The following is a 115,343-nucleotide window of genomic DNA, read 5'->3' on the forward strand; positions in this document are numbered from 1 at the left end:
TTTTTCGGTGACTGTACCTAATGACAACATGATTGGTCTGGATAAGTATTTATATAATGAAGGATTTGCTTATCGCTTAATGCCATTAAAGCCTGATTCGGCATCAAACGCGCTTGAAAACAGCAACACCCCGGTAATGTATCATAACATGATGACCAAATTTAAATGGGGTAATATGAAAACCGCACGTTACCTTGATCACGAGTCTATGACTATGTTTTACCCGTTGATCACCCGGCTTTATTCTAATTTGTCAGATAACCTGATGAAAGAAGGACATACCGATCTGGCCAAAAACACCCTGAAGAAATATGACGAAGTGATGCCGGGCATTATCAACTCGACCGAGGTTGCTGTGCGTAAGTTTTATATGATCGAGAGTTCGTATCGCCTGGGCGATATCGCATTGGCCAACAAACTATCAAACCAGGTTGATGACTATGTAAATAACCTGCTTACATACAACTACGCTTTGTTACAACGTAATGAAATTAGTTTGGATAATAACCGCGATGTACAATACTCCATACAGATACTAAGCGGCCTGGTAGGCTTTACAAAAGATTTTAAACAAACAGCACTAAACACCAAATTCAGCGCACAGCTGAAAGGCTTTGAAACGAAGTTTGGTATTAGCGCAAAGCGATAGAAAGAATGTTAAAAAAGCAGGCCCTGGCATAATCATATGCCGGGGCTTTCTTTTTACTAGCATTGTGGTTTTACATGGTTTACACTTTTTATGGGTTACGTTTTTTTAATTAACTGACAATCAATTAATTAATTCTATTTTATCATAAAAAAACGGTTTACAGTGTAAACCATGATTGAGTCTTTTAACCTGCCTTTATACCTCGGGATCATGAGGAAGACGATAAAGGCTGTTACCCGGAGTTTGCTGAAGGATGACAGCCTTGCGAGGTACGAAGCAATGACGCGTTAGTTATTTAGGGGGTAAACAAAAAAAGCGGCATAAGCCGCTTTTTTATGAGATCAGATTTTTTTATCCTTCGTTTACAACGCCCATGTTGCAGAACTTATCAATACGTTCGGTAACCAGTTCGTTGATGTCACGTTCGCCCAGTGTTTTCAGATCCTTAAGCAATTGCTTTTTCAGGATGGTGGCCATAGCCACAGGATCCTGATGCGCGCCGCCAAGAGGCTCTTTAATCACACCGTCGATCAGTTTATTCTTCAACATTTCTGTAGAAGTCAGTTTCAATACTTCAGCAGCACGTTCTTTATTTTCCCAGGTTTTCCAAAGGATGGTTGAGCAGTTTTCCGGAGATATCACCGAATACCAGGAATTATCCAGCATCAGTACCCTATCGCCAATACCAATACCCAATGCTCCACCGGATGCGCCTTCACCTATGATCACACAGATCACAGGTACTTTCAACACCGACATTTCTAACAGATTACGGGCAATGGCTTCACCTTGTCCGCGCTCTTCAGCTTCCAGACCAGGAAATGCTCCCGGGGTATCTATCAGGGTAACAACTGGTTTATTGAATTTTTCGGCCATTTTCATGAGCCTTAATGCTTTACGATAACCCTCTGGGTTAGCCATACCAAAGTTGCGGTATTGGCGCTCTTTGGTATTACGACCCTTCTGGTGCCCGATGAACATCACGGTTTGACCGTTCAGCGTTCCGAAGCCGCCAATGATGGCTTTGTCGTCGCCTACTGTTCTGTCGCCGTGCAATTCAATAAAATCATCGCACATTAACTCAATATATTGAAGGGTATAAGGCCTTTCGGGATGGCGGGAGATCTGCACCTTTTGCCAGCCGGAAAGGTTTGAATATATATCCTTTTTAGCAGCATCCAGCTTGGCTTCCAGCTCGGCTACGGTTGCAGACATGTCGAGCTTGTTTTTATCCTCCACCTGCTTCACCTTTTCAATTTGCTGTATCAGTTCAGCCAGTGGCTTTTCAAAATCAAAAGTAATCTTCATACTATTTATTTGGGCCGCTAAATTAAGTAAATCCAACGGTATATTATCAATTAGGGTTTTGCAAAGTTTCCAGCTTTTTAATTTGCTGTGGTGCCAGCAGGTCGCCGGTGCTTAAGCAAGCCTGCAAAATGGCGTTCCTGAGCTCGCCATAGTACAATCCGGAGCGTGTGGCATAAAATATTACATCCCCGTTGTTTAGTCGTTGTTTACGGAAAAGTTCATCTAAAGTTTGCTCGTTTTTAATAATGAACGAACCCATCTCCACCCTTTTCCGGTGCAGCTCGGTGGCAATCGCGGTAATTTTGGTTACCTGGTTCGGGCTCAATCCCAATTCTTTTTTAAACCTGATCACCTGATCGGGCATGGGAAAATGATTGATCTGGGCCGGAAGCGCCATGTTGTTATATACATCGTCGCCATTTAACAAAGCCGTATATTGTTTATCGGTAAGCGTTTTTACCGGCGATTTTTTCAGTGTGCTATCCGCCTGTTGCGCCTGAACAGTGCTACAAAAGAACAAAATGATAATAAGTGAAAGTATTGATCTTAGCATAGGGCATTTTACGAAAAAACCTCAACTATTGGGCCATCTGGTGAAAAAAAATAACTAAAAGTTAACTCAAACACTTGCGCTCGTTTGCAACGAGTGCTTACTATGGCGCGGCGATTGCATCGCCATAGCGTTTTAAACGCTAATCCAAGTTAAGCACTCGTTGCAAACGAGCGCAAGGAGTATTAATCAAAATTTAATTTCACTCCACCTTAACCACTTTAGATCGCTGCGAAATACCATTTTCATTAAACGATTCGATCTGGAAGTAATAAGGCAGGTTTTTATCCATCCCATTAAAGTAGTACTCGTTTTTACCATACACCAGCATGTTGTTGTACAGTTTATCGGGCGCTATGCCCATATAAATGGTGTAGCCTATGGCATTATCAACCGGTTTCCATTTTAACCAGGAATTGCGGCGTTCGCTGTCGCCCCGCAATACGATGAAATTTTGGACAGTATCCGGTTTTGCACCCGCTCCCCTGCCAAATACCCGGAAGCCGGATAACGCGAACTTTCCGGTAGGCATGTGCAGATTCACCATTTTAAGATAACGGGCTTTGGCCGGAGTTTTTAGCTCTACATAGTCATGCGGTACATCGGTTTTGTTTTTGCTTTTGTCGATCAGGGGCTTCCATATTTTCCCATCCAGGGAGGAATAAACCATATACTGATGAAATACACCCAGCGATTTACCCATGAAGGTAGCATCCTGATCGGCATAGTTGATCTGTATGGCATTTACCGTGCTGATCCCGCCCAGATCGGTTTTAAACCATTCGCCCTTGTTGGCCGTTTTGGCGCTCCAATAGGTTTTAATATCCTCGTCGACAGCATAGTTGGGTTCATAACCACCCAGGGTTGAGGAAACCTCTACCGGTTTATTATAGTTGAGGATCATCCAGCCGGTGAAATTACTTTTCAGGTGATCCTCGGCTCCGGCCGGTAAATAATGAGGGTAATCGCCGTAGGCAGTATTGCTATACAATACGCCATCCTGATCAAAACCTGCCGGCCAAAAACCGATGCGGCGCTCAAAGTTATTTTTTACCGAGATCCCCATGGTAGAGATATGCCAGTAGTTGCCATACTTATCCTGCCAGGTGGCCCCATGCCCTGCTCCTTTGGCGAAGCCACCGGGTTTGTACGAGAAGGGATTATGCTTTTGATAGGTAAATGGCCCCAGGGGTTTATCGCCTATAAAAACGCCGTCGGCATAGCCGCTTTGCTCGGTGCCGGGTGCGCCGAACTGCAGGTAGTACTTGCCATTATGTTTGTTCATCCAGGAGCCTTCGATAAAGGGCAGCAGGAAAACATTATCATTATGCTCGCCAAAACGCTCCCAGCCGTGTATTTCGGGGTTTAGCTTAACCAGCTCCTTTTTAGGACCGATAGGTTCAAAGGTTTTAAGGTCGATCTCCTGGCCGTAAAGGGGCAGGGTGTTACTGGAGCCATGGTAGATGTAAACCCGACCGTCATCATCGGCAAACATACCCGGGTCCCAGGCGCCTACTTTAAAATAGTCCTTGGCAGCCTTCCAGGTATCATGCGTAGGATCGGTGCTCATCCAGAGGGTAAAATCCTTATTATAGGTGGAGCCGATCACCAGCAGGGTATCACCCAGAACCAGGGTTGCCGGGGCGCAAAGCTCATCACCCTGTACCTGGTTATAGGGGCGCAGGAATTTACGATACACGAATTTCCAGTTCAGCATATCATCGCTCCACCAGTAGCCAAACTGATTGGTGCTGAACAGGTAATATTTCCCCTTGAACAGCGTCATGGTTGGGTCGGCGGTGGCGCGGTGTTTGCCCCAGGCAGCGAAGTCGGTAAAGGGGGTATAGCCGTAATCCAGGTTGAGCGGATTGCAGTAGGTCAATTTTTTATTTTGCGCCCGCACTGATAGCAGAGTGGAGCAGCAGAGCAACAGCAGTAAAATACGCGTGCAAATTTTCATCATTTATAAACTTATAAAATTCAAACGACCCAAAACTTTTTAAACCTCCTATTTTAACACTTTTCTATTCAAAAACGGGCTAAAAACATTCAAAAATTCATTCAAAATCATCGGTGTAATACCTTTTAACAAATTTCGATACAGTTTTGAGCAGTTTCAAAAACTTTAAAAAGTATTAATTTATTGACTGTCAAATAAAACACACCAAACGATCAGTTTTGAGACTATTTTACCCCTTTAACCAAACAGCCCTGCTTACAATTTTCAAAGTAAGCAGGGCTGGCCTGTGGTATACTTAAAGATACAAAAAATGTTTGGGATATGCAATGGGATCGACTCACCCGATCTTCGCTTTGCTGGATCACCCGCTCTTCGCCTGCGGCGGAAAGGGGGTTGGGGAAATCATTAAAAACCACGTCATTGCGAGGCACGAAGACAACCGACCGAAGGGAGCTCATTAATGCCCATAAAAAACAAACACAACATTAATAATCTCTAAACTGTACAGAGCCGCTTCACTTGACGAATACCCGCTCTTGGCCGCGGGAGGGCCAGGTACTTTTGTCGCCACAAAAGTACCCAAAAAGGCTTTCAGCAGAAATGCTTCTTTGCGCACATGGCCTTTACCCTGCAAATCAAGCAGAACCACGGGCTGCTAAACCTTACCTCTACTTCGTTCACTCATACCCCCCGCTTCAGGTAAGGTTCGCTATGCCCTTGCCACCGCACAGGCCAACTTATTCTGCCTGATTTCGCCCGAAGCTGTTCTGCTGACAGGGAAAAGAAAAAGTAACGTCATTGCGAGGAGGAACGACGTGGCAATCCCCGATAAGCAGATCCGCTCTGTAAGTCGGGGATTGCCACGCTACGCTCGCAATGACGCGTTAAATTAAAATGAGTTCAACTCTCACACCCTTCTTAAAAAACATTTTTTATTATTGTGTGTTAAAAACACAATTAATTTTGTACATTCATCTCCTGAAACCCTTTTCCCTAAGAAAGCTATTCATGAAGAAGAAATACCTGCTGCTTTTGCTGCTGCAATTGTGTCTTTGCGGACATACGTTTGCCCAGTACCCCAAAATGACCAAGCTCTTATACGGCGTGGCTTATTATGATGAGTACATGCCTTACGAAAGGCTGGACAAAGATGTGCAGATGATGAAGGACTGCGGCATTAACGTGGTACGCATTGCAGAATCGACCTGGAGCACGGTGGAGCCGCAGGATGGTGTTTTTGATTTTACCCATATTGACAGGGTATTGAATGCCATGCACAAAGGCGGTATCAGTGTAATTATTGGCACGCCTACTTATGCTGTACCTACCTGGATGGTAAAAAAACATCCAGAAATACTGGCTATTACCCCGTCGGGCCAAAACCAGTACGGGGCAAGGCAAAACATGGACATCAGCAATGTTGATTTTAAGTTTTACGCCAACCGGGTGATCAGGAAGATCATGGAGCATGTGAAGGATAACCCGGCTGTGATTGGTTACCAGGTGGATAACGAAACCAAATCATACGGCACATCGGGCCCAAATGTGCAGGCCTTGTTTGTAAAATACATGCAGGCCAAATACAAAACACTGGATAATATTAATAAAATATTCGGCCTGGATTACTGGAGCAACCGCATCAATAACTGGGACGATTTCCCATCGATGAACGGAACCATTAACGGCAGCCTGGCTGCTGAGTTTGCCAAATTTCAGCGGCAACTGGTTACCGATTATATGGCCTGGCAGGCGGCTATTATCAGGGAATATAAACGCCCTGACCAATTTATCACCCATAATTTTGATTTTGACTGGCGTGGTTACTCCTTTGGCATCCAAACCGAGATCGACCATTTTGCCGCGGCTAAGGCATTGGATATTGCCGGGGTTGACATTTATCATGCCAGCCAGGATAAGCTAACCGGCGCTGAAATTTCTTTCGGCGGCGATGTGGCACGTTCCATGAAGGGTGTTAAAAATTACCTGGTGATGGAAACCGAAGCACAAGGCTTTCCGCAATGGACACCTTATCCCGGGCAGCTCAGGTTACAGGCTTTTAGTCACCTGGCCTCGGGAGCCAACATGGTGGAGTACTGGCCCTGGCATTCCATCCATAACTCGGCCGAAACTTATTGGAAAGGTTTGCTGAGTCATGATTTTGAACCCAACCCGGTTTATAATGAAGCCAAAACCATTGGTAAAGATTTTGCCCGGCTAAGTCCGCAGCTTATCAACCTCAAAAAGAAAAGCGATGTAGCCATCCTGTTCAGCAACGAGGCCCTAAGCGGTTTTAAAGCTTTTGGTTTTGGATGGGGCGTACACACCGGTTATAATGATGTATTGCGGCAGTTTTACGATGGGCTTTACCACATGAACATCCCCTGTGATTTTGTCGACCCCAGCAGCTCAAGCATCGAAAATTATAAAGTACTCATCGTGCCCCTGCTGTATGCCGCGCCCGATAGTTTGCTGCAGCGTTTAAACCGTTTTGTAAAAAACGGCGGTCACATTATTTATACTTTTAAAAGTGGTTTCTCTGATGAAAATGTAAAAGTTCGCACCACGCACCAGCCTGGTATTATTGAGGAGGCCTGCGGAATTTATTACAGTCAGTTCACCGTACCCGAAAATGTATCGCTCAAAGGCGATCTGAGCCTAAGCGATGCCGATAAAAAGCTCAATACCTGGATGGAGCTGATCACTCCCACAACCGCCAAAGTGTTGGCCTATTACGATCACCCGGTTTGGGGCAAATACGCGGCCATAACCGAAAACAATTATGGAAAAGGGATAGCTACTTACATAGGCTGCCTTACCACCAACGCGGTGACCGATAAGCTCCTGGCCGACGCGGTTAAAAAAGCGGGCTTATGGAAGGAGGATCAACAGCTTTCGTTCCCTATCATCACCAAATCGGGTGTTAATCAAAAAGGGAAAACGATACACTATTACTTTAACTACTCGGATAAAGAAACCAGTTTCACTTATCCTTATCATAATGGCAAAGAGCTATTATCAGGCAATAGTGTGAGTAAAAATGCTGCTATAACGTTAATGCCCTGGGATATGAAGATCATTGAGGTTGATTAGAGGGCTGTCACCCTGAGAGACGCTATACTACTTATCAAATCAAAACTATGTCATTGCGAGCGCAGCGTGGCAATCGCGAACTATACAGGGCGGCTCTGTATGGCATGCGATTGCTTCGTCGTTCCTCCTCGCAATGACATATTTTTTTGTCCGCTCAGGGCCGTTTTCCGGAGACACTGAGTGGATGTCGAGGGGACGAAAAAACCTCTCCGCTGTTGATGATTAAATACATTTGGTTGGCGATACACCAAACTTTTTTTTGAAAGCCGTACTGAAATGCTGTACCGAACTGTAGCCCAGTTCAAAAGCAATTTCGCTTGCGGATTTTTTTCTTTCCAGCAGATCGGTTTTGGCCAGTTCCAAACGGGTATCAGCCAGGTATCCAAATACGGTATTGCCAAACGTTTCTTTAAAGCCCTTCTTTAATTTATACTCATTAATACCGGCAACTTTTGCAAGCTCTGTTAAACTGGGCGGCATATCCAGGTGTTGCACCAGGTACTCACGGGCATAAATAATGCGCTCCTTATCGTATTCTGTTTTCAAATATTTGGCTGCCCCGTTATGCAGATTATTATAGGCTTCGGCCTGCAAAACCAGTAGTTCGATACTTTTCGAAAGCAGGAACATCTTTTTCAGATCGTGCGGGTATTTACAGTTTACAACATTATTGATGGCAGTAAGCATATGGATATCCATATACAGGCTGCTGCCACTTAATGCCACGGTTTTACCCTGCAGCACTTCATCGCCAAAGCGTTTTAACACATCATTGGCGTCCTGGGTAAGTCGTAAAAAAGCATCGGTATTAAACTGTATCATAAACGTATTTACATACAGCTCATCATTTTTCAGCGTGCCCTCGCCGCTTTGCGAGTAAAAGAGATTATGCTGGTATTTACCCAGTTCAAAAGGTTTTTTAAAGTCCTTGTTGTCAATAGTAGTTTTGCCTTTCATGTTAAAATAAAGCGTTACCATATCCAGGTCGCCCTTCCATTCCATTTCTACACGGTCTTTATAATGCCAGTTGCTATAACCCATCCGTATGCCATTAAAGTACCATTGCTGCATTTTAGCATCGGCAAAAGGCAGGTTGATATGCATGGTGTTTTCAACCAGCTTATCGCTGTTAAAGTCGCTCCCCGATAATTCATTGGAATGGATGACCTGGTTATCCGCTTTATTTTTTAACTCAAATGGCATTGCTCCCGATTATATAACTATTGCTCCGTTTGATGTAAACCCTCACACGCCGTTCCTGCTCACTTTTGTAATACACTAATTAAACGCCCCGACTGGCAATTAGTTACGCAAATGAATTTTAAAAAATTAAGACAAATGATTGAAATAAAAGGAAATGGGAAAATAGTTCCCGTAGAAAAAAGTGTAAGCTCTTTTATCCGTCTGCACATAAGCATCGGCGGAACTGTGGAGCTTATACAAGCCGATGAAGAAAAAATAATTATTGAAACGGATGAAAATTTGCAGGAATACCTGGAAGTTATAAACTCGGGCAGAACCCTTTATGTGAACACCGAAGGTAAATGGCGCGTACCCCGTTTTACCAGGTTAACTATAAAAATTTATTACAGACAGCTTTATCACTTGTACAACGCCTCAGAAAACGGCACTTTAATTTGCACCAACCCGCTGAGGGCCAGCGAACCGGTTGAGGTAAAAATATACACTGATAAAAGCAGTAGTAAACTGAACATTAATGCGCCTGCAGTAAAACTGATAACCGCCTGTGTTGGCGATGTAGAAATAGAGGGTGACTGTAATATACTGGAGATCAAAGCACGGTCTGAAGGTAATTTATATGCCCGGCAAATGAAGGCAAAAAATGTGGCGCTCAAAAACTATTCGGCTGGTAACCTGGAAATCTTCGCTTCAGAAACACTTGCTATCACCAATTATGGCCAGGGTCATATTAATTACTGGGGTGATGGTGTATTGAAGGATATTAAACACAACGGCGAAGGTGGAGTAAAACATCAAAAGGACTAAAACGACGAGGTAAACATGGTACAGATATTCAAAACCAATGTGGATGATCGGCAACTGGCAGACCGGATATTGAAAAAGCTCCGGTCGCATTTGCCGGTTTACCTCTTCAATTTTGATCTGGAGGACTGCGATCGCATCCTTCGCGCAGAAAGTGTGGATATTCCTGTTGAGGTAAGCAGCATCATTAAAGTTGTAACAGGCCTGCATATAGAGATCTGTTTATTTGAGGATGATTACCCGGAATAAAACGAAAGGATGTTTCGACGGAGCAACAAATAAAACCATGTCAATAAATAAGGTCATCCTGAACTCGTTTCAGGATCTCTCGGGACAATTATCCATCGCTTTGTATAACCTTGCTGATGGGGTGCCGAAACAAGTTCGGCATGACTTCAAATTTTCACTCTGAACTTTTTTCCCACCCAGGGTCCTCTGCGAGTGACCCTGGGTTAAGCTGACTTATACGTGTTCCTCAGAACTTTTCAGCAGACCTTTTTGGACATTTTGTGAATTTTTCAGCTGATATAATTTTCTGAAAACCGCAGCATGTAAAAACAAAATGGTTGCCGGCGCAAAAGCAGGAAACCAAACAAAGGGAAACACCGCCATTTCGCGGAGGTTGCCATTCGCGCCGGTAATAACCGCGATCACCAGCAGATCAACAATGTCCATGATACCGAAGATGTTCCAGGCATAAAGCGCAATTTTCCACCCTGGCTTTTTCCTGGAAACCATCTTTGCTACCGGCCATGCCAAAATTGCGGTAATGATATCGCCCAGGCCGGCGAAAAAAGCAAATCTCGCCGGAAGCAAGTGATAGCTATAAATAATTATAAAAAATACACCAAGGAGCCGGAATACGTGTACAGCGATCAGCGATTCCAGTGTAATAGCCCGGAGCAATGTTTTAAATAAGCCGGTATTGCCAATAAAACCAAATAGGATGATCAGCAAGGGCAGGCCACCCCATACCATTGTTTTGGGCGGTAAAGAATCGACATCGAGTACCCCTTTTAAAGCCAGCACCGAAACATAAAGGAGATAAACCAGGTAAAACCCCAGAATACCGATCTGAATATTTCTTGATTTCTGCAAGCTCATGCCCGCGTTGAGCGCTGCCTGTTTTACCGGTTGGGTAATGAAAAAAATGGAATAGAGAAAACCCGGAATAAATAGCACTATAGCCCAAAGGGGCATGCCTGATATGTAATTTGCCATGGGATGTTTTTGTTTAATAAAAAACAAAGGAAAAGCAAATAGCCCGGCTTACACTTAGCAAATGGCAAGAAATACACAGCAGTTTTCGTTTACTCAGGGCCCTCTGCGAGAGGCCCTGAGTTATTAAGCTACCCTTTTCAAAGTAAAGGCAAACCTGCTGCCCGCACCCAGTTCGCTGTCAACCGCTATTTTACCAGATTGCGCTTCAATAAAATCTTTGGCAATGGCCAGCCCCAGACCCGTGCCGGTTTGATCGGCCGTGGCATTGGGGACTTTAAAATAGCGTTCAAACAAACGCGACAGGTATTGCTCTTCGATCCCTTTGCCATGATCTTGTACCGAAAATTCGATCTCGTCAGTATGGCGTTTTCTGACCACCAGTTCTACAGTTGACTTTTCGTGGCTGTATTTGATGGCATTTGATAACAGGTTGATGAGTACCCAGGTGGTTTTATCCAGATCGGCATGAACATCGGGCAGGTTTTCATCGCAGTCCACTTTAATATTCACCTGTTTCTGATCGGCTATAAATTTGATGGCCTTTACGGCGTAATCCACAATATTCCGGGGATGGGTTTTGCCAAAGTTAAGTTGCAGCTTACCGGTTTCAACCTGTGCCATATCCAGTAGTTCGCCGGTTATTTGCAGCAGGCGACGGGCATCTTCCTCAATATTTTCCAGCAGTTGCCTTTGCTCGGGATTTACATCACCAATACGTACATCCTCCAGTAACTTGAGGCTCATTTTGATAGACGATATCGGGGTTTTTAGCTCATGCGATATGGTGGCAATGAAATTGGTTTTTGCCTCATCCAACTGCTGGTATTCGGTAATATTTTTCAGAATGATCACTTTGCCTATCACCCTATCCTTACTGCTTACCGATAGCGACTCGCGTGAATAAAAACTCTCCCGGTTATCGGCAAATATTTTTAGCCTGGCCTGGTCATTCATCAGCAGGTTGCGCAGCAAGTCGTTTTCAATAGCCACATCAGGCGCATAGCGGCCGTTAAGCTGATCGGCCGACAAGCCGATCAATGAGCAGGCTACTTCATTGGCAAAAATGATGATCATTTTTTCGTCCAGACCCAAAATGGCATCGTGCATGGAGTTGATAATGGTCTCGATTCGTTTTTTCTCAAAAAGGATGCTGGCCAGGTTACTGTTCTCAAATTCATCCAGCTTGCGGGTCATGTTGTTAAAGGCTTGCCCTAGTTCGCCAAACTCGTCATCCGATTTAAAATGGATTTGCTGATGATAGTTACGGTTGGATACTTCTTTGATGCGGGCGGTAAGCTCCTTGAGCGGATTAGCTATATAACCCGGGAAATTAACTGCGAAACTAAAAGCTACCAGGAACAAAAATGCCCCGCAAAAAGCAACCAATATGGTGGCGCGGTTGGCCGTACCTTTGGCAATATCATTTTTATGAGCAATGGCGGTCATGTTTAATTGCATAAACCCGTAAACCAATTGCCTTGCCTGCGCACGCAACGCGGGTAGTTTAGCAGCATCGTTGTTTACCAGTTTGATCCTTTCAAAAACGGAGCGTAAAGAATCGGCCAGTTTACCTTCGCCGGGTTCGGTGATGTTATGCTCCTCCAGTGCCAGGTTGGTTCCAATTGTTTTTAATTGTGCCTGGCTAAGCGGCCCTCCATTGGCGTCTACTGCCGACAATATTTGCTGACCGTACTGCAATGATTTATAGTTGTCTTTTAGAATAGCACCCGCATCGGCCGACAAACGGTTGAGGAAATACACCGACAACGCGCAGCAGATGAAGGACAGTACAAACAAAAAACCTATGCCTGTACGTAGTTTATTTTTAATGGTCATGTTATGATAGTATTACAAGGTCAATATCTGTTTTAGACATTTTATTCAGCAATTGAGTAAACACCGCCGTTTTCATGATCACCTGGTAAAATTTAAACCTCGGTTTACCAATACAAATGGTAGTGATGTCGTATTTTTCGGCTGTTTCCCAAATGGCTTTAGCTATATGGTCGTTTTTTACTTTGAGTACTTCGCCGCCCAACTGTGTAGCCAGTTTCATATTGTTGATGAGATGGCGCTGCGATGCCAGGTTTATTTTATCGCTGCTCTCGCGCGAGGTTTGTACATACAGCACATACCATTTGGAACGATAGTATGACGATAGCCTGGCGGTTTTACGGATGATTATTTTCGCCGATGCATCATTGGTACTGATGCAGGCCAAAAACAATTCGGGTCGCAGCTTGATATTTTTGGGTATCTCGATATCAATTTTCCGTTCTACCTGGTGGGCCACCTCGCGCAAAGCCAGCTCCCGCAACTGCAAGATTCGCTCGGCTTGGAAAAAGTTACTGAGCGCCAGCGGTACTTTCTTTTCATCATATATCTTACCCTCCTTTAAACGGTCAATCAGCTCATCAGCAGTTAAGTCGATGTTTACTACTTCATCGGCCATTTGCAAAACCTTGTCGGGGATGCGCTCGCCGATGGTTGCCCCGGTAATGCGCTGCACCTCCTCATTCAGGCTTTCCATATGCTGGATGTTCACCGCGCTGATCACATTGATACCCGCGTTCAGGATCTGCATTACATCCTGCCAGCGTTTTTCGTTGCTACTGCCTTCAATATTGGTATGGGCCAGCTCATCAACTATCACCACTTCGGGGCGCAGGCTGATGATGGCTTTCAGATCCATCTCTTCCAGCTCTTTACCTTTATAAAATAATTTACGGCGGGGTATTACCGGCAAGCCTTCCAGCTGCGCCACGGTTTCCTTACGACCGTGAGTTTCAATATAGCCTATTTTAACATCGATGCCATTACGCAGCAGGGCCTGGGCTTCCAGCAGCATGCGGTAGGTTTTACCCACACCCGCGCTCATGCCTATGTAAACCTTAAATTTACCCCTCCTCGAACGTTTAATCAGTTCCAGGAAATGCTCAACAGACTGCTCTTTATTTTCTTCGCTCATGATGTGATGAACTATTTTTCAAATTCATTTTATCGTTATTATATAAATGTATTAAAACTAATAAAAGGAGATTCCGAAAAATCCCCTTTTATAGTATGAATGTTCGTCAACCAAACTTATAATTAACAACCAAACATTAATTATAAAAAACAATCATACATATCTTTTACCTTAAAAAGCGTAAACCGCTGCCAAAACAAATTGCGAGGCAGTTTTTGTGGGGTCGCCTGATCGGTTTGTAAATGCTTCGGCCGATCCGCCGTCAAGCCGCACTTCCGGTATTAACGATAACGGACCTGCTTTAATATTAGCGGTAAACGTTACTGCGGTCACATGCTCACCCGGTGCAGGACCAGCCAGGGTCAGGTCGCCGGTTTTGGTTTTAAAATATTCGCCCCTTAAACCCAGGGTTACATTTTTGGCCACCGCGTATTGCGGGTATAGCGCTACACCGGTAAAGCCACCGGTTATGCCATTGTTAGCTTTATAATCAGCTGCGTTCAATCCCAGTTTAAAGGCACCCGTGATCTGGTAAGCTGTGGTCAGGTCGAACTCCGTTCCCGAAGTTTTGCCGGTGATCACGTTTAAATAAGCCGTCCAGCCTTTTACGGGCACTATGGTTAACTGTGCGCCAAAGTTATTTACACTATTGGCCGATTTATAGGCATTCCATTGATCGTTAAACACACCTGCCATCAGGCTCACTTTATCAGAGAATGTATAGGCGGCCTTAAAACCGGCATTCTGAAAAGGCCCGTTGGTGAACAGGTATGAGGTAGAGTAGTTAAAATTACCTGTCGGGCTGATCACTTCGTAGCCTATAAAGGTAGCCATATAACCACCAGTTAGTACCAGTTTATCGGTTACGTCATAAGCTATATAAAGGTTTTGGATATGGAACGAATTATTATTTGCTCCGGCGTTTGGGATGGATTGTTCCTGCCCCCGCGGACCAAATGATAACTCGCCTACAAATGCCGCTTTTCCTACCTTTTTCTTCAATCCCAGATCTATCATCCCAATGGATACAGAGTTTTGATCAGTAGCGAAGCTGGTTGGTATATTGTTTTTTCGGCCAGAGAAATCGTATTTATAATAGGTATCTACCGAGCCTGATATAATTAGCGGTGGATCTGTTTTAGTACTGTCCTGGGCTTTTGCCGCCAGGCCGGTTATTAAAATAATTGCAGGTATGAATAGTAAGGATTTCATTTTTAAGGTATAATTTGGTTCTGGTTGGGTTGTGCAATGGCGGGGATGTGTTTGTTGCAGTAAACACACCCCTCCACCCCTACCAAGAGGAGAATCGCACAGTCCCGGTTATTTTTTTAGCTCTTCTAAAGCTATATTCAGTTTAAGCACATTTACTTTGCTTGGACCAAACAGGCCAAACAATGGTTTTTCGGTATGCTCATCAACCAGTTTGGTTAACTGATCGGCAGATAAACCGCGTGCTTTAGCCACACGGGCTACCTGTACCTGAGCACCAGCCGGTGAAATATCAGGATCTAAACCACTACCAGATGCGGTAACCATTTCTACAGGGATCTGCGCGCGGGTTACGCCTGGGTTATGTTTTAAGAAATCCTCAATGCGTTTTTCAACGTCTTTCAGGTAATCAGGATTTGACGGACCTTTGTTTGAACCTCCAGATCCGGCGGCATTATAATCAACCGCAGATGGGCGGCCCCAGAAATATTCGTCTTTAGTGAATTTCTGGCCTTCCAATGCGTAGCCTACTACGCGACCTTTGTAGGTTAAAGTTTCGCCATCACCGTGGCCGGGAGTTAATTTACCTACACCGGCAATAGCCAATGGATATATGCCTGCAGTTATTACGATCAAAATGAGCGTTAACTTTAATGAGGGCAACAAATATGTTTTCATCGTTTTAATTTTTAATGATCAATAATTAACCTGGTTATTATAAGAATATTCCTACTGCCAGGTCTATCAGTTTGATACCCACAAATGGTATCAGTACACCGCCCAAACCATATATCAACAGGTTGCGGCGCAACAGCGCGCTTGCACCTATCGGTTTGTATTCCACCCCTCTTAATGCCAATGGTATCAGCAATGGTATAATGATGGCGTTAAATATCACGGCTGATAATATGGCCGATTCCGGGCTGTGCAGGTCCATGATGTTCAGGGCTTTTAACGATGGTATAGATACCATGAACAGCGCAGGTACAATGGCAAAGTACTTGGCCACGTCATTAGCTATACTGAAAGTGGTTAAAGTACCGCGGGTCATCAATAACTGTTTACCTATCTCTACGATCTCGATCAGCTTGGTAGGGTCGTTATCCAGATCCACCATGTTACCGGCTTCTTTTGCAGCCTGGGTACCGCTGTTCATAGCCACACCTACGTCGGCTTGAGCCAGGGCTGGTGCATCGTTTGTACCGTCGCCCATCATGGCTACCAGTTTACCACCTTGCTGTTCTGCTTTGATATAATTCATTTTATCCTCCGGCTTGGCCTCGGCAATAAAATCATCCACACCTGCCTTTTCGGCAATAAATTTGGCGGTAAGCGGGTTGTCACCGGTCACCATTACGGTTTTAACACCCATTTTGCGCAGGCGGTCAAAACGTTCGGCAATGCCGGGTTTAATGATGTCCTGTAGCTCAATAACACCCATGATCTTTTCGTTCTGCGATACCACCAATGGGGTACCACCGTTTGAGGAGATCTTTTTCACATTATCTTCCACTTCTGTTGGGAAGGGGTTGCCAGCCTTCAAAGCTATATTGCGAATAGAATCAAACGCGCCTTTACGGATCCGTAAACCATCAGGAGTATCCAAACCGCTTGAACGGGTTTCGGCAGTAAATTTGATGAATACCGCGTCTTTAGGAGCAACCACTTTAGGCATGGTTTTATCCTCATGTGCCAGTTCAACAATTGATTTACCTTCGGGGGTTTCATCAGCCAGAGAGCTCAGCACACAGGCAGCAACAAAGTTTTCATTTGTAACTCCTGTAGCCGGGTAAAAGTTGGTGGCTTTACGGTTACCTATGGTAATGGTACCGGTTTTATCCAGCAGCAAAGTGTCCAGGTCACCGGCAGTTTCTACTGCTTTACCCGATTTGGTGATCACGTTGGCCCTTAAAGCCCTGTCCATCCCCGCGATACCGATGGCTGATAACAGACCGCCGATAGTAGTTGGAATTAAACACACGAACAGGGAGATAAAGGCAGCTATAGTTATAGGGGTATTGGCATAATCTCCAAATGGTTTCAGCGTAACACACACGATAACAAAGATCAATGTAAAACCTGCAAGCAGGATAGTTAAGGCTATCTCATTTGGTGTTTTCTGGCGCGATGCACCTTCAACCAGGGCAATCATCTTATCCAGGAAGCTTTCGCCGGGCTGGGTAGTAACCATTACCTTGATCTTATCCGACAGTACTTTGGTACCACCAGTAACGGATGATTTATCACCACCTGATTCGCGGATAACCGGGGCAGATTCACCCGTAATGGCCGACTCATCAATGGTAGCAATACCTTCAATGATCTCACCATCGGTAGGGATGTTATCACCGGTTTCGCAGATAAACACATCACCTTTTTTGAGTTGAGACGACATCACCATTTGCTCCTTGCCGTTAACCAGCAAACGGGCCGGTGTTTCTTCGCGGGTTTTGCGCAGGCTTTCGGCTTGTGCTTTACCGCGTGCCTCGGCAATGGCTTCGGCAAAATTCGCAAACAGTACGGTTAAAAATAAAACAATAAATACGGTGAAGTTATAGGCAAAACTACCCTGACCTTTATTGGCAAAAGAGTAGATGCTTACAATAAGCATCACAAACGTACCGATCTCTACAGTGAACATCACCGGGTTACGGAACAGGATGCGTGGGTTTAGTTTGATGAATGATTGCTTAAAAGCCTCTTTCATCTGGTCGCCCTGGAATAATGTATTTTGATTTGAGTTCATGATTATTTTAATGAAAAGTGTTCGGCAATTGGACCTAATGCCAGTGCAGGGAAGAATGACAGGGCAGCAATGATCATGATCACCGCGAAGATCATTATCCCGAAGGTTGTGGTATCGCTTTTTAGCGTTCCGGCTGATTCAGGGATGAATTTTTTATTGGCCAGTAAACCGGCAATAGCCAGCGGACCAATAATTGGCAGGAACCTGCCCAGGATCATCACGATACCTGTAGTAACGTTCCAGAAAATATTACCATCGCCCAAACCTTCAAAGCCCGAACCGTTGTTGGCTGCTGATGAAGTGTACTCATACAGCATTTCGGAAAAACCGTGGTTACCCGGGTTATTTAACCAGCTGGATGGCTTAACGGCCCAATCAGCACCCGGCATGTGTACTACTACATAGGATGATATGGCCAAACCTACTAAGATTATAAAAGGGTGTAGCAAGGCTATCAGTGATGCTACCTTCATTTCGCGGGCCTCTATCTTTCGCCCAAAAAACTCCGGTGTTCGTCCTACCATCAGTCCGGATATAAATACCGCGATGATGATAAAGATGTAAAAGTTAAGGATACCTACGCCGCAACCTCCATAAAAGCAGTTCACCATCATACCCAGCAACATCATATTACCAGACATAGGCATGGCGCTGTCATGCATGGAGTTTACCGAACCTGTAGATATAATGGTGGTCATTACGCTCCAGTAGGCCGAATTGGCCGGACCAAAACGTACTTCCTTACCTTCCATAGCGCCGGTTGTTTGACTTACACCCATGTGGGCAATAGCCGGGTTGCCATTCAATTCGGCATTCATGGTCGGGATTAGGAACAGGAGCATCCCTATGGTCATCACCCCAAACACTACATAAGCAAACTTCTTTTTATTGAGATAAAAACCTAAGGCAAATACCAATGCGATTGGGATCAATACCTGGGCAACCAATTCGGTTGTATTAGTTAAATAATTAGGGTTTTCAATAGGGTGGGCCGAGTTGGCACCAAACCAACCGCCACCGTTTGTACCCAAATGTTTGATGGCTACCAGGGCAGCAACCGGACCGCGTGATACGTGAACGGTATCGCCCTGCATGCTAATAAAAGTATCTTTACCGGCATAGCTGGTGGTCATGCCATTAAAGGCAAATATTACAGCAATTACAAATGATATAGGCAGTAATACGCGGGTGATGGTTTTTACAAAGTAATCCCAAAAGTTACCCAGTTTATCGGTTACTTTATCTTTCATGGCCCTGAATAACACAATCAGCGCGGCAATACCGGTAGCTGCAGATACAAAGTGCAGGAACATGAAAACAAAATGTTGCGTAAAATAAGTAGCGCCGCTTTCGCCGGAGTAATGCTGTAAGTTACAGTTCACCAAAAAGCTGATAGCGGTATTGAAAGCAGTATCAGGCGACTGACCAGGGTTAGCATCCGGATTTAAGGGCAGGTGGCCCTGTGCCATTAAACAAACAAAGGCATATATCAGCCACACGCTATTGATAGTAAGCAGGGCGAATAAATGCTGTTTCCAGTTCATTTCTTTTTTGGCGTCGATGCCGCTGAAACGGAAAATAAAACGTTCCAACGGAGCCAAAAAGTCGAGCCATGTTTTTTCGCCTTTAAAAACGCGGGCTATGTATCGGCCTAATGGTATAGCCAGCGCGAGTGTGAGCAGGTAGGTAAATACTACACCTGAAATTTCAGTGTTCATGGTTTAAATAATTAAAATTTTTCGGGTTTAAGCAGCACGTACACCATGTATATAAACACGGCAATGGCCACAATGAATAATGCGATCATGGTGATTAGATTTTTTCGAAGTAATTAACTGATTTGAAAAAGAGCCAGAAGATGGCTATGAAGGCCACCACATAAATAACAACTTGTAAAACATCCATAGTATTAAATATTTTAAGAGTCCTTTACCAAGCAAATGCCAATAAATAAAATATACAAGTAAACAACTGTAATACAGCTATTTATTTAGTTCATTTGGATTACAAAAAGCTTTTTGATCAAAACCAGCCTATCAAAATGATAGGTTTAAGTATCAAAGTGGTAGTTGAATAAGGGGTGATTGGGGTTGTTGATTGATTTTCCTGCAAATTGCATAGTCGACTCACCCCATCCACGCTTCGCTGGCCCCTCTCTCTTCGCCTGCGGCGAAAAGAGAGGGAATAAAAGCCTTTTCCCCACCGCGTCATTGCGAGGAGGAACGACGTGGCAATCCCCTACCTACAGAGCGGCCCTGCTAATTGGGGATTGCCACGCTGCGCTCGCAATGACGCGTGGAGAGCTGGATGGGATGAGTCGTCTACAACAAGCATAAATTATTTTGACATTTCAAGAAGATTTCTTCTAATCAAATAGCCATATATTGGCCTTAATAACAAAATATGAAGGATATTCCGGTTTATCAGCTAAGGGAGCGGGCCACAACGGGTCTCGAGGTGAGGCGTTTTGTTGCCGGGGATGTACCCGATGATGAAGCCGATACCTTGGGTGCGCACCGCGATGATCATTATATATTTTTTGTGATTGAAGAAGGTACCGCATCACTCATGATCGATTTTCATGAGTTAAAATTCGGTGCATCTTCCTTATATTATATATTGCCGGGACAAGTACACCACCGGATCCGCAATGAGATAGGTTATGGCTGGTTTATAGCCATCGACGCCTTGTTAATAGCTCCCGACTACCGGAATGTTTTTGAAAGCCAGCTGGTATTACAACAACCCTTTACACTCAATGAGGTCCAATTTCGTCAATGTACCGATCTGTTAGCCCTCATGCAGGAAAAATACCTGGAAGAAAAACCCGGTCCGTTTTATTTGCAGGTGGTACACTCCCTGGTGCAATCATTTGTAGGCATAGCGGCCTGTTGCTTCAGTGGATTTTGCAATTCGCAGTTTGCACTGTCACGGCCGGTACAATTAGCCCAGGAATTTAAAAAGTTACTGGCCAATAACATCCGACAGGTTAAAAGTCCCTCAGCTTATGCCTCTATGCTCAATGTTTCGGAAACTTATTTGAATGAGGCGTTGAAAAAAGTAACCGGGCTTTCGGTGAGCTATTGGATCCAACAGGAGGTATTGCTCGAAGCCAAGCGACTATTGTATTACAGCGAGATGAATGTAAAAGAGATTGCGCACACGCTTGGGTACACCGATCATACTTATTTTTCGAGGTTGTTTAAAAAGACCGAAGGTACCACTCCGCTTTTATTCCGGACACATTACCGTAAATAGTCCAATCATTACCGTAAGCCATTCATTGATTGAGGTATCAATACGCAGTTTCTTTGTATAATTAAAAAACTACCCATGGAAACATCCACTTTTCAAAAAATCAGAAGAAAAGCCGGAAAGCTGTTTGAAAACAGGTTACAATCCGGCCGGGTGCTTGAAGTGCGGCACTGGGAGCCATCAACCTTGATTGAGGTCGATCTGCACCTTCCTTTTGCCGATATAGCACAATGGAACGAAATACCGTATATAAAATTCAGGGTTGACGATTTTACCTTCCGCGATTATACCCCCTCGGGCTGGGATGCCGAAACCAGTACCTGCACCATTTACATCGATGCGGGGCACAACGGCCCTGGCAGCAAATGGGCGCAGCAACTGAAGAAAGACGACGTGGTGAGCTATCTTAAAATAGGTTCAACCTATCACAGCCCTGTAGCCACCTCGGCAGTTGTTGCCCTTGGCGACGAAAGCAGTATGGGCCACTTGCTGGCCTTACAAAAAATGGTATTACCGCATACCCGTTTTTCGGGAGGTTTGGTGATCGGTAACGAGCATCATCGCAGGCTTTTTCATGAATACTTTTGGTCGCCTTTGCAACCGGTGGCACGCAAAGATATTTTTGGCCACCACAGCCTGATCGAGTGGGTGCTTGAACAGCAATACAGTTTGGAAAATACGGTATTTTACCTGGCAGGTAATAATACCATGGTAGCACAACTGCGTAAACTGCTCAAAAACCAGGGTTATCCATCGGGGCAAATTAAAGTGCAGGGCTTTTGGTCGTAACCTGTTTTACCTTGTGATAGGTAATATAGGATGCAGCCAGGAACACCAGGAAAATAACCGGCATTACACGATAGGTTATCGGATCGCCTGATGCACTGTGGGCTATAAAAGCCGAGATAAAAGTGAAAGTAAAACCTGCGTAAACCCATTCCTTAATAAGCGATTTTAGGGGTATCAATAACAAAACAGCGCCGGCCAGTTTTGCCAGGGCCAGCTCTACCCTGAAATAGCCCGGATAGCCCAGGTGCTGAAAAGCTTGTGTCATAGTTGGTGCCGTTAGGTAGGTATAAGCCGAGTAGGTCATCATGAATGCTACTATACTTGTGGTAATCCAGTAAGTGATCTTGATTGCTTTCATTTTCTTTTTTCAGCAAACTTAGCTACCTTTACTATTAAAAGGATACTACTATACCAAAGGATAGTGATATCTTTTAGGATAGCTGTTTTACTTATGGAAGGTCAATTAAAAAAACGAGATCATAATTCAGATGCCTGCAAAGCCGCTGGAGGTGCAATCAGAGATGCACTTTATGTACTCAACGGAAAATGGAAATTACCGCTTATTGCCACGCTTGCCGATGGCCCGCTGCGTTTTAATGATATCCAAAGGGCTTTGGTCGATATCACTCCCAAAATATTATCAAAAGAACTGAAGGAGCTTGAATTGAACGAATTTGTGAAGCGAAACATTTTTCCAACCAACCCGGTTACCGTTACCTATGAGCTTACCCCCTACAGCCAGACATTGGATCCGGTATTAACCGAGTTGAAAAAGTGGGGAACACAACACCGGGAGCGTATAACTGCCAGTCGCCGTCAACCTGCGGATACTGAAGTATTAACTTAAGGATTTAAATTATGGCCAAGTTTTTTGATAGCATACAGGAGCAACACCAGGCTTTTATTGAAAAACAAAAAATGTTTTTTACCGCATCGGCCCCTCTCGCGGCCGATGGGCATGTTAACCTTTCGCCAAAGGGGATCGACAGTTTTAAAGTATTATCAGCCAATAAAGTCGCCTATATGGATATCATAGGTAGCGGCAACGAAACATCCGCTCATATTTTGGAAAATGGACGCATCACCATTATGTTTTGCGCCTTTGAGGGCCCCCCTAATATCCTGCGCTTATATGGTAAAGGTTATGCGGTATTGCCTGGCGACGAAGAATGGGCATCTTTAGCCCAATATTTCGATATACTGTTAGCAACCCGGCAAATCATCGTTGCCGATATCCACAAGGTGCAAACCTCCTGCGGGTTTAGCGTACCTTATTATGCTTATGAAGGCGAAAGGGATCAGGCTTATAAATGGGCGACTAACAAAGGTGCCGATGGCTTGGAGGCTTACAAAAAAGAGAAAAACATGCTGAGTATGGATGGCTTGCCTACCGCTCTTGTTAAACCAGGTTTAAGCACACGCAAATGGAGTCATTGATCAGTACCATTAAACAACTGATACCTCTTTCTGCCGAAGAAGAAATTATTACTAAAAACCTGTTTACAGAATTAAACCTTAAACCAGGCGAATACCTGCTCAGGGACGGTCAAGTATGCAAACACGTAGCTTTTATCAATAAAGGCCTCGTTCGTTATTTTATCAATAACGATGGCGACGAACGGACCATGTTTTTCAGCAAGGAAGGCGAGTTTGTTTGTAACTATATCAGCTTTTTACCGCAGGTAGCTTCCGACAAAAATATCCAGGCGCTGGAACCCACCCAGCTTTACCTGATCAGCTATGAAAAGCTACAACGTTTTTACCGGGAGGTGGCCGGAGCCGAAAAATTTGGCAGGATGGCTATTGAACAGGTTTTCTTATCGGCCATACAACAATTAGACTCCTTATACACCGACCCACCCGATGTGCGATACCAGCAATTCCTCAGCCATTACCCCGATCTTACCCAAAGGATCCCGCAATACCATATTGCTTCTTATGTGGGGATCAAACCACAATCATTATCCCGCATCCGTAAACGGATCTTTGGTCAACAGCCAGCAGATTAAGCAGTTTAACAGGTTAAATAAACATAACATTAATTAAATATGTACTTTCATATAAAATTATGAAAATACATATCACACAATCATTTACCTCCATCACCAGTTAAATCTTAACCTCTTAATCGATTAAGTTTAAATCTTATGGCAAATTTTTGTAACAAATAGTTTACCTTTAATCGCCGATTAAAAATTATAATTAATAAAACACCTAAAAGTTAATCATTTTATAACACAAAAAATTTGGAAATGAATTTAATGTACGTATGTTTGTACATATAATATAACCAATTTCACACTGTGTGTTTTGCCTATTCAAAATACACTTTAACCATATTACATCCTTAACGATCCCTGCATGAAGATACGTTTACTAGGTGTGTTTATATTCCTGTGTCTATTTTATCTGAGTGTTAACGCGCAGGTAAAAGATAAGTCTGCTTTAGCCGGTTCTATACTGGCAGACAGCCGCCTGGATACTATCCAGGCACGGGGTTTAAAATTACTTTCCGGTTTCTCTGCAGGCACCTCCTATAACGAAGTATGGATCAGGGATTTTAACACTTTCATCAAAGGATCCTTAAAAGTTCACCCCAAAGAAAAGGTAAAAGAAATGCTCCTGATGTTTTTTAAAATTCAGGGTGCCGACGGCAACATTGTTGATGGTGTGGTTGACAGTGCAAAGGCCGGTGTAGGTTATCAGTACCGCTATTCGGCCTTATTACCAGGCTGGGCGGCACACAAAAATACCGTCGAAACCGACCAGGAATCATCCCTTATTCAAGCTGTAAAAAAATATATAGATGTAACCGGCGACAGATCTATACTCTCTGATGTAATAGGTGCTAAAACGGTTCTGCAACGCATGGAAGATGCTTTTGCCTATATCCAAAAAGATAGATGGTCGGCTAAATACGGCTTGGTTACCGGTGCCACTACCATTGATTGGGGCGATGTGCAGCCAGAAACCGGCTGGGGCGTAGCCATTAATGATAAAACCAAGTGGGCCATTGATATTTATGATAATGCCATGTATGTGATAGCCATCCATGATTTTATGGCCATGAAACCCAAGGGCTATCAAACCAAACAAAACTGGACTGCCATAGCCAATACCATCAAAACGAATGTTCGCAAACACTTGTGGATGCCTGCGGCCCGGAAATACCTCCCCCATATTTATTTAAATGGCAGCCCATTCTCTAAAGATTTTAACGAAAAAGAGATCCTGTATAGCGGCGGATCTATCTGCGGCATATTGGCCGGGTTTAATACCGCTGCCGAGGTTAAAGAAATAAACAGGCAATTACTTGCTGCAGCAGCCAAAGATAAGTTTGCCACAATTGGTAAAACGGTTTATCCTGCTTACCCGGCAACCCAGTTCCCTAATATGCACCCTTACATTTATCAGAATGCCGGCGACTGGACCTGGTTTGGCGGACGGATGATAGCGGCCCTGGTTGCAAATGGCCAGGCAAAAGAAGCTTACAACGAATTAATACCAATGATTGACCGGGCAATTGCACACAAAGGCTTTTATGAATGGTACGATGTGCAAACCGGTGCCCCAAAAGGTTCGGGCGATTTCAGGGGCGAAGCAGGTGTTTTATTTGACGCCATTACAGTTTTAAAGCAATGGGCTATTCAAAATAAATAAACTACTTATTAGCGTAAAATTTTAAAAAACAGTTACTAAATCAATTTTCATGAAAAAAAATAATACCGTAAAGGTACCGTGGATTGCTTTGCCCTTTTTTGAGGGTACTCGCTCCGCATATCACCAGCCGCCTTAGTTGTTAGCCGCCATTCCCATACACGGCGCTACATTTCCCTGAAGAATCAATTGTTAAATTATTAATTAACGTTATGAAGAAAATCCTTATTTACTCGATCCTGTTCACCCTGCTATCCCTGCAGGCGATGGCACAGCTTAAAATTAGCGGAAAGGTTACCAATGCGCAAGACAACTCGCCTTTACCCGCTGTAAGCATAAGAATCAAGGGTACCTCAACTGGTACCGTTACCGATGCAAATGGTAATTATAGTATAACCGCATCAAATGCCAATGCTGTTTTGGTATTTACCTATACGGGTTTCGCCGCGCAAGAAGTAAGCGTAGCCGGTAAAACCAGCATTAATGTACAATTAAAAGAAACCGCCAGCAATCTGAACGAAGTGGTGGTTATTGGTTACGGTACGGCCAAAAAATCTGACTTGACGGGCTCTGTTGTTACCGTTAAGGCCGAGCAGTTACTTGACAAACCCGTACCAAATTTATCGCAGGCCTTACAAGGCAAGGTTGCCGGTGTTGATGTGAGTGTTAACAGTAACGCACCGGGTGCTGCAGCTAAGGTACGCATCAGGGGTATTGGTTCCATCAACTCCAACGTTGACCCTATTTATGTGGTTGACGGTGTGGTAGGTGTTGACCCTAACTCTATTAATCCTAATGATATTTCATCAATTGAGGTTTTAAAAGATGCCTCGTCAACGGCTATTTACGGTGTGCGTGGTGCCAATGGTGTTATCATGGTAACCACCAAACGCGGCCGTAAAGGTCCCGCTACAATTAGCTACGAGGCCAACACCAACCTCAGTGAGCTTTATCGACATGTACCAACACTAAACTCCAAAGAATTTGTAGACATTTACAACCAATCATTTGCAAACGGATCAAAATTTGATCCTACAGGCGCTACGCAAACACCTGCAAAAGCCCTGAACCATGCCAACTTCCCATTGCTTTTTGACACCAGTAATAATCCTATTTATGATACCAATTGGGAAAAGGAAACTTATAAGCCTGCGTTTTCACAAAGCCACCAATTGAATATTCAAGGTGGCAGCGACAAATCTGTTTACAGCTTATCATTGGGTTATCTTAACCAAAACGGCTTAACCCCTACATCAAACTTTAAACGTTATTCCATCAAAATGACAATGGATAACGATGTAAAGGATTGGTTAAGAATAGGGGGCAGTATCAATGGTATTTTCAGTCGCCAGCGTTTGGTAACGGATAACAATGGTGGTTTGAACGTACCTCGGGCTGTAAGTGAGGAGGTGCCGATTGTACCTGTCAAATATCCCAACGGAACCTGGGCAGGCAACTATGATATTGCTGGCTTAGAGGGCGCCCCAAACCCAATACAAACAGCTAATGAACGGTATACTATTAATAATACCTTACAGGTATTGGGTAATATTTACGCAACCGCTAAGATATCATCAGAGCTTGAATTTAAAACAGATTTCGGGTACAACCTCATTGGGCAAAAAAATAACTTTTACTCATCATTAGGTTTGCAGCACTTATCAGCCGATCAGGGTGGTATAGCCAGTATTAACTCAAACACCACCTATTTCTGGCAAACTGAAAATTATCTTACCTGGAACAAAAAGATCAATGAGCATCAAAGGTTTACCGCATTAGCGGGTATATCTTTCAGCAGATCAGTATATCAGCGATCAAACGTTGAAACCCAAAACTTTATTGACGACTTTTTCCAGTTTAATAACCTGGGTGCCGGTTCAGTTAAAAGCGCATCAGGTTCTGATGAAAACCCAAGTTCACCGGGCGCGCTTTATCCGGGCTCGTTAAACTCATACTATGGCCGTATCAGCTATAATATCGACGAAAAGTATTTGTTTACCGCAACCGGTCGTTATGATGGGTCATCAAGACCGGCCGCAGGGCATAAATTCGCTTTCTTCCCTTCATTGGGTGCCGCATGGCGCGTATCTCAGGAAGATTTCCTGAAAAACAGTGAAACCGTTTCTAACTTAAAACTAAGAGCAAGCTTTGGCTACACAGGTAACCAGGAAATTGGTAATTACCGCTCATTGGCCCAGTATGGTACCGGACAAACCGTGCAGAACGGACAAGCTGTAATTTCCTTGCTGCCAAGCTACCTGGGTAACCCTGATCTGAAATGGGAAAAAACACGCCAGATTGATGGCGGTATCGAACTGGGCTTGTTTCATGGCCGTGTTAACTTAGATTTAGATTACTACCAACGTACTACTACCGACGTATTATTACAGGCCCCTATTCCGTGGTCGGCAGGTTTTACCACTGCCAACGTTTACAAAAACGTAGGCTCGATGAAAAACTCAGGTATTGAGTTAAGCCTTAACACGGTTAACGTTAAAACCAGTGATCTGGAATGGAGTACCGGTATCATCTTTGCCGCCAACCAAAACAAAGTAACCAAACTGAATGATGGCAACGCCGACATTTTCCCTGGCCCTAACTTCCTTGGGCAAAACTATGTGATACGTGTTGGTGCGCCAATAGGATCATTTTACGGTATGACCCGTGTAGGTACCTATGGTGATAATGCAGCCGATATTGCAGAAGCTGCCAAACATGGTTTAAAAGCTGGCGACAGGAAATATATTTATAATGCCGATGGTAGTAACTATTACAGTATTATCGGCCGGTCAAATCCAAAATGGACCGGTAACTTCAACAGTACTATCAAGTACAAAAACTGGGATTTCTCATTCGATATCCGCTTTGTACAGGGTGTAAATACGGCTGCTAACTTTAAACACTCGGTTGAAGACAGGCAAACCATCTCCAACAGTTTAAAAACAGTTTTAAACGGATGGACCCCGAACAACCAGAACACTATGATATCGCAAGTGCGTAACTATAAATATGCACAGGACTCGCACTTTGATACCTGGTGGGTTGAAGATGGATCATTTATACGCGGCCAAAACTTTGTACTCGGTTACAACTTACCGGCACCTGTATTGCAAAAAATGCATGTAACCCGTTTCCGTATCTATGCAAGTGTTCAAAACCTGTTTGTGATCACCAAGTATACTGGTTATGATCCGGAGGTTGACACCTTTAATAACTCTTATGGTTCAAACCCTGCGTTTACTCAAAATATCGACTTTTTTGCAAACCCTCGTCCACGTATCTGGAACCTTGGTTTACAGGTTGGATTTTAAAAACAGTATGGTATGACACAATCAGAAAGAAAAACAGCAATGAAGGATAATAGTAACCATATAAAAAATTACTAAAATGAAAATATTAAAAAACATATTAATCATATCGGGCTTATTACTTGCGTGCTCATGCAAAAAGTTTTTGGAAGAGCATCCCAAATCAGTTCTAACGCCAGATGCCGACCTTTCAAGCGCAAAGGTGGCCCGGGCATTTGCCAACGGATCTTATCAAAATCTAACAGGCCTATTGGCCGGCCAGTCTGGCTCATACGGTGGTAATACCTGGAACCTGATGGAGTTTATGACCGGTAAAGCCAACAGCGACCTGGGGCAAACAGGCTTTGTAAACTTCCAGACCCTTATTTACAGCAATACCTCTTTTTATTTTGATACCTGGTGGCAGCAAATGTACCTGGGTGTGGGTGCCTGTAACCTGGCTATCCAAAGGATCCCGCTTATTAATGCCGCAGGATTAACCGAAGAGGGAAAAACCAACATGGTGGCCGAAGCCCGTACCATGCGTGCTCTTTACTACTTTTACCTGGTGCGTATGTATGGCGCTGTTCCTAAAGTAACTGAACCGCCTAAAGATCTTAATCTGCAGGTGCCACGTGTACCCGCCAAACAGATCTATGATGAGATTATTATCCCCGATCTGTTAGCAGCCGAAAAATCGACCTTGCCGGTATCAACATCAACCGGAGGAGTAACCATGGGTGTGGTGCAATCGCTCCTGGCCGATGTTTATTTGACCTATGCAGGTGCAGCTATTAACGGTGGCGCACAATATTATGCAGAATCGGCAAAACGCTCACTGGCTGTAATACAAAGCGGTAAATACTCCTTGTTCCCTAACTACACTGATATGATCAACCCATCCAACAAAAACCTTGGCGAGTTTATCTTTCAGGTACAGTACGCGGCTTCAGTTCCGCAAACCAATCCGCTTACCGCGCTTACTATTCCTAACTTTTCGGGTATTTCTAAATACTCAGACGAGTACGGATCGGTTTGGCCTACAGATCAGTTTATTGCTTCGTTCGCTCCGGGTGATAAACGTGTAGCAGAAAAACAATTCTTTTACACCAGCTATCCTGCCATTAAAGCACCAAATGCGCCAGTTGTGTTTAAAAATCATTACATCTATAAATGGTTTGATGTAAACGCGGTTACCAACACGGCAAAATCCGACTTAAACTATACTATTTACCGTTTGGCTGATGTGATGTTAATGTATGCAGAGGCATCAAACCGTGCCGAAGGCTCACCAAACGCCAATGCAGTTACTTATGTAAACCAGATCCGTGCAAGGGCCGGCCTGGCCGCAATAGGTGCATTATCACAAGATGCGTTTGAGAAGGAAGTATGGCTGCAACGTTATTTTGAGCTTTGCTTTGAAAATAAAATGTGGTTTGATATGATCCGCACCCGTAAAATACACAATGATGTTACCGGTAACTGGGATAATTTTGTAGGACACAAAACCGTGTTCAATGCAACTTATGCCGAAAAACAATTATTGTTCCCTTTACCAAAACAGGAAACAGATGTTAATCCAAAATTATTGCCTAATAACCCAGGCTTTTAATTAATATAGGTTAATATAAAACAGAACAGCCCCGAATAAAATCGGGGCTGTTTTTTTATGATAGGTTAAGATGGGTTATTCGCTTCTGAGGCTTTTGATAGGGTTGGCAATAGCCGCTTTGATAGATTGAAAGCTTACCGTTAACAGGGCAATACTAATGGCAACCATACCGGCAAATACAAATACCTCCCAACCAATAGGAATCCGGTAGGTAAAATCCTGCAGCCACTTGGTCATGGCCCACCAGGCTATGGGCGATGCTATGATAATGGCAATAAATACCAGTTTTATAAAATTGAGGGATAACAGCGTGGTGATATTGCCAATGCTTGCGCCCAATACCTTGCGGATGCCGATCTCCTTGCTCCGTTGCTCGGCCATGTAGGCAGCCAGGGCAAACAGGCCCAAACAGGCTATGATAATAGCCAGTATGGCAAAACTGGTAAATATGCGCCCCATGCGCTGTACATCGGCATACATGTTGGCAAAACGCTCATCCATGAAAGTGTAACGGATAGGCTGGTTGGGTGAAAAACTTTTCCAGGTTCTGGTGATCTCTGCCAGCGTATTTTTCATATCGCCGGTTTTTACTTTTACCGATACGATGGAATTGCTATTAGCTAAGTGCATTACTAAAGGTTCAATCCCGTCACGCAAGGATTCGAAATTAAAATCCTGCACTACGCCAATCACCAGCATTGGGTCTCCGCCATTGCTAATTCTTTTACCTATCGGATTTTTAAGATTAAGTCTTTTTGCTAAGGTTTGATTAATGATAACTGCCTGCGAATCGGTTTTCATGGCTGGATTAAAATTCCGACCGGCAACCAACTTCATCCCAAAAGTTTTTAGATAGTCGGCATCAATATCCCAAAACTGACCGCCAACGGAGGCTTCTGTCTTAACTTTTCCTTCATTGTAAAATGGGTTTCCATTACGCTTGGTACCGGCTACCGGCAGGAAATCGCTGATCGAAACGCTTTTTACTGACGACAGCTTTAGCAGTTCATCTTTAAAGTTCTTCACCGCATTATCTAAGGTATTGGTGCCTTGTATCATCACCACCTGGTCTTTCTCAAACCCAACCTTTTTATTGAGAATGAATTGCATCTGGTTATAGATAATAAAAGTGCTAATGATTAAAATGATGGATGTGGTGAACTGAAAAACAACCAATCCGTTACGCAGTCCCGAACTTTTGCTGCCAGAACTCAGTTGTCCTTTTAATACTTCCGCAGGTTTAAAACTCGAAAGATAAAATGCCGGATAAATCCCCGCAACCATACCAATGATAACCGCCGATACCAGTACCGTTGGTAATAACCACCACTGCTGCCAGGGTATGGTTAATGATTTTGAGGCGAGCATATTAAAATAAGGCAGCAGTATAACCGCCAGTATTAAACCCAGCACGAAAGAAAAAAAGCTATACAGCAATGACTCGGTTAAAAACTGCTGGATCAAACCGCTGCGTTGTGAGCCTACCACCTTACGTAAACCAACCTCCTTGGCCCGGTTGGCCGATTTGGCGGTGGAAAGATTGATAAAATTGATACAGGCTATTACTAATATAAAGCCTGCAACAGCTCCAAATAACCAAATAAAACGGATATCGCCATGCGACATGCCATCATGGATATCATATGACCGGAGATTGATATCGGCGATATTCTGTGCATACATGCTTAACGCACCTGCTATTTTCGAAGCATTTTTATCCCCATTTTTGACCATATCCGGGATATAATAATTGTTAATTAACCCATCGGTTACCTTTTTGTTAAAGCGGGCAACATCAGTTCCGGGTTTTAGCGTAACGTAAACGTGGTAATTACTTGCTCCCCAGGTAGTCTGTTCGCCTTTCCAAAATTCAACACCAGCAAGTGTTAATAAAAAATTATATGCATGCAGGTGTGACGTAGTTGGAAGATCCTGCATAACCGCACCAATTTTATAAGCTCTGCTTTTATTATTGTTAAGGTACATGACTTTACCAACCGGGTTTTGACCAGGGAAATATTTATCGGCTTTACTTTTTGATATCACCATGGTAAAAGGCTCAGCAAGCGCGTGGGCAGCGTCACCATAAACCATAGGCAGCTTTAATATATCAATCAGCGACTGATCGGCATAGGCAAAACCTTCCTCATGCGTATTTTCGGGCGCATCGCTCCGTTTCAATTCATTACTGCCGGCACCCCAAAAAAGCGAGTTGGGCATCAGCCTGCCAAACTTTTCTACTTCCGGAAAGTCAGATTTAAGTGTTCGGCCCATCACTGCCGGCCAATCAACTCCTTTTTCATGAATGTTGTCCATATTGTATTGCCCTACAATCCTGTAAATACGGTCGGCATCCGGGTAGCTTTTGTCAAAGCTTAGTTCTTCACGTATATATAAGGCAATGAGCAAACAGGCAGCAATGCTCAGCGCAAATCCACCCACTTTGATAGCCGCATACATTTTTTGTTTCAGTAATTGCCTTACCGCGATTTTTAGATAATTTTTTATCATGGTGATATTGCTTACAAAAGGATTAATTGGATTGCTTAGAACTTTTTTTTTAAAGCCCGGCTCAGGATAACCGGCCTCTCCTTCTTTATAAAGATCAGATGCAGGAGAATTGACTTCGGCTTCTTTAATACGGCCGAGTATCTTTTTGAAAAGAAAATAGCTGTGACCTTCCTGCGCTTGTTCGGTTTCGGGCTGCCACCACCTAAGCATGAGCTTTACGTTGTCATGAATACCTGGATTTTCACTAAGCAGCGTATCTAACTCCTGTAGCTCCTGTTCAGATGCTTCATGGGTTAGCTTTTTTATCACCAGGTTCCAGATGTGGTCTTCTGTGTTCATATTGGCAACAGCTTAATTTATTAGGTAGAACTTATCATATAATAAAATACGTGCCATTATCATAACAAATTGCTTTACAGGTAATTAACAACACACAATACCTATTGGGCTGTTCGGATTCGTACAAGCCGTCCGGTTTTGAGCCATTTACCCTATCCGTATAGTATAACACACATTCTATTTGACGCACATTTAAACAGTTAGGTTGCATGCTAATTATTTTTAATAATATATAGTACTATGTATTGTATAGTACCATGTTTTATATATATTTGCTTAAATTTTTAACCTTAGCTACAATCATGAACATCAAAATGTTACTATACACCGGCATCATTATCCCCATAGTTTTTTGGCTTTCAACCATTCTATGCGGTTTTATTCATGGCAACTATAACCATTTGAGCGGCACCGTCAGCGAGCTTGGGGCTACCGGCACCCGGTCTGAACCTTTAATGGCTACCCTTACCATGTTTAGCGCCATTTTAAGTATGTTTTTTATGATGGGTGTTTATGGCGCCTGCAAACAATTAGGGCTTAACCTTATCCCGGTATTTACGCTGCCTGCATTCACTTTTATGATGGGCTGGGCAGCCATGTTTCATGCAGGCAATCACCTGCATTCGGCTTCGGGTCCTGTTTTTATATTATTATACCTGGGCACCTTGCTGGTGGCCATTTTGTGGCGGGGAAAACGGGAACTGGTATCTGTCAGGATAACTTCTCTATTTAGCCTGGTGCTGATGCTGCTGATATTTTTACGTTTTGTGCCTTTTATTCAAAATACATACCCGGGCCTTATTCAACGGTTTGTGCATTTGGGCTGGTCTGCCTGGTTCATTGGTTTAAGCATAGGACTCATCAGGCTCATTTCATTACAGGAAAATCAACAACTTTTAAATCATTAAAAATTTATATCATGAAAAAACTACAATTGATCACGGCTATTGGCATCCTTTTATCGGTAACAGCCTGCAGGTTCGGAAAAAGACATACCACTATCATGGAGAATGGAAATGGCACTACTGTAAAAATAGAATACGTAGGGCAAACCTATTTTACCCCTGACGGCACCGGCATTAAAAGCATTTCGCCAAACGGATATGTAAAATACTCGCGGGACGATAAACAGTTAATTGCCGAGAGTGATTACAACGGCAAGATCACCTATGAATTAAATGATGGCGGGAAACAAACTATGCTCAACGACGGCGATAAGGAGTTTTTAGCTCAGGCGGTTAAAGACATGATTAAACATGGCCACAACGCCGATGGCCGGTAAAGCATAAAAGCTAAATGAAAAGCAGGTTTAGATAAACCTGCTTTTTTTTGTTTAATTGAAAACACTTGCAATAATTTATAGGTTTATTGGTTAAAAAAGCATGAAAATAAAATCATATAGCCGCGTGTTTGGCTTGTTATTAGTATCCCTGTTTAGTTATAGTTTAGTTAGCGCACAAACAGCACCAATGAAAACTTCCAAAGGCAACGACCAAACCCTGCAGGTAAGCCGCAAAAAAATTGATTCGCTTGATAAGGCACTCATAGCTTTACTGGGCGAACGCGAAAGGGTTGTAAAAGAAATTGGCGTTTACAAAGCGCAGAACAATATCCCCGCATTGCAAGCCGACCGTTTTAAACAAGTGATCGAAAAAAGCATTGAAGCCGGTAAAAAGGAAGGCTTATCAGAAACGTTTGTAACCGAACTAATGAATGCCATCCACAAAGAAAGTCTGCGGATTGAGGAAGAGATCAAGGCTCAAAAGTAATGACATTCGTTCAAATAGGGTGTCATGGTGAGTTCCGTCGAACCATGGTGGGCAGGCCTCTGCGCTCGACCCTTCGACGGAGCTCAGGGTGACACCCCCTTTTTGTTCATTATCTATTCTGTATGTCTATTCCGAGGCCATTACTCTGTCAAAAGGATCTAATTTAATCACAATCAACTTTTGCATTCAAGCGCATCAAAATTTAATTCAGCGTGTGGCGCTTCGATCGGAACAGCCTGATTATGAGATTTTTTACCGCTAAATAAGTCCGGTATTAAACCGTATCAATTTTATACCAAGTTATTATAAATCAATTATTTATATCCTTCTATTTGCTTTATTCTCATTAACTTTAATAAATTTGGATTGCCGGAAACGTCCATTTTCAGCGTTATTCAAACCCGGTATTCTATTAAATAAATCCATGAAGAAAAAAATTTTAATTGCCTGTTTTATCGCGGGCGGCCTTGTAAAAGCTGGCTCTGTAAATGCCCAGGGTACAGCTCCGTTTTCTGTAAGCAATAAATCTGTAAAGGTAATTGTATCTGAAAAAGAAGCGGGCTATAAGCTTACCCCAACCGAAACGCTTCAATTTACTGATAAACCACAACCCGGCGAAACCGAGGTTTCCGTTTTTGTTGATCCGGCTAAAACATTCCAAACCATGCTGGGCGTGGGTGGCGCCTTAACCGATGCCTCGGCCGAGGTATTCTACAAATTGCCAAAGGATAAGCAAAAAGAATTTTTAACCGCCTATTATGATAAAGACAAAGGTATTGGTTATACCGTAGCCCGCACCAATATTCAAAGCTGCGATTTTTCGAGCGCGAGCTACAGCTATGTAAAAGAGGGCGATGCTGATCTGAAAACATTCGACATCAGTCATGATAAAACCTACCGTATACCTTTTATCAAAGCGGCTATGGCTGCGGCTGGCGGCAAGTTAAACCTGTTTGTTTCGCCATGGAGCCCACCGGCTTTTATGAAAGATAATAACGATGTATTGCACGGTGGTAAATTGAAACCAGAGTTTGACCAAAGCTGGGCCAATTTCTTTGTGAAATTTATAAAAGCTTATGAAAAAGAAGGTATCCCGGTATGGGGCCTTTCGGTACAGAACGAGCCTATGGCTAAACAAAGCTGGGAGTCATGTATGTTCACTGCCGATGAAGAGCGCGATTTTGTAAAGAACTTTTTAGGCCCAACGCTGCATAAACAAGGCCTGGCCGAAAAGAAACTGATTGTTTGGGATCATAACCGCGATTTGCTTTATCAACGTGCCAGCACCATATTGGAGGATCCTGAGGCTGCTAAATACATCTGGGGTGTAGGTTTCCATTGGTATGAGACCTGGACCGGCGCCGGTCAGCAATTTGAAAGCACCCGTCGTGTGCACGAAGCATTCCCCGATAAAAACCTGATTTTTACAGAAGGTTGTATCGAAAAATTTGATTTTGCCAAAGTTAACGACTGGGCCCTGGGCGAAAGATACGGTCTATCTATGATCAACGATTTCAACGCGGGTACCGTAGCCTGGACCGATTGGAACGTTTTGCTTGATGAAAAAGGCGGACCAAACCACGTAGGCAACTTTTGCTTTGCACCGATACATGCCGATACACAAACCGGCAACCTGATCTACACCAGCTCATACTATTACCTGGGGCACTTCTCTAAATTTATCCGTCCGGGTGCCAAACGGGTAAGCGCGGTAGCCAGCAGGGATAAACTGTTAACCACCGCTTACCTGAATACCGATGGTAAACTGGCCATAGTGGTGATGAACAAAACCGACGAAAAAATTGAATACAGTTTATGGATAAAAGGCAAAGCCGTTAAAACAACCAGCTTGCCACACTCCATTGCTACGCTTGTAGTAGAATAAAAAGCCTTATACTAATCAACTATATCTCTGGTGTGGTGGGTCATTTATGATCCACCACTATCATTTAAGGGCAGATGGAGAGGCGGAAGTTTGGTTCCGTATTAATTGCTCTTCTTATTCCTGGCTCTCTATTAAACCAAAATAAATTAAACTATAAAACTTAAAAAAAGCCTGTCAGTCTGAGCTTGTCGAAGACTCGCGCGCAGGGGCCTGCACACCATGGTTCGACGGGGCTCACCATGACACCCCGTTTTGCAGTTCAGCATGACAGCCATTTTGCTTACCCAAAAACAACCGTTTTATTCCCGTAAACAAAAACACGATCCTCAATCACCAGTTTCAAAGCATTGGCCAACACCGCTGTTTCAATTTCCTGGCCGGCTTTTACCATGGTAGCGGCCGTGAACGAATGATTTACCGGGATGATCTGCTGTGCGATGATTGGGCCTTCGTCCAGCTCGTTGGATACAAAATGGGCCGTAGCACCGATCAATTTCACACCACGTTCAAAAGCCTGTTTATAAGGATTGGCACCGATAAATGCTGGTAAAAACGAATGGTGGATATTAATGATACGCATCGGGAAGCGGGCCACAAAAGCCGGCGACAAAATCCGCATGAATTTGGCCAGCACAATATAATCCGGGGCATACTGCTGTATCACATCGGCCATTTGCTGCTCCAGCTCTTCCCGACCATATTGCTCGTGCGAGAGGTGATAAAAAGGCATATCAAAGCGCTCGCAAATATCCTGCAGGGTGGCATGGTTACCAATTACACATTGCACCGTTGCGCCCAGGGTTTTAAAGTAATTACGTATCAGTATATCGGCCAGGCAATGGTACTCTTTGGTTACCATCACCACTATTTTTTTATGCGGAGTAGGATTTACCGATATAATAGCGCCGGCAGGTAATACGCCTTTCAATGTATCTTCCAAGCCGTCAGTATCTCCATCCTCAATTTCCAGGCGTACAAAGAAAATATCTTCGGCCTTATCCACGTGTTCGCGCATGGAAACGATATTGAGCTGGTGTTGGGCAAGTATAGTAGCTATGGAGCCTACCAAACCAACCTGGTCTTTACATTGAATAACAATAATCATGGTATCAGGGTACAAAAACAATTTGCCCGTAATTTACAAACAGGTATCATTTATACAAACAATTATATAGTTTAAAATCAGCAGCATGTATCATTTAGGCTGCCGTCTTCGTAATTTAGAGTATAAACCTTACAGTATGAAACATTTTCTTTTGATACTCATAGCGCTCACGTTATGCAGCGCAAGCTCCTGCAATAAGGGCAAACTCCCGGCATCAACTTCTATTGTGGGGCAATGGCGCTGGGTTAAATCAGTAGGTGGTATAGGTGGTTTTACCACAACACCGCAAAGTGCCGGCTTTACCCAGCGATATCAATTTAATGACGATAGCACTTTTCGATTTTTCAGGAAAGATACAGTGGCGATGCAGGGCAAATTCTCTATCGTTCGGAACTATAAATATGGCAACTCCACTATTGATGTATTCAAAACAGGCAACTCTTTTGACCAATCCCTGTTGATCAGAAACGACACCCTATTTTTGTATGACATATCCATCAGCGATGGGTACAATAACACTTACGTGAGGATAAAATAGTATTAAGTAGGGAGTTCTAAGTCTTAAGTCCGTAGTCCAAAGTCCGGGAAAGAAACATTCAACTTAAGACTAAGGACTTAAGACTCAAACAGCGTCCGGTATAAAATTCACCTGGTTTTCCTGGTCAAACGTTACGTAAACGCGGCGCCAGGGTTCGTCATTGATCAGGCGCCATTTGTGGGCCGTGCCGGTAGTGTCGGTAGCTATCAGTATTTCACCTGGTTTCAGTATAAAAGTTTCGCCTGTACGGGTCTCAAACTCCAATGTACCTAACAGGGTGATCACGTATTGGTTGGTCGGCGCGTTATGCCAATCGAAGAATGAATGCGGTGGCGATTCCTGGAACCGGACAGACTGGGCCTGGTTAAACTGGGCTTCGGCCACGCTACCTGTTTCAATGTGCGAATTACCATCGGCCCCGGTATATAATTTATATGCTTTAATCATTTTTATTGAGCGCTATTGGCACTGGCCGCTAAGCTAAGATATTTTAATATTTTAGCGGTAAAGCCTGCATAATGGCATTGTAAATTAAAACTTACCAGCGTTTAATTGGTTCAATAAAAATGAGTTCAACCGCCTCCCTTCGGAAATTTCAATTTTTTCCATTGGTTATCAACTTGCTGATCACGCTGGCTGTTGGTTTTGTAGCCATGCTTTTTACCAGGCCGCAAATAGCGGGTTGGTACAGCACCCTTAAAAAGCCATCTTTTAATCCGCCGCCACAGGTATTTGCCCCGGTGTGGATAAGTCTGTACATACTGATAGCCATTGCCGCCTACCTGGTCTGGAAACACCGGAGCCGCAAACCGGTGTATAAAGTAACCCGGGCCATTTATTTTATACAATTGTTTTTAAATGGATCATGGTCTGTCGTATTTTTTGGCCTTCATGAGGTATTTGGCGCGTTGGTTGTTATTATATTATTGTGGATCAGCATTATACTTACCATACAATGGTTCAATAAGTTCAACAAAATGGCCGGATGGCTGCTATGGCCTTACCTGCTGTGGGTAAGTTTTGCAGGGGTATTAAATGCAAGTATATATTTCTTGAACTGACCGCTTTAAAACACTATTTTTATTGCGTACATTTTTATACGGTAACATAACCGGCCAATTAAAAAAATGAAAAAACTATTCCTTTTATTATGCCTTATTACGGCCGCTCATAGCTTTGGCTTTGCAAAATCCATAGCTATAAATCACTTTGTTGTAAAAGAAAACCCTTTTGCTGTTGACGAGGTTGCCGTGGTTGCTACCGATACGGCCGGCGTGATACAGGAGGATGTGAACGGGATATTCACCTTTGTGATGAACGGTTTCCAGGAACAATTGAAATTTGAAAAAGGGACCGCCTTTTATCGCCACAAGCTCGACCGTTCCGCCTTTTTATATGCCAAACACATGAACGACAGCGGCACTCACGCCATATTGTACTACATTTATAAGCATGATAGTAAACTAAGCCCCTTCCATATCAGTTGGGTCTTACTGGTGGCCATTCCATTGGCTCTGGTGCTGCTGGCCTATATGTTTAAGCGATTTATTATCATAGCAGTGATCATATTCTGCATATTCCTGTATTTTAACTACCACAACGGCCTAAGTATGCCCACCTTTTTTGAAAGTATTATTGACGGACTGAAGGGAATGTTTTAGGAAAGCTTAAAGCGGAAGGCTTAAAGCAGAAAGCCACTATCCGCATGCAGATAGATCCTTCGTTCCTCAGGATGACAACAATTTAATGTGGTAACAAGAAAGCCTTCCTGATTTTACAGGAAGGCTTTCTTGTTATATATTTCCTTGTCATTCTGAACGTAGTGAAGAACTATCTCTTGAACAAAGTGAAAAATCTTCTCCTTCATGTGCGTTGGCATGCCTGGCTCTGGAAGAAGATCCTTCGTTCCTCAGGATGACAGAGCGTTAGTTTACTCAATTACTAATTCACTAACTCCATAATTCAAAATTAAAACGGTAGCCCGATACCAAAGTTCAACTGCATAAAGTTGTAGCTGTCGCCGAGTATTTTGCCATGGCCATCGGTGCCGGTGCTGTTGGCTTTAAGGTATGCTTCCTTAAATTCGCCCGACTTAAATAACTCGCCAAAGTGCTTGATGAGCACCCATTGATCTGAGCCGTTAAACTGTGGGTCTTTAAATTTAAATGCCGCGTCGAGCCGGAAGATAAAGAAACCGAGGTCGAACCGTAAACCTGTACCAATACCAATAGCTGTTGACTGCAGCAAGTTATCAAACCTGAATTCGCCACCAGGGTTTTCGGCCTTCTTACCCAGGCGCCATACGTTACCGGCGTCCATAAATACGGCCCCTTTTAGTTTGGCCCCCCAAAAGTTATTAGCGATGGTGTACCGGTATTCGGCATTGCCAATTATTTTTATTTCACCAAATTGATCAAGGTATTTTAAGCGGGTGCGATTGGTGGTATCGGTTCCGTAATAGGTTCCACGGTTAAATTGCCCCGGCCCCAGCGTACGGGGTAACCAAGCACGGATATCATTGGCGCCACCGGTATAAAAGTTTTTTTCGAATATCAGCTGGTCACTATTACCATAAGGGATACCGATACCCGGATTGATCCGGAATATAAATTGCCGCTCGCCTCCCAGTGTTTTGTAGATACGCAGATCAAATTCGGTTTTGGCATATTGCGAAAAAGCATAACCAAAAATTGTACGCTCATTATCCGCATCCTTCGGCGCATTAAACACACTGCTTGCCAGACTCAGAAAATTTCCTCCGATATCTAAACTGCCACGGAAATACGTAAAATTTTTATAAGAGTTTAACTCAAGGGCGTTATACTGAAATGTGTACTGACTGCCTGTTGTAAATGTGGTACGACCAATTAACTTTACGTAGGCAAGTCTGTTTTGTTTAATCAGCGTATCCTTGGCAGCCGGATCGAGCACGCCCCGTGAAAATTCAATACTGATAGGTGTAATAGTATGTTGTTTACGACCGGTTTCAAAAAAGTCATAGCTGATGGAGTTAATAAAACTTTCGCGCCTAACCAGGTCTTTTTGAAAAAACAGGGAATAGTTACTGGAAAAGGTAGTATGTGGTACACCGAATTTACCTAACAAGGGGAAATCAAATGGCGCTAAAATACGGGGATAAACCAGGTTAACCCCGGCTCTCAGCTCCTGGTTTTGGATACTGTGCCCATTATCAAATAAAATACTCCAGTTTAATTTCACCTGTAATATAGCCGCTTGTTTAAACAGGTTACGGTTAGTAAAAGTGTTACCTATGTTATACCCAAAACGCCCCCCGCTAAACAGTACCTCACCCTCTACCCGGTCCGACATTTTTTTGAGTGGCACTATATCAATTTTGGTATTGAGCCTGTTACTGCTATCGGGCAATTTTTCATATGTGGGATTGGGCACATTACGGAACACGCTTAATTCCGAAAGCCGGGTAGTGGTTAATGTTTGATTATCTATATTATAAAGATCGCCTTTGCGCTGAAAGGTATAATCCTTTACTACCCGTGGCTTAAAGCGACCCGAGAAATCAACAAATCTGAACTGCGAATCAACCTGCAGGGTATCTGCTTTACCGGGTGTGCGCCCGCTACTTCGTGAAATGGTGACCAACGTATTATTGATGGTATAAACCGGATGCTCCTTTTTACCTGGCGGATTATCAATGATCATTTTAATATCAACCACACTATTATTAAAGGTGGAATCGTAATCAAAACTGATGTATTGCCTGTAAAAATCAAAGTAGCCATTCCGTTTCATCAGCGCGTAAAGCTCATCCCGGTCATGGGCCAGGCTATCGGCATCATAACGTGCCCCGGGCGAAATGTGGGATATTTTGTTACGGTTGGCATTATATAAGTTCTTAATGTTTTTATCTGCAATGCTATCCGTTACCTTACGGACCCGGAACATGGGGCCCTCCTGGGCGGTAAAAACCAATTCTGCTTTTTGTTTTTTAACAACAATGCTGTCCTTTACCTTAGCCTTCAAGTAGCCGCGGTTCTGGATATATCTTTCTATCTGGAAACGGGAAAACTCAACCAGGTTACTATCCAGAATGGATGGAGCTTCACCAAAATTACGCTTGCCGGTTTTATTAAAGGTATAATAAAATTGCAGGTTGAGCCAGTTGTTGGGCTGCTGTTCTTTATCTACATAATTTACAGCAGTTTCGGCAAATTCTTTATCAATGCCTTGAATAGTAATTTTGCGTACTATTACCTGGTCTTTTTTCAAACCACGGGTACTACTGCAGCCCGATCCGATAATGAGCAGCAAAATACTTAATATTGTAAGGCGGAAAACAGCAGGGTTTATATATGCTTTCAAAATCACAAATCAGTTTATTATCATCCTTACAACATAAAAAGTTTCGCAGGGAACATGGTTTATTTATGGTTGAGGGTTACAAATCAGTTACGGAATTTATAAACTCTGCTTACCAGGTTGATACCATATACCATACCCCTGCAATTGCTCCAAAATTGCTGAATTTATCCCGAAAAATAAACTTTCAGGAAATTTCATTAAATGAACTCCAAAAAATCAGCTCACTGAAAACACCGCAAGAGGTAATTGGTTTGGTCAAGATACCAATATGGCCGGTATTAAATTATAAAGCGCTCGAAAAAAAGTTTTCGCTGGTGCTGGATAGCATACAGGATCCGGGCAATATGGGCACCATTATCCGCACGGCCGATTGGTTTGGCATACAGGATATCATTTGCTCTGAAGATACCGTTGATGTGTACAACCCCAAAGTGGTGCAGGCCACCATGGGCTCGCTGGCACGTGTCAACGTACATTATGCCGATCTGTTAACCGTGCTGCCGCAGATCAAGCTGCCCATATTTGGCGCCATGCTCAATGGTGAAAATATGTATAATACCGATTTTGGCAGCGAAGGACTTCTGATGATGGGTAACGAAGGGAACGGCATAAGTGCCCCGGTTGAACAATTGATAACCAGCGCCGTAACCATCCCCAAGGCCGGTAATGCAGAATCATTAAACGTGGCAATTGCCACAGCGATACTATGTTCTGAGATAAAAAGAAATTCAATGAAATAAATGTTGGCTTTCCAAAAAATAAATTACTATTTTTGCAGTCCTTAAAAAATGGTCGGGTGGCCGAGTGGCTAGGCAGAGGTCTGCAAAACCTTTTACAGCGGTTCGAATCCGCTCCCGACCTCAAGGGTATTAAAAAAATTAAAATAACAACACCATGGGCGTTACTCGTTTAAAAAGAAAAGATAGAAAAAACAAAACCACTTCACGCTTAGAAGTTCAGTTTTTGAAACTGGCTACTAACCTGGAGTACGGAAGCCGTTCTGCTGAGTCAAAACACAGCCAGATCGCTAAAAACAACGAAGTTTTAGCAAAAGCTATCGCTGCTGCAAAATAATTTTTTCTGTTTTTAAGCGCTTAATGGTGCTTGAAAAGATCTTATAAATCCTGCTGGTTTCAGAAACCGGCAGGATTTTTTTATGCATGAAATCCAGGAGCGTGTTATGCTGAGCTCCGTCGAAGCATGGTGGGCAGGCCTCTGCGCACGCCCTTCGACAGGCTCAGGGTGACAGCCACTTTTTATTTTCTGTAGAGACGCATATTTGCGTCTCTCGTACACAGATCAAAAATAATGAGAATTAAACCTCAACAAAAAGAGACACAAATATGTGTCTCTACGGAAGAAAAATCTTTAATTAAATAGTCAGCAGCTTCTTATTGATCCTGCCTATCAATCCCGGGCCTTCATAAATAAAGCCGGTGTACAGTTGTACCAGCGATGCGCCGGCCTGTAACTTTTCCACCGCGTCGTCAGCAGAGTGTATGCCGCCTACACCAATGATGGGGAACGATCCCTTTGATTTCTGGTGCAGGTACCTGATCACCTCGGTCGAACGTTTGGTGAGGGGCTTACCGCTCAATCCGCCAGCTTCATTCTTTAAACTTTCTGCAGCAGTTAAGTTTTCGCGACTGATGGTCGTATTAGTTGCAATAATACCCGCTATGCCGGTTTGCTGTACAATATCAACAATATCATCCAGTTGTGAGTCGGTCAGGTCGGGGGCTATTTTTAGCAGAATAGGCCTGCTGATGCCATTTTTTGAATTGCGTTGTTGCAGGGTGTTCAGCAAGTGCATCAGGGGTTCCTTTTCCTGCAATTCGCGCAAGCCCGGTGTATTAGGAGAGCTTACGTTCACCACAAAATAATCAACCACATCAAACAGGCGGTCAAAACATTTGATATAATCGTTAACAGCCTCTTCGTTGGGGGTAACCTTGTTTTTGCCGATGTTGCCGCCAATGATGAGTTCCTTTTGGGCACCTTTAGCGTTTCTGCGGAAAGCGGCTATGCGCTCGCCCGCTACATCAACACCAAAGTTGTTAAAACCCATGCGGTTGATGAGCGCACCATCAGATGGTAAACGAAACATCCGTGTTTTAGGGTTCCCAGGCTGTGGCAGTGGGGTAACGGTGCCTATCTCCACAAAACCAAAGCCCATGTTGGCCATTTCGCCCATGAGTTCGGCATTTTTATCAAAACCAGCTGCCAGACCTACCGGATTTTTAAACCTGAGGCCAAACACCTCTTTTTCCAATCGAGGGTTGTTGACATCCCAAATAGCCCTGCTCAAGGCAGCGCCGCCCGGAAAACGATTGAACCGTTTTAAGTTACGGGTTACAAAATAATGTACTTTTTCGGGATCGAACTGGAACAGGATGGGTTTTAATAAAAAATACATGCCGCGAAGTTAGCACATTCCTTTATGTGTGTAAACCAGAATTTTAGGATTTTTCAACCACCATGATACTAATTATAAAATTCATGATACAAAAACGGCAATGTGTTAAAAAAAACACAGCAAATCTGTATTTTCGGGAATTCAGTTATGCCTAAAATAAATCCAAAAATGATCAGGAAAGCATTAAGAGACACTTTTAAACAGGGGCGTCGTAATTTTCTTAAAACCGCTGCCGTGGGTTCTATAGCCTCGGTGGGGATCCCGCAAATTGTATCGGCAGCATTGGCTACCGAAAAAAGCGCGCCTAAATTAAAATTCAATACCGGCGACGTGATCCTATTCCAGGGTGATTCCATTACCGACTGGGGCCGAGATCATAAAAAAACTGAACCTAATACCACCGGCGCCCTGGGATCAGGCTATGCCCTGATCACCGCGTCGAAACTATTGATAGACCATGCCAGCAAAGACCTGAAAATATATAACAAGGGCATCAGCGGCAATAAGGTTTATCAACTGGCCGAGCGCTGGACCAGCGATTGCCTGGACCTGAAACCTAATATCCTGAGCATCCACATCGGCGTGAACGATTTTTGGCATACCCTTACCAACGGCTACACCGGCACCATTGATACTTACATCGCCGACTATAAAAAACTACTTACCCTTACCAAACAAACGTTGCCCGATGTTAAACTGGTGATCTGCGAGCCTTTTGCCACCAAAGGTGTACGGGCGGTCGACGATAAATGGTACCCTACGTTTGACCTGTTCCGCAAGGCCGCGCGCGATATCGCCACCGAATTCGGAACCGTTTTTGTACCCTACCAGGCCGCGTTTGATAAAGCGCTGGAAATAGCCCCCGCACCCTACTGGAGCATGGATGGCGTACACCCCAGTGTACCCGGCGAAGCCCTCATGGCACAAACATGGCTTAAAGCAGTTGTGGGATAAAAGATTTTTGGATTAAGGAGCAAGGACAAAAAATAAATGATTTTTGATATCGAATAATGAATGCTGAATTTTGAATATTGAGGTAAGAAAACTCTTCTACTTCGTCATTTGAAATTCAAAATTCGATGTTCGATATTACTCTTTCTGGTCTTCGCTTTCGGCCTTCGGCTTTAAGCTCAAAAATCGTATCTTTGCGCGCAAATGATTGCTATAAATAACCTTACGTTTGAGATTGGTGCGCGGGCCCTTTACGATGAAGCCAACTGGCATATAAAACCCGGTGAAAAAATTGGTTTAATAGGTGCCAATGGAACCGGGAAAACTACCCTTCTGAAAATTATTGTAGGCGACTATAAACCTACATCGGGCACCATATCAATGGCTAAGGACCTTACCATGGGTTACCTTAACCAGGATTTGCTGTCATACTCATCTGATAAAACTATTGTGCATGTGGCTATGGAGGCTTTTGAACGCCAGAACCAGCTGCACGACGAGATCGAGAACCTGCTTAAAAAGCTGGAAACCGATTATACCGAAGATCTTTTACACAAGCTGAGCGACAAACAACATGAGTTTGAACTGCTTGATGGTTATAACATTGAATACAAGGCACGCGAAATTTTAGCCGGCTTGGGCTTTAGCGACAGCGATTGCGCACGTAAGCTTAACACCTTTTCGGGTGGATGGCGCATGCGGGTAATGCTGGCCAAAATATTATTACAGGCTCCCGATATCCTGTTGCTGGATGAGCCTACCAACCACTTGGACTTACCATCTATCCAATGGCTGGAAGATTATCTGAAAGCATTTAACGGCGCTATCATCATTGTATCACACGATAGGTGGTTCCTGGATAAAGTAATTAACCGTACGGTAGAATCACGTAAAGGAAAACTGACCGTTTACGCGGGTAACTATACTTTTTACCTGGAAGAGAAAGCCCAGCGCGAAGAAATTCAGCGTGGCGAGTTCAAAAACCAGCAATCAAAAATAAAACAGGAAGAGCGCTTGATCGAGCGTTTCCGTGCTAAGGCATCCAAAGCAAAAATGGCGCAATCGCGTATCAAAATGCTGGATAAAATGGAGCGTGTGGATGATGTGGATGATGATAATCCATCAGTTAACTTCGCCTTCCGTTTCTCTAAACAATCGGGCAGGCACGTGATCACCCTGGAAGATATTGTCAAAAAATATCCTGCAATTGATATTTTGAATGGCGGTGAAGCGGTAATTGAAAAAGGCGACAAAATTGCACTGATCGGTGCCAACGGTAAAGGTAAATCGACCCTGTTGCGGATCATCGCTTCGGCCGATCACGATTATAAAGGTAAAGTAACTACCGGGCATAATGTAAGCACTACATTTTTTGCCCAGCACCAGTTGGAATCCCTGCACCTGGAAAATCAGGTTTTACAAGAGTTACAGGCTTTTGCTCCAAAACATACCGATACGGAATTACGTACCATTTTAGGTTCGTTCCTGTTTACCGGCGATGATGTGTTTAAAAAGATCAAAGTATTATCGGGTGGTGAAAAATCACGTGTGGCTTTGGCCAAAGCGCTTACTGCCGATGCCAACTTCCTGGTACTGGATGAGCCCACCAACCACCTTGATATGCAATCGGTAAACATCCTGATCCAGGCGCTGGAGCAATATGAAGGTACGTTCATCGTGGTATCGCACGACAGGTTTTTCCTGGATAACGTGGCCAATAAGATCTGGTTTATTGAAGATCAGAAGATCAAAATTTACCCGGGTACCTATGCCGAGTATGATGAATGGGCAGCTAAACGCAAGTTGGAACCTAAAACCGCAATACCTGCTGCACCTCAACCTAAAAAGGAAGAGAAAAAGCCTGAACCGGTTAAACAGCCACAAGGCGAAAATAAACACCAGCAGCTTAAAAAGCTAAACCAGGACCTCGCCAAAATGGAAGAACAAATTGCCGACCTGGAAAAAACCGTAAAGCAACTGGAAGCCCAACTGGCCGATGATAAAATTTATACCGATAACAACAAATTAAAAGATACCAACGCGAGCTATTCCCAAAAACAAGCCGAACTAAAGCAGGTTCAGCAAAAATGGGAAGCACTAGCCGAGCAGATCCTCGAGCTGGAGGCGTAACCCCCTAACCCCCTGAAGGGGGAACATCAGGTTAACCTTTCTAAAAGCCTTCCGAAGTTTTGAAAACTTCAGAAGGCTTTTTTGCAAATCACTAATTCATTAAAATCTTCCACTTGCGCTCGTTTGCAACGAGTGCTTATTGTGGAAAGGCGATTGCATCGCCCTTGCGTTTTAAACGCAAACCCATGGTAAGCACTCGTTGCAAACGAGCGCAAGGCTGAAAAAGGGTGTCATGGTGAGCCCGTCGAACCATGGTGGGCAGGCCTCTACGCGCGAGTCTTCGACAAGCTCAGACTGACAGGCCTTTTTACTTTTTAAAAGCCTTCCGAAGTTTTGAAAACTTCGGAAGGCTTACTTTACCACTCACTAATTAATATCCTTTGGTGGGTACCAGGTTAGGGTTATTTCTTAGTTCCCGGCTTGGTATCGGGAATAAAAGCTCCCTGTCGGTTAAAACCGGTCCGTATGAAAACTTATGGCCAACATAATTATCAAAGCCTTTAGTATCCACATTAAATGCTTTACGAAGGCGTGCCATATCAAACCAGGTGATATTTTCAAAGCATAGTTCATACCAGCGTTCGCGCCAAATGGCTTCGCGGAACTGGTCTTTTGATAAGCCTGTCAGGTTAGGTAAAGTTGCTCTTGTTCTTACCTGGTTAACCGCGTCATACGCTTTTGCAACAGGCCCGCTAACTTCATTGGATGCCTCGGCATAAATAAGCAGCACATCGGCATAACGGATGAGCGACCAGTTCAGATCACTATTGGCCGTAGTTGTTTGTGCAACCACATCAAAAATCTTATAAATAAAATATCCGCCCAGGTCAACAACCTTACTTCTATCATCCTGATTAGTAAATTTGGTAAAAAAGAACTGACCTTCTTTGGCGCGCAGATCAGCAGGATCATAAGAGTTCACAAAGGCCCCGGTAGCATAAATCCCACCGGTTTCGCTGGAATAGGCCGAAATGTTTTTGTTATAAGGGATAATCAATTCCTGCCAGTTTCCGGGGATGATCTGTGTTTTATACTGGATCATGAAAATGTTCTCGTCCACATTTTTCTTCGCCGGGTTATGCAGATCGTTATAGGTGGTAAACAATTTAAACTGTTTGGAATCCAATACCTCTTCTGCTTTTTTGGATGCCAGGTCATAATACTCCGCGCCTTTTTGCAGGGGGAAACCGGCCATGGTGAGATATACTTTAGCCAGTAACGATTTTACGGCGCCCAAACTTACCTTCCCACTGACATCAGTCCAGGGTAAGCCGGAGGCTTCGGCAGTTTTCAGGTCATCTACAATCACTTTGTAAACATCTTCCGGGGCTGCCTGCTTCGGGCGTAACTGTGTTGATGTCAGATCAACAGGTTCAGTAATCAGGGGGATATTGCCAAACAGCTGCACCAGTGTAAAATAGTACCAGGCGCGCAAAAAATGAGCTTCGCCTAACAGTCTTTTCGACTCGGCGGCATCCATTGCAATTCCCGGAATTTTGGCGATAGACAAATTAGCATTGCCAATGCCTTTATAATAGTTTTGCCAGTAACTCAATCCGTAAGCGTTATCGGCGGTATTGCGCAGGTCTTTTACAAAATAGCTGTCAACGGCCTGCCCCAGGTCGGTAGCGGCCTGACCGGTCGCAAATTCTGTCATTGTCCATGCGCCGCCGCCAAAACCGCTGCTCATGGGATCACGCAGGCTGGCATAAATAGCATTTACCGAACTGCGGGCATGCTCAGGCTTGGTAAAATAATTATCAATCGTAAAATTACTCTTGTCGGTTTCATTTAAAAATTTCTTACAACCGGTAACTCCCAACGTACCAACTGTTAATGCCAGTAACCCGTATTTTTTTATGATAGTTTTCATGATTTTTCTCTTAAATTTTGCGATAAATTATAATCCGATGTTTAAACCAACCAGGAATACCCTTGGCTTTGGATAATCATACAAGGTTAAGCCCTGGTCAAAAGGCGCGCTGGAGTTAGAAACCTCCGGATCATATCCTTTATACTTGGTGGCCACGAAAAAATTCTGAACCGAACCATAGATCCTCAAACGGCTCAACTTTAGTTTCGAAATAGTTTTTGACGGAAAGGTATAGGCCAGTAACAAATTGCGTCCACGGATAAATGAGCCGTCGGTTACCTTATGGCTATCGTTATTGGTGGTGTAATACGCATTGATGGGGCGGATCTGCGCGATGGGGGTATTCTGGTTTGTTTCTGTCCAGGCGTTCAGCACTGTTTTGTAGCTGTTGGCGATACCCTGCCTGTCTTCGGCCGAATGGATGCTCCGGTCCAGTACATCATTACCATACGTATATTGCAGATCGACCGTGAGCGACCAGGCTTTATATTGGAAAGTATTCAGGAAAGTACCAAAACCATCAGGTATCCCCTTTCCGATGATAGTCCTGTCCAGATCGTTTATCGTACCGTCATTATTCAGGTCTTTATACTTGATATCACCCGGTAACATGCCATATTTCTTGGCTTCTGCGGCCTCGGCGGTTCCCCAGGTTCCCAGACTAACCCGACCAAAGAAAGAGCCTACAGGCTGACCAACCCTGATGATACCATTGCCCGATAATATATCGGCATTACCATTGGCCAGGGCAAGCACTTTGTTTTTATTAACGGAGATATTGAAGGTAGTGCTCCAGGTGAAATCCCTGGTTTTAATATTGGTAGAGTTAAGGGTAAACTCGATCCCTTTGTTCTCCATGCTACCCACATTGGAGTAAACGCTGCCGTAACCGCTGGAGAATGGCAAGGGAGCATCCAGCAACATACCATCCACTTTCCGGCGATACAGATCAAGCTCCAGGTTCAGCCTATTGTTGAACAGGCCCAACTCCATACCAAAATCCAATTGTTTTGTTTTTTCCCATTGCAAGGTAGAGTTGGCTACCCGGTTGGTGCCTACGCCAATATTGCGTTCGCCATTAAAAATAACATTATAATTGCCCAGGCCGGCCAGCGCCCTATAGGCCGGAATTTCGGAGTTACCGGTAGCGCCATAACTGGCCCGGAGTTTCAAATTGGAAATAGCCGGGATATTTTTCATAAAGTCCTCTTCCATTACCCGCCAGGCAAGGGCCGCCGAAGGAAAGAAAGCATATTGATTAGCGGTCCCAAATTTTGAAGAACCATCATAACGGCCGGTGAAGGTGACTAAATACTTGTCGCGAAAACCGTAGTTGACACGGGCAAAATAAGAGTTCAAACCATACGCCTGCGCATTTGAATAAGGGGCCTGGGGGCTTGATCCTGCGCCGAGATTATTAAACTGAAAATAGGGATCGGTAAAACCCTGCGTGCTTGCCTGGTCTTCAAACCGGTCAACATGTTGCCATGACACACCACCCATGGCGGTTACTGCATGTATTTTGGCAAACCGTTTATTATAAGTCAGGTAGTTTTCAAATTGCCAGGAATTGTACCGATTATTATTGACAGAGGCATCGCCGTTATCCGATATATATTGCATTCCTTTCACGGCAGAATAATCCTCCCGCTGGTTAATAATATTTACACCAACGGTGGATTTAAAATCCAATCCCGGGGCCAGGTGAATATTGGCAGACATGTCGCCAAGCAAAGTCTGGGTATGCAAAAGTGATATCCTATCGGCAGCTATCCGTAAAGGGTTATCACCACCTTCCATTCCCGGATAATCCCTGTTGCTTGCCCAGCTTCCATCGGCATACCTTACCGGGATAATAGGCAGTTCTTCTATCACCTGGCGCATCATGGTAATACCGCCGCCGTCGAGCTGATCAACCTGCTTATCGTCCTGGTTGGTGTAACTCAGGGTACCGCCAATCTTTATCCAGCTTTTTATCTGGCTGTCAAATACAAAACGACCGGCAAATCTTTTTTGCCATGAACCCTTTGCAAGGCCCTCCTGCTTACGATAGTTTAAAAAAGCGCCTATGCTTCTTTTTTCGTCGCCATCTGTAATACCCAACTGATGGTTTTGCGTAAAGGCCTTTTGAAAGGCTTCTTCCTGCCAATCGGTATCATATAAAGGGTTGCCGTTGGCATCAAATAATTTAGGGTTGGTGCGCTTGGTTTTGGGGTTGGTATATTTAGTACCGGTGGCCCAGCCAATAGGATCATATTTTTGCGCGTTAGCGTAAGCCAGATCCTCTACGGCCAAAAACTCTTTGGAATTGAGCACCGCCAGTTTTTTAGGCAGTACACCTATGCTAAAATCAGGATCATAAGTAATTTTGCCACCACCCGAAGTTCCGCGTTTGGTGGTCACCAGGATCACGCCATTGGCTCCACGTGCGCCGTAAATAGCGGTGGATGAAGCATCTTTTAATACCTCGATGGAGGCGATATCATTAGGGTTAAGGTAATCTATCGGCGTACTGCCGTTACGCAGATCAACCGGGTTTAGTATCACCCCGTCTATTACGTATAAGGGGTTATTAGAAACGCTTAGCGAACTGGAACCACGGATCCGGATATTAGACCTGGCGCCAGGTCTGCCGGAGTTGGAGGATACATTGACACCCGATACACGACCAGACAAGCCCTGGTTTAAGGATGATACCGGGCGCTCCTGTAATGTTTCGGCTTTTACCGTGCCGACCGACCCGGTTAAGTCTGATTTTTTAACCGTTCCGTACCCTATCACAACAACCTCATCTAATTTTTTTGATTGCGGTACGAGTTTGATCAGCAGGTTTCCCGGACCGGTTTTTACTTCTTGTGTAATGTAGCCCACATAGGAAACAACCAAAATAGCATCATCGGGAAGCCCTTTCAGGCTAAAGTTACCTTCCGTATCCGTTATCGCGGCTTTGTCAACATTCTTTACTTTAATAGTTGCTCCGGGTATCCCAAGGCCATTCTCATCTAAAACTTTGCCGTGTACATCAATAGGCAATATAGCTGAGTAATGCAGGGTTCGCAGGCTCTTTGCGTTGACTTGCATGGTCATGGCCATTAATACAGCCAATGCAACATACATGATCTTCAGGCCCAGGGCAGGGCCTCTGAAAGATAGGGGAAAAACTTGTTTCATAGCAGGAAATTTATTGGTTACAGGTTAATTGATTGGAGCAGTCCATATACAGATATGGCTGCTCATCAGGTGTAAATAATGAAGGTTTCTTAGTTTTTTTGCGTTTAACTATATCGCCATAAATACAGTCGATATACCATATCAATGATTTTTTGGCGCAAAGCGTGGCCAGCAGAAGGCGGGGTGCAAATCTGTTTCATAGCAGGAAAATTAATTGGTTACAGGTTAATTGATTTAAGCAGTCGACGTATAAACATACTGCTCACCATGTATAAATAATATGGGCTTTAGGTTTTGATATTTTGCCGCGATGGCCATATCATCAGCACAGCCAATTCAACATACATGATTTTTTGGCGCAAAGCATAGCCACCAGGGGAGAGTTTGTAAAATTGTTTCATAGCAGGAAACTTTATTGGTTACAGGTTAATTGGTATGAGCAGTCAATGTGTAGTTATTGCTGCTTATTTTTTTCACGTTATAAAACTATAATACTGCTTACGGCTATTAGTAACTGATATAAGCAATCTATTATGTTATCTTAACATGCAAATAATCAATGATATAAACAGATATATCAAAATTTATTAAATGTATTTTATACAGATATTCAACATCTCGGCCGATTTGCGGTGAGGGGGAGTAATAGAAATACATCCACACGTCATTGCGAGGTACGAAGACAACCGACCGGAGGGAGCTCATTAATATCAATAAAATAAACACAACATTAATAATCCCCGATTAGCAGGTCCGCTCTGTAAGTAGGGGATTGCCACGCTATCGCTCGCAATGACGCGTTTTTAATCTAAGGCTCCCTCCCTCCTCCACATCTGTCATTTGTGGTTGAGACAAATTTTCGTATATTTATATAACAACAGCCCGGCTGCCTTTAAACAGGTAGCCGGGCTGTTTTATTAAGAGCAAAACAAGGTCAAAAACCGACCATTTTACATGTAGTTATTTGACAATCAATTACTTAATACTTTTTAAAGTTTTAAAAACCACTCAAAACCGTGTTAAAATTTGTTAAAAAGTGTTAAAATCGATGGTTTTGAGTCCATTTTTGAACCATTTTACGCTGTTTTCGTACAGAAAAGTGTTAAAATTCAAGGTTTAAAAAGGTTTCCTGAAAGGATAATTTTTTAAATGCGCAGTACCCGGTTATTTCTGTTCCGGAATTTCTTAAATTTCGCCACGCCAATCCTGTCAGGGATCAGTCAATAAAATAAGTTTAAATAAAATGAGAAAACATTACTACCTATTGGTTCTCTTATTCGTCACCCTGCGGGGATTCGCGCAATCGCCTTATGATAACAATGTGTACGATTCCGCTATCAAAAGCGTGGAATTCTACAATACCCAAAAGCAAGGTTCTTTCCCTGTAATCGCCTTAGGGTCAACAGAAAAAGTAACGTTGGCTTTTGATGATCTGCGTGGGGGAAGTCGTAATTACTATTATACCATTGAGCACTGCGATACCCGCTGGAACTCGTCGAACCTGTCTACCGCCGAGTATCTGCAAAGCTTTACCGACGACCGCTTGTATACCTATACCTACTCCACCGGTACTATTCAAAAATATACGCACTATGAGCTCAAGCTGCCCAATAACAACATAGCACCCAAAATATCAGGCAATTACATACTGAAGGTTTATGAAAATGGCGATCAGTCAAAACTGGTACTTACCCGCCGTTTATATGTGGTAGGCAAAAGAGTGGCTATAGCGGCTACCATCGGCACTTCGCCCGATGTACAGGCCCGTAAAACCAATCAAAAGGTAAATTTTACGGTGGACTATACCGGCTTACCGGTGCAAAACCCTTCGTTCGAGATCCGCGCTTTACTGATGCAAAACGCGCGTACCCAAACCGGCATTTTAAATACGCAGCCAACCTATGTGCGTGGTACGCAATTGGTTTATAACGATGTATCGATCAATGATTTTCCGGGGCGTAACGAGTTCAGGCTGTTTGATACCCGTACCTTAAAGCTTAATTCCCAGCGCATTGCCCGTATTATAAAAGATACGGCTAATAACGTAGTGCTGCTCACCGACCCCATTCGTTATAGTCCGGATTATATATTGCTGTATGATAATGATGGTAAATTTTTTGTCCTGAACCAGGATGGCAGCGACCCACGCATAGACGCCGATTATGCGCACATTTATTTTGGCCTTGCTGCTTATAAGCCTCAATCAGAGGGTAGCCCGTACATCGTGGGCGCCTTTAATGATTATAAGCTGGATGAGCGCAGCAAGTTAACGTTTGGCGAGGATGGTAAATACCACATCAATCTGCTCCTGAAGCAGGGTGTATATGATTATGCCTATGTCTGGTATGATAATGCCACCAAAAAGGCCAGTGATATACCGCTGGAAGGCAGCCACTTTGAAACAGAAAATGATTACCAGTTGCTCATTTACTACCGCCCGCCTACAGCCCGCTGGGATGAACTGGTTGGTTTTGGCGAACTTAATACAGTGAAGAAATAATTGACAACATATTCATTTAAAGAATAATATTTCATAAATTGTGGCTATGAACAAACCAAAGAATATTGCCCGTACCGCCATTATCGCATTCTGTGTGTTGGCTTATCACGTTGCTAAGGATGTTGTAAAAATCGGCATCAAAGATGGTAAGGCGACCCATGAACTGATGGCAAAAAAATAAACAAAGCCCTTTAATTGATCTTTGTGATTTAGCCTAACCGGGACTTATTGCCTACCTTTGTATAAAATTTAGCACATGACCGGAAAATCGCCCAAAGAATCATATACCATCATGAATGAACTGGTATTACCCAATGATACCAATACTTTAAACAACCTGATGGGTGGGCGCCTGCTGCACTGGATGGATATTGCCGCAGCCATATCCGCGCAAAAACATTGCAACCGTATTGTGGTGACCGCTTCGGTTGATAATGTATCATTCCAGGCGCCAATAAAACTGGGAGATGTGATCAGTATCGAGGCTAAGGTAACCCGTGCGTTCACCACTTCTGTTGAAGTAAGGATGGACGTATGGGCGCAAAACATCCCCTCTGGTACCCGTGTAAAAAGCAACGAGGCTTACTATACTTTTGTAGCCCTGGATAGCGAAGGACAAAAAACAACAGTACCTGCACTAATACCCGAAACCGAGGAAGAAATAACCTATTTTGAAGGCGCACTGCGTCGCCGGCAATTACGTTTAATACTAGGCGGAAAAATGAAGCCTAACGATGCTACAGAACTAAAAGCCCTGTTTTTTGGCGATCAGCTGCCGCTAAACCTGCGCGATTAATAGCAGCAGTAACAAAAAAATAGTTTCGCGGTCTAAACGTTATGATACGGTGTATCGGTTGATTTAAATTTTAGCGCCATGAGATATTTTTTATGTTTTTTACTGCCTCCGCTGGCCATCCTGACCACCGGCCGTATTGGAGCATTTATATTGAATATATTTTTAACCCTGTGTTTCTGGGTACCGGGTGTGATACATTCCATACTGGTAACCAACGATTATTATGAAGCCAAAAGGCACCGCCAGTTGATGCGCGCCACCCGCCGGGCAAGGGCATGGTAAGTGAATTGATGTGCAGATTTCAAATGTGCGGGTGTGCAAATGATTTTAGCTATTTAAAATCTGCACATTTGAAATTTGCACATCTGCACATCTATCTGCACATTTGCACATCTAAAATCGGCACATCTGAAGGATGCAAAAAGGTAAGCTCTTAATTATTGATGACGAGGAACGGTTGCGCAACCTGCTTGCCCGTATCCTGCAACTGGAAGGGCACGAGGTTTTCACCGCTGCTAATGGCAAGGAAGGTCTGCGCAAATTGCAGCAGGAATATATACATGTGGTACTCAGTGATGTAAAGCTACCTGATACCGATGGCATCACGCTGTCAGAAACCATCAAGAAGAATTACCCTTCAACAGAAATTATTGTACTAACAGCCTACGGTACCATTAACGATGGCGTAAAAGCCATCAAAGCCGGGGCTTTTGATTATATCACCAAAGGTGATGATAACGAAAAGATCATCCCCTTGGTAAGCAAGGCTATGGATAAGGCTATGTTGCAGCAAACCGTTATGGAGCTGCAAAGCAAGCTGAATGATAAGTTTGGGTTTGACAGGCTCATTGGCAGATCAACGGCCATTAGCGATGTGATCAAGCTGGCACAAAAAGTAGCTTTAACCGATACTACTGTTTTGCTACTGGGGGAGACGGGTACCGGTAAGGAAATTTTTGCCGAAGCTATTCACCAGGCCAGTAATCGCAATACCAAATCGTTCGTAGCGGTAAACTGTAGCGCTTTTACTAAAGAATTGCTGGAAAGCGAACTGTTTGGTCATAAGGCAGGATCATTCACCGGGGCACTGAAAGACAAAAAAGGGTTGTTTGAGGAAGCTAATGGAGGCACCATTTTTTTGGATGAGATAGGCGAGCTCGACCACGATCTACAGGCCAAATTGCTCCGGGTGCTGGAATCGCAACAGTTTTTAAAAATTGGCGATATTAAGCCTACCCAGGTAAATGTAAGGATCCTGGCGGCCACCAATCGCAACCTGCAAAACGAAATTGCCGAGGGCCATTTCCGGTCGGACTTGTTTTACCGACTTTCGGTTTTCCAGATCACCCTGCCGGCCTTGCGCGAGCGTAAAAAAGATATTAAGCTACTGGCCGAGTTTTTTATGCAGCACTTTGCCTTAAAGGTTAAAAAGCAGATCAATGAGCTAAGCGAGGAGTTTGTTCGTAAACTGGAAGATTATCCATGGCCCGGCAATATCCGTGAGCTCAAAAACGTAATTGAGCGGGCGGTTATCCTGACCGATACCCATATTTTAGACGAGAGCTTGTTACCCTATGAAATTCAGCAGCAACAGGTAAAAACAGGCATCCCGATATCGGCGTTTGATCTGTCGTCTGTAGAAAAGCTACACATTCAGCGTGTCCTGAACCATACCCATGGTAACCGCGCCGAAGCTGCCCACCTTTTGAATATCGGGGTAGCTACTCTATACCGAAAACTGAAGGAATACGGGTTGGAGTAAGACCGGCTGGTTTCGTTAAAACGTCTTTAGAAAAGTCGTTCTTTAACTTTTGATAACGACATCTTTAATAAAACGGTGATTATCATATACAGCAAAATGGTAATGAATAAGCAAACGGGAATAAATTTCGCTCCAAGTACCTCATGCGCGTTGCTGATATCGCTGTTAAAACCAAAAGTAAAACCTTGCGGATAGATGAATAACCCGATATGGCTGGGCGCAATGATCTTAGCGATACAAAGGAAGCCGAATGTAAACGTAAATAAATACAGCAACCCAAAAAGAATATACTTAAACGCGTATGCGCCATGCCTAACAATCCCGGTGATCAGCCCCCAGATGATGCGGAAAGGATTAAAAGTACTTACAGCTCTTTCCAATTTTTTGGTTACTACCCACTCCGATAAATACGTTTGTGGCTCTCCCAGGTTTTCCAGGGCCTGCTCCACCGTTGTTTCGGGGTAATTATTTAAGCTTTCGTAAATGTGGCTGCTGATCTCTCTTTGAATATCTGCCTGATCATGCTTCGGTAACCTGCTGATCATGCCATGCACCTTTTTCATATAGGCTTTATAATGCTGATCATTGAGTAGTGTGTCTTTGTTCATGGTTTAATATTTTTAAATAAGGTTTTTAAGATTGCCGGAGAGCGTGGCCCAAAATGCTGTCATTTTTTCTAACGAAGCCTGACCGCTACTGGTGATACTATAATATTTCCGGGGCATGCCGGTTTCCATCTCCACCCATTTTGATTCAATTAACTGATCATCTTTTAAGCGGTTTAAAAGTGGGTAGATGGTTCCTTCGCTGATATCATACCCCGATGCCGATTTTATATGCTCCAATAATTCGTAACCGTACTGGTCTTTCTTTTTTAAAAGCAGCAGTATAATGAAATCAAGCGTGCCCTTTTTCATTTGCGTTTCCCATTTTGCTATAACATTGGCTTCCATAATACAAAGCTATACAAATAGCATCGTATTACAATGTATTTTGAAAAATATTTTTTTCATTGCATTTTACCTATGATCTTACATACTAATGCTTGTTTTTTACAGGGTTAAAGGGTTCAAAAACCTGAATTTTGATATCAGCAACAAACAAAATATCATGAGCCATCAAATTTCAAACCCTGCAAAAACAGCACTAATAGTAGGCGCCAACGGCGTTATCGGCACTAATCTCATTAACCATCTTGTATCACTTGGCGACTGGAATATTATCGGCCTATCCCGGCGGGGAGGCACTTCTTCAACAAACATTACCTATATCCCGGTAAACCTACTCGACAAAGTGGATACCGTTAAACAACTCAATTCACTATCGGCGGTTACTCATATATTTTATACCGCCTACCAGGATAAACCTACCTGGGCCGAACTGGTAGAGCCCAATTTAGCCATGCTGGTTAACGTGGTTGATGCTATCGAGCCTATTGCTTTAAATCTGCAGCACATCAGCCTGATGCAGGGATATAAGGTTTATGGCGCGCATCTTGGCCCTTTTAAAACACCGGCCAAAGAGAGCGACGCCGGTCATATGCCGCCGGAATTTAATGTTGATCAGCAAAGTTTTCTGGAACAGCGGCAGCAAGGCAAAAGCTGGACATGGTCGGCCATCAGGCCTTCGGTAGTGGGCGGCACTGCATTGGGTAATCCCATGAACCTGGCTCTCCTCATTGCTGTTTATGCTACTATTTCTAAAGAGCTGGGGATCCCTTTACGCTTTCCGGGTAAGCCGGGCGCTTATGATAAATTGATGGAAATGACCGATGCCGGGCTGTTGGCAAAAGCTACTTTATGGGCAGCGACAAGCCCAAACTGTGCTAATCAGGCCTTTAACATTAACAATGGTGACCTGTTCAGGTGGAACGAAATGTGGCCTAAAATTGCATGCTATTTTGATATTGAAATTGCGCCTCCACTGCAAATGCCTTTGCAAACGGTAATGGCTGATAAAGCGCCACTGTGGGAAAAGATACAGGAAAAGTACGGGCTCGAAAAACATCGATACGAAGATGTTTCTTACTGGGGTTTTGGCGATTTTGTTTTCTCCTGGGACTATGACTTTTTTGCCGATGGTTCCAAAGCACGCCGCTTTGGCTTTCATGAGTATATAGATACCGAACAAATGTTTGTGGATCTCTTTGATGAATTCCGCCGCAAAAAAGTGATCCCTTAAGCCTGAATGAAATATCAGCAGGTATACCAATAGAATATACCTACTGATACTCTGATCAATTGCCGACTGGTTGGTAAGTATCCCGTTCCATAGTAATTTGCAGGCGGGTCAGTAATTCGGCCGGGTTAAAATTTATACGTTGATATTCTGCCTGCACTGCCTGTTTTGCCTGGGTTAAAGCATCTTCGTTTTCCCAGGTGGCAACGGTAATACAAATGATATTCCCGTTTTCGTCTTCGCGCTCGTAAGCTATATCACCTAAAAAGCCTGGTAAGTTTTTAATAAAACCCCTATTGAAGTTCATCCGCTCGGTAAATTCTTGTTTGGCGTTTTGAGGGATTATAAATTTGTCGATGAATATTTGTTGCATGATGTATGTTCTTTTGATGTTTTATTTTTTAACCGGTGGAGCAGGGATCAAACTGGCAGGAATAACCCCTGTTTGCAGAAAGAAACCCAGCCTGTCTGATTCCATCCATCCTTTACTAATTTTACCGTTGCTAAACTTAAAAATGGTAATGGCATGGTGCGTTATTGTTTGATGGGTTGGCGGCACCCCATTAAATGCGTTGGTATAAGTACCAATCCATGACCACCTGGTCATCACCTCATCGTCCTCGGCAATAATATCGTCAATTGTCCATTTAATATCCGGGAATGCTGCCCGCACCGGCGCTACGGCCTGGGCAAAACCTGCGGGGCCCTTTTCACCTTGTACTCCGTCATAATCGTCGGAAATTACCTGGTTTAACAATTCAAATTTTCCGGTGTTTAATATCTCTGTATAAAGTTTGTACACTGCCGCTTTATTATTTTGCAGGTTTTGATCTGTTTTCATTTTTACTGATGATGTGGTTGATGGATTTGTTTTTACTTGTGACAGCACAGGCATGCTAATGAGCAGAATCCCTGAAAGAATACAGCCCGCGTTGATTATTATTGATCTCATTTTTCACTGAATTATTGTTTATCCAAAATTCAGCAATGCAGAAACCTAATAATTGTAAAAAATCATTGATTTACCAGTAAATGGCCGACCGGAAAAACTCATGCGGGGTTTGCCCGGTGAATGTTCTGAAATCTTTTATAAAATGGGCCTGATCAAAATAACCGGCAGACAAGGCCGTTTCGGTGAGATTGGCCGATGGATCATGGCTTTCTATCAAATGTCGTAAACGAACTATGGATGAAAATTGCTTGGGAGAGCTACCGGTTTGTTTACGGAACCTTTTTTCAAATGGGTCATGACTTACGGGCAAGGTATTTACCAGATCCTTGATCCGTATAACTCCTTTCGCCAGCCGGATCTGCCGGATAGCGTACTGGATAAGCAGGTCGGGTTTGGTATCATATAACCTGGAAAGTAAAAACCGCTCAACAACAGCAATTCGTTGAAAACTATCATTTGCTTCTGCCAGTTGTTCTTCTATTTCGGCTAATTTCTGCTGCCCGATCAGGGCATCCAACGCTAAGCTAACCCCAAACAATTCATGAAGTGGTTCTTTAAAAAAGGTGGCCGCTCCTCCAGGTTTAAAAATAACGAGTAACGTAGCAGCCTGCCCTGCATAATTAATCAGGCGAACCGACTTCCTTAATCCGGTAATGAGTGCGGCTGGCAAATTATTTTTTATTCCCGCAATTTCATCGCTTATAGTGCCTTTATACCTAAATCCCATCACCATACCAGTGTCAGGCAGCACACGGTTTTCCATACCCTGTTCGCTTTCAATAAAAAGGTAATGCTCAACAAAGGGCTTTAAAATATCAGCAGGAAGATGCCGCTCCATTTTCATGATCACTAATTTAGGCTTTAAACCTTTTAATTGGTTTAAAGTAATGTCATCTTTTGCCAGCCGGCCATTCAAGCGTTTCTGAATAATGAATAATATGGATACAGGCACACTGAACATAATGAACTGGCTTTTCGTTTAATTTGCTAATTAATGGCTTTGTGTTAATTGATGGATAATGCGATACATTGTCTGTAATGCAAGGAAAAAGATGCGTTCAACCTTTATTTCTGTCTTTGCCAATCATCTAAAAAACAATAGGATAATTGCTGGTGTATCCGAAGCATTAAAAAAAGGACTGTGTGTACTTTGCCTGATAACTTTTGCCTTTAGTGCCTCCCGGGCACAAGCTCCGCAAATTACGCCTAAAGTGGCCGTAAGGTTACAACTTGACGAAACTGGCCACAAAACTGTTGTATTTACAGATGTTGCCGATGTCACTGGACTTGCTGCAAACGGGACTACAGTGGTTAATTCCCCCCCTCTTGATTGCTCATCACTTGGCCCGCAAAGCATATCCGTAACAGCCAGTAATGGCACACCTGCTACAACAGTAACTAAATCAATACCGGTTATAGTTGCCAGTACCCCTGTATTTCCAGATTATCATGATATAACCATCCCTGCAGACAATACCTGCAATACCGTTTTGCCCGATTATACCGCGATGTATGCACCTCATGATGTCTGTAGTAACAACGCAACACTTAGCATTAAACAAGATCCGCTTGCGGGCACTCCGTTAATCGTAAATCAACCAACTAACATAACTATTACTGCCAGCGATCAGTTTGGTGGCATCACGGCTATTTTTTTTACGGTTACCTCTTATGCTACCCCTGTAATTTTTCCAAAGCCCGGACCTATAACACTTAAATTGAGTGAGAGTGGAAGTTACGAGGTACAAGTTGCAGATCTGGGCAGCCCATTTGTATGTGATGGTAGCACGCTAACCAATACTATAACCCCACTAGATTTGAATTGCGCAAATCTCGGGAACCAAACCATTACACTTACCAGCAGCAATTTGCGACCTAATCCCCAGGCTGTTACTTTTAGTGTACCTGCTGACGCCGTAACTGATGCAGACGGTAACATTTATGTAGCTGATAGTTATAGTTGCAGTATCAGAAAAATTGCGACTAACGGCACGGTAACAACTTTTGCAGGTGGCAGTGGTTGCGGTTATGCCGATGGCAACAGCGCTACTGCAAAATTTAAAGTACTTAATGGTATCACAATTGACCCTTCGGGAAATTTGTATGTAATTGATGAGAATGACCGCGTCAGGAAGATAACGCCTAATGGTACGGTTACCACAATAGCCGGTAACGGTCAAAACAAAACAGTTGATGGTTTGGGCACCGCCGCGAGTTTTCAGGATCCTAAAGGTATCACTATAGATGCTGCCGGTAATTTGTACATAACACAGGGGAATTATCAGATTCGCAAGGTAACGCCTGGTGGGAAGGTTACCACCATTACCCCACCATCATCTGTTTCAAAATTAAACAACCCTATCGGTATCACTACAGACCCGCTCGGGAATTTATATATAACCGATTATAGCAGCGCTATCAAAAAAATAGCCCCCGATGGCACCATAACCACCATAGCAGGTCATGACGGTTCAGGGTTTACAGATGGTACGGGGGCTGCGGCTAGTTTTAACCAGCCCAAAGGCATTATCAGGGATAACCAGGGGAATTTATATGTTACCGATTCTAAAAATAATGCCATCCGCAAGATCGATCCATCGGGTAAGGTTACCACAATCCAGCTGTACACTAACAATCCCAGGGATAAGGCAACTTTAAACAATCCTATTGGCATAAAACTGGATCCTTTTGGTAACCTCATCGTGGTTGATACCGATAATGAGCGTATTGTGCGTATAACCCCGGCAGGACAGCTTACTACCATTGCAGGGAATGGCATAGTTGGTAATAATAATGGTAATACCAATACGCCTGCCATGCTGGGGGGCACGACCTCTATCAATGTTCCGGTAACGGTAGTGAGTTCTATCAACTCTACTTCTCCGCAAGGAGGCATTGTTCCTACCATTAACTCCCTCCCGGCTGACGCTACCGTATGCGCAGGTAAGGCTATCGACTTTACAGCAAGCATCCCAGCTGGAACTTCAGTTAACAGCTATCAATGGCAGGTAAATGGTGTTAATGCCGGATTAAACCAGCCTACCTTTAGCTATATCCTGCAAAACGGCGATTTGGTTACCTGTGTTACGGCTAATAATGTGAGTTGTACTGTACCACAAACCAGTCAGCCTATACAGGCTCATATTAATCCGGCGCCGGAGATTGTTTTCGCCCAAAACCCAACCATAAAACTGGGTGAAAACGTTACGCTGGTTCCTCAACTATCCGGGGATATTGTATCATTAAGCTGGTCACCTGCATTGGGGTTGAGCAGCACTAATACACCGTACCCGATAGCAAATCCTGCGGTTACTACAATTTATTACCTCACGGCTACCTCATCGCTCAGTTGTCAATCCATAGTTCCGGTTACGGTTACGGTAATAACCCCCATTCATATCCCCAATACATTTACACCCAATGGCGATGGTTTTAACGATGTGTGGAAAATTGACGACCTGGTCAACTATCCCAATTGTACCGTTAATATATTTAACCGTTATGGCCAGGCCTTATTTCATGCCAACGGCTATGGTACACCATGGGATGGCACTTATCATGGCGGTAAAGTGCCACCGGGAACTTATTATTATATCATCGACCTAAAGAATGGCAACAAGCCTTTAGCCGGATGGGTGGCCATTATTCGATAAGGGGTCAATATGTTATAAATGAGCCAATATATTGATCAGCTTACCAAAGGGATCGCGCACAAAAAAGCGTCGTACTCCCCAGGGTTCATCAACCGGCCCATAGGTTATCTTGAAGCCGGCTTTATGCACCCGTTCAATAGCGGCGTCAAGATCATCAACTTCTATAGAAACATCCGGAACCGGTGTACCGGATCCACCCTCAGATGCAAAGCTGATCTGGATGCTCATGTTATCAGGTGATCCGTATGTAGCTATCCAGCCATGATCCATCACCAGACCAAGCCCTAATACATCCTGGTAAAAACGTTTAGCTTCCGCGACATCGGGTGTGCTGATATTGGTTACAATGCGTTTAACTTTCATCAATATTTACATTTATAAATACAGCCGATCTGAATTAATTTAACCCGCTAACCGGCTTTTCCTGGTGCTCAGGACAATTCCACCCAAAACTAAAATCGCGCCGGCTATCTGTAAAACATTGATGTGTTCATTTAAAAAAACCAGTGCTATAAGCAATCCAACTACCGGATCAAGATTGGTAAAATTTCCAACCTGTGAAGCCGATAATAAGCGGAGCGATTTATTATAAAGCAAATAACAGATGCCCGAAGATACGGCCCCGAGATACAAGATAGCCAGCCAGGAACTCAGGTGGATAACCGGCCAGCCCGAGTGCCGGTTTTCAAATATTGCAGCGGGTAGTAAACACAGTGAACCAATACATGTGCTTAGGCTGGTTATTAATAAAGGATTAAAATGAGCTGTCTTTTTTGACATAATGGTGTACGCTGCCCATGAAATTACAGCGATGATCATTAGCATGTTACCTGTTATACTATTCCTGGTGTCGCTGTTATTATCGCTTGATAAAAACCCGATCAGCATTACGCCTATTAAAGAGGCAATTATCCCAATGATCTGCACGGCGGACAATTTCTCCTTAAGGAACACCGCGGCAAATAAGGCTATGCAAATTGGGATAAACCCCTGTATCAAAGAGCCCACTGATGCAGAAGTCATTTGGGCCGAAATATTAAAAAGAATATAAAAACAGGTAACACCTGTTAGACCCATAAAAATAATGGGAAGCCAGGGTGCATCAACCAAATACTCCCTGATCGGTTTATCCTTATTGATAAAAAATATAAGCAATAAAGTAATAGCCCCTACAGAACAACGGCAAAAAGCAAGTGTTATCGGCGCTATGTCATTGATGATCATCTTGGTTACCGGATAACTGCTCCCCCAAACAATCATGACAAACAATATACTGCTTAGGCCTATAAATTTCTTATTTAACATTTTTTGAAGGTACTACTATTTGATAATTTGTAATAAATAATCAAATAGTAGTACCTGGATAATTTACTTATGAATGGGCATCGTAAACAAACAATTCCTGTATGCTTTTATAAAAAAGCAGTTGTTAGCTGTGCTTACAACTGTAAATGAAAAATCGCTGCCCGAAGCAGCGTTAATTGGTATTGCTGTTACTCCTGAATTGGAAATCGTTTTTGACACCTCCAATACCTCCAGAAAATACCAAAACATCATACAAAACACTGCCGTAGCGCTAGTAATTGGTTGGGACAACGAGATAACGCTGCAATATGAGGGTATAGCAACCGAACTAAAAGAAGATGATACCTTTTATAGGGAGATATACTTTGATACGTTCAAAGATGGGCGCCAAAGAGTAGAGGCCATGCACGGAATTGTACACCTTAAAATAACCCCCAATTGGGTACGTTACTGTGATTACAATGATCCCACGATAATCAAGGAATTAACATTGTAAACACTGTTTTAGTCTGTAAAACAAAAAAGCGCCCCGTATCTCACCCCGGGACGCTTCATAGTATCAATATACTATATCAACTATATCTCAAAAAGAGCTCGTCAATATCATAGGTTAATTAACCCTTCTAAAATCCATATTAGTGAGTTTTATACCACCGGTACCCAGATTATCTCCTCCTGATTTAATAACCAGCCAAACAGTACCGGCATTAGGGAATGAAACCACATTGCCGCTGCCGGCACATTTAACAGCTGATAATAAACCGTTAAAAGGCGTATTTCCGCAACCCGTCCAGGTATTGAGCGCCATACGTATGCCGTCATCGCTGTAATCTTTATTCTGTGTTGGTTGTAAGGTACTCAGGTAAACTTCAAACCAGGTGTTTGTTGCACCTTGCCCCTGTACATTAAAGTCGATCTTATACTGCTTATTGGCTCTTACTTCAAAAGGTTGATAAACACCCTGGTGTCCGCCACTGCCTCCTGATGCCAATATACTTCCGTCATCATTAACCTTAAATGTAACGTTATCGTTAGAGGCTATCTTTAACACCGTCCATTTGGTTTTATCAACCATATTACTTTTAGGAATAACCGCGTCCAATAGCTGATCTACATCAAAATAGATGGTTACCTTATTCATATCTGTATTGATAGCCTGCTTTGATGAATTGGCTATTTTAATACCCAAAGCCACCGTTTTTCCACCATATTTAGTCATAGAGGCGATCTTTACTTTAGGTATGATGGTACCTTTCATGATATGGTTATCAAGCACTACCGAATCTTTTGATGGCAAAGTATAATCGGCCGGGTCAAGTACAATAGTATTGGCAGGTAACGCGCCCGATGCAACCAAACCTGCTATCGCGGTATTATCAATGCCTACATCTACAGTTAGCGCATCAAAGTTTGATTCGCCACCACGATAAACAGGAACCGAAAAATTAGCCGTTCCAGCTACACTGTCCACGGTCAGCTTGCCGTCTACAAGGGCATCCACAAGTCCGTTTGTTTTTTCTGCCTGTGGTAAATAAACTTTTACCACTGGATTTGATTTTACACCTTCCAGGTATTCCTGTTTGCAGGAAGCGATGGTCAACACTAAACAGACAGTCCATTTTAGCATTGATGATACATGAATTTTCATAAAATATTTTTTAAATCCTTAATATTTAAGATGGATCATCATATTGTCCATATGATGATCCGGGATATGATTACCAACCTGGGTTTTGTTTCCAATTGGTCTTCGCGATTTCGCTTTGCGGAATCGGGAACCAATTCATTTTTTCGTCAAACACCCGTGCTTCTAATTGCTTAACGGCATAGCTATTTGAGCCGCCTGCATTAGTGATCTCGATGCGGTTTACCGGGGTTTTGAAATACAACGATCCTTCTTTCCACCTGCGGACATCCCAGAAACGTTGATTTTCATAGCTCAATTCCACATTGCGCTCATGTTCAATGACTTGCTGACTCAGAACAGTTAATACCGGCATTTTTACCCGTTGCCGCACTTTGTTTATAGCCTGTAGGGCAGTCATCCCGTATCCCTGCGGATCGGCATCGGCACCATAGGCATTGTACATAGCCTCGGCATAATTCAGCAAAAGCTCTCCATATCTGAAATAGATCCAGGCATGGTTGGTCGTGGTATTATTGACCAGATCAATAGATTGATTAACCCATTTTGACATGTAATAGCCTGTTTTAGTGGCATTTTGTTTTGGCAAACCACTATTACCTCCGGTAAACGTTTCGATGGCGGTAGATTTAAAAGTTGCACCATTATACACCACCGTAGCGGCAAAACGTGGGTCGCGGTTCTGGTAAGGATTGGCGGCATGGGTTGGGTTGCTCCAGCTAAATGGTACTGAACCGGTAATTGTACCGGAACCATCCTTTTGAAGCACTTCAAAACTCTCTACAAAGTTTTCAGTTGGTGCAATGCTATTCCCCCTGCTATTTTGAAATACGATTGGATAAGCTGCATACTCAACTGTATTTATGGCTCCGTACCGACGATAAAAAATAAGCTCGGCTGATGTTGTGCTATTTGCTCCAAATAAATTGGTGTAATTGGCATCAAGCGAATAAGAGCCTAAAGCTATTACATCATGCGCAGCCGCCGCTGCCTGAGCCCAGGTTACGGTTGAACCGTTATCTTTAAAAAGCGGACTTGCTCCATATAATAAGGCCTTGGCTTTTAAGGCCTTTATTGCTCCCTGGGTAACACGGCCAGCCTCGTACCAGGAATAAGGGCTAAGGTTAGCAGGTATAATAGCCGCCGACTTATCACATAAGGAAGCAATATACTTAAGACACTCGTCAAGGGAATTTCTTTGTACATTTTTCCAGGTATTAGCGTCGTCATAATCAAACGGCTGATCAAAAATTGGTACCCCTCCGTAACGTTTAACCAATTCGAGGTAGAAAAACGCTTTTAGAAAAAGTGCCTCGCCTTCCATGAATTTAACGTTATTCCGTGCGTTAAAATAGGCGGTTGAATCTGTTGATGTGATCTTATCTTTAATATAAGAAATATCAACCGCGTTCTTATTTTTAAGATAAAGATTGGCTTGTCTTATACCTTTAAAATTCCTGGCCCAGACATCAGCAGGGTTATTGTATTGATTCCAGGTACCGGTGTTAAAGGTTTGTGCTGTGTCTAACGCGTTGGTAGCTTCAGCATTATCGGTAGCCGCCTCCATATCCAGATTGGCAAAGCCATCTGGTAGATAGCTGTAAATATTCCAAACCTGCTGCTGTACATAGGTGTAGTTACTGTAAAGTTTATCAACAGTAACACCGGCCTGCAAAGTTTGCACGTCCAGGTAATCACGCTTACAGGAGTAAAGCAGCGTACCCATTGCCAGCAATGCTATTATATATCGATTTTTTTTCATTTCCTTGTAATTACAAATGGTTTATTACTACAATTTCACTTTCATTCCAAAACTTACAGTTTTCATTAAAGGATATCCCATAGAAAGGCGTTCGGCCTCCAGATCGTCAATTTTATCCCATGTAAACAAGTTGGTTCCGTTCACAAAAATCCTTACAGCATCAAGTTTCTTTAAAAAGCCCTTTTGAGGTAAAGTATAGCCCAATTCAACACTGCGCAATTTCAGGAAGTTGCCATTACGCATCCAAAAGTCAGAAGCCTGCGTATTATTGGCATTGCTCAAGGTCGAAAGGCGCGGCGAAGTGGCTGTGTTAGCCGTTTCAGGCGTCCAGCTGTTTGCCGAAAATGCGGTAATGTTATTATTGTTTACAAATGGTTTAATATAGTACGGCGCATCGTCCAGAAGACTTACCGTACGGTGCATCACTCCCTGCAGGTAAGCGTCGAAATCAAATCCTTTAAATTTGAAACCAAGGTTAAAGCCGATAGTAATTTCGGGCAGTTTGGTATAATTTAAGGGTACTTTATCGTAATCATTAATGATACCATTGCCATCCTGATCGGCAAATTTCAGATCGCCTGGCTTCACATTGGTATAAGACGAGGCAACTACTCCCTGCTTTAAGCTACCATTAGCATCAAAATCAGACTGTTGATAGAAGCCTTTGAAAACCAATCCCCGCATTTGGTTAAGAGGATAGCCTTGTGTGTACAGGTAGTTATAAGGTTGTGGGGCTTCAGACCTTTGCGTTATTTTATTCCGGGCAAAAGCTACCGATCCTCCTACATAATATTCAAAATTACGATGCTTTTCATCAAACTTAAGAGAGGCTTCAATTCCTTTATTATGTACCTCACCTGTATTAGCATATTGTAAATTAAACCCTGTATAGTCAGGAACGCCCGCTGATGGAATCTCCAGGATACCGGTACGTTTTTCTGTAAATACGTCAATGGTACCTGAAAGCTTTTTCCATAATTCCCAATCAACACCAATGTTTAGTGTGGTTTTCTTCTCCCAGGCTGCATTTGCGTTAGTGAAAGGGCCTTCTGCAAGGCCACCATGGTTGGTGTTAGCGGTTCCGGTGATCCATCCTGGGGCTCCTACAGCAAATTGTTGATATAGGAAACGGTAATTTTCATTAATGTTACCGGTAGAACCATAAGAAGCTCTTAGTTTCAGAAAATTGACAGAAGTGTTATCCTTCAGAAAGTCCTCTTTAGATAATATCCAGCCTAAACCAAGGGCAGGAAAAAAACCATATCGGTTACCCGGTGCAAAATCAGCTGATCCGTTGTATGCGGCAGAAAAATCAACAATGTATTTTTGATCATAGTCATAAGTCAAATCACCAGACAAACCCTGTGTACGTACCTGATAAGTCAAACCGTTGTGGCTATAGCCCTGTCTGCGGGCCATGATCATACCGGTAAAAGTATGTTTGCCAAAACTACGGTCATAATCAAAACCTACCTGCACAGTAGTCCTGTTCCAAAATGGGCCACCATTATCATTAGTTGCCTGACTGATAGTGCCTATTGTTTTATAAACAACACTACCATTTGACATCACCGGCTGGTCATTGGCATCTTTTACGATCTCATAAGATGGCACCGAGAAAAGCTTTTGATAAACACCAACGTACTGATTGCTAAATGATACCAAGCCTTTCAGATCTAAGCCCTTGGTTATGGCATCCAGTTTTTGGGTAAAGCTAAAGGTAGTTTGCAGGGTGCGGGTATGGGAACTGTATACACCATTTTGTTGTAAGAGCTCAACCGGGTTAAAACCATATGCAGAGCTATTTCCCCATGAACCATTAGGGTTTTTCACCGGGAAAGCTGAAGCCGGCAGGTACATGAGTGCATTGAATACATCACCCGCGGCAAAACCCGAAGGCGTATTTCTATCTTCGGTTATGCCACTGATATTAGCCATTACTGAAAGATTTTTATTCAACTGCAGCTCCACATTAGCCCGAAGGTTTAACTTGGTGTACTTGGCATTTGTACCAAAATCTTTATCAATGATATCGGCATTTTTGTATAAACCTTCAAAGTTGGTATAGTTCATTAATACAAAATACTTAGCTGTAGCATTGCCGCCCCTGAAAGAGAAATTGTAATCCTGAATAGTTGATGTTTTTTTAAGCAACTCGTCATACCAATTCACATTTGGGTGGAACGGGTCGTTAGCCGCTTTATACAACTCTGGGTTTGGATATTTAATGGGCAGGCCATCATTTTTCAAAGCCTGATTATAACCTGTGGTATAACCATAAGCATCCATTACCGTAGGTAAGTCGATAGCGCTGAGTATCCCATACCTGCCATTTACGGTTATCTGGGTTTTAGGCATCACCGTGCCTCTTTTGGTTTTGATACTTAATACACCGGCTCCGCCCTGTAAACCATATACGGCCAATGCAGCCGCGTCTTTTAATAGTGTTACCGATTCTATTTCATAGGCCGATAAACCACTTATAGCTCCCATATCAACCTGTGAGCCATCCAGATAGATAAGCACCTGATTCCCGGCTATATTCCAACTGCTTTGTCCCCTTACATAAAGCGTAGGGTTATCATAGCCTGGTTCACCAGATCCGGTTACTACGGTTAAACCCGGGATCCGGCCTTGAAGTGTATTTAATAAATTGCCTACCGTCATATGGGTTAGGTCTTCACCCGGCAGGGTAAAAACGGCACCTGTATTTCTCCAGGATCTTTCAGTTTTTATTCCACCATCAACTATGGCCTTTGCAGCATTATTGCTGATTTTAGTGGAATCTGCCTGAGTAACATTTGTAGTTTGCGCATTAGCGGCAGAAAAACTACAGAACGTAAAAATCCATGCAAAAAGGGTTATATATTCTTTTTTCATTTTTCTCATTACTTGTTAATGTGTATAGCTGATTACCACCCCGGATTTTGTCCATCCCAACTCTTGTTCCCCAGATATCTTAAACTGATCTCCTTGCTTGGGAACGGGACGTAATAGTATTTTGCAGGAAATACCCTTGTAACAAAAGGTACAGTTTGCCAGGTTCGCTTTAATTGCCCATCTGTACCTTTCCTGGCGGTAGTTTGTATACCATGCAAAGTGCCATTTAACACCGTTTTTGCCTTTAGCCAACGGTTAAGGTCGTTATACCGATGACCTTCATAGGCTAATTCTATAGTACGTTCATTTTGAATAGCATCCCTGAATGACCCGGCATCAGCAGGATGTTTTTCGGGCATTCCGGCTCTCTTCCTAATCAGGTTAAGATAGTTGGTGGCATCGCCCCCCGGCCCCTGGTATTCATTTAATGCTTCGGCATAGCTCAAATAAAACTCAGCTAAACGAAACACCGGCCAGGCCAAGTGATTATCGGTCATGTTATCTACACGGGCTACAAACTTGTATACCTCCGTGGCATAACCGTCAACTCCGGCGTCACTGCTGGCCAAATTGCCATCTGTTGAATAATCACCTTTTTTATAATAGGCTAAAACACCGCGCTGACTGCTGTAGTACATCCCATCGTAAGCAATTGTCTGGTAAAACCGCGGATCAAGATTAAGTGCTTTAATATCAACCGGCAGATCGGCACCGGTAGCCGGCAAAGTCCATTTAGTACCATCCAGTTTTTCATACTGCTGCATAAACTCAACAGGCACATTATTTTTAACCCCCCATTGAGCCAAACGCAATTTCGACGATAAATACTGTCCCCATACAAAGCCGCTGCCTGCCTGGTTGGCCGTGTTCACTAATATCAGTTCCTGGTTAGCAAACACATTCCATACCGATTCATAGTCGCCAAGTGTGGCATAAGTTTCGCCGGTTGTTAAAGGTTTTCCGGTGTTGAGTAATGATACCCCAGCACCTCCTGCATTATCTATTACATCTTTAGCAGCTTTGGCAGCTTTGTTCCAACGCTCCTGATCATAGGTAGGATAAGCCAATACTGTATCGCGACTATCCCCAAAACGGGCACCTGATACTTCAGCTTTTAAATTGGCTGGTGTGTTATAAATCGGGCTTGCTGCATATAACAATATCCTGGCTTTTAAAGCCAGAGCGGCTAGTTTGGTAACCTTTCCAAAATCGGCGGATGCACGCGTAGCAGGCAGCATACTTGCAGCCTGGTCGCACCATTTAACTACGCTATCAACTACAGATTGTACTGAACTGCGCGGTACTGCGATCTTTGAGTCTCCGTCCAAAGGTTTGTTTACAATAGGGATACCACCGTAATATCTGAATGCTTCAAAATGCTGTATAGCCCGGCAAAAAAGAGCCTGACCTTTTACATCTGTTTTCCAATTGGCATCGGCATCGGCAACTTTATTGATGTTTTTTAACACCAGGTTGGCCTGCCTTATGCCTTTATAATGCCAGCCATAGCCCGAACCGTTATCTGATCCAAATCCGTAATCACAGCTAGCATCAGCACTCATGTTACCAGTAATATATGATCCGGTACCGATAGTGTTTGAAGCCCAGTCATAGGCCGGGTGTATTATGTAAAGCTGATCTGTTATAGCTTCGGGGCGGCAACCGTCATAGGTTTGTGGGAAATAGCCCCTTACACACAGATAATACATTTCTGCTATCGCGTATTGCGCCTGGTTTTTGCTATCAAAAATAGTATCAACGGTTACTGATCCTCCTTTGGGTTTTTCCAGAAAGCTTTTTTTACAGCTTGTTGAAACCAAACCACCTATCAGCCCCACAAAAAGCAATATGATTATATTTATTCTTTTCATCATTTAGCTATTAATTGATTAAAAATTAACATTTAAACCCACGTTATAAGTTCGGGTTAGCGGATAACCGATGTAGCCTAAGTTTTCAGGATCGCCCCATATTTTATTAGGCGACCATGTATACAGGTTCAATCCATTCACATAAAAACGAGCGGATTTAATACCTACCTTCTTCAAGAAGCTTGGCTTGAGGGTGTATCCTATCTCCATATTTTTCAATCGCAGGTACGAGGTGCTTTTCAGGAAAAAAGTGCTATAAGCCGCCGCCTGATTATAGGCAGCAATAGGAAAGTCGATCCTGTCGCCATTATCATACCGCTCCTGGGTAAAGCGGTTCAAATCCACATCAAAAAGTGACTGCTGTTTGTTAAAGTGCAACTCCTGCATAGCATACTTGGCCACTCCGCCAACACCTTGCAATAAGGCCGAAAAGTCGAACCCTTTATAGCTAAAACCGAATGACAGGCCATAACTAAGCTCAGGGATGTCCGTTTTGCCGGTTCGAACATAATCCTTTTCATTGATGATACCGTCGCCGTTAACATCAACCAGTCTTACCTCTCCCGGTTGTAGTGGAGCTCCTGCATAACCCAGGTCTTTCTGATAAACCGGTTGCCCGGCCGCGTTTACATAGGGTTTTCCGCTTTTATCCAAGGCTCGTACCGGGCTTGATAGTATTGGGTTTCCGTTACCGTCCATAGCATATAATTGCGACCATGAGGTATATAAACCATCAGCCTGCAGATATGATCCCTGGTTAATCGGGCGACCGGTAGCAGCGTTATACTCTTGTCCGGGAGCAATAGCCTCGTCTTGAAAAATAACCTTGTTTTTGTTGGTTGAGGCATTTCCTTTTACCCACCAGGTAAATTTCCCGGGTGCGCTGTTATAGGATATCTCCAGCTCATTACCCCAGTTTTTCACCTCACCCAAGTTGTAAGGAGGTAAGGTTGCCTGGACAATACCAGGAACGCTGCCGCGGTATGAAAGGATATTTTTACGATGTTCGTTAAAGTGATCAAAGGTGATAGAAACACGCTCGTTAAATAAATGCGCCTCTAAACCGATGTTTGATTTGGTGGCAACCTCCCAGGTAACATTTGGATTTCCCAATACGTTCTCCATGGCTCCCTGTACACTGTTACGATCATTTAATGTTCCAAAAGTGTAGCTATCGCCGTATTTCCAGGTATCAGGTAAATACAGGTAACGAGCCAACTGTGCAGGATTACTGCCCGGTATGTAAATACCATCATTACCTACTTTTCCTAAGCTCCCCCTGATCTTCAAATAGGTTACATAATCAGTTTTCGGGAAAAAGGATTCGTTACTGGCTATCCATCCCAATGAATAGGCCGGCAGGAAGCCAAACCTTTTGCCTTCAGGAAAGTTTTCAGAACCGTTATAGCCCATGTTATACTCCGCCAGATAACGGTTGTCATAAGCATAAGTTACCCTTGCAGCAGCACCTTCATAAGCATGCGGAAGATCGGGTACATAGGTTGGGTCGTATCGTTTCTCGGCGTTAGCCAGTATCAGACCTGTAACAGCGTGTTTTTTTGCGAAAGTATGGTTGTAGTTAATGGAGAACTCCCCATATAGCTTGCGCCATTTTCCGGTATAATAATCGGTTGACCGCATCGGTGCCACATCATTGGTTAGCTGCACCAGAATGGGGTTTAGTTTATCGCCGTTAGGATTTGTTCGTACACCATATAATAGCGGCGTATATTTTCCGTATGAACGATCCTGGAAATAACTGTCATAAGCTCCCCGCGCGTTTACTGATAATCCCTCAACCAGGAAATCGAGCTTATGCGTTAATTTGATGGAAGAATTTAAAGTACTATTGGTATTGATGTTGTAATTGTTGCTGTTAGCTATAGCATATAATGGGTTCAACTGCTCGTTCTGATTACTGAACGGCACCACAAACTTACCATTGATAATACCGGGAGATCCAAGTGGCGAAGACCATAGGATACGTTTTTCCCAGGTATACTCGTCATTATCCATACCCGTTACCGTTACGTATTGCGTAGCTATATCAACCGATACTCTGAAGTTTTTATTGACATCAAAATCGAGGTTTGAGCGCAAATTGTAGCGTTTTTTCTTGAATTGCATGTCATCGCCGAATGGCATATAATCCGTATTAAATAAACCACCCTGTTTCAGATAGCCCAGGGATACGAAATATTTCACTGATGGTGTTCCGCCTGTGATATTTACGTTGTATTGGGTTTGCGGGGTGAACTTATTAAAGATCTGTTTTTTCCAATCCTGATCAGGGTGTCCATACGGATCGTAATAAGGATTTGGTTTGCCACCAACAGTCGGCGTATGCGCATTCTGATAGTATTTCAGATCCTCGGGAGAGTAATAGATCGTAGCTTCTTTTACCCAGTTGGCATCTCTTTTCTGAGCAAAATCATTCCATGTTTTTATGTCTCCGTCACGTGAATGTTGAATCCAGTAATTCTCATAACTCTGCTCATTTAATAATGAAGCATATTGATATGAATTAACAAAGTTTGGCATACTGGAGAATTGTGATATAGCCGTTTGGGCAGTACCACTTACCTTGGGCGCACCCTCCTTACCGCGTTTGGTGGTGATCAGAATAACGCCATTGGCGCCACGAACACCGTATACCGCGGTAGCCGAAGCATCTTTTAATATGCTTACCGTTTCAACCTCATTGGGGTCAATATCATTATAGGTATCACGGGCAACACCATCAACCATGATCAGTGGGGCGGTTACACCCGTGTAAGTTCCAACGCCACGCACATATAGGGTCGAGTTATCATCTCCAGGTTTTCCGGAGGTTTGAATAGCTGTTAAACCAGATAAACGCCCGGCTAAGGCGTTACTCAAATTTGCAGTTGGTGATTGTACCAGATCTTTGGTACCAATAGAAGTAATGGCCCCGGTAACTGATTCTTTCCTTTGGGTACCATAACCCACCACCACAACTTCGTTCAGATCTGTTGGATTATCCTCGAGCGTTATACTGAGTTGTGGTTTACCATTAAGCGGTATTTCGCGCGTTACGAAACCAACAAAGCTGAAAACAAGTATGGCATTATCATCACTAACATTAATGGTATAATTTCCATTATTGTCGGTCACAACGCCCGTTCTTGTCCCTTTTTCTTTGATTGTTACACCGGGCAAGGGAAAACCCTTATTGTCAGTAACCTTTCCCGTAATCTTTTTCGGGGGCTTTATGTTATCGTTCTGACCGGTTTTTTTACTAATTAATATGGTTTTATTTTCAATTACATAAGTGAGTAATTGGTTGTCAAAGCACATATCAAGCGCCTGTTTTAAGGGAGCATTTTTAAGATCAAGGCTTACCGGTTTGGCAAACTTCAAATCATCTGAGTTATATAAAAAATCGTATCCTGTTTGATTTTGTATTTGCTCAAATACTTCTTTCAGATTGCTTTTTTCGGCCTTCAATGTAACCTTCTGCGCATAAGTTGCTGCTGTTACCTGTAAAAAGGTGGCCGTTAGCAAAATTAGGGTTAGTTTCATGATAAGCACAGGTTTATATAGGCGCCCACGTTGTTTGCCGCAAGTAAATGCAGTAAAATTTTTATACATTTGAATGTCAGTTTATTAATTAAGTGGTTGTATTCGCTGCAATTAATTTCATTATCTGTCATAGCCGGATCATGGCTGACACCAGGGGCGGTCCGAAACGCTCCTGGTTTACTTCCAGATAATAATAAGTGAGAAATGGGAATGTAGATTTATTGCATAACTATGATCCTCCTTCCTGTAATTTTAAAGTGTACGTTTCCTATTTTTTCCAGATTATTCAATAATTCCGTAATTCCTTTGGAGCGGTAAAATGTACCGCCAAAACGTAGATTCTCAAAGTTGCCGCGATATTCAATATCCACATCATACCAGCGCGACAGCTTTTTCATGATCGTACTGATGTTATCATCATTAAATACGAAATACCCGTTTCTCCAGGCCATCACCTGATTGATGCTGGCATCAGAAACATTAATCAAATCGGTGTTATTTTTTACTACAGCCTGCTGGCCGGGTTTCAATAAACGTTGTTTACTATTTTTTGTAACCAGAACAGAGCCTTCTAACAAAGTAGTAGTGAATTCTGCATCATCATTATAAGCCGCGATATTGAAATGTGTGCCTAAAACTTTTACACATACATTATTAGCACACACATAAAAGGGCTTATCCTTATTTTTAGCGACTTCAAAATAGGCTTCACCGGTAAGTTTTACATGCCTTTCGTTACCCGCAAACTCAACCGGGTAACTTAAAGAAGAGGAAGAATTTAGCCACACATTGGTACCATCAGGCAGTTTTACTTTATACTCACCTCCACGAGGTGTGGTTAATGTATTATATACAGTATCGGTGCTGGCGGCTGTTTTGTTATTATCAGCCAGCGTGTTGTAAACAAGCCCTTCGTTGTGGGCTTTATTAACTACTGTCCGGCCCGATTTTGTAAGCATCCCATCAGCGGCATTGTCCAGTGAAATAACTTTTCCATTGGCCAGTGTTAATGTTGCTTTGGTACTACCCGGTAAAATTTCAGAAGATTTAACTACAGCCAAATTATTTTGATCTGTTACTTTACTATATCTGTTAAATAAAAAATAAAAGCCAACAGCGCTAAAAAAAATAAGGATAGCCGCAACTCTTATCCAACTATTATACCATTTACTAACAGGTTTACTATCCTCTGGTTCGGCGGCTTGATTTATGAACCTGGCATCGGATTTAATGCGTTCCAAAACTTTTTTAGCCTGAAAACGATTGAATTCCGGCCCCTCTTCAAGCATCAGCAATCGCTCATCTATTGTCTTGGCTATTTCGTCGGGATCATTATTACGCAGATAATCAAGCAGCTCAATACAATCTGTATCAGTTATAGTATTGTTAAAATATTGTTGCAATAAACGCTCGAGTTTATCCTTGTTCATATTTTATGGTTTATAGCACCCCAGAACGGGGTTAGTATGTAGAGAACACACTAACTTTATGATAGGACTAGTCAGAAATAAAAAAAATTAGCCATCATAAACAATCATCTGTTCCTAAGAACATTCCGGGCAAGTATATTGAAAGTCCAATATCGAACAACCGCTGTATCAAAAACGAACATTTGAACCCTGCTTAATTTCACAACCACCTAATAATAAGATATTTAAAACATGGCATTTTGTTTGAACCCACAATCGTACTTTGAGCTAAATTGAGTTTAGGACTTAGTAAAACCGGCTTCCATTTCCTCTATACTTGATATTATCATTTTTTAATAAAACCTACATGATCAGGAACTATTTAAAAATCGCCAAACGAAATTTGATCAAAAACAAGTTTTCTTCTTTGATCAATATTAGCGGACTCGCAGTTGGTATGGCCGTAGCCATGCTGATCGGGTTATGGATCTGGGATGAAGTATCGTATGATACCAGCTTTAAAAATCAGGATCGCATAGCAAAAGTAATGGAGAATGCTTTGGTTAATAACGAAATAGAAACCGATGGTTCATCAGCGCTGCCATTAGCGCCTGGGCTGCGGAATAATTTCGGGAGTTATTTTAAGCATGTTATTATAACATCGTGGACGAACGATCATCTTTTAACTTATGGCGAAAGGAGCGTGACCCAACAGGGAAACTACATGGAACCGGCCGTTACCGACATGCTATCGTTAAAAATACTGAAAGGTGCCGCCAACAGTTTAAATGATGCTACGTCTATCCTGCTTTCACAATCAACTGCAAAAGCTGTTTTTGGCAATACTGATCCGATGAACAAGATGATCCGGATAGATAAAGAAATAAATGCCAAAGTAACCGGTATTTATGAAGATCTGCCTGTCAACTCCTCATTCGGCAACCTTTTTTTTATAGCTCCATGGCAAATGCTGGCTATACATGAAAAATATGCTACCCGGTTTAATAACCCATGGGGAGCAAGTTGGTTTCAAACCTATGTTCAGCTTGCTGATGGTGCAGATTTAAACCAGGTATCAGTTAAAATTAAAAACCTAAAACTGAATGCGCTTACCAGTACACACAATAACGACGCCCGGTATAGATCCCAGCTTTTTCTTCAACCCATGAGCCGCTGGTATTTGTATGGTGAATTTAAAAATGGAGTTAATACCGGAGGACGTATTCAATACGTATGGATGTTTGGCATAATAGGGGTATTTGTGCTGTTGCTTGCCTGTATCAATTTCATGAACCTGAGTACAGCACGCTCCGAAAAAAGGGCCAAAGAGGTTGGCATCCGCAAAGCCATTGGCTCCGTTCGCAGCCAGTTAATTACCCAGTTCTTTAGTGAATCGCTTTTAATAGCTTTTTTGGCTTTCCTGTTATCATTATTAATAGTTCAATTATGCCTGCCTGAGTTTAATCACCTTGCAGATAAAAAAATAAGCATATTATGGGGCAACCCATTATTCTGGGCGCTGGGCATTATTTTTAGTTTATTCACCGGGTTAATCGCGGGTAGTTACCCAGCATTGTATTTATCCTCATTCCGGCCGGTAAAAGTATTAAAGGGTACTTTTAAAGTAGGTCGTTTGGCTGCTATACCACGCAAAATTTTAGTAGTAGTACAATTTACTGTTTCTGTGGTGTTGATAATAGGTACTATAGTGGTTTTTCAACAGATCCAGTTTGCTAAAAACCGCCCGGTTGGTTATAATCGTAATGATTTAATCAATGTAAACCTGCAAACCGATGATATTAAAAAACAATATCAACCTCTAAAAAATGATTTATTGGCCAGCGGGGCTGTAACTGGTGTATCTGAATCTGAAAATCCGGTAACGGCAGTATACATTAATAATGGTGGCTTTAATTGGAGTGGCAAAGATCCTGGCGTTCAGGAACAATTTGTAAGCATGGCCGTTACCTCCGATTTTGGCAAAACCGTGGGTTGGAAAATTAAAGAAGGACGGGATTTCGACCCTGCCTATTTATCAGATTCTTCGGGATTTATTGTCAATGAAGCAGCGGTAAAGTTTATGGGGCTTAAGCATCCGGTTGGTGAAACCATTGAATGGGTTGGCAACGGGAAGTTTAAAATTATTGGTGTGGTAAAAAATATGGTTAACCGCTCGGTATATGAAACTGCTCAGCAAACCTTTTTCTATTTACCAAGATGGCAGCACTTATCAAACGTTAACATAAAAATCAACCCGCTGATGAGTGCTCATGATGCACTCATCAAAATCACAGCAATTTTCAAGAAGTATGATCCATCAACACCTTTAAACTATCAATTTGTTGACCAGGAATACGCCAAGAAATTTGAGGACGAAGAACGTATAGGCACACTGGCAAGTTGCTTTGCGGGCCTGGCTATATTTATCAGCTGTTTGGGGTTATTTGGTATGGCCTCATTTATGGCCGAGCAACGTGTAAAGGAGATCGGAGTGCGTAAAGTTTTAGGGGCTTCGGTGTTCAACTTGTGGCGTTTGTTATCTACTGATTTTATAAGGCTGGTAATTATCTCCTTATTGATCGCAAGCCCGGTTGCATGGTACCTGATGCACAATTGGTTACAACATTATGATTATCGTTCTACTATATCGGGCTGGGTATTTGTATTAACAGGTTTGGCAGCTGTTATGATCACCTTGCTTACTATAAGCTTCCAATCTATAAAAGCAGCATTAGCTAACCCTGTAAAAAGTTTAAGAAGTGAGTAAAATGCATTTGAGTGCTCTGCGTGTAGAAAACAACACTTTCCTAAAAGTTATGGATTGATAAAACCAAAGCTAAAAAATAGATGAGGTCAGAATATTGCAAATGTGATTTTAAAGTTTTGAGCGCCTCAACCATATGATTTTTTACCGTATTGGGCGATATCTGTAATTGATCAGCTATCTCTTTGTGCGACAAGTGCTCTACCCGGCTTAACCTGAATATCAATTGCTGTTGCTTTGGTAATTTATTAATGATCTTTTCGGTAAACTGTTCCAGTTCATTCACCAGCAGGTCTTCTTCGGTATCGTTATGTATGGTTACTACACGACCGACCAATTTATCGGCAAACTCTCTCGACTGGCAAATTTGCCTTAGCGCATTTAATGATAACCTTTTAGCTATTACATAAATGTACAGCCATATATTTCCTTCCGGGTTCAGTTTTTCCCTGCTCGTCCAGAGGTTTATAAAACATTCCTGAACAATCTCTTCGCTTTGTTCTCTGTCTTTTAAAAACCTGAATGCCAGCCTGTAAACTTTTTCACAGTACATTTCATAGATAGCATCAAATGCAGACTCTTCGCCTGCAATCAATTGCTGAATTTGATTACTGTCAATAACTTTGTGCACTTTACTATTTACGTTTATAATTAATTGGGACCTAAATATAGACAGGAATTTCTGATATTACTATTCACTTTTATATTTAAATACCACTACATTAACACTACCAGAAAAAAAATCATTAAAAACAGTAGCCTAACAATAAGTTAAAGTTAACATGATATACAACAATTGCAAATCATGTTGCACGAAACGGCTATCCCCTTTTTGTTATATCAGTAATCGTATACTTTATTAAACTTTTGATATTCATAATGCGTAATTTGGCCATATAAATTTGATTGATGATTTATGATCAATTTAACAGAACGACACCAGTATATTATCAATAAAATGCAAAAGGAAGGCTATGTTGAAGTAGTTGACCTGTGTAAAGAGTTGAAAGTTTCGTCAGTAACTATCAGGAAGGATCTGAAATATCTGGAAGAAAAACATTTGCTTTTCCGTACGCATGGCGGTGCTACACAAAGTAACCCTTACACTTCTGATAGGCCGGTAAATGAAAAAGAAAAAATAAATTCGACCGAAAAGATGCGCATCGGGGCTGCTGCTGCCGGCCTCATCGGGATCAATGATTCCATTATCCTGGCTTCTGGTACAACTATACAAGCCTTTGCAAAGAGTATACAAGCCAGGGAAGCCCTTACAGTTATCACCTCATCCTTAAATGTAGCTATTGAGCTGATCCATACTCCTGGAGTTGAAGTATTACAACTGGGCGGGATGATCAGAAAAAGTTCATCATCGGTAATGGGCGCTTATGCAGAAAACATTCTGAAAGATTTCTTTTGCAGCATGCTATTTTTGGGTGTGGATGGTATTGATATTGAGTATGGCCTTACTACCACCAATGCCATGGAGGCCCATCTGAATAAACAAATGATGGCCATCTCCAATAAAACTATTGTATTGGCCGATTCAACCAAATTCGGGAAACGCGGTTTTGGTAAAATATGCAATATTGATGAAATAGACCAGATCATTACCGATGATCAGGTATCAGATCATGTGGTTAATACACTGGAAAGTGCCGGCGTTACCGTTACCATTGCTTAGTTTTAGCTTAAAAAGCTTTGCGTAATTTGATGATCCGCATCCAATGCATCAATTTCATTACCGGGTAAACCGGATCTATCTCAAACCACTTTGTACCAAAATTAGCGCTATTCGGGTGCCTGTGATGATTGTTTTGAAATAATTCGCCCAGCATCAGAAAATCAAATGGGGTAGTATTTTTTGACTGATCGTTGTTATCAAAATTAGTATAACCATATTTATGACCGCACCAATTCACAATAGCCCCGTGAAGTGGCCCCATCATAAAATGTATTGGCAAAAGCAAGAACATCCACCAATGGCTGGCGTAAGCAATATAAAAACATGTGTATGCCGCGCCAAACAACAACCTGGAGAGTATGGAAGAACCTATTCTGTCAATTAACGGCCATTCCGGATAATTGCCAGAAAACCTGGCTTCGGGGTCTTTTGTCCGTTTTAAATGATCACGAAATGTTATAATAGTGGCCTTCATCATTTGAAAAATATCTGTAAAGAAATGAGGAGAATGCGGGTCTTTTTCGGTGTCGCTGTAAGCATGATGCTCGCGGTGCATGATAGCATAAGCCCTGGGGTTTAAAAAAGAAGCCCCCTCAAAAAAATAAGCCATTAAATAAAATACCCGTTCGGCAGTTTTACTGGTGGTAAACATACGATGGGCAGCATAACGGTGTTGAAAAAAGGTTTGAAAAAACAAAGACAAAAACCAATGCGCAATAAAAAAAATGAGGATCGTCATAAAATAAACTAATGTGATTTAATCACCGTCAGTTCATCGGCTTTAATGACGAACGCATGGCCTAATGATCGGAAAAAACAGAGAAGGATAATGTAGATTATTCTTTGCGTTCGACGACGAGTATGCTATGTAGCGGAGTGCCGCAAGTTAACATCTTTTAGTGAGCATTATTGCAATAAATGATTTCTAAATTGTTATTATTTCGTTTCGTAATTATTCTCTTATCGTGGTTTTGTCGGCCAGCGCCATACGGGCAATTTCATCTTTGCGTTTAAAGGTAACACCCGGATGCTGTTGAATATACTTGATGATTTCGCTTGCTGCTTTAACCATTTGCGGACTACCGCCAATACGATCATGAAAACTAATTGACATTTGTCTGCGTTTGTATTCAGATTCGGCGTAAAGCTGATCAAATTCCATTTTTACCTGGTTAACAAATTGCTCTGCCGAAAAATTCTTCCCCTCTATCAGCATAATGTCGTTACATCTGAGGGTATACGGCACAACTGCCAGATCTTTATCGTTTACCTTAATAATAAAAGGTTCATCGCGGCTCAGATCATCAATGTGATACACAAACCCTAATTCCTGCAATATTTTCAGCGTGTTTTCGCCCCTTCTTAGCCAGTTGGCATTATAGCCGATAGCATCAAAACCCGTTACTTTTTTTATAGCGTCCACACCATCTTTAATAAATTTCTTCTCTTTATCATAGCTCATGGTGTATTCTGTTGCCCAGCTCATCCCATGTGCCGCAGCTTCATGCCCACGTTGTACTATTTCTTTTGCCAATTGCGGATTCTTCAAAACCGCCGTACCTACCATATGTGAGGTTACTTTAATACCCAACTTATCCCAATTGTCGAGCATCCGGGGAATGCCTTCTTTATAACCATAAGCAAACCAGGTAGCCCCGGGAAGATCAATGAAACCTTTTTGCATATTCTGCGGGAAGGGGCTTTCGGCATTATCCGGTTGTCCACCGGCTTCAAACTGCATGGATACAGAAACTACCAGGCGCGATCCATCGGCCCAGTGTATTTTGGGCTTGATATGTTGTTTAGCTTGTAATAACTTGATTGCACTGCCAGGTTGTACAGCACCTGCTAATCCTAAAATACTGCTCTTTTTAATAAAATCTCTACGGGTATCCATCACTTAGTTTTGTTTAATTAATAATTGATCAATAGCCCAGCTGTTACTACTGATGAATTGCAGCAGCACAATAAAAAAAGCAACATGGATAAGTTGAGATGGCAAGGCCTCCCAGTTTTCAATCATACAGGTTCCAAAAACCAATATGATCATGACCAGGCTGCCAGCAATGAGGGCTGGTTTTGTAAACAAACCTGTAATGAGTAGTAAGCCGATAATAAATTCGGCAATAGGCAATACATAACTAAAAGGGACAACCAGGGCTTGGGGTAGTATGGATTTGGCAAAGCTGCCCACCATCCAATGGCTAAATGTTTGAAGTTTGGGCAGGCGTACCAATCCGTGCCCTAACATGCTGGCGCCAATGGCCAGCCGGAGCAATAAAAAACTATTTGTATTCATAACTATTGTTATTTATGAATACAAAGTTGCTGCACATTAACTCAATATACTTGTAGATATACAGGATTGATCTGTAATTTCAAAGGTATGGGGAACCTTTCACGTCCGTATCCGCAACCCACTACAATACATCGCAGTTAACTGATCAAAAAATGCTCAGACCGATTTCCATATCTTGAACACGTTTTCATACCGGGCATCGGTATCGCGTATAACAACCGATAAATGATCCTGCCGCACCGGAAAATGCTGGTCAATGGTGTAATAGATTTTTTGCAGGAGCTTACCCAACTTTTGTTCAAAATCAGTTTTACTGATACTGATCAACACCTGGTTACCTAAAGCAGCAACTATCCCCTGTTCCCCTATCTCGCTTTTCAGCAAGTGTATTACGTTAAGGGTTAACGTTCTGGCAGCAATTTCTGCCATTGTTATCATTTCGTTCATAATAATAACCCCAATTAAATAAGAAAAGCGTACTTGTTTATCTTAATGAGATGCGCGGGCGTTTGTGTACATGGATTTCTTCGGGTTGCTGATCGGCCAATTTAACCACAATATCACGATCGCCTATGGTGCTGCCATCCAGCTCCTTGATCGCCTGCAAACCTTGGCGGTCATCCTGCATCTCCACAAAACCAAAACCCTTGCTTTTACCTGTTTTGGGTTCTGTTACAATTTTCACGGCTGCAACAGCACCAAATAATTCAAACAATTGTCTGATACCTACGCCTCCTACATAAAATGGGATATTAGCTACAAAAATCTTCATAATTCCTGATTTTTAATGATAAACACTTATTAATCTTCAGTTAATAGGTAACGATCCGGATTTATGAAAAGTTTAAGAAATTTAAAAAAACTACTGATTATGATATAGAAGTTACAAAACAGCCTTAAAAACGAAAAGCCCGGTACAAAACCGGGCCTTTACATGATAGGCGTTAAGAGTTAATTAGAGAACAATTTATTGGGTATTAGGAGTGTTTATGCTCAAAGTACAGGTATTTGATCTCGTATTGATTGTCAGCCTTATCAAACGCCATGAGATCAGCATCACGGTGAAAATAACTTTGAATATTGTAACGAAACTCAGTCCGGGTTGGAAAGCTTTTATCCATATTTTCTATAGTTAAACTTAAAACCGGATTTGCGGTGCTGACACTGTAAAAATACCTTTCAACGGGTGCATATCCTTTACCTTGTTGGGTTAATTGCTGACTGCTGTAAAGCATAAAACCGGCTGTATCCAGTATCTTATAGGTTTGATTTTGGTAGAACCTGAAATCCTGGTTATTTTGGCGGTATCCAAATATTTCAGTTTTAGATAGCTTTATTTTTTTACCCTGGTAAATCAGCGCTACATGCTTTCCATTTAAAAATCCGTTCAGTTGAAGTTTATCATTTTTATCCAGAACGTAACTTAATTTACCTGATTTGTAATCCTGTTCATTAAGATATATACCGGTGGCGTTTTTTGTACTTTGTGCTTGTGAACGTATACCTTGTATACAGATCATCATCACTACGATGAGCACTTTGATTGATGTTTTCATTTTTTATATTATTTAATGATACTATAAACTAATAGTATTTCTTTAAGAAGCCGGGCTGCAACTCCCGGCTCCAACCTTACTAAACTTACCCCGACACTTGAGCATAAGTTATTGCAGGTTTTGTAGTATTTTATTAAAACCTTACTAATAACGCCCCTATAAACCTTGTTTCGGATGGTACCAGATCGGGTGTAAAATCTGTTGGTACGGGGGTGGTATTGTATCCGTCGGGAGAGGTTACGCCACCGTGACCGGCAAAGTAAGGCACACTGGCATGGCGATGTACCACCTCCAGGCGGAAGGTCAGGTAATCATTTGGCATCAAGTCAATCGTGGTTGAATAATCATAGCCATGAAACTGGTCGCCGGGATTAGCCGTAAAAGGATGCGAACCGACTGCTCCTGTGTTGATAGCAGGTATGGGGTTGGCATCGCCTGTTGGATATAACACCAGGTAGCGACCCGGGTTATTGATCACACCACCGCCAACTGTCCAACCCAAATGACCTTTGGCCATTACCATACGGTGATAGATCATACCGCTGGCAAAATATTGGGCCGGCCCTTTAACCGGGTCTGAGTGGAAGCCATTTACGCCATCGCCCTTTTCAAAACCGATGTCGCCGGTGATGGAGAATGCAGCGCTGTTAACAAAGCTGCCTTTATCCTGACTTTTAAAATACCTTACCTCAATACTGTTATCGGAGTGGAAACGCTTTCTTCCGGGTTTATCCTGCGTGTCGGCACCATAATAGGTGTTGGTCAGAGCCTGAAACCACTCAACAGGGCGCCATAAAATTTGACCGCCTATACCTGGCTGGCTATTAAACATGCCATATGATTGCCAGCCATTGATCAGCCATGGTTCAATTTTCAGCTTATCACTTACAAATATCTGCACACGGATACCGTTAAAAAACCAGGGAGTATTATCAGAAGTGAATGATGGCTGGTAGGCCCAATTTTCGGCATTGTAATAAGAGAACAAACCTACGTATGACATGAATATACCCGCGTCAACGTTGATGCCATGCAACACATTAAAGTGATAACCCGCATTAGCCTCGCTTAAATAACGATAGGCTGTTGCAAGGTCAAACTGGCCGCGTGTTACGCTAAAGTCGTTACGCGGAACAACGGTAGCGCGCGTACCAAACTGCGTAAGCACACTTGCACGAACATTATCATAGTGAAAATCGCCACCGAAGGCAACGGTTGAAATTTCAAATTCATGATCACGAGCCAACGCGGTTGAACCAACTACGGTATGATCAATAGGATTATTATTTGATGCGGTGTAATTAAAATCGAGCAGGAAACGGCCAGTAAAGTATTTGGTATCCAACAGGGCCTTATGCCTGCGGTCGTTACCGTTAAGCCAGGTAAAATCGCCAAAAGCAAATGGCTCGGCTTTGGCTTTTACAGTATCCTTAACCATGGTACTATCCTTTTTTAAGGTAGTTGCATGATCCTGGGAATAAGCAGTAGTTAATGTTATGCCTAATACAAGTGACAATAGAAGTTTTTTCATTTTGAATATGGATATTATTTGTTTTTATAGTGGGCTAAAGCTTTGTTTTATTGCTCTGCCATAACTACGTTAGTACTATTTGCGGCTTAGTAGCCAATAGGTATACCAGACTGGCAACCTTGATGCATATTATTTGATTATCAGCAACTTATTTTTAATTCTATTTTTTGAATGTTGCTTTTTAAAAGAAAACCATCTCACTTTACTAAGATGGTTTTCTCATTTTGATTAGTTCATGAGTATTTGGTATTCTTCAATTTTGCGGTAAAGTGTGGCCAGGCCGATACCAAGTATCCTGGCAGCCTCGGTTTTATTACCCTTGGTGTATTTTAATATACGCCTGATGTGGTGTCTCTCCACACTGTGCAGATCAAGCGCAACCAGATCATAGTAACCTCCGTTATGAAATTCATAAGGTAAAAGCTTTGGAGTAAGCAAGGGTTCATCCATCAGGATAACCACTCTTTCTATCACATTTTTAAGCTCCCTGATATTCCCGTTCCATTTGTGCTGGTTCAATAATTTAAAAAAGGTTGCATCCACATCTGGCATTTTCTTTTTAACCTTAGCGGAGTAAATTTTAATAAAATGCCGGGCCAATACTTCTATATCCCCTATCCGTTCGCGCAGAGGAGGCAACACTATAGAAAACCCGGATAGGCGGTAAAACAGGTCAAGCCGAAAATGCCCCTCCTCCGATTCCTTTTGCAGATCGCGGTTGGTAGCAGCAATCAGCCGTACATTTATTTTGGTGGTTTTGGTTTCGCCAATTTTAATAAAAGTACCATTTTCCAATACGCGCAATAATTTAGCTTGCAGATCATGACTCATTTCTCCTAATTCATCTAAAAAAATTGTTCCGCCGCTGGCCTCTTCGAATAAGCCTTTTTTATCTTTAACAGCTCCCGTAAAGGCCCCTGCTTTATAACCAAACAGCTCACTTTCCAATAATTCTTTACTAAAAGCGCTGCAGTTAACCGCCACAAAGGGTTTATCTTTTCTTAAGCTTTCGTAATGTATAGCCTCGGCAAATACTTCTTTACCCGTACCTGTTTCTCCGAGCAATAAAACAGTGGCATCCGTTTTTGCTACTTTCCTGGCCAGTTCAACAGCTTCCAAAATAGCGGGCGATCGCCCTAAAACAATAGGGAAGCCATGCTGTGCTTCTACCTCATCCTGCAGCTCACTTACCTGGTATTGTAAGTTGGCCTTTTGTATAGCTTTGCTTACCATGGGTATGATCTTATCATTATCATCGCCCTTGGTGAGGTAATCAAAGGCCCCATTCTTGATCGCTAAGACCCCATCGCTAATGGATCCGAAAGCGGTAAGATTGATCACTTCTATATAAGGCTTCATCTGTTTGATCTTACTTACCAGATCCACCCCATTGGCGTCGGGTAACTTCACATCGCTCAGCACAACCATAATATCCTCACGCTCAACGACGCGCATGCCTGTTTTGGCATTCGCCGCCTGTACTACATGATACCCTTCCAGGGTTAGTATACGGGCCAGTAATTCGCTGAGCTTAACCTCGTCATCAATTATTAATATGTTTGATTTCATTTCTGTACTTGTTTGGATTGTTGATCAACATCAGCGGCAGGGTTTCCAATAGCCTGACGTAGGTGTTGATCCCTTTTTTGATCTCTTCGAGGTAAATAAACTCATCGGAAGAGTGAGACCTGGCAGAATCGCCCGGGCCTATTTTTACTGATGGAATAGTTAACCATGCCTGATCTGAGGTGGTTGGTGAACTGTAGGTTTTGCATCCTATAGCAATACCGGCCCGCACAATGGGATGATCAACCGGAACTGAAGATGCCCCCAATGACCCTGGGCGTACCGTGATCTGGCAGGATACATTCTTTTTGATGGTATCCAGGATCTCCTGCTGGGTGTAGGTATCATCATTACGGATATCAACCGTAAACTCACATAAAGCAGGTACAATATTATGCTGTAAACCCGATTTGATGATGGTGATGGTCATTTTTACCGGTGGTAACCCGCTAAACTGTTGCGGAAACTGGTAATTTCTGAACCAATCCACGTCTTTCAGGCTTTTGTGAATAGCATTATCACCTTCTTCCCTTGCGGCGTGACCCGAGCGGCCGTTGCTGATGCAATCGATCACCAGGTTTCCCTTTTCGGCAACCGCCATTTGCAATAAAGTGGGCTCACCTACTATGGCCAGTTCCAGTTTACCCAGTAAGGGCAGTACCGATTTAATTCCATTTTGACCGGAATTTTCTTCTTCGGCAGTTGCCGCCAGGCAGAGGTTAAAACCCAGGCCCTGGTAACAATAAAAATGCAGAAAAGTGGCAATGAGCGATACCAGGCAGCCTCCGGCATCGTTGCTACCCAAGCCATATAGTTTTCCTAATGTTATTTCAGGGCAAAATGGATCATTGGTATAGCCCTCGTTGGGCCTAACGGTATCTAAATGGGAATTGAGCAGGATGGTAGGTTTAGTGCTGTCATAGTATTTATTATAGCACCAAACGTTATTACCTTTTCTTTTTACTTTGATGGAATAGCCTGCCAGATATCGCTGTACAATATCGGCGACCGCACCTTCATTGCCACTAAATGAAGGTGTTTTAATTAATTGTTGCAGCAAACTTACCGACTCACTAAAAAGCTGTGCGTTCATAGGCAGGCCTGTCCATAACGGAGAAACATCTGCCCGCTCATTCAAATCTTTTATCATAACCATAAATAATTAGTTTAACTGTGGATCAAACAACATGGCGGTGCACAAGCAATTGCACCTGTTTTTACTTTGCAGCACATCGTAGTTAATACAACTTTTACAAGCGTCCCAAAACCTGGGTTCCTGCGCAACCTCGGTATAGGTTACGGGCTCAAAACCCAGTTTGGTATTCATTTTCATAATGGCCAAACCCGAGGTGATACTGAACACCTTTGCAGATGGGTACTTGGTTCGGGATAGTTCAAATATTTGTGTTTTAATTTGGGAGGCTACACCCTGGTTACGGTGTTTGGGGGATACGATAAGGCCGCTGTTTGAGACAAACTTTTCATTGTCCCAGGTTTCTATATAGGAGAAACCAACCCATTCGCCGTTTTCGGTGATGGCAACTATCGCTTTGCCCTCATCAATTTTTTCTATGACAGAGGCCGCTGATCTTTTGGATATTCCGGAGCCTCTTGCTATTGCGGAACTTTCCATTTCATGAATAATCTGGTCGGCAAAGACCACGTCAGACGGAATGGCTGACCTTATAATAATTCGTTCATCTTCCATTTCTTTTTTTAGTTTATTTCAGTTACAAGCATGGATTGTTTTTATAACTGTATATACCCTATTGCCAAAAGAATGCCCATTACATGGGCTGAAGCGTATTTGTGTGTTTAGCTCATTTAAACGCTGATTTTATTTTACAACCCTATGCCAGGGCACAAAAAAAGCCTATCAAAATGAAAGGCTTTTTTTTCAATTTAAGCAGTTTTGAGATCATTGTACAGGATGGTGGTGTATAGTGGCACCGGTGTAATGTTCCAGGTAACCATCTTCATTTACTGCAAATTTGCTTGTTCCGGTAGTGTATGTTGATTTTTTTCTTTTGGGGCCAGCTAAGGGAATAATGATAATCGCCAATAAGGCCACTATTTTTAGTAGGATATAAATTGATGCCATGATATAAATATTTGATTATTAATAAATCAGGGCACACAAACCAATAACATGCCATAAAATGTTTGTTGCCACAAATCGGGCTTAAAACGGGATAGAGCAATAAAATAATCGTATTAAAAAAAACAGGGAAGAATTTTAACTATCATTTTGGAAGGGAAGTATTATCAAAATGATACATCACCATATAAAATTTATCGATCTGGATTCCCATCCCCGAAATGTATAAGTGATGAGTAGAAAAGTATAAATGAGCCAGCGCCTTTCGCCCCACCTTTGCTTCAGCAATTAAATATAAAAGCAATGAAAAAGACAGTATTAATAACCGGCGCTTCATCAGGTTTTGGAAAAGAGGCCGTTAAATTATTTCATAAAAACAACTGGAACGTGATAGCTACCATGCGTTCGCCAGAAAAAGAAACCGAACTATCGGCACTTGACCAGGTTTTGTTAACCAGGTTAGATGTAACCGACAAAGCCAGCATACAAAACGCCGTAAAAGCCGGCATCGAAAAGTTTGGTACAATTGATGTATTGGTGAACAACGCGGGCTATGGTTCATTTGGCGCGTTAGAAGCCGCTACCGAAGCCGAGATCAAACGACAGTTCGACGTTAATTTCTTTGGGCTGATCGAAGTAACACAAGCCTTAATACCGGTTATGCGTCAACAAAGATCGGGTGTTATCATCAACGTTTCTTCTATAGGCGGCAAGGTTACCTTCCCATTCTCGTCACTTTACCATGCTACTAAATTCGCGGTGGAAGGTTTAACAGAATCTATACAATACGAACTCAACCCACTGGGCATCCACTTAAAAATTGTTGAACCCGGCGGCTATAAAACCGAGTTCGCAGGTCGTTCGATATCCATCTACGGCGTTGGCGAATCAGGCGATTACCAGGCTCCCTTTGATAAATTTATCAGCGCGGTAGAGCAATGGCCGATGTCTGAAAATATTGGTGAAGTGGCCGATGCTATTTATGAGGCAGCCACCGATGGTACCGAAAAATTGCGTTACCCTGTAGGTCATGATGCCGGGCCAATAATTGAGGCAAGGCACCAGATGGATGATGTGGATTTCAAAAAAATGATAGTAGGCCAAATGGGCATTTAGTAGGGAGCAAAGATTTTTGGAGCAAGGATAAAGGATATAAGGAGCAAAGACTAAGGAAAAAAGAAAGTCCTTGCTCCTTATTCCAAAAATCCTTATTCCTAACCAGGCCAGCCTTCCTTTTTTATAGTAACTTTATCTTATCAATAAAAAAATGCCCGATAAATACATTGACCTCAAATCCATCAGCGATCTGCACAGGATGGTACAATACGCCCCACCCAGGCATCCCCTGGTGAGTGTGATTGACCATTGCGACTTTTATAAAAGCTATCGTCCTAAAGCAGATGTGTTTTATCGCTTTGGGTTTTATATTATTTCGTGTAAAAAGTTCGACGGGTTATTAAAATACGGCAAGGGGCATTATGATTTTAATGAAGGCTCCCTGATGTTTACCGCTCCCGACCAGGTTATTGGCCCCGGGCCCGATGTTGAAGTAGAGGAAGGCTGGGCATTGTTCATCCATCCCGACCTGATTCATGGTACAGACCTGGGCAAGAAAATACATCAGTATTCGTTTTTTAATTACGAGATAAACGAGGCCTTGCACATCTCGGAGGAAGAAAAACTGGTCATTAAAGATTGTGTGGCGAAGATTGAAAAGGAGTACGCGCAAAACATCGACAAGCATTCGCAGGGCCTTATTGTGAGCAATATTGAATTGCTGTTAAATTACTGCAACCGCTTTTATGACCGCCAGTTTTACACCCGGGCCAAAGTTAATTCGGATGTGGTACAGCAGTTTGAGAAATTATTAAAAGATTATTTTTCGCAAAACAACCTCATAGAAACCGGTCTGCCAAACGTGGGTTATTTTGCATCCAGGCTCAACCTGTCGCCCAATTATCTGTCTGATCTGCTGGGTAAATTCACCGGTAAAACCACACAGGAGCATATCCACCTGGAACTGATAGATAAAGCAAAAACCATGCTGTGGGGTACCAATCAATCCATCAGCGAAATTGCCTACGGATTGGGCTTTGAGCACCCATCGCACTTTACCAAGATCTTTAAAACAAAGACGGGTAAATCGCCCAGTGAATACCGGTTGATGAATTAAGGTTGAACAGACAAACCATTGTACTAAAAAAGTGGGTTTACATGGTTTACACTTTTTATGGTTTACAAATATGCAATTATCTTAAAATCAATTACTTAATATATTTATATCCTAAAAAAACGGTTTACAGTGTAAACCATAAATATATGGAATTTTCCCACAGTCGCTCAGCCTCTGGCCGCAGTTGAAAAACAGATAACGCTGTACTTGCAGGCCTCTGGCCTGCGGATAATCGTCACTCGGCTGGAGCCTCGCGATTGCAGAGCTGATGATCAATAAAGCTGTATCCCCTTTTCCCTATAATCATCCAATACCGGATTATCCGGATCAAGATCGGTGATCAGGTAATCAACCTTCGCCAGCGGGCAAACGTTCATTCGTTGTACGGAGTTTAATTTCTCAGATATACACATGATCACCAGGCGGTTCGAGGCATTGATCATCGCCTTTTTCAGATGGACGATATTCAGATCGGAATCCGTTACACCATCGGCTATCGAAATACCATTGGTGCCTAAAAAGCAAATATCGAATTTGATCTCATGCAGATAATTCACTACCTGCGAACCCACGCAAACCTGCGAATCTTTGGAAAACTCACCGCCAATCAATATCACCGTAACCAGGGGATGATCGGCCAGTTGCAGCGCCACCAGCGGACTGATGGTAAACACCGTAACCGCCAGGTTTTGGGGCAGGGCCTGCATCATTTCCAATACGGTGGTACCGCCGCCGGTTAACACCATCATGCCGCTTTTAATAAGACCAATAGCTTTACGGGCAATGGCCTTTTTGGCATCAACCGCATAAATATCGGTATGTTGAAAAGGGTAGTGGAATGATTTGGACAGGGCGCCGCCATGCACTTTAACAATCTGCCGGGAATCGTCCAACTCCATCAAATCGCGCCGTATGGTGTCTTCGGATACATTCAATGCGGTTGCCAGATCGGCCGATAATACTTTGTTGTGCAGGTTTATTTGTTTGATGATAAATGCGTGGCGTTCCTTTTTAAGCATATACAAATGTAGTTTTTTGTAACAATCCTGAATCAGGTGTATTTATAGCGCTATAAACATGCGGTTATTTGCAACTTATAAAATAAAATCAGATAAATAGCGCATAATTAAAAATAAATTATGCATATATTTAGCACAGACTTTATTACTATGCGGTTTTATGCAGGATTCACCGCCTGGTACCGGCAAAAATGATCTTAACGGTTTTTGCCCGGGAATTTGCAACTAACAAACACTATATAATTAACCCATTTAAGTATGAAAAAAAGTTTACTCTTTTTTTTCCTGGTATTATGTTGTTGTGCCCTAAAAACCATGGCGCAAGTGCAAAGCATTACCGGAAAAATCACCTCGGCGGATGATGGAAGTCCATTACCCGGGGTATCCGTAAAAATTAAAGGAACCAACACCGGTACCCAGTCCGATTCAAAAGGCTCCTATGCCATCAGTGCAAGTCCCGGCCAGGTTATCGTCTATTCTTTTATAGGGATGAAAGCCCAGGAAAGAACCGTTGGTACGGTCACCGTGGTGAACATAGCGCTCCAGTCGGATGCCACCATGTTAAAGGAAGTGCCTATTACTGTAGGTTTTGGTGTAAAGGCTGACAAGCGTTATTCTACCTCGCCGGTACAAACTGTTAAGGGCGAAGCCATTCAGCAAACCCAGCGCGAAAACTTTATCAATGCCCTACAGGGTCGTGTGGCCGGCGCTACGGTTACCAGTACCAGCGGTAACCCGGGAGCATCATCGTCCATTGTATTACGTGGTTTAAACTCCATCGGCGGTTCAAACAGCCCCCTGTTTGTTGTTGATGGTATCCGGGTAAGCAATGATGCGGTTGACCAAAGCTCGCTGGCATCAAATGGCGATAACCGACGCGAGGATTTTACCAACCGTATCGCGGATATCAATCCAGACGATATCGAAACGGTTACCGTATTAAAAGGCGCGGACGCGGCAGCGGTATACGGATCATCGGCTTCGGGTGGTGCCATTGTGATCACTACCCGGAAAGGCCACGCAGGCCCGGGTACCGTTACTTATGATAATGACTTTGGCTTTGCTACCGCCTATCGTTTCCCTAAAATTCAAACGGTTTATGGTGTGGGTCAAAACGGCAGCAGCAGCGGTGTTGTACGCACGCTGTTCGGTCCGGCCTATGCGCCAGGCACGCAAACCTATAATAACCTGCAGGATATTATGCAAACCGGCCACACCGTTATTAATAACCTGGCTTTTGAAGGTGGTAACGAGATCACTACTTACCGGCTTTCAGCCTCTATCCGGAACACTACGGGTGTACTGCCGGTAGCTTATAACGATAAGATTTCGCTGCGTTTTTCGGGCACGTCAAAAATCTCCTCCAAATTAACCAGTAGCGCTTCGTTCAACTATTTTAATATCGATAACCGTAAACTGAACAAAGGCAACTCCGGTACTTATATCGATGCGCTGGCATGGCCCACCAATGATGATGTGCGCAATTACCTGAATCCCGATGGTACCCGCAGACTGATATTACCGGCAAGCGGATCAAATATTACATCGGATGCCACGGTTGATTTTGATAATCCAATTTGGGATGCCCATAACAACATCAGCCGTGATAAAACCAACCGAATGATAGGTAATATCGACCTATCTTTTGATGCTACTTCCTGGCTTAATTTCAGGGCTCTGGCCGGTGTTGATTATGCCGCCACGGCAGGTAATAACTTTGTGAGCCAGTACAGCTCATCGTATCAGAACTCGCCGCTAAACAGCTTCGCGGCCACCAGCGGTATTGCTACCGGAGGTATCATTGACAATTATAACGATGGCAACCTGCAAATCAACGGTTCATTCTTCGCTACCGGTAAAAAACAGTTTGGCGATTTTAAAACCACACTGGCGGTTGGCGCCGAAGCCATTTCCAACTCGGATGAGGTGAATGGTTACTACGGCGAAAAATTCATCCAGCCCGATTTTAACAACATCAACAATACTACACCAACCACACAGCGCTCATCGGACTATGTAAAAAAAGTGCGTTACCTTTCCGGTATCGCCAGGCTGGGTTTAGTGTATAAAGAAATATTAACCCTGAATGCTACTGCGCGTGAGGAATATTCGTCCAAACTGTCCGGCACACAACAGGATCATTATTTTTATCCATCGGTAGGTCTTGGTTTTATATTTACCGAACTGCCGGGCTTAAAGGATAACCCCATATTATCATTCGGTAAAATAAGGGCATCCTATGCCGAAGTAGGTAAAGACCCTGCTGCTCCATACAAAATACGGTCGACCTTATTACAACAAACCACTACAGGCGGCGGCTTTGCTTATGATGTTACCGGCAACAACCCCAACCTCAGGCCCGAGCGTGACAAAGAGCTTGACCTGGGTGCCGAGTTTCAATTTTTTAACGGTCGTTTAGGTGCCGATATCAGCTATTATGAGGTAAAGGCAACCAACCAGATCTTTAACCCCCGCATCAGCTATGCATCGGGATATATACTGGAATACCTTAATGGTGGCGAAGTAAAAAACCACGGTTTTGAAGTATCCTTAACCGGCGCGCCTGTTAAATCAAAAAACTTTAACTGGGATATATTATTAAACTTCACCGCGGCCCGCGGCAAAGTAGTGAGCCTGGGTGGTTTGCCGGAGTATTATAATTCCGATACCTGGATCTACTCCAACGTGCGTTCGAGTATCTTCCCGGGCAGCAGTACCACCAATATCGCGGCTTACGGTTATGCCCGCAACAAAGCCGGCCAGGTCCTGATCGACCCCACCAGCGGCATACCTATCAGCAACGTAACCTTTGGCGTAGCAGGCGACAGGCAGCCAAAATTCAGTATAGGCCTGGGTAACCATTTTACATTTAAAGATCTTGACTTGAATTTCCTGTTCGATATACGTAAAGGCGGGGATGTATTTAACGGTAACGAGCTTTTCATGACCCGTTATGGCTTAAGCGTTCGTACGCTGAACCGCATGACCCCAATTATTGTACCGGGCGTGTTGAAAGATGGCAACGAGAACTCAGCTAACCCTACCGTTAACAACATCCAGGTTACACCCAACACCCAGAATAACTATTATGCCAATGCCATTGATGCCGATTTTATTGAGCACAATATCAACTGGGTAAGGTTAAAGGATATTACGTTAAGCTACCGGTTACCACAATCATTATTAAAACGTCAGAGCGTATTTAAATCGGCCAGTGTGTTTGTAACCGCTACCGATGTGTTTATGATCACTAATTATTCCGGGGCAGATCCTGACGTAAACGGCACCAACTCCTCCACTTTAGGAACAGGCGCTGCCGGCTTTGATTATGGTACCGTACCTACGCCGAGGGTAATTTCTTTAGGTTTAAAAGTGAAGTTATAAAAAGAAGACAACATGAAAAGTTTTAAATATTCCTTACTTACAATGCTTGCGCTGTTTTCGGCAAGCAGTTGTAAAAAATATATAGATGTAAATACCAACCCCAACGCACCGGTCACGGCTGATGCATCGGCCCTGTTGCCGCCAATTCAGGCAGGTATGGCCCGCGGTGTTTGGTACGATAGCCGTTATATAGGCCAGTATGCCCAGGTATGGGGATCGGCCACGGCCAACAATGTTTGGGACGAAGAAGGCTATTTGCCCGCGTCTGACTCCAATGGCGAGATGTGGCGCACGGTTTATTTTAGCCTGGGGCAAAACATCACCCTTTTATGGCAGGATGCTATCCCCAAAAAGAAATGGGACTATGTGGCCGTAGGCTACGCGCTGCGGGCCTGGGGTTTCCAGACCGGCGGCGATCTGTATGACCACATGATCGTAAAAGAAGCCTTTGACCCTACACGCCTTACCTTTGATTATGATGACGGTTCTGTTGTTTATGCCGAAGTGGTAAAGGATTGCCAGCTGGCCTTAAATTACATGAACCTGGCTATTAAAACCGATAACCAGACCATATCGCCTACGCTGGCTAAAGGCGATTATATGTATTATGGCGACCGCAGCAAATGGATCAAATTTATTTATGCTATACTGGCCCAGAACGCGCTGCATCTAAGCAACAAAGCCTCATTTAATGCCGATAACGTAAAGAAATATGCCGACAGCTCGTTCGTGAGCAACGCGGATAATGCCAGTGTGGAATGTAAAGGTTCACAATCTGGTGATTCCAATTTCTGGGGACCATCAAGGGGTAATATCGGCCCGTACAAACAATCAGACTTTATAGTTCGCTTGCTGGATGGTCGTATCTTTACCGGTTCTACCACACAGGATACTACTTTAGATCCTCGTATAAAACAATTGATATCGCAAAGCAAGGATAAAGTATACCGCGGCGTTATAGGCACCAATGGTGATCCTAATGCCTCAGATGCCACTACCCTTATACCTTATTTGTTTGGGAATGGCGTAACCAGTTATCCAACTGCAACACCTAATGCCCAGCGATACATTTATAATGATAACTCACGTGGCGTATTAATGACTTATGGCGAAGTACAATTCTTTAAAGCCGAGGCCTTATTTAAAAAAGGCGACCTAAGTGGTGCTTATGCCGCCTATATCAATGGGGTAAATGCCAGTTTGGATTTTGTAAGTAATCCGCCTCAGGCCGCATCACTTACCGGCACCCAAAGGTTTATATCTGCCGCCGCCATAGCTGCTTATATGAGTGGGCCATGTGTTAAGCAAAGCGCCGCTGACCTAACCCTGGCCGATATCATGCAGCAAAAATTCATCTCGCTGTTTGTATGGGGATCACTGGAAGCCTGGGCCGATGAGCGTCGTTATAATTACGATACCAATATTTTCCAGGGCTTTAGTAAACCGGGCACGCTTTATCCGGACAACGGGGGCAAGCAGGTTTATGTGGTACGACCGCGCTATAACTCAGAGTATATCTGGAACGTACCAGCCCTCAAGAGTTTTGGCGCCCTTGACCCGGACTATCATACTAAAAAGCCATGGTTTATTTTACCTTAATTATTTCAAAAAAAGACATTATGAAAAGGAACTTTTATATCATTACATGCCTGTTTTTGATCATGATCACAGGTTGTAAAAAAAATACCATCACCCAGATATCTCAACCGGCAACGGGTGCACAACTGAGGTTTATACAAGCTATCCCCGGCCTGCCTGCTGTTGATGAGTATGTGAACGAAAAAAAGATAAGTCCGCAGCAAAACGTGGGGTTAACCGATAATTTAAAACCCACGTCGATCATCACGGGTATCACTTATCCGGCGGCTTTTAACACCGCTACGCAATTTGGCGGTCTTTATCCGGGCGGTACATCGGTTAATTATGCGTTGGTGGCCTCGGGCAATGCAACCATTAAAATTGCAACTTCGACCCCGGTACCGGCATTGGTGAGCCCTCAAACCGCAGCACCCAACACAACCGTTGTGAGCCTAACCTCATCGCTTGCCGAACGGGGTACTTATTCCTTGTTTACCATTGGCTATCCGGATAAACCAGGTTCCATATTTGTGGAGGATAAGTTCCCTACCGCCGATATGACCAAGATCTACGTGCGGTTTGGCAATTTTATACCCAACAGTCCAGCACTTGATGTAACAGGCGTTTACACAGCCGCAGGTGCTACCACGGCCACTACATTAACACCCTTTACCAGCATTACAGCAAATACATTAACCGATTTTTTACCTATAGATGCTAATGCAGTGGGCACTACCGGGTACACCTTCCAGCTGTACCTGGCAGGTACAAGTACCAAGGTTGGTGCTGTTACCAAAGCTATCAACATGGCGCCGGGCAGGTACTATACCATTATGGCTAACGGTTTGTATGCCGATTACGTGGTTGGCACAACCGGCATTACTTTAAAAGCCACTGCAAGGCCAACCAAACCAACTGATCCTAACAGCCTGTTACCTGAAATATATTTTAACCCGCCGGGCATCAGTTATTTCACCACCAAATAAGCTTACAGGTTTATCAAAAGCCCCGAATATTTCGGGGCTTTTTTGTTATTGGGATGACACGGCTTTTTTTAACCCTGGTATATTTGCATCGGGTTCCTTAATTTTCAGATGCCTTAATATCCTATGAAACAACTACCGCAGATACCGCAATCGAGCTTTGATTTTTTAAACGCGTTGAAACTGAACAACAACCGGGAGTGGTTCAACCTGCATAAAGCCGACTTTGAAAAAGAGCAAGGCCATCTGCAGATTTTTGCCGAGGCCTTGTTGCAGAAAATGAACACCCATGATCTGATAGAAACCGTTTCCGGCAAAAAGAGCCTTTACCGCATTTACAGAGATACCCGCTTTTCCACCGATAAAACTCCTTACAAAATACACTGGTCGGGTAGTTTTAAACGTGCTACTAAATATCGCAGGGGAGGATATTACTTTCATATTGAGCCGGGTAACAGCTTTGTTGGCGGTGGTTTCTGGGGGCCAAACCCGCAGGACCTGAAACTGATCAGGGAAGATATAGCCTTTGATGCCACCCCGCTCAGAAAGATATTGAATGACCCTACATTTATTTCGGCATTTGAAACGCTGGAGGGTGAGCAGTTAAAAACAACGCCCAAAGGCTTTGATGCTGCTCATGAAGCCATTGATCTGTTACGTTATAAACAATTCGTGCTGAGGAAACGCTTTACAGATGCCGAGGTTTTAGACCCGCATTTTGTGGATCAGGTAAATGATACATTTAAAAACATGCGCCCCTTTCTGGATTACATGAGCGAAGTTCTTTCTACCGATGTGAACGGATCGGTGCTTGAATAATTCAGCCGGATATCGTCCTTATCTCCCTTCTTTAAATCGATAATTCACAAGAATTTATCGCTTTTATAATATTGCCCCTATTACTTCAGGATTTTACCCCTTGTTTTTTCTCAAAGCATCGAGCTTTGTTATGATCAGTGCCCCTCACTGCTCGCAACCGATTATTTAACCAAAACCATCAAAATGAGAAAAGCATTCATCTTATTGCCTGTATTGGCAATTGCACTATTTGCATCCTGCAACAAATCTATCAACCGGGTACCTACCGACACCGGCGCGTCAAAAACCCCGGTAAAGAATACCCACTCAACCGGAACAACTTATTATGTAGACCCGGCGGGTAACGACAGTAACAATGGGCAAAGCACAGCCACCGCATGGCAAAGCATCAGCAAAGTAAATACCCAAACCTTTTTACCCGGCGACCAGATCCTGTTTAAAGCCGGTGGTACCTGGGCCGGGCAGCTTTTGCCAAAAGGATCGGGCAGTTCCGGCAGCCCTATTGTTATTGATATGTATGGTGCAGGTAACAAACCCGTAATTAATGGGTCGGGTGCCGATACAACCGGGGCAGTTAAATTAATCGGTCAATCTTATTGGCAAATAAAAAATTTAGAAGTTACCAACAAGCAGGCAGCTGGTGGTACATCCAGGTTATATGGCATTCATATTAAGACTGCTACTTCTACCGCTTTTACCAATGTACAAATTTTGAATTGTTTTGTGCATGATGTCAACTCTTATACCACTGAATCTAATACGACCCTATTTAACAAAGGAACAGGGGGAATAATAGTTGGGGGGAATAATAGCGAGGTACTCATAAAAGGTTGTCACGTAAAAGATGTAACTGTAGAGGGTATCAGGAATACGGGTGGAACCTGTTCTCACATCGTAATTGACAGTAATTTGATAGAGAATGTTTATGGCGATGGCATTGTATTAAACGGCGTCAATACCAATTCGGCTATTACCAGGAACATTGGCCGGAATTTATGCTATAATACCAATACCTACAACTATGCAGGTATGTGGACCTCCAACAGCGTGGGCACCTTAGTGGCACACAACGAAATATCTGGCATCACAGGTGGTGGTGCAAATGATGGTGAGCCTTTTGACGCAGACCTGGGCGTTAACGGCGACATTTTTGAATATAATTATACGCACGATAACAAAAGGGGCTTTATGCTATTTATGCACGGCATTAGCAATGTAATAGTACGTTATAATATTAGTGTAAATGATGTAGGAGACGGAAATAGATTATTTTTCTACGACCCCGGAAGTCATACGAATATTAAAATTTACAACAACACGTTTTATATAACCGGTAATGTTGCACAATTATTTTATAACGATTTTAATAACACGAGTAATACTACCGAATTCAGTAACAACATTGTTTATTGCACAGGTACAGTAGCCAAATTTTCACAAAACGGCACAAGTGCTAATTGCCTTTTCCGCAACAACTGTTTTTATCCGCAATCCATGACGTCTGTTAACGGTCCGGCAACGGGAACAATGTCGGGGAGCGTGTATTCAGATCCCAAATTTGTAAGTGCTATTTCCGGTACTACCACCAACTTTAATCTGCAATCAACTTCACCTTGTATTAACATGGGAACAGTTATGGGGAGCAATGGAGGTATTGATTTTTATGGCACTGCTTTACCTGCCGGAGCGCCGGATATAGGTTTTTACCAGCACATCTCCACAGGAACAACAAGCACTTTGAATGCCACCGCCGATGCTTACGTGAGGGATGGCAGTTACGCTACTACCAACTATGGCACTTTAACTTATACCGTGGTGAAATCAGATGCTGTGGGTTACGCCCGGAAAGCCTATGAGAAATTTGATCTTAGTGCAATACCCGCATCAAGCGTGCAAGCAGCTACATTGAGCTTATATGTTAACGGTGTCAATACAGCCCCTACCCGTACCATCTCGGTATATACCACACAAACCGAAAACTGGGGCGAAACATCCATCAATTGGAATAATGCCCCAACAGATACTACTTATGTTGGACAAATAGTGGTTACCGGCGTAGGTACTTATACCCTGAATGTTAGCAATGCCATCAACGCACAGTTGGCGAAGTCAGATCATATTGTCTCCTTCTTATTGAAAAACAACGGTGCCAATAGCTCAACCAATGATATAACCCTTAACAGCCGGGAAGCATCCAGTAATCAACCTTCATTAACGGTTACCTATTGACGAAAAGTGGGTTTACATGGTTTACACTTTTTTGGGTTTACATAAATATATATAATTGATAATCAAATAATTATATTATTTTTATAAGATAATACGATGAATTTATGTTAACCCACTTTCGTTCCTTCAAGGCCTCCTGAAAGGACATCATAACACATATTAAAAATACCCGGGAACAATTGTCCCCGGGTATTTTTTTGGGACAGGCCGGCGGATTGGCGCAGATATAAAACTGATGAGCATTATCATCTTACCATCATAAAGCTTAAATTAGATAACAATTTTTTAAGCTACCCGTCTCTCCTATACATCATATTTAATAACCCCTATGAAAACCTCCATCAAACTCGGCATAGCAGCCTTAGCCTTTAGCATATTTTCAGGTTCAATTTCAAATGCTTATACCATCAATAAATCAACCAGCTTACCTCCATCCATCAGCAATAGCCCAAACATTAAAAACATAGTACTTGTACATGGTGCCTTTGTAGATGGCTCCGGGTGGAAACCTGTTTATAATATACTGGTTAAAAAAGGCTATCACGTAACCGTTGTGCAACAGCCCTTAACTACATTTGAGGGCGACGTTGCTGCCGTTAAAAGAATTATCGCCCAGCAAAACGGACCTTGTATTTTAGTGGCCCACAGTTATGGCGGAGCCATTATCACCACTGCCGGGAATGACCCTAAGGTTGCAGGATTGGTATACATTGCCGCTCATGCTCCTGATAACGGCGAAAGCGAAGCCGGTAATGGCAAGCTTTATCCATCGGCCTATAAATCACTTCAAAAGGGCGCGGATGGCTTTGATTATATCGATCCCGCTAAATTTTATGCTGATTTTTCTGCAGATCTTCCAAAAGAACAAGCGGAGTTCATGGCCAATTCACAGATGCCTACAGCTGATGTTGTGTTTCATGCCATTATAGCAAACCCTGCCTGGAAAGTAAAACCAAGCTGGTATATGGTAGCCAAGTCTGACAGGATCATCAACCCCGACCTGGAACGGATGTATGCTAAACGGGCCCATAGCCACACTGTGGAGATAGCAGGCGCCAGTCACTCCGTATTTGAATCTCATCCCCAGGATGTAGCCAAATTAATTATTGAAGCCGCTACTCAATCGACCAAAAAGAAATAATTACCCGTATTTTTTAACAATGAATAAGCACATAAAATCCAATATATCTCTTTTTATCAGCGTTTTTACAGTTATACTGCTTCTGTTTAACAAAAATATAGCCATTGCTCAAAGCGCTGCCCAAACAGAAGAGATCCCGCTTTGGCGGGGTACGCCTCCGGATGGCCCGGGTCCGCAAGGGCCTGAAAATATAAGCGCGAAGGGTTCCTACACCAACATTTCTGCGCCCAGGTTAATTGTTCACAAGCCAGAGCATCCTAACGGAATAGCCATACTGGTGATCAGCGGTGGCGGCTACGCTCATCTGGAAGCCGGGAAAGAAAGCACCCCGGCTGCTAACTGGCTGCAGTCTGAGGGAATTACAGCATTTGAGCTTATCTATCGTTTACCCGGCGAAGGCTGGGCTAATGCCAATGTACCTTTTGAAGACGGGCAACGGGCCATGCGTATCATCAGGAGCCTATCAAAAAAATATGGATATGATCCGCACCGTATCGGGGTCATGGGCTTTTCGGCAGGCGGTCACCTTGCCGGGATGACGGCAACCACATTTGATCAGCAATTCTATACTCCTGTTGATAAAACTGATCTTGTACCCGCCCGTCCGGATTTCGCCGCACTGCTTTACCCGGTGATAACCATGCTGCCCCCATATGATCATACGCATTCAGAAAAAGAGATTATAGGCAAACATCCCGACAGGGAAGCTCAAAAACGCTACTCGGTGCAGCTGCATATTACCCAGAAAACACCACCAACCTTCCTGGCCCAGGCAGAGGATGATCCTATCTCCAATGTGCAGAATAGCCATTTAATGTACACGGCATTACAAGATCATCAGGTACCAACCGAAATACACCTCTTCCCCATCGGCGGGCATGGCTGGGGCATGGGCGCCCCCGGTTCTCCTGAGCAGGAATGGCCAAAATACTTTAAAGCCTGGCTCCAAAAAATAGGAATATACCGGTAGTTTGAACCATCAGCAAAACAAAAAGCTCTGCAACACGCAGAGCTTTTATATAAAAACCGACCAATAAAAATACCCCTATTATTTACGTCCCGGCAAGATCAATCGCTTACGGTTTAGCAAGGGCAATATCTATTTTCCCATCCTCCATACCTTCTATATTCTTGTCAGTAAATATGGTTTTGGAAGTTTTCTCCAGGGCAGTTAACAGATCTTCTGTACTACCTTTGGCATGAGCCACTAAAATAATAGAACCAGTACCGCTAAATTTCATTTTAGTGCTATCAACCCCGGCGCAGGCTTTTACATTGGTATTCAGTTTCCGGAGGTTTTCCATGGTGATACCTTTAATAGTAATAACCGTTTTATATCCTGAAAGCGCGTTAACAGGTGCGGGTGCAGCTGTATCAACTTTCTTTTTCTTTTTAAAGATCCCGAAAACTTTGTCGGTTGTGGAACCGGCTCTGCCCGCGGTATTTGTCGCGTTATCGGCCTTGTTAAGTAAGTTATTTGCTTTGTCGATAATACTCTGTGCTTTCACTGTAGATATCCCTGTAAGTACAGTGAGCAAAATTAAAACGATAAGATTTTTCATGACGGATTGGTTTGGTTAATGCTTGTATAGATTATTTGATAAATGCTGGTAAACTTTACATAGTTCCCTTAGATGTGTTGAGGTTATAGGGATATCTTACACATCATTAATTACTATACAAAACTATTTCATAAATACATCAATGGAAATACCAGTATTTTTGGAATTATTTATACCAGTTTTTAGGTAGTTGATCAAACCTGTTTAAATCGCGTTTCCAAAAACATTAACTTCACTTATAATAATTATTAACCGTATGGCAACTATTTCAACAACGTATATTGGTGATTTAAAGACTGAAGCGATCCACCTGCAATCGGGCTCTAAACTCATTACCGACGCGCCAACTGACAATCATGGAAAAGGTGAGGGCTTTTCCCCAACAGACCTGCTTGCCGAATCATTAGCCGGCTGTGTTTTAACCGTAATGGCTTTGGCTGCGCGTTCGCATGGTATCAATATGGATAATACTAAATGCGATGTTTCCAAAGTTATGGCACCAAACCCACGCAGGGTAGCAGAGATCATCCTCGATTTTAAATTCCCAATGGAGTATACCGATCAGGAAAAAAAGATCCTCGAATTGGCAGCGGCAACCTGCCCGGTATCTGTAAGCCTGCACCCGGATCTTAAAAAAACTATCAATTTTGGATGGTAACACTATCGGTACACAATCAATAATGGTTTTAGCAGAAATACAAGCCGACATACAAGCAATAGAACAAGACGAGGCGATCTACCAGGAAATCAATTTTAACAGCCGGGCAAATGCTATCGACTTTATTGATTTCCACATCCTTGACCGGATTGAAGGACTGCTGCAAAACCCGGAACAGACAGAAGAATTAAATATACTGCAACAGCGCGCAGAAAAGGTAAAATCCGAGCTGGAAAAAATAGATAGCAACCTGTTTAAACAACTCCGGGAAAAGATCAGAACCGGCATGTATACCGGAGCATCTTTCAGAAAAGCTATTGATCAATATTTTGAACACGACGTTAGTCCGGCAGATAACATCGGTTATGACAACCTGGATGATTTTATCAACGGGCTTTTATCTGACCAGGTCATTCCTGAAGCTACCATGGAGCGGGAACCCGAAATGGTATTTTATCAAAAAACACCCGCCAGAATAATATTCGAGATAGTGGAACTTGCCGACTTAAGGCAGGAGGATGTCTTTTTTGATTTAGGATCAGGCTTGGGGCAGGTAGCAATTCTGGTGAATCTGATCAGCGGGGTGGTAGCCAAAGGAGTTGAATATGAACCGGCTTACTGCAATTACGCTAAAGCCTGTGCGTCGCAACTCAACTTATCCCATGTTGAATTCATCAATATAGACGCCCGGCAGGCAGATTACTCTCGGGGCACGGTATTCTTTTTGTATACACCTTTTGAAGGAGAGATCCTACAAACCGTACTGGAAATATTGCAAAAAGAATCCCTAAAAAGAGCCATCAAGATTTTTACCTATGGCCCCTGTTCGGAAATAGTGGCTCAGCAGAATTGGCTCAGTTGTGTACATGGCGAGGCGAATGATCCATATCAACTATGTGCGTTTAAAAGTTTGTGAATAACGCTCATTGCCCTAAATATTCACGGCTGCAATAGTCTGGTTGAAGATGTAAAATGTCTAACTCAGCCACAAACAGATAAGTAACTCTCTGCCTGGGTTGTAACTTAGCAATATAACCGGGATAATGAAGGCGATAATTTACTTTATCTTTGCCTTACATCCATTTGCATTCCCGTAAAACAATTGATTCTAAATGAAAAATACAAGCTTTAAAATATCTCCCGGGATCATATGGGTCAGTTCAATATTTCTGGGTTTATTGTCATCCGTCCCGCAAATTGCCGAGCGGCATTTCAACCCGGCAGAAGCTGCTGTAAACTCCGCGATTACCGGTTTATTTGCCCTTTTTGTATGGTATTATAATATATACACGCTGCGCGGAAACCCGGTTACTAATCGTTCAAACAGGAGCTTTTCTTACTACCGGCTCATGAGCAGCTTGTTGATTGGTATTGGGGTCATGCTGGCTTTGGCGTCCATACAGCAGCTCATATTATCGCACATCAACTTCGGACCGGTAATGTTGATGGTTGAAGTGCGAGGTATACTCATTAACCTTGTTTTTTATATGTTCATACACCTCATGTATCAAAACTACAAAAACCAACAGGTTAGTATCGAGCTGGAGCGCACCAAGTCCGACAACCTGGGGGCGCAATATGAATTATTGAAACAACAAATTAACCCCCACTTTTTATTCAACAGCCTAAATACGTTGAAAGCGATGGTTGAAACTAATGATAAAAATTCGGTAGATTTTATTCTGAAACTGTCTAACTTTTATCGCTTCACACTGGAAAGCCGTAAGCTGGATCTGATCCATTTATCGGAAGAGCTGGAAATAGTGGAAGCTTACAATTTTTTATTAAAGGCCCGGTTTGAGGATGGTTTTACTTTCACCAATACCATCGATGAAAAATATTTTGGCACCCTAATCCCCCCGTTTACTTTACAATTGCTGATAGAAAACTGCATTAAGCATAACGTCGTGTCATTGGAGCGCCCGCTACATATCAAATTTTATGAGGAGAACGATAGCTTAGTTATGGAAAATCAGGTACAACCTAAAAGAAATGAGGAATCATCATTGGGTGTTGGTCTTAAAAATATCAACCTGCGTTATAGCCACCTCTTAGATAAAAAAATAGAGATCATAAACGATAATAAAATATTCAAAATAAAACTCCCGGTAATACATGAACATTATCATCATTGAAGACGAATTAAAAGCGGCCCGCTCATTGGAAAATATGATAGCCGAGGTTAGGCCGCAGGCAAAAGTGATAACACAGCTGCAAAGTATTGAAAGCTCCATAAAGTATCTGACTGAAAACAAGCAGCCCGACCTGATATTTATGGACATCCAACTTTCGGATGGCCTTTGTTTTGAAATTTTCAAATCCGTTAAGATCACCTGCCCTATTATTTTTTGTACAGCGTTTGATGAGTATTCGCTGGAAGCATTTAAAGCCAACAGTGTGGATTATGTGCTGAAACCATTTTCAAAAACCGATATCACCGATGCTTTTAAAAAGGTTGATGAGCTTAAAAACTTTTTCCAGCAGAGCATTATGCCCGATCTGGGTAATTTGTTATCGCAGATTGCACCACCGGCCGGCAAAAAGAGTTTCCTGGTATTTAAGCAGAACAAATACACCACCGTATCTACCGATAGCATCGCTTTCTTTTATATCCGGAATGAGGCTACATCCATCATGTGTTTTGATCAACAGGAGTATTCTTTAAGTCAATCGCTTGACCAGGTGATCAGCTTATTATCACCCGTACAGTTCTTCAGATTAAACAGGCAGTATATTGTGAACTTTAACGCGATAAAAGAAGTGGAACATTACTTTATGCGTAAGCTATTTGTAAAGCTTACCATCCCCACACCCGAGAAATTGCTGATTAATAAAGAGAAAGCCCCTGTTTTTTTAAACTGGCTCGAGAACAGGTAAAATACAACGGTAAGCCCAATATTTTGGAGTTCATAAATGTCCAATCGGACCGGGATTATGACTAACTGAGCCTTTTTACACTAAACAAGCAGCTGTTAGGAGAATACTTTTGAGGTAATTAAAAAAATCAGAAGATATGAAAACTCTCAAAATTTTAACTTTTTGCACGGGTGCAATAGCATCCTTATTGATAGTGGCAGCTTTGATCGATCCGTCAACAGCCTCTCCTAAAAAAGACAATCCCCCGGTTACCGGAAAAGGATTCGCCTTGCTGGAATTGTTTACATCCGAAGGCTGCTCCAGCTGTCCGGCTGCCGACGACCTCTTGGCCAAAATTCAAAAAGAATCAAAAGATAAACCCGTTTATGTGCTGGCCTATCACGTTGATTACTGGAACCGCCTGGGCTGGAAAGATGTATTCAGCAATGCCGAATTCTCCAAACGGCAGGTTGCTTACGGCCAATGGCTCAATAACCCTCAAATTTACACCCCACAGGTTGTTATTAACGGAAAAGCCGAATGCATAGGATCGGATGAACCAGCTCTCCGCAATGCTATTTCGGGGGCATTGGCAAGCACAGCATCGGCAGGTGTTGCCTTACAGGTTCAGCAGGATAAAGATAAGCTGGCCATCAATTACCAGGTAACCGGCGGTTCGGCAACGGACCGCTTATTGATAGCCCTTGTACAAAAATCGGCTATCAGCAAAGTAGCGGCTGGTGAAAACAGCGGCCGGACCTTAGCACATGCACAGATAGTACGCCAGCTGCAAACCGTCAACTTAAATTCAGATAAAAAAGGGACAAGCACTATTAAAGCTCCTCTGGGTTTTAACCCACAAAACTGGGAGGTAGTTGGCTTTATCCAAAATACAACTACCGGCGAAGTTTTAACTGCAACCCGGGCCAACCTAAACAGCAATACCAACGTTAAAAGTAATATATTATGAACAGCACAGAAAAGTATAGACAAAGTAGATTATTAATCTCTATCATATCGTTATTCTCTATGTCGTTCCTCACAAGGGCTCCATTTGAAAATAACCCGCAGGATTGCGCTATGATCAGCGTTGCAGGGAGAAAGAGCAAAAGCAATCAGCCAACCGATGAGGATACTATGCGACTATCCGCATAAACAAATCCCAGCTCCTCAAAAGAGAGCTGGGATTATTATTATAAACAGTACAGTAAAATATCTTATTCATGAAAAAGTTACTTTTAATAGCGGTAGCATCGTTTCTGAGTATCGGCGCTTATGCCCAAACATCATATGGTTCTGCAAAGGAATTGAAGTGCACAGAAGAAGCCGTGTCATTCAGCACTAATATACGCTCGGGCTGGCACTTCTATTCACCTCATATTGGTTATGCGGATATGCTCAAACCCTCACTTAATTTCAGCCCTTCAAATCTTTATACCAGTAAAAACAATATACCCAACCTACCCTTGCCAGCTAATTTCGAAAAAACATTTAATCCAGGTATCAGTGATACCTCCAAACCCAACCTGTTCCTTCAAAAAATGATGCAAGGCCCGCTTCAGGTAGGCGAAACTATGAGCAAACACGCTTATATCATTTACGATTACAGCCGGTTTTTGCCACAGGCAAGTGCCGGGATCATTACTTTAAATTAATTATCATTACATAAAAACACCCTATGAAAATTACGTATTACGGCCACTCCTGCTTCTCGGTAGTTGCTGGTGGCAAACACATTTTATTTGACCCCTTTATTACAGGGAATGAATTAGCCAAAGACATTGATATCAATACCATACCAGCAGATTACATATTTGTATCACACGGACATTTTGACCACATGCTTGATGTGGTGGCCATTGCCAACCGCACGGGAGCCATGGTGGTAGGCATTTGGGAGCTGTACTCTTATTTCAGCAAACAAGGGGTAAAGAATGTACACCCCTTAAACCCAGGTGGTCAGGTTGTATTTGATTTTGGCACAGCCAAATCAGTTATAGCTCAACACTCCAGCAGTCTACCAGATGGAACTTATGCTGGTGTAGCTTGCGGCTTTGTTTTAAAAACCCCTGAAGGTAACTTTTATTACAGCGGTGATACTGGTCTTACTTTAGATATGACGCTGATCCCTAAATGGGCAGACCTCGACTTTGCTGTTTTCCCGATAGGCGATGCCTTAACTATGGGCATAGAAGAAGCGATTGAAGCTGCTCAATTTGTTAAAACCAATAAAGTATTGGGTGTTCATTATGATACATTCGGCTTTATTAAGATCGATAAAGCCGGTGCCATTAAGCAATTTAAAACAGCAGGCATAGAGCTACATCTGCCAGCAATAGGTGAAAGCATTGATATTTAAATAGAGTCGAAATTTACCCATAAAAAAGCCTGCCCGATTATTTCGGGCAGGCTTTTTTATTTAGAAAGGGGTATTAAACCAGGTTGATCACCACGTTGATATTACCTTTTGTTAATTTCGAATACGGACAGGTTTGGTGAGCAGCTTCTATCAAAGCTTGTGCTACCTCACGATCTAAACCTGGCAGACTTACATTAAGACGGGCTTGCAGAAAGTAAGCGCCGGAAGTAATACCCAGATCTACTTCTGCATCAATAGCCAGTTCAGCTGGGAGGGTTACTCTCATTTTGGCAGCTGCAATACCCATTGCGCCTTCAAAACATGCTGACCAGCCAGCTGCGAATAACTGCTCTGGATTAGTACCCGGAGCCGATGTACCGGGAGTAGCATGCCTGATATCTAAACGGCCATCATCGCTGCGCGAAAAACCCTCGCGGGCACCTGTTGTACGTACTTTGGCAGTGTATAATACTTTTTCGATTTTGTTATCGGTAATATCTTCGATGATTTTGATTGAATTCACTGGTGAATCTATTTTATTGGTTTCCATTGTTTTGTTTTTTTAAATTGTTGTTTGTTATTGTTGCTCAAATATACCCTCATATCGGGCGCTGTCCTATCAGTAAATACAGCAAGTGGACAACGGGCATGCTGAATCAGACATTTTTAAGCCCGAATATTTCATGGCTTATTTAGTATAACTATCTACTTCGATGATCGCGTCGACAAAAGCCTTTGGAGCCTCCTGCGGCAGGTTATGCCCTACACCACCGGTGATAGTATGGTGCGCATATTTACCGGAGAATTTGTTACGATAAGATGCAGGTTCCGCATGCGGCGCACCGTTGGCATCGCCTTCAAGGGTTATGGTTGGCACAGTTATAACAGGGCTTTTTGCCAGTTGTTTCTCCAGGTCATCATATTTGGTTTCGCCCTCGGCCAGACCCAGTCTCCAACGGTAATTATGGATCACAATGCTCACATAATCTGGATTTTCAAAGGAAGCCGCGCTGCGGTTTAAGGTAGCTTCGTCGAAATTCCATTTTGGTGATGCGGTTTCCCAGATCAATTTCGCGAAGTCACGACGATATTTGTCATAACCCTCACGACCGCGTTCTGTGGCGAAGTAATATTGATACCACCAGCTGTATTCGGCTTTTGGCGGCAGGGGATGCTGGCTGGCCTCCAGGTTGGTCATCAGGTAACCGCTTACCGAAACCAGAGCTTCACAACGGTCTGGCCACAGGGCCGCGATGATGCAGGCTGTCCGTCCACCCCAGTCGTAACCGGCGAATATGGCTTTTTTGATCTGAAGCGCGTCCATCAAATTGATGATGTCTACAGCTACGGCAGACTGCTGGCCGTTCCTGGGTGTATTGTCTGAAAGAAAACGGGTAGTACCATGGCCACGCAAGTGCGGGATAATTACCCGGTAACCTGCAGATACCAGCAAAGGAGCCACATCAACAAAACTATTGATATCATAAGGCCAGCCAT

The 115,343-nt window shown here is 43.0% G+C and carries 99 protein-coding genes and 1 tRNA gene (2 of these 100 only partly in view); 51 read left to right on the plus strand and 49 right to left on the minus strand.

What is annotated here, in order from left to right; all coding sequences use genetic code 11:
• A protein-coding gene (locus tag AC57BQ_RS18340; RefSeq protein ID WP_496407642.1) for a protein O-mannosyl-transferase family crosses the window boundary here: on the plus strand, nucleotides 1-649 show its 3' end. It extends 2,504 nt beyond the left edge of the window; 649 of the gene's 3,153 nt are visible here — the last part of the coding sequence; its start codon lies beyond the left edge, outside the window; its stop codon occupies nucleotides 647-649.
• A gap of 351 nt (nucleotides 650-1,000) precedes the next feature.
• On the opposite strand, the gene AC57BQ_RS18345 is transcribed toward AC57BQ_RS18340, so the two are convergent.
• The 3 genes from AC57BQ_RS18345 to AC57BQ_RS18355 form a co-directional block, all read right to left on the minus strand.
• The gene (locus tag AC57BQ_RS18345; protein ID WP_496407643.1) at nucleotides 1,001-1,957 is read right to left on the minus strand and encodes an acetyl-CoA carboxylase carboxyltransferase subunit alpha; all 957 of its coding nucleotides are present in this window, start codon (nucleotides 1,955-1,957) and stop codon (nucleotides 1,001-1,003) included.
• Between the two features lie 46 nt (nucleotides 1,958-2,003).
• Entirely contained in the window at nucleotides 2,004-2,510 is a 507-nt protein-coding gene (locus AC57BQ_RS18350; RefSeq protein ID WP_496407644.1) for a hypothetical protein, read from the minus strand.
• A 199-nt stretch (nucleotides 2,511-2,709) separates the two neighbouring features.
• A complete protein-coding gene (locus AC57BQ_RS18355) occupies nucleotides 2,710-4,470 on the minus strand; it encodes a family 43 glycosylhydrolase (protein WP_496407645.1) in 1,761 nt (586 codons plus the stop codon).
• Nucleotides 4,471-5,475: 1,005 nt separating this feature from the next.
• On the opposite strand from AC57BQ_RS18355, the gene AC57BQ_RS18360 reads away from it, so the two are divergent.
• A complete protein-coding gene (locus AC57BQ_RS18360) occupies nucleotides 5,476-7,557 on the plus strand; it encodes a beta-galactosidase (protein ID WP_496407646.1) in 2,082 nt (693 codons plus the stop codon).
• 222 nt (nucleotides 7,558-7,779) lie between these two features.
• Here AC57BQ_RS18360 and AC57BQ_RS18365 read toward each other — a convergent pair whose 3' ends face one another.
• Nucleotides 7,780-8,760 (minus strand): helix-turn-helix domain-containing protein, encoded by a 981-nt coding sequence (locus AC57BQ_RS18365; protein WP_496407647.1) that lies wholly within the window; start codon nucleotides 8,758-8,760, stop codon nucleotides 7,780-7,782.
• A gap of 135 nt (nucleotides 8,761-8,895) precedes the next feature.
• Between AC57BQ_RS18365 and AC57BQ_RS18370 the strand changes: the two genes are divergently transcribed.
• Together AC57BQ_RS18370 and AC57BQ_RS18375 are read left to right on the plus strand one after the other, a co-directional pair.
• Entirely contained in the window at nucleotides 8,896-9,564 is a 669-nt protein-coding gene (locus AC57BQ_RS18370; protein ID WP_496407648.1) for a head GIN domain-containing protein, read from the plus strand.
• Between the two features lie 15 nt (nucleotides 9,565-9,579).
• Nucleotides 9,580-9,810, plus strand: coding sequence for a hypothetical protein (locus tag AC57BQ_RS18375; protein WP_496407649.1), 231 nt, complete (start codon nucleotides 9,580-9,582; stop codon nucleotides 9,808-9,810).
• Between the two features lie 213 nt (nucleotides 9,811-10,023).
• On the opposite strand, the gene AC57BQ_RS18380 is transcribed toward AC57BQ_RS18375, so the two are convergent.
• The 8 genes from AC57BQ_RS18380 to kdpF all read right to left on the minus strand — a co-directional run bounded on the left by AC57BQ_RS18380 (nucleotide 10,024) and on the right by kdpF (nucleotide 19,512).
• Nucleotides 10,024-10,782 (minus strand): DUF8737 domain-containing protein, encoded by a 759-nt coding sequence (locus AC57BQ_RS18380; protein WP_496407650.1) that lies wholly within the window; start codon nucleotides 10,780-10,782, stop codon nucleotides 10,024-10,026.
• 123 nt (nucleotides 10,783-10,905) lie between these two features.
• Nucleotides 10,906-12,618 carry a HAMP domain-containing sensor histidine kinase gene (locus AC57BQ_RS18385; RefSeq protein WP_496407651.1) on the minus strand — a complete coding sequence of 571 codons (1,713 nt, stop codon included), beginning with the start codon at nucleotides 12,616-12,618 and terminating at the stop codon, nucleotides 10,906-10,908.
• Nucleotide 12,619: 1 nt separating this feature from the next.
• Entirely contained in the window at nucleotides 12,620-13,750 is a 1,131-nt protein-coding gene (locus tag AC57BQ_RS18390) for a histidine kinase (protein ID WP_090472405.1), read from the minus strand.
• Between the two features lie 171 nt (nucleotides 13,751-13,921).
• Complete coding sequence (locus AC57BQ_RS18395; protein ID WP_496407652.1) at nucleotides 13,922-14,962, minus strand: outer membrane beta-barrel protein; 1,041 nt, start codon at nucleotides 14,960-14,962, stop codon at nucleotides 13,922-13,924.
• A gap of 108 nt (nucleotides 14,963-15,070) precedes the next feature.
• Nucleotides 15,071-15,637, minus strand: a complete 567-nt coding sequence (locus tag AC57BQ_RS18400) for a K(+)-transporting ATPase subunit C (protein ID WP_496407653.1) — start codon at nucleotides 15,635-15,637, stop codon at nucleotides 15,071-15,073.
• Nucleotides 15,638-15,674: 37 nt separating this feature from the next.
• Entirely contained in the window at nucleotides 15,675-17,705 is a 2,031-nt protein-coding gene (gene kdpB / locus AC57BQ_RS18405; protein ID WP_496407654.1) for a potassium-transporting ATPase subunit KdpB, read from the minus strand.
• 2 nt (nucleotides 17,706-17,707) lie between these two features.
• Complete coding sequence (gene kdpA, locus AC57BQ_RS18410) at nucleotides 17,708-19,423, minus strand: potassium-transporting ATPase subunit KdpA (RefSeq protein ID WP_496407655.1); 1,716 nt, start codon at nucleotides 19,421-19,423, stop codon at nucleotides 17,708-17,710.
• Nucleotides 19,424-19,434: 11 nt separating this feature from the next.
• Nucleotides 19,435-19,512 carry a K(+)-transporting ATPase subunit F gene (gene kdpF / locus AC57BQ_RS18415; protein WP_169611101.1) on the minus strand — a complete coding sequence of 26 codons (78 nt, stop codon included), beginning with the start codon at nucleotides 19,510-19,512 and terminating at the stop codon, nucleotides 19,435-19,437.
• Between the two features lie 596 nt (nucleotides 19,513-20,108).
• Here kdpF and AC57BQ_RS18420 point away from each other — a divergent pair.
• Nucleotides 20,109-20,963 (plus strand): helix-turn-helix domain-containing protein, encoded by an 855-nt coding sequence (locus AC57BQ_RS18420; RefSeq protein ID WP_496407656.1) that lies wholly within the window; start codon nucleotides 20,109-20,111, stop codon nucleotides 20,961-20,963.
• Nucleotides 20,964-21,038: 75 nt separating this feature from the next.
• Complete coding sequence (locus AC57BQ_RS18425) at nucleotides 21,039-21,749, plus strand: SIP domain-containing protein (protein WP_496407657.1); 711 nt, start codon at nucleotides 21,039-21,041, stop codon at nucleotides 21,747-21,749.
• On the opposite strand, the gene AC57BQ_RS18430 is transcribed toward AC57BQ_RS18425, so the two are convergent.
• Nucleotides 21,724-22,107 carry a DoxX family protein gene (locus AC57BQ_RS18430; protein WP_496407658.1) on the minus strand — a complete coding sequence of 128 codons (384 nt, stop codon included), beginning with the start codon at nucleotides 22,105-22,107 and terminating at the stop codon, nucleotides 21,724-21,726. The two genes, AC57BQ_RS18425 and AC57BQ_RS18430, sit on opposite strands and share 26 nt — an antisense overlap.
• A 93-nt stretch (nucleotides 22,108-22,200) precedes the next feature.
• Between AC57BQ_RS18430 and AC57BQ_RS18435 the strand changes: the two genes are divergently transcribed.
• From AC57BQ_RS18435 to AC57BQ_RS18460, 6 genes are all read left to right on the plus strand, one after another.
• Nucleotides 22,201-22,596 carry a winged helix-turn-helix transcriptional regulator gene (locus AC57BQ_RS18435; protein WP_496407659.1) on the plus strand — a complete coding sequence of 132 codons (396 nt, stop codon included), beginning with the start codon at nucleotides 22,201-22,203 and terminating at the stop codon, nucleotides 22,594-22,596.
• 11 nt (nucleotides 22,597-22,607) lie between these two features.
• A complete protein-coding gene (locus AC57BQ_RS18440; RefSeq protein WP_496407660.1) occupies nucleotides 22,608-23,186 on the plus strand; it encodes a pyridoxamine 5'-phosphate oxidase family protein in 579 nt (192 codons plus the stop codon).
• Nucleotides 23,174-23,758: a Crp/Fnr family transcriptional regulator gene (locus AC57BQ_RS18445; protein ID WP_496407661.1), complete on the plus strand. Its 585-nt coding sequence runs from the start codon at nucleotides 23,174-23,176 to the stop codon at nucleotides 23,756-23,758. The genes AC57BQ_RS18440 and AC57BQ_RS18445 overlap by 13 nt, the downstream gene beginning before the upstream one ends.
• Before the next feature lie 352 nt (nucleotides 23,759-24,110).
• Entirely contained in the window at nucleotides 24,111-25,409 is a 1,299-nt protein-coding gene (locus tag AC57BQ_RS18450) for a glucosidase family protein (protein WP_496407662.1), read from the plus strand.
• Nucleotides 25,410-25,618: 209 nt separating this feature from the next.
• Nucleotides 25,619-28,717: a SusC/RagA family TonB-linked outer membrane protein gene (locus AC57BQ_RS18455; protein WP_496407663.1), complete on the plus strand. Its 3,099-nt coding sequence runs from the start codon at nucleotides 25,619-25,621 to the stop codon at nucleotides 28,715-28,717.
• 76 nt (nucleotides 28,718-28,793) lie between these two features.
• Nucleotides 28,794-30,305: a RagB/SusD family nutrient uptake outer membrane protein gene (locus tag AC57BQ_RS18460; protein ID WP_496407664.1), complete on the plus strand. Its 1,512-nt coding sequence runs from the start codon at nucleotides 28,794-28,796 to the stop codon at nucleotides 30,303-30,305.
• A 75-nt stretch (nucleotides 30,306-30,380) separates the two neighbouring features.
• Here the strand turns inward: AC57BQ_RS18460 and AC57BQ_RS18465 are convergent, their stop codons facing one another.
• Complete coding sequence (locus AC57BQ_RS18465; RefSeq protein ID WP_496407665.1) at nucleotides 30,381-33,155, minus strand: ABC transporter permease; 2,775 nt, start codon at nucleotides 33,153-33,155, stop codon at nucleotides 30,381-30,383.
• 302 nt (nucleotides 33,156-33,457) lie between these two features.
• On the opposite strand from AC57BQ_RS18465, the gene AC57BQ_RS18470 reads away from it, so the two are divergent.
• The 4 genes from AC57BQ_RS18470 (at nucleotide 33,458) to AC57BQ_RS18485 (ending at nucleotide 36,809) form a co-directional block, all read left to right on the plus strand.
• On the plus strand, nucleotides 33,458-34,063 hold the full coding sequence (locus AC57BQ_RS18470; RefSeq protein ID WP_496407666.1) for a DUF998 domain-containing protein: 606 nt from the start codon (nucleotides 33,458-33,460) through the stop codon (nucleotides 34,061-34,063).
• An 11-nt stretch (nucleotides 34,064-34,074) separates the two neighbouring features.
• A complete protein-coding gene (locus AC57BQ_RS18475; RefSeq protein ID WP_496407667.1) occupies nucleotides 34,075-34,437 on the plus strand; it encodes a hypothetical protein in 363 nt (120 codons plus the stop codon).
• Between the two features lie 100 nt (nucleotides 34,438-34,537).
• Nucleotides 34,538-34,924, plus strand: a complete 387-nt coding sequence (locus AC57BQ_RS18480) for a chorismate mutase (protein ID WP_496407668.1) — start codon at nucleotides 34,538-34,540, stop codon at nucleotides 34,922-34,924.
• A gap of 424 nt (nucleotides 34,925-35,348) precedes the next feature.
• Nucleotides 35,349-36,809 carry a glycoside hydrolase family 30 protein gene (locus AC57BQ_RS18485; protein ID WP_496407669.1) on the plus strand — a complete coding sequence of 487 codons (1,461 nt, stop codon included), beginning with the start codon at nucleotides 35,349-35,351 and terminating at the stop codon, nucleotides 36,807-36,809.
• 280 nt (nucleotides 36,810-37,089) lie between these two features.
• Here AC57BQ_RS18485 and purU read toward each other — a convergent pair whose 3' ends face one another.
• Entirely contained in the window at nucleotides 37,090-37,914 is an 825-nt protein-coding gene (gene purU, locus AC57BQ_RS18490; RefSeq protein WP_496407670.1) for a formyltetrahydrofolate deformylase, read from the minus strand.
• Nucleotides 37,915-38,050: 136 nt separating this feature from the next.
• Between purU and AC57BQ_RS18495 the strand changes: the two genes are divergently transcribed.
• Entirely contained in the window at nucleotides 38,051-38,452 is a 402-nt protein-coding gene (locus tag AC57BQ_RS18495) for a hypothetical protein (protein WP_496407671.1), read from the plus strand.
• 84 nt (nucleotides 38,453-38,536) lie between these two features.
• Here the strand turns inward: AC57BQ_RS18495 and AC57BQ_RS18500 are convergent, their stop codons facing one another.
• Entirely contained in the window at nucleotides 38,537-38,899 is a 363-nt protein-coding gene (locus AC57BQ_RS18500; protein ID WP_496407672.1) for a hypothetical protein, read from the minus strand.
• Between the two features lie 119 nt (nucleotides 38,900-39,018).
• On the opposite strand from AC57BQ_RS18500, the gene AC57BQ_RS18505 reads away from it, so the two are divergent.
• Both AC57BQ_RS18505 and AC57BQ_RS18510 read left to right on the plus strand, forming a co-directional pair.
• Complete coding sequence (locus AC57BQ_RS18505) at nucleotides 39,019-39,513, plus strand: TspO/MBR family protein (protein WP_496407673.1); 495 nt, start codon at nucleotides 39,019-39,021, stop codon at nucleotides 39,511-39,513.
• A 66-nt stretch (nucleotides 39,514-39,579) separates the two neighbouring features.
• Complete coding sequence (locus tag AC57BQ_RS18510) at nucleotides 39,580-40,113, plus strand: hypothetical protein (protein ID WP_496407674.1); 534 nt, start codon at nucleotides 39,580-39,582, stop codon at nucleotides 40,111-40,113.
• 307 nt (nucleotides 40,114-40,420) lie between these two features.
• Here the strand turns inward: AC57BQ_RS18510 and tamL are convergent, their stop codons facing one another.
• A complete protein-coding gene (tamL, locus tag AC57BQ_RS18515) occupies nucleotides 40,421-42,793 on the minus strand; it encodes a translocation and assembly module lipoprotein TamL (RefSeq protein WP_496407675.1) in 2,373 nt (790 codons plus the stop codon).
• Between tamL and AC57BQ_RS18520 the strand changes: the two genes are divergently transcribed.
• The 3 genes from AC57BQ_RS18520 to AC57BQ_RS18530 all read left to right on the plus strand — a co-directional run bounded on the left by AC57BQ_RS18520 (nucleotide 42,784) and on the right by AC57BQ_RS18530 (nucleotide 43,867).
• A complete protein-coding gene (locus AC57BQ_RS18520) occupies nucleotides 42,784-43,533 on the plus strand; it encodes a TrmH family RNA methyltransferase (protein WP_496407676.1) in 750 nt (249 codons plus the stop codon). The genes tamL and AC57BQ_RS18520 overlap by 10 nt on opposite strands.
• Before the next feature lie 50 nt (nucleotides 43,534-43,583).
• Nucleotides 43,584-43,654, plus strand: a tRNA-Cys gene (locus tag AC57BQ_RS18525).
• Nucleotides 43,655-43,687: 33 nt separating this feature from the next.
• Nucleotides 43,688-43,867, plus strand: coding sequence for a spore protein (locus tag AC57BQ_RS18530; RefSeq protein ID WP_076377203.1), 180 nt, complete (start codon nucleotides 43,688-43,690; stop codon nucleotides 43,865-43,867).
• Between the two features lie 298 nt (nucleotides 43,868-44,165).
• On the opposite strand, the gene AC57BQ_RS18535 is transcribed toward AC57BQ_RS18530, so the two are convergent.
• Nucleotides 44,166-45,209 carry a quinone-dependent dihydroorotate dehydrogenase gene (locus tag AC57BQ_RS18535; RefSeq protein WP_496407677.1) on the minus strand — a complete coding sequence of 348 codons (1,044 nt, stop codon included), beginning with the start codon at nucleotides 45,207-45,209 and terminating at the stop codon, nucleotides 44,166-44,168.
• A gap of 168 nt (nucleotides 45,210-45,377) precedes the next feature.
• On the opposite strand from AC57BQ_RS18535, the gene AC57BQ_RS18540 reads away from it, so the two are divergent.
• Both AC57BQ_RS18540 and abc-f read left to right on the plus strand, forming a co-directional pair.
• Nucleotides 45,378-46,163 (plus strand): SGNH/GDSL hydrolase family protein, encoded by a 786-nt coding sequence (locus tag AC57BQ_RS18540; RefSeq protein WP_496407678.1) that lies wholly within the window; start codon nucleotides 45,378-45,380, stop codon nucleotides 46,161-46,163.
• Between the two features lie 201 nt (nucleotides 46,164-46,364).
• Nucleotides 46,365-48,290 (plus strand): ribosomal protection-like ABC-F family protein, encoded by a 1,926-nt coding sequence (gene abc-f / locus AC57BQ_RS18545; RefSeq protein WP_496407679.1) that lies wholly within the window; start codon nucleotides 46,365-46,367, stop codon nucleotides 48,288-48,290.
• 370 nt (nucleotides 48,291-48,660) lie between these two features.
• Here the strand turns inward: abc-f and AC57BQ_RS18550 are convergent, their stop codons facing one another.
• Together AC57BQ_RS18550 and AC57BQ_RS18555 are read right to left on the minus strand one after the other, a co-directional pair.
• Entirely contained in the window at nucleotides 48,661-50,163 is a 1,503-nt protein-coding gene (locus tag AC57BQ_RS18550; protein WP_496407680.1) for a RagB/SusD family nutrient uptake outer membrane protein, read from the minus strand.
• A 27-nt stretch (nucleotides 50,164-50,190) separates the two neighbouring features.
• Nucleotides 50,191-53,334, minus strand: coding sequence for a SusC/RagA family TonB-linked outer membrane protein (locus AC57BQ_RS18555; RefSeq protein ID WP_496407681.1), 3,144 nt, complete (start codon nucleotides 53,332-53,334; stop codon nucleotides 50,191-50,193).
• 1,243 nt (nucleotides 53,335-54,577) lie between these two features.
• Here AC57BQ_RS18555 and AC57BQ_RS18560 point away from each other — a divergent pair.
• From AC57BQ_RS18560 to AC57BQ_RS18580, 5 genes are all read left to right on the plus strand, one after another.
• Nucleotides 54,578-55,834 (plus strand): type IX secretion system plug protein, encoded by a 1,257-nt coding sequence (locus AC57BQ_RS18560; protein ID WP_496407682.1) that lies wholly within the window; start codon nucleotides 54,578-54,580, stop codon nucleotides 55,832-55,834.
• Nucleotides 55,835-55,880: 46 nt separating this feature from the next.
• Nucleotides 55,881-56,015, plus strand: coding sequence for a hypothetical protein (locus AC57BQ_RS18565; protein ID WP_255367019.1), 135 nt, complete (start codon nucleotides 55,881-55,883; stop codon nucleotides 56,013-56,015).
• A gap of 75 nt (nucleotides 56,016-56,090) precedes the next feature.
• The gene (locus AC57BQ_RS18570; RefSeq protein WP_090472436.1) at nucleotides 56,091-56,630 is read left to right on the plus strand and encodes an acyl-CoA thioesterase; all 540 of its coding nucleotides are present in this window, start codon (nucleotides 56,091-56,093) and stop codon (nucleotides 56,628-56,630) included.
• Between the two features lie 78 nt (nucleotides 56,631-56,708).
• Nucleotides 56,709-56,912 carry a YqaE/Pmp3 family membrane protein gene (locus tag AC57BQ_RS18575; RefSeq protein WP_496407683.1) on the plus strand — a complete coding sequence of 68 codons (204 nt, stop codon included), beginning with the start codon at nucleotides 56,709-56,711 and terminating at the stop codon, nucleotides 56,910-56,912.
• Nucleotides 56,913-57,045: 133 nt separating this feature from the next.
• Nucleotides 57,046-58,392, plus strand: a complete 1,347-nt coding sequence (locus AC57BQ_RS18580) for a sigma-54-dependent transcriptional regulator (protein ID WP_496407684.1) — start codon at nucleotides 57,046-57,048, stop codon at nucleotides 58,390-58,392.
• 26 nt (nucleotides 58,393-58,418) lie between these two features.
• On the opposite strand, the gene AC57BQ_RS18585 is transcribed toward AC57BQ_RS18580, so the two are convergent.
• Nucleotides 58,419-59,000 carry an HAAS signaling domain-containing protein gene (locus AC57BQ_RS18585; protein WP_496407685.1) on the minus strand — a complete coding sequence of 194 codons (582 nt, stop codon included), beginning with the start codon at nucleotides 58,998-59,000 and terminating at the stop codon, nucleotides 58,419-58,421.
• 12 nt (nucleotides 59,001-59,012) lie between these two features.
• A complete protein-coding gene (locus AC57BQ_RS18590) occupies nucleotides 59,013-59,345 on the minus strand; it encodes a PadR family transcriptional regulator (RefSeq protein WP_496407686.1) in 333 nt (110 codons plus the stop codon).
• 157 nt (nucleotides 59,346-59,502) lie between these two features.
• Here AC57BQ_RS18590 and AC57BQ_RS18595 point away from each other — a divergent pair, with 157 nt between their 5' ends.
• Nucleotides 59,503-60,573, plus strand: a complete 1,071-nt coding sequence (locus AC57BQ_RS18595; protein WP_496407687.1) for an SDR family oxidoreductase — start codon at nucleotides 59,503-59,505, stop codon at nucleotides 60,571-60,573.
• A gap of 55 nt (nucleotides 60,574-60,628) precedes the next feature.
• Here AC57BQ_RS18595 and AC57BQ_RS18600 read toward each other — a convergent pair whose 3' ends face one another.
• The 3 genes from AC57BQ_RS18600 to AC57BQ_RS18610 all read right to left on the minus strand — a co-directional run bounded on the left by AC57BQ_RS18600 (nucleotide 60,629) and on the right by AC57BQ_RS18610 (nucleotide 62,483).
• Complete coding sequence (locus AC57BQ_RS18600) at nucleotides 60,629-60,943, minus strand: hypothetical protein (protein WP_496407688.1); 315 nt, start codon at nucleotides 60,941-60,943, stop codon at nucleotides 60,629-60,631.
• Between the two features lie 21 nt (nucleotides 60,944-60,964).
• Entirely contained in the window at nucleotides 60,965-61,522 is a 558-nt protein-coding gene (locus AC57BQ_RS18605; protein WP_496407689.1) for an ester cyclase, read from the minus strand.
• A 70-nt stretch (nucleotides 61,523-61,592) separates the two neighbouring features.
• Complete coding sequence (locus tag AC57BQ_RS18610) at nucleotides 61,593-62,483, minus strand: helix-turn-helix domain-containing protein (protein ID WP_496407690.1); 891 nt, start codon at nucleotides 62,481-62,483, stop codon at nucleotides 61,593-61,595.
• A gap of 91 nt (nucleotides 62,484-62,574) precedes the next feature.
• On the opposite strand from AC57BQ_RS18610, the gene AC57BQ_RS18615 reads away from it, so the two are divergent.
• Nucleotides 62,575-65,175, plus strand: coding sequence for a T9SS type B sorting domain-containing protein (locus tag AC57BQ_RS18615; protein ID WP_496407691.1), 2,601 nt, complete (start codon nucleotides 62,575-62,577; stop codon nucleotides 65,173-65,175).
• Between the two features lie 12 nt (nucleotides 65,176-65,187).
• Here AC57BQ_RS18615 and AC57BQ_RS18620 read toward each other — a convergent pair whose 3' ends face one another.
• Together AC57BQ_RS18620 and AC57BQ_RS18625 are read right to left on the minus strand one after the other, a co-directional pair.
• A complete protein-coding gene (locus tag AC57BQ_RS18620) occupies nucleotides 65,188-65,538 on the minus strand; it encodes a VOC family protein (protein WP_496407692.1) in 351 nt (116 codons plus the stop codon).
• Nucleotides 65,539-65,577: 39 nt separating this feature from the next.
• Nucleotides 65,578-66,480 carry a DMT family transporter gene (locus tag AC57BQ_RS18625; protein ID WP_496407693.1) on the minus strand — a complete coding sequence of 301 codons (903 nt, stop codon included), beginning with the start codon at nucleotides 66,478-66,480 and terminating at the stop codon, nucleotides 65,578-65,580.
• A 73-nt stretch (nucleotides 66,481-66,553) separates the two neighbouring features.
• Here AC57BQ_RS18625 and AC57BQ_RS18630 point away from each other — a divergent pair, with 73 nt between their 5' ends.
• Nucleotides 66,554-66,976, plus strand: a complete 423-nt coding sequence (locus AC57BQ_RS18630) for a pyridoxamine 5'-phosphate oxidase family protein (protein WP_496407694.1) — start codon at nucleotides 66,554-66,556, stop codon at nucleotides 66,974-66,976.
• Nucleotides 66,977-67,090: 114 nt separating this feature from the next.
• On the opposite strand, the gene AC57BQ_RS18635 is transcribed toward AC57BQ_RS18630, so the two are convergent.
• The 6 genes from AC57BQ_RS18635 to AC57BQ_RS18660 form a co-directional block, all read right to left on the minus strand.
• Nucleotides 67,091-68,128 (minus strand): DUF1735 domain-containing protein, encoded by a 1,038-nt coding sequence (locus AC57BQ_RS18635; RefSeq protein ID WP_496407695.1) that lies wholly within the window; start codon nucleotides 68,126-68,128, stop codon nucleotides 67,091-67,093.
• Between the two features lie 70 nt (nucleotides 68,129-68,198).
• On the minus strand, nucleotides 68,199-69,887 hold the full coding sequence (locus AC57BQ_RS18640; RefSeq protein ID WP_496407696.1) for a RagB/SusD family nutrient uptake outer membrane protein: 1,689 nt from the start codon (nucleotides 69,885-69,887) through the stop codon (nucleotides 68,199-68,201).
• A 27-nt stretch (nucleotides 69,888-69,914) separates the two neighbouring features.
• Nucleotides 69,915-72,767, minus strand: a complete 2,853-nt coding sequence (locus AC57BQ_RS18645; RefSeq protein WP_496407697.1) for a SusC/RagA family TonB-linked outer membrane protein — start codon at nucleotides 72,765-72,767, stop codon at nucleotides 69,915-69,917.
• A 32-nt stretch (nucleotides 72,768-72,799) separates the two neighbouring features.
• Nucleotides 72,800-74,641 (minus strand): RagB/SusD family nutrient uptake outer membrane protein, encoded by a 1,842-nt coding sequence (locus tag AC57BQ_RS18650; RefSeq protein ID WP_496407698.1) that lies wholly within the window; start codon nucleotides 74,639-74,641, stop codon nucleotides 72,800-72,802.
• Nucleotides 74,642-74,656: 15 nt separating this feature from the next.
• Complete coding sequence (locus AC57BQ_RS18655; RefSeq protein WP_496407699.1) at nucleotides 74,657-78,181, minus strand: TonB-dependent receptor; 3,525 nt, start codon at nucleotides 78,179-78,181, stop codon at nucleotides 74,657-74,659.
• Between the two features lie 218 nt (nucleotides 78,182-78,399).
• The gene (locus tag AC57BQ_RS18660) at nucleotides 78,400-79,611 is read right to left on the minus strand and encodes a FecR family protein (RefSeq protein WP_496407700.1); all 1,212 of its coding nucleotides are present in this window, start codon (nucleotides 79,609-79,611) and stop codon (nucleotides 78,400-78,402) included.
• 346 nt (nucleotides 79,612-79,957) lie between these two features.
• On the opposite strand from AC57BQ_RS18660, the gene AC57BQ_RS18665 reads away from it, so the two are divergent.
• A complete protein-coding gene (locus AC57BQ_RS18665) occupies nucleotides 79,958-82,357 on the plus strand; it encodes an ABC transporter permease (protein ID WP_496407701.1) in 2,400 nt (799 codons plus the stop codon).
• A gap of 40 nt (nucleotides 82,358-82,397) precedes the next feature.
• On the opposite strand, the gene AC57BQ_RS18670 is transcribed toward AC57BQ_RS18665, so the two are convergent.
• Nucleotides 82,398-82,985: an RNA polymerase sigma factor gene (locus AC57BQ_RS18670; RefSeq protein WP_496407702.1), complete on the minus strand. Its 588-nt coding sequence runs from the start codon at nucleotides 82,983-82,985 to the stop codon at nucleotides 82,398-82,400.
• Nucleotides 82,986-83,270: 285 nt separating this feature from the next.
• On the opposite strand from AC57BQ_RS18670, the gene AC57BQ_RS18675 reads away from it, so the two are divergent.
• Nucleotides 83,271-84,035: a DeoR/GlpR family DNA-binding transcription regulator gene (locus AC57BQ_RS18675; RefSeq protein WP_496407703.1), complete on the plus strand. Its 765-nt coding sequence runs from the start codon at nucleotides 83,271-83,273 to the stop codon at nucleotides 84,033-84,035.
• A gap of 7 nt (nucleotides 84,036-84,042) precedes the next feature.
• Here the strand turns inward: AC57BQ_RS18675 and AC57BQ_RS18680 are convergent, their stop codons facing one another.
• The 11 genes from AC57BQ_RS18680 to AC57BQ_RS18730 form a co-directional block, all read right to left on the minus strand.
• Nucleotides 84,043-84,774, minus strand: coding sequence for an acyl-CoA desaturase (locus tag AC57BQ_RS18680; protein WP_090472455.1), 732 nt, complete (start codon nucleotides 84,772-84,774; stop codon nucleotides 84,043-84,045).
• Nucleotides 84,775-84,987: 213 nt separating this feature from the next.
• Nucleotides 84,988-85,932, minus strand: a complete 945-nt coding sequence (locus AC57BQ_RS18685) for a polysaccharide deacetylase family protein (RefSeq protein WP_496407704.1) — start codon at nucleotides 85,930-85,932, stop codon at nucleotides 84,988-84,990.
• Nucleotides 85,933-85,935: 3 nt separating this feature from the next.
• Complete coding sequence (locus AC57BQ_RS18690; RefSeq protein ID WP_496407705.1) at nucleotides 85,936-86,334, minus strand: DoxX family protein; 399 nt, start codon at nucleotides 86,332-86,334, stop codon at nucleotides 85,936-85,938.
• A 156-nt stretch (nucleotides 86,335-86,490) separates the two neighbouring features.
• A complete protein-coding gene (locus tag AC57BQ_RS18695; protein WP_496407706.1) occupies nucleotides 86,491-86,781 on the minus strand; it encodes a hypothetical protein in 291 nt (96 codons plus the stop codon).
• Nucleotides 86,782-86,818: 37 nt separating this feature from the next.
• On the minus strand, nucleotides 86,819-87,106 hold the full coding sequence (locus AC57BQ_RS18700) for an RNA recognition motif domain-containing protein (protein ID WP_496407707.1): 288 nt from the start codon (nucleotides 87,104-87,106) through the stop codon (nucleotides 86,819-86,821).
• Nucleotides 87,107-87,311: 205 nt separating this feature from the next.
• Nucleotides 87,312-87,890 (minus strand): hypothetical protein, encoded by a 579-nt coding sequence (locus AC57BQ_RS18705; protein ID WP_496407708.1) that lies wholly within the window; start codon nucleotides 87,888-87,890, stop codon nucleotides 87,312-87,314.
• A gap of 133 nt (nucleotides 87,891-88,023) precedes the next feature.
• Nucleotides 88,024-89,421 carry an outer membrane beta-barrel protein gene (locus AC57BQ_RS18710; RefSeq protein WP_496407709.1) on the minus strand — a complete coding sequence of 466 codons (1,398 nt, stop codon included), beginning with the start codon at nucleotides 89,419-89,421 and terminating at the stop codon, nucleotides 88,024-88,026.
• A 228-nt stretch (nucleotides 89,422-89,649) separates the two neighbouring features.
• The gene (locus tag AC57BQ_RS18715; protein WP_496407710.1) at nucleotides 89,650-90,990 is read right to left on the minus strand and encodes a sigma-54-dependent transcriptional regulator; all 1,341 of its coding nucleotides are present in this window, start codon (nucleotides 90,988-90,990) and stop codon (nucleotides 89,650-89,652) included.
• Nucleotides 90,965-92,143, minus strand: a complete 1,179-nt coding sequence (locus AC57BQ_RS18720; protein ID WP_496407711.1) for a M20 family metallo-hydrolase — start codon at nucleotides 92,141-92,143, stop codon at nucleotides 90,965-90,967. Before AC57BQ_RS18720 ends, AC57BQ_RS18715 begins: the two co-directional genes overlap by 26 nt.
• Before the next feature lie 6 nt (nucleotides 92,144-92,149).
• Entirely contained in the window at nucleotides 92,150-92,695 is a 546-nt protein-coding gene (locus tag AC57BQ_RS18725; RefSeq protein ID WP_496407712.1) for a GNAT family N-acetyltransferase, read from the minus strand.
• 210 nt (nucleotides 92,696-92,905) lie between these two features.
• The gene (locus AC57BQ_RS18730) at nucleotides 92,906-93,088 is read right to left on the minus strand and encodes a hypothetical protein (protein WP_496407713.1); all 183 of its coding nucleotides are present in this window, start codon (nucleotides 93,086-93,088) and stop codon (nucleotides 92,906-92,908) included.
• 300 nt (nucleotides 93,089-93,388) lie between these two features.
• On the opposite strand from AC57BQ_RS18730, the gene AC57BQ_RS18735 reads away from it, so the two are divergent.
• Nucleotides 93,389-94,201 (plus strand): SDR family oxidoreductase, encoded by an 813-nt coding sequence (locus AC57BQ_RS18735; protein ID WP_496407714.1) that lies wholly within the window; start codon nucleotides 93,389-93,391, stop codon nucleotides 94,199-94,201.
• Nucleotides 94,202-94,352: 151 nt separating this feature from the next.
• Nucleotides 94,353-95,258: a helix-turn-helix domain-containing protein gene (locus AC57BQ_RS18740; protein WP_496407715.1), complete on the plus strand. Its 906-nt coding sequence runs from the start codon at nucleotides 94,353-94,355 to the stop codon at nucleotides 95,256-95,258.
• 272 nt (nucleotides 95,259-95,530) lie between these two features.
• Here the strand turns inward: AC57BQ_RS18740 and AC57BQ_RS18745 are convergent, their stop codons facing one another.
• Nucleotides 95,531-96,277 carry a DeoR/GlpR family DNA-binding transcription regulator gene (locus AC57BQ_RS18745; protein WP_496407716.1) on the minus strand — a complete coding sequence of 249 codons (747 nt, stop codon included), beginning with the start codon at nucleotides 96,275-96,277 and terminating at the stop codon, nucleotides 95,531-95,533.
• 258 nt (nucleotides 96,278-96,535) lie between these two features.
• Here AC57BQ_RS18745 and AC57BQ_RS18750 point away from each other — a divergent pair, with 258 nt between their 5' ends.
• The 7 genes from AC57BQ_RS18750 to AC57BQ_RS18780 all read left to right on the plus strand — a co-directional run bounded on the left by AC57BQ_RS18750 (nucleotide 96,536) and on the right by AC57BQ_RS18780 (nucleotide 107,381).
• Nucleotides 96,536-99,661: a SusC/RagA family TonB-linked outer membrane protein gene (locus AC57BQ_RS18750; protein WP_496407717.1), complete on the plus strand. Its 3,126-nt coding sequence runs from the start codon at nucleotides 96,536-96,538 to the stop codon at nucleotides 99,659-99,661.
• A gap of 12 nt (nucleotides 99,662-99,673) precedes the next feature.
• Entirely contained in the window at nucleotides 99,674-101,260 is a 1,587-nt protein-coding gene (locus tag AC57BQ_RS18755) for a SusD/RagB family nutrient-binding outer membrane lipoprotein (RefSeq protein WP_496407718.1), read from the plus strand.
• 20 nt (nucleotides 101,261-101,280) lie between these two features.
• Complete coding sequence (locus AC57BQ_RS18760) at nucleotides 101,281-102,225, plus strand: DUF4397 domain-containing protein (protein ID WP_496407719.1); 945 nt, start codon at nucleotides 101,281-101,283, stop codon at nucleotides 102,223-102,225.
• A 123-nt stretch (nucleotides 102,226-102,348) separates the two neighbouring features.
• Nucleotides 102,349-103,041: a DUF2461 domain-containing protein gene (locus AC57BQ_RS18765; RefSeq protein ID WP_496407720.1), complete on the plus strand. Its 693-nt coding sequence runs from the start codon at nucleotides 102,349-102,351 to the stop codon at nucleotides 103,039-103,041.
• 183 nt (nucleotides 103,042-103,224) lie between these two features.
• Nucleotides 103,225-105,270, plus strand: a complete 2,046-nt coding sequence (locus AC57BQ_RS18770) for a CBM96 family carbohydrate-binding protein (protein WP_496407721.1) — start codon at nucleotides 103,225-103,227, stop codon at nucleotides 105,268-105,270.
• A gap of 328 nt (nucleotides 105,271-105,598) precedes the next feature.
• The gene (locus tag AC57BQ_RS18775) at nucleotides 105,599-106,411 is read left to right on the plus strand and encodes an alpha/beta hydrolase (RefSeq protein WP_496407722.1); all 813 of its coding nucleotides are present in this window, start codon (nucleotides 105,599-105,601) and stop codon (nucleotides 106,409-106,411) included.
• Between the two features lie 19 nt (nucleotides 106,412-106,430).
• Nucleotides 106,431-107,381 carry an alpha/beta hydrolase gene (locus AC57BQ_RS18780; RefSeq protein ID WP_496407723.1) on the plus strand — a complete coding sequence of 317 codons (951 nt, stop codon included), beginning with the start codon at nucleotides 106,431-106,433 and terminating at the stop codon, nucleotides 107,379-107,381.
• A 106-nt stretch (nucleotides 107,382-107,487) separates the two neighbouring features.
• On the opposite strand, the gene AC57BQ_RS18785 is transcribed toward AC57BQ_RS18780, so the two are convergent.
• Complete coding sequence (locus AC57BQ_RS18785; RefSeq protein WP_496407724.1) at nucleotides 107,488-107,973, minus strand: hypothetical protein; 486 nt, start codon at nucleotides 107,971-107,973, stop codon at nucleotides 107,488-107,490.
• A gap of 256 nt (nucleotides 107,974-108,229) precedes the next feature.
• On the opposite strand from AC57BQ_RS18785, the gene AC57BQ_RS18790 reads away from it, so the two are divergent.
• The 8 genes from AC57BQ_RS18790 to AC57BQ_RS18825 all read left to right on the plus strand — a co-directional run bounded on the left by AC57BQ_RS18790 (nucleotide 108,230) and on the right by AC57BQ_RS18825 (nucleotide 113,846).
• Entirely contained in the window at nucleotides 108,230-108,631 is a 402-nt protein-coding gene (locus tag AC57BQ_RS18790; RefSeq protein ID WP_496407725.1) for an OsmC family protein, read from the plus strand.
• Between the two features lie 22 nt (nucleotides 108,632-108,653).
• Complete coding sequence (locus AC57BQ_RS18795; RefSeq protein ID WP_496407726.1) at nucleotides 108,654-109,547, plus strand: hypothetical protein; 894 nt, start codon at nucleotides 108,654-108,656, stop codon at nucleotides 109,545-109,547.
• Between the two features lie 196 nt (nucleotides 109,548-109,743).
• Nucleotides 109,744-110,766, plus strand: a complete 1,023-nt coding sequence (locus tag AC57BQ_RS18800; RefSeq protein ID WP_496407727.1) for a sensor histidine kinase — start codon at nucleotides 109,744-109,746, stop codon at nucleotides 110,764-110,766.
• The gene (locus tag AC57BQ_RS18805) at nucleotides 110,747-111,508 is read left to right on the plus strand and encodes a LytR/AlgR family response regulator transcription factor (protein ID WP_496407728.1); all 762 of its coding nucleotides are present in this window, start codon (nucleotides 110,747-110,749) and stop codon (nucleotides 111,506-111,508) included. The genes AC57BQ_RS18800 and AC57BQ_RS18805 overlap by 20 nt, the downstream gene beginning before the upstream one ends.
• 136 nt (nucleotides 111,509-111,644) lie before the next feature.
• On the plus strand, nucleotides 111,645-112,457 hold the full coding sequence (locus tag AC57BQ_RS18810; RefSeq protein ID WP_496407729.1) for a DUF1223 domain-containing protein: 813 nt from the start codon (nucleotides 111,645-111,647) through the stop codon (nucleotides 112,455-112,457).
• Nucleotides 112,454-112,642: a hypothetical protein gene (locus AC57BQ_RS18815; protein ID WP_496407730.1), complete on the plus strand. Its 189-nt coding sequence runs from the start codon at nucleotides 112,454-112,456 to the stop codon at nucleotides 112,640-112,642. Before AC57BQ_RS18810 ends, AC57BQ_RS18815 begins: the two co-directional genes overlap by 4 nt.
• A gap of 68 nt (nucleotides 112,643-112,710) precedes the next feature.
• Nucleotides 112,711-113,142, plus strand: coding sequence for a hypothetical protein (locus AC57BQ_RS18820; RefSeq protein ID WP_496407731.1), 432 nt, complete (start codon nucleotides 112,711-112,713; stop codon nucleotides 113,140-113,142).
• A gap of 23 nt (nucleotides 113,143-113,165) precedes the next feature.
• Nucleotides 113,166-113,846: a metal-dependent hydrolase gene (locus AC57BQ_RS18825; protein ID WP_496407732.1), complete on the plus strand. Its 681-nt coding sequence runs from the start codon at nucleotides 113,166-113,168 to the stop codon at nucleotides 113,844-113,846.
• Nucleotides 113,847-113,919: 73 nt separating this feature from the next.
• Here the strand turns inward: AC57BQ_RS18825 and AC57BQ_RS18830 are convergent, their stop codons facing one another.
• Nucleotides 113,920-114,396, minus strand: a complete 477-nt coding sequence (locus AC57BQ_RS18830; protein ID WP_496407733.1) for an organic hydroperoxide resistance protein — start codon at nucleotides 114,394-114,396, stop codon at nucleotides 113,920-113,922.
• 138 nt (nucleotides 114,397-114,534) lie between these two features.
• Nucleotides 114,535-115,343, minus strand: partial view of an alpha/beta fold hydrolase gene (locus tag AC57BQ_RS18835; RefSeq protein ID WP_496407734.1) — the 3' portion only. 250 nt of this gene lie beyond the right edge of the window; the window shows 809 of its 1,059 coding nt (coding positions 251-1,059); its start codon lies beyond the right edge, outside the window; the stop codon is at nucleotides 114,535-114,537.

This window comes from Mucilaginibacter sp. BGA-UO-ETr-C110 (assembly GCF_059567985.1).

Coding starts and splice junctions, on each gene's coding strand:
- AC57BQ_RS18590 (WP_496407686.1), bottom strand. CDS start 59,345: ATGGAAGCCAATGTTATAGCAAAATGGGAAACGCAAATGAAAAAGGGC.
- AC57BQ_RS18635 (WP_496407695.1), bottom strand. CDS start 68,128: ATGAAAATTCATGTATCATCAATGCTAAAATGGACTGTCTGTTTAGTG.
- abc-f (WP_496407679.1), top strand. CDS start 46,365: ATGATTGCTATAAATAACCTTACGTTTGAGATTGGTGCGCGGGCCCTT.
- AC57BQ_RS18815 (WP_496407730.1), top strand. CDS start 112,454: ATGAACAGCACAGAAAAGTATAGACAAAGTAGATTATTAATCTCTATC.
- AC57BQ_RS18730 (WP_496407713.1), bottom strand. CDS start 93,088: ATGGCATCAATTTATATCCTACTAAAAATAGTGGCCTTATTGGCGATT.
- AC57BQ_RS18810 (WP_496407729.1), top strand. CDS start 111,645: ATGAAAACTCTCAAAATTTTAACTTTTTGCACGGGTGCAATAGCATCC.
- kdpA (WP_496407655.1), bottom strand. CDS start 19,423: ATGAACACTGAAATTTCAGGTGTAGTATTTACCTACCTGCTCACACTC.
- AC57BQ_RS18740 (WP_496407715.1), top strand. CDS start 94,353: ATGCCCGATAAATACATTGACCTCAAATCCATCAGCGATCTGCACAGG.
- AC57BQ_RS18560 (WP_496407682.1), top strand. CDS start 54,578: ATGAGAAAACATTACTACCTATTGGTTCTCTTATTCGTCACCCTGCGG.
- AC57BQ_RS18820 (WP_496407731.1), top strand. CDS start 112,711: ATGAAAAAGTTACTTTTAATAGCGGTAGCATCGTTTCTGAGTATCGGC.
- AC57BQ_RS18550 (WP_496407680.1), bottom strand. CDS start 50,163: ATGAAAACTATCATAAAAAAATACGGGTTACTGGCATTAACAGTTGGT.
- AC57BQ_RS18595 (WP_496407687.1), top strand. CDS start 59,503: ATGAGCCATCAAATTTCAAACCCTGCAAAAACAGCACTAATAGTAGGC.
- AC57BQ_RS18535 (WP_496407677.1), bottom strand. CDS start 45,209: ATGTATTTTTTATTAAAACCCATCCTGTTCCAGTTCGATCCCGAAAAA.
- AC57BQ_RS18710 (WP_496407709.1), bottom strand. CDS start 89,421: ATGAAAAAACTTCTATTGTCACTTGTATTAGGCATAACATTAACTACT.
- AC57BQ_RS18450 (WP_496407662.1), top strand. CDS start 24,111: ATGAAGATACGTTTACTAGGTGTGTTTATATTCCTGTGTCTATTTTAT.
- AC57BQ_RS18495 (WP_496407671.1), top strand. CDS start 38,051: ATGAAACATTTTCTTTTGATACTCATAGCGCTCACGTTATGCAGCGCA.
- AC57BQ_RS18430 (WP_496407658.1), bottom strand. CDS start 22,107: ATGAAAGCAATCAAGATCACTTACTGGATTACCACAAGTATAGTAGCA.
- AC57BQ_RS18700 (WP_496407707.1), bottom strand. CDS start 87,106: ATGAAGATTTTTGTAGCTAATATCCCATTTTATGTAGGAGGCGTAGGT.
- AC57BQ_RS18520 (WP_496407676.1), top strand. CDS start 42,784: ATGCTTTCAAAATCACAAATCAGTTTATTATCATCCTTACAACATAAA.
- kdpF (WP_169611101.1), bottom strand. CDS start 19,512: ATGATCGCATTATTCATTGTGGCCATTGCCGTGTTTATATACATGGTG.
- AC57BQ_RS18440 (WP_496407660.1), top strand. CDS start 22,608: ATGGCCAAGTTTTTTGATAGCATACAGGAGCAACACCAGGCTTTTATT.
- AC57BQ_RS18825 (WP_496407732.1), top strand. CDS start 113,166: ATGAAAATTACGTATTACGGCCACTCCTGCTTCTCGGTAGTTGCTGGT.
- AC57BQ_RS18600 (WP_496407688.1), bottom strand. CDS start 60,943: ATGCAACAAATATTCATCGACAAATTTATAATCCCTCAAAACGCCAAA.
- purU (WP_496407670.1), bottom strand. CDS start 37,914: ATGATTATTGTTATTCAATGTAAAGACCAGGTTGGTTTGGTAGGCTCC.
- AC57BQ_RS18720 (WP_496407711.1), bottom strand. CDS start 92,143: ATGGTTATGATAAAAGATTTGAATGAGCGGGCAGATGTTTCTCCGTTA.
- AC57BQ_RS18665 (WP_496407701.1), top strand. CDS start 79,958: ATGATCAGGAACTATTTAAAAATCGCCAAACGAAATTTGATCAAAAAC.
- AC57BQ_RS18715 (WP_496407710.1), bottom strand. CDS start 90,990: ATGAAATCAAACATATTAATAATTGATGACGAGGTTAAGCTCAGCGAA.
- AC57BQ_RS18650 (WP_496407698.1), bottom strand. CDS start 74,641: ATGATGAAAAGAATAAATATAATCATATTGCTTTTTGTGGGGCTGATA.
- AC57BQ_RS18390 (WP_090472405.1), bottom strand. CDS start 13,750: ATGAGCGAAGAAAATAAAGAGCAGTCTGTTGAGCATTTCCTGGAACTG.
- AC57BQ_RS18385 (WP_496407651.1), bottom strand. CDS start 12,618: ATGACCATTAAAAATAAACTACGTACAGGCATAGGTTTTTTGTTTGTA.
- AC57BQ_RS18475 (WP_496407667.1), top strand. CDS start 34,075: ATGAAAAAACTACAATTGATCACGGCTATTGGCATCCTTTTATCGGTA.
- AC57BQ_RS18690 (WP_496407705.1), bottom strand. CDS start 86,334: ATGAATACAAATAGTTTTTTATTGCTCCGGCTGGCCATTGGCGCCAGC.
- AC57BQ_RS18735 (WP_496407714.1), top strand. CDS start 93,389: ATGAAAAAGACAGTATTAATAACCGGCGCTTCATCAGGTTTTGGAAAA.
- AC57BQ_RS18350 (WP_496407644.1), bottom strand. CDS start 2,510: ATGCTAAGATCAATACTTTCACTTATTATCATTTTGTTCTTTTGTAGC.
- AC57BQ_RS18485 (WP_496407669.1), top strand. CDS start 35,349: ATGAAGAAAAAAATTTTAATTGCCTGTTTTATCGCGGGCGGCCTTGTA.
- AC57BQ_RS18465 (WP_496407665.1), bottom strand. CDS start 33,155: ATGAACACAGAAGACCACATCTGGAACCTGGTGATAAAAAAGCTAACC.
- AC57BQ_RS18480 (WP_496407668.1), top strand. CDS start 34,538: ATGAAAATAAAATCATATAGCCGCGTGTTTGGCTTGTTATTAGTATCC.
- AC57BQ_RS18775 (WP_496407722.1), top strand. CDS start 105,599: ATGAAAACCTCCATCAAACTCGGCATAGCAGCCTTAGCCTTTAGCATA.
- AC57BQ_RS18705 (WP_496407708.1), bottom strand. CDS start 87,890: ATGAAAACATCAATCAAAGTGCTCATCGTAGTGATGATGATCTGTATA.
- AC57BQ_RS18675 (WP_496407703.1), top strand. CDS start 83,271: ATGATCAATTTAACAGAACGACACCAGTATATTATCAATAAAATGCAA.
- AC57BQ_RS18610 (WP_496407690.1), bottom strand. CDS start 62,483: ATGTTCAGTGTGCCTGTATCCATATTATTCATTATTCAGAAACGCTTG.
- AC57BQ_RS18770 (WP_496407721.1), top strand. CDS start 103,225: ATGAGAAAAGCATTCATCTTATTGCCTGTATTGGCAATTGCACTATTT.
- AC57BQ_RS18625 (WP_496407693.1), bottom strand. CDS start 66,480: ATGTTAAATAAGAAATTTATAGGCCTAAGCAGTATATTGTTTGTCATG.
- AC57BQ_RS18645 (WP_496407697.1), bottom strand. CDS start 72,767: ATGAAAAAAGAATATATAACCCTTTTTGCATGGATTTTTACGTTCTGT.
- AC57BQ_RS18725 (WP_496407712.1), bottom strand. CDS start 92,695: ATGGAAGATGAACGAATTATTATAAGGTCAGCCATTCCGTCTGACGTG.
- AC57BQ_RS18780 (WP_496407723.1), top strand. CDS start 106,431: ATGAATAAGCACATAAAATCCAATATATCTCTTTTTATCAGCGTTTTT.
- AC57BQ_RS18605 (WP_496407689.1), bottom strand. CDS start 61,522: ATGAGATCAATAATAATCAACGCGGGCTGTATTCTTTCAGGGATTCTG.
- AC57BQ_RS18795 (WP_496407726.1), top strand. CDS start 108,654: ATGGTTTTAGCAGAAATACAAGCCGACATACAAGCAATAGAACAAGAC.
- AC57BQ_RS18395 (WP_496407652.1), bottom strand. CDS start 14,962: ATGAAATCCTTACTATTCATACCTGCAATTATTTTAATAACCGGCCTG.
- AC57BQ_RS18380 (WP_496407650.1), bottom strand. CDS start 10,782: ATGGCAAATTACATATCAGGCATGCCCCTTTGGGCTATAGTGCTATTT.
- AC57BQ_RS18620 (WP_496407692.1), bottom strand. CDS start 65,538: ATGAAAGTTAAACGCATTGTAACCAATATCAGCACACCCGATGTCGCG.
- AC57BQ_RS18580 (WP_496407684.1), top strand. CDS start 57,046: ATGCAAAAAGGTAAGCTCTTAATTATTGATGACGAGGAACGGTTGCGC.
- AC57BQ_RS18745 (WP_496407716.1), bottom strand. CDS start 96,277: ATGCTTAAAAAGGAACGCCACGCATTTATCATCAAACAAATAAACCTG.
- AC57BQ_RS18655 (WP_496407699.1), bottom strand. CDS start 78,181: ATGAAACTAACCCTAATTTTGCTAACGGCCACCTTTTTACAGGTAACA.
- AC57BQ_RS18805 (WP_496407728.1), top strand. CDS start 110,747: ATGAACATTATCATCATTGAAGACGAATTAAAAGCGGCCCGCTCATTG.
- AC57BQ_RS18505 (WP_496407673.1), top strand. CDS start 39,019: ATGAGTTCAACCGCCTCCCTTCGGAAATTTCAATTTTTTCCATTGGTT.
- AC57BQ_RS18660 (WP_496407700.1), bottom strand. CDS start 79,611: ATGAACAAGGATAAACTCGAGCGTTTATTGCAACAATATTTTAACAAT.
- AC57BQ_RS18790 (WP_496407725.1), top strand. CDS start 108,230: ATGGCAACTATTTCAACAACGTATATTGGTGATTTAAAGACTGAAGCG.
- AC57BQ_RS18565 (WP_255367019.1), top strand. CDS start 55,881: ATGAACAAACCAAAGAATATTGCCCGTACCGCCATTATCGCATTCTGT.
- AC57BQ_RS18555 (WP_496407681.1), bottom strand. CDS start 53,334: ATGAAACAAGTTTTTCCCCTATCTTTCAGAGGCCCTGCCCTGGGCCTG.
- AC57BQ_RS18695 (WP_496407706.1), bottom strand. CDS start 86,781: ATGAACGAAATGATAACAATGGCAGAAATTGCTGCCAGAACGTTAACC.
- AC57BQ_RS18615 (WP_496407691.1), top strand. CDS start 62,575: ATGCGTTCAACCTTTATTTCTGTCTTTGCCAATCATCTAAAAAACAAT.
- AC57BQ_RS18400 (WP_496407653.1), bottom strand. CDS start 15,637: ATGAAAACATATTTGTTGCCCTCATTAAAGTTAACGCTCATTTTGATC.
- AC57BQ_RS18420 (WP_496407656.1), top strand. CDS start 20,109: ATGAAGGATATTCCGGTTTATCAGCTAAGGGAGCGGGCCACAACGGGT.
- AC57BQ_RS18370 (WP_496407648.1), top strand. CDS start 8,896: ATGATTGAAATAAAAGGAAATGGGAAAATAGTTCCCGTAGAAAAAAGT.
- AC57BQ_RS18375 (WP_496407649.1), top strand. CDS start 9,580: ATGGTACAGATATTCAAAACCAATGTGGATGATCGGCAACTGGCAGAC.
- AC57BQ_RS18750 (WP_496407717.1), top strand. CDS start 96,536: ATGAAAAAAAGTTTACTCTTTTTTTTCCTGGTATTATGTTGTTGTGCC.
- AC57BQ_RS18345 (WP_496407643.1), bottom strand. CDS start 1,957: ATGAAGATTACTTTTGATTTTGAAAAGCCACTGGCTGAACTGATACAG.
- kdpB (WP_496407654.1), bottom strand. CDS start 17,705: ATGAACTCAAATCAAAATACATTATTCCAGGGCGACCAGATGAAAGAG.
- AC57BQ_RS18640 (WP_496407696.1), bottom strand. CDS start 69,887: ATGAAAAAAAATCGATATATAATAGCATTGCTGGCAATGGGTACGCTG.
- AC57BQ_RS18685 (WP_496407704.1), bottom strand. CDS start 85,932: ATGGATACCCGTAGAGATTTTATTAAAAAGAGCAGTATTTTAGGATTA.
- AC57BQ_RS18630 (WP_496407694.1), top strand. CDS start 66,554: ATGGGCATCGTAAACAAACAATTCCTGTATGCTTTTATAAAAAAGCAG.
- AC57BQ_RS18455 (WP_496407663.1), top strand. CDS start 25,619: ATGAAGAAAATCCTTATTTACTCGATCCTGTTCACCCTGCTATCCCTG.
- AC57BQ_RS18755 (WP_496407718.1), top strand. CDS start 99,674: ATGAAAAGTTTTAAATATTCCTTACTTACAATGCTTGCGCTGTTTTCG.
- AC57BQ_RS18355 (WP_496407645.1), bottom strand. CDS start 4,470: ATGATGAAAATTTGCACGCGTATTTTACTGCTGTTGCTCTGCTGCTCC.
- AC57BQ_RS18425 (WP_496407657.1), top strand. CDS start 21,039: ATGGAAACATCCACTTTTCAAAAAATCAGAAGAAAAGCCGGAAAGCTG.
- AC57BQ_RS18460 (WP_496407664.1), top strand. CDS start 28,794: ATGAAAATATTAAAAAACATATTAATCATATCGGGCTTATTACTTGCG.
- AC57BQ_RS18530 (WP_076377203.1), top strand. CDS start 43,688: ATGGGCGTTACTCGTTTAAAAAGAAAAGATAGAAAAAACAAAACCACT.
- AC57BQ_RS18510 (WP_496407674.1), top strand. CDS start 39,580: ATGAAAAAACTATTCCTTTTATTATGCCTTATTACGGCCGCTCATAGC.
- AC57BQ_RS18765 (WP_496407720.1), top strand. CDS start 102,349: ATGAAACAACTACCGCAGATACCGCAATCGAGCTTTGATTTTTTAAAC.
- AC57BQ_RS18540 (WP_496407678.1), top strand. CDS start 45,378: ATGATCAGGAAAGCATTAAGAGACACTTTTAAACAGGGGCGTCGTAAT.
- AC57BQ_RS18470 (WP_496407666.1), top strand. CDS start 33,458: ATGAACATCAAAATGTTACTATACACCGGCATCATTATCCCCATAGTT.
- AC57BQ_RS18585 (WP_496407685.1), bottom strand. CDS start 59,000: ATGAACAAAGACACACTACTCAATGATCAGCATTATAAAGCCTATATG.
- AC57BQ_RS18570 (WP_090472436.1), top strand. CDS start 56,091: ATGACCGGAAAATCGCCCAAAGAATCATATACCATCATGAATGAACTG.
- AC57BQ_RS18680 (WP_090472455.1), bottom strand. CDS start 84,774: ATGACGATCCTCATTTTTTTTATTGCGCATTGGTTTTTGTCTTTGTTT.
- AC57BQ_RS18360 (WP_496407646.1), top strand. CDS start 5,476: ATGAAGAAGAAATACCTGCTGCTTTTGCTGCTGCAATTGTGTCTTTGC.
- AC57BQ_RS18435 (WP_496407659.1), top strand. CDS start 22,201: ATGGAAGGTCAATTAAAAAAACGAGATCATAATTCAGATGCCTGCAAA.
- AC57BQ_RS18785 (WP_496407724.1), bottom strand. CDS start 107,973: ATGAAAAATCTTATCGTTTTAATTTTGCTCACTGTACTTACAGGGATA.
- AC57BQ_RS18445 (WP_496407661.1), top strand. CDS start 23,174: ATGGAGTCATTGATCAGTACCATTAAACAACTGATACCTCTTTCTGCC.
- AC57BQ_RS18830 (WP_496407733.1), bottom strand. CDS start 114,396: ATGGAAACCAATAAAATAGATTCACCAGTGAATTCAATCAAAATCATC.
- AC57BQ_RS18575 (WP_496407683.1), top strand. CDS start 56,709: ATGAGATATTTTTTATGTTTTTTACTGCCTCCGCTGGCCATCCTGACC.
- AC57BQ_RS18365 (WP_496407647.1), bottom strand. CDS start 8,760: ATGCCATTTGAGTTAAAAAATAAAGCGGATAACCAGGTCATCCATTCC.
- AC57BQ_RS18800 (WP_496407727.1), top strand. CDS start 109,744: ATGAAAAATACAAGCTTTAAAATATCTCCCGGGATCATATGGGTCAGT.
- AC57BQ_RS18500 (WP_496407672.1), bottom strand. CDS start 38,899: ATGATTAAAGCATATAAATTATATACCGGGGCCGATGGTAATTCGCAC.
- AC57BQ_RS18760 (WP_496407719.1), top strand. CDS start 101,281: ATGAAAAGGAACTTTTATATCATTACATGCCTGTTTTTGATCATGATC.